This window comes from Lysobacter enzymogenes, assembly GCF_900106525.1.
Classification (GTDB): Bacteria; Pseudomonadota; Gammaproteobacteria; order Xanthomonadales; family Xanthomonadaceae; genus Lysobacter; species Lysobacter enzymogenes.
Window position 1 is genome coordinate 203,543 of record NZ_FNOG01000007.1, and the last position, 92,745, is coordinate 296,287.

84 protein-coding genes (1 of these 84 running past the window's edge) are annotated in these 92,745 nt (G+C 70.6%); 53 read left to right on the forward strand and 31 right to left on the reverse strand.

What is annotated here, in order from left to right:
* A protein-coding gene (locus BLU84_RS18180; RefSeq protein WP_139175098.1) for a hypothetical protein crosses the window boundary here: on the forward strand, positions 1-65 show its end. It extends 367 nt beyond the left edge of the window; only the last 65 of its 432 coding nucleotides appear in the window; the start codon falls outside the window, past its left edge; the stop codon is at positions 63-65.
* Positions 66-237: 172 nt separating this feature from the next.
* On the opposite strand, the gene BLU84_RS18185 is transcribed toward BLU84_RS18180, so the two are convergent.
* The 3 genes from BLU84_RS18185 to BLU84_RS18195 all read right to left on the reverse strand — a co-directional run bounded on the left by BLU84_RS18185 (position 238) and on the right by BLU84_RS18195 (position 2,141).
* Positions 238-657, reverse strand: a complete 420-nt coding sequence (locus BLU84_RS18185) for an H-NS histone family protein (protein WP_074870645.1) — start codon at positions 655-657, stop codon at positions 238-240.
* A 195-nt stretch (positions 658-852) separates the two neighbouring features.
* Entirely contained in the window at positions 853-1,254 is a 402-nt protein-coding gene (locus tag BLU84_RS18190) for an Imm8 family immunity protein (RefSeq protein ID WP_074870649.1), read from the reverse strand.
* 5 nt (positions 1,255-1,259) lie between these two features.
* The gene (locus BLU84_RS18195; protein WP_425479414.1) at positions 1,260-2,141 is read right to left on the reverse strand and encodes an AraC family transcriptional regulator; all 882 of its coding nucleotides are present in this window, start codon (positions 2,139-2,141) and stop codon (positions 1,260-1,262) included.
* 214 nt (positions 2,142-2,355) lie between these two features.
* Between BLU84_RS18195 and BLU84_RS18200 the strand changes: the two genes are divergently transcribed.
* From BLU84_RS18200 to BLU84_RS18210, 3 genes are all read left to right on the forward strand, one after another.
* The gene (locus tag BLU84_RS18200; RefSeq protein WP_074870653.1) at positions 2,356-3,426 is read left to right on the forward strand and encodes an aldo/keto reductase; all 1,071 of its coding nucleotides are present in this window, start codon (positions 2,356-2,358) and stop codon (positions 3,424-3,426) included.
* Between the two features lie 331 nt (positions 3,427-3,757).
* Positions 3,758-3,979: a hypothetical protein gene (locus tag BLU84_RS18205; RefSeq protein WP_139175099.1), complete on the forward strand. Its 222-nt coding sequence runs from the start codon at positions 3,758-3,760 to the stop codon at positions 3,977-3,979.
* Positions 3,980-4,241: 262 nt separating this feature from the next.
* On the forward strand, positions 4,242-4,583 hold the full coding sequence (locus BLU84_RS18210) for a hypothetical protein (protein WP_074870658.1): 342 nt from the start codon (positions 4,242-4,244) through the stop codon (positions 4,581-4,583).
* 162 nt (positions 4,584-4,745) lie between these two features.
* Here the strand turns inward: BLU84_RS18210 and BLU84_RS18215 are convergent, their stop codons facing one another.
* Entirely contained in the window at positions 4,746-5,102 is a 357-nt protein-coding gene (locus BLU84_RS18215) for a hypothetical protein (RefSeq protein ID WP_074870661.1), read from the reverse strand.
* 205 nt (positions 5,103-5,307) lie between these two features.
* On the opposite strand from BLU84_RS18215, the gene BLU84_RS18220 reads away from it, so the two are divergent.
* The 4 genes from BLU84_RS18220 (at position 5,308) to BLU84_RS18235 (ending at position 9,496) form a co-directional block, all read left to right on the forward strand.
* On the forward strand, positions 5,308-6,378 hold the full coding sequence (locus BLU84_RS18220) for an AraC family transcriptional regulator (RefSeq protein ID WP_139175100.1): 1,071 nt from the start codon (positions 5,308-5,310) through the stop codon (positions 6,376-6,378).
* Between the two features lie 91 nt (positions 6,379-6,469).
* Positions 6,470-8,614 carry a serine hydrolase domain-containing protein gene (locus BLU84_RS18225; RefSeq protein ID WP_074870666.1) on the forward strand — a complete coding sequence of 715 codons (2,145 nt, stop codon included), beginning with the start codon at positions 6,470-6,472 and terminating at the stop codon, positions 8,612-8,614.
* 107 nt (positions 8,615-8,721) lie between these two features.
* On the forward strand, positions 8,722-9,057 hold the full coding sequence (locus BLU84_RS18230) for a hypothetical protein (RefSeq protein WP_074870667.1): 336 nt from the start codon (positions 8,722-8,724) through the stop codon (positions 9,055-9,057).
* Between the two features lie 67 nt (positions 9,058-9,124).
* Complete coding sequence (locus tag BLU84_RS18235) at positions 9,125-9,496, forward strand: hypothetical protein (RefSeq protein ID WP_074870669.1); 372 nt, start codon at positions 9,125-9,127, stop codon at positions 9,494-9,496.
* A gap of 55 nt (positions 9,497-9,551) precedes the next feature.
* On the opposite strand, the gene BLU84_RS26680 is transcribed toward BLU84_RS18235, so the two are convergent.
* Entirely contained in the window at positions 9,552-10,481 is a 930-nt protein-coding gene (locus BLU84_RS26680) for a hypothetical protein (protein ID WP_139175101.1), read from the reverse strand.
* A 29-nt stretch (positions 10,482-10,510) separates the two neighbouring features.
* On the opposite strand from BLU84_RS26680, the gene BLU84_RS18245 reads away from it, so the two are divergent.
* The gene (locus tag BLU84_RS18245; RefSeq protein WP_139175102.1) at positions 10,511-11,278 is read left to right on the forward strand and encodes a hypothetical protein; all 768 of its coding nucleotides are present in this window, start codon (positions 10,511-10,513) and stop codon (positions 11,276-11,278) included.
* A 160-nt stretch (positions 11,279-11,438) separates the two neighbouring features.
* Here BLU84_RS18245 and BLU84_RS18250 read toward each other — a convergent pair whose 3' ends face one another.
* Positions 11,439-12,104: a glutathione S-transferase family protein gene (locus tag BLU84_RS18250; RefSeq protein WP_074870675.1), complete on the reverse strand. Its 666-nt coding sequence runs from the start codon at positions 12,102-12,104 to the stop codon at positions 11,439-11,441.
* 212 nt (positions 12,105-12,316) lie between these two features.
* Here BLU84_RS18250 and BLU84_RS25830 point away from each other — a divergent pair, with 212 nt between their 5' ends.
* Positions 12,317-12,928, forward strand: a complete 612-nt coding sequence (locus BLU84_RS25830) for a hypothetical protein (protein ID WP_139175103.1) — start codon at positions 12,317-12,319, stop codon at positions 12,926-12,928.
* Positions 12,929-13,019: 91 nt separating this feature from the next.
* Here BLU84_RS25830 and BLU84_RS18260 read toward each other — a convergent pair whose 3' ends face one another.
* Positions 13,020-14,639 (reverse strand): hypothetical protein, encoded by a 1,620-nt coding sequence (locus BLU84_RS18260; RefSeq protein ID WP_083382810.1) that lies wholly within the window; start codon positions 14,637-14,639, stop codon positions 13,020-13,022.
* Between the two features lie 232 nt (positions 14,640-14,871).
* Here BLU84_RS18260 and BLU84_RS18265 point away from each other — a divergent pair, with 232 nt between their 5' ends.
* From BLU84_RS18265 to BLU84_RS18330, 14 genes are all read left to right on the forward strand, one after another.
* On the forward strand, positions 14,872-15,825 hold the full coding sequence (locus tag BLU84_RS18265) for a pepsin/retropepsin-like aspartic protease family protein (protein ID WP_139175104.1): 954 nt from the start codon (positions 14,872-14,874) through the stop codon (positions 15,823-15,825).
* 213 nt (positions 15,826-16,038) lie between these two features.
* Positions 16,039-16,746 (forward strand): PadR family transcriptional regulator, encoded by a 708-nt coding sequence (locus tag BLU84_RS18270; protein ID WP_074870882.1) that lies wholly within the window; start codon positions 16,039-16,041, stop codon positions 16,744-16,746.
* A 146-nt stretch (positions 16,747-16,892) separates the two neighbouring features.
* Positions 16,893-17,723 (forward strand): siderophore-interacting protein, encoded by an 831-nt coding sequence (locus BLU84_RS18275; RefSeq protein ID WP_074870683.1) that lies wholly within the window; start codon positions 16,893-16,895, stop codon positions 17,721-17,723.
* 45 nt (positions 17,724-17,768) lie between these two features.
* Entirely contained in the window at positions 17,769-19,022 is a 1,254-nt protein-coding gene (locus BLU84_RS18280; RefSeq protein WP_074870685.1) for an MFS transporter, read from the forward strand.
* A gap of 284 nt (positions 19,023-19,306) precedes the next feature.
* Positions 19,307-20,077 carry a fimbrial biogenesis chaperone gene (locus BLU84_RS18285; protein ID WP_074870687.1) on the forward strand — a complete coding sequence of 257 codons (771 nt, stop codon included), beginning with the start codon at positions 19,307-19,309 and terminating at the stop codon, positions 20,075-20,077.
* A gap of 7 nt (positions 20,078-20,084) precedes the next feature.
* Positions 20,085-22,694: a fimbria/pilus outer membrane usher protein gene (locus BLU84_RS18290; RefSeq protein ID WP_074870692.1), complete on the forward strand. Its 2,610-nt coding sequence runs from the start codon at positions 20,085-20,087 to the stop codon at positions 22,692-22,694.
* 40 nt (positions 22,695-22,734) lie between these two features.
* Complete coding sequence (locus tag BLU84_RS18295; protein ID WP_139175106.1) at positions 22,735-23,652, forward strand: fimbrial protein; 918 nt, start codon at positions 22,735-22,737, stop codon at positions 23,650-23,652.
* A gap of 282 nt (positions 23,653-23,934) precedes the next feature.
* Complete coding sequence (locus tag BLU84_RS18300; RefSeq protein ID WP_074870696.1) at positions 23,935-24,471, forward strand: fimbrial protein; 537 nt, start codon at positions 23,935-23,937, stop codon at positions 24,469-24,471.
* A 97-nt stretch (positions 24,472-24,568) separates the two neighbouring features.
* Complete coding sequence (locus BLU84_RS18305; protein WP_074870698.1) at positions 24,569-26,326, forward strand: S8 family serine peptidase; 1,758 nt, start codon at positions 24,569-24,571, stop codon at positions 26,324-26,326.
* 2 nt (positions 26,327-26,328) lie between these two features.
* The gene (locus BLU84_RS18310) at positions 26,329-26,874 is read left to right on the forward strand and encodes a hypothetical protein (protein ID WP_139175107.1); all 546 of its coding nucleotides are present in this window, start codon (positions 26,329-26,331) and stop codon (positions 26,872-26,874) included.
* A gap of 121 nt (positions 26,875-26,995) precedes the next feature.
* A complete protein-coding gene (locus tag BLU84_RS18315; protein WP_074870702.1) occupies positions 26,996-28,681 on the forward strand; it encodes a S8 family serine peptidase in 1,686 nt (561 codons plus the stop codon).
* Between the two features lie 2 nt (positions 28,682-28,683).
* Positions 28,684-29,217 carry a hypothetical protein gene (locus BLU84_RS18320; protein ID WP_074870705.1) on the forward strand — a complete coding sequence of 178 codons (534 nt, stop codon included), beginning with the start codon at positions 28,684-28,686 and terminating at the stop codon, positions 29,215-29,217.
* Positions 29,218-29,341: 124 nt separating this feature from the next.
* Entirely contained in the window at positions 29,342-31,108 is a 1,767-nt protein-coding gene (locus BLU84_RS18325) for a S8 family serine peptidase (RefSeq protein ID WP_074870707.1), read from the forward strand.
* Between the two features lie 2 nt (positions 31,109-31,110).
* Positions 31,111-31,677 carry a hypothetical protein gene (locus BLU84_RS18330; RefSeq protein WP_074870709.1) on the forward strand — a complete coding sequence of 189 codons (567 nt, stop codon included), beginning with the start codon at positions 31,111-31,113 and terminating at the stop codon, positions 31,675-31,677.
* 122 nt (positions 31,678-31,799) lie between these two features.
* On the opposite strand, the gene BLU84_RS18335 is transcribed toward BLU84_RS18330, so the two are convergent.
* Positions 31,800-32,909: a hypothetical protein gene (locus BLU84_RS18335; RefSeq protein WP_139175108.1), complete on the reverse strand. Its 1,110-nt coding sequence runs from the start codon at positions 32,907-32,909 to the stop codon at positions 31,800-31,802.
* A gap of 347 nt (positions 32,910-33,256) precedes the next feature.
* Complete coding sequence (locus tag BLU84_RS18340; protein WP_139175109.1) at positions 33,257-33,520, reverse strand: hypothetical protein; 264 nt, start codon at positions 33,518-33,520, stop codon at positions 33,257-33,259.
* A gap of 527 nt (positions 33,521-34,047) precedes the next feature.
* On the opposite strand from BLU84_RS18340, the gene BLU84_RS27270 reads away from it, so the two are divergent.
* A complete protein-coding gene (locus BLU84_RS27270) occupies positions 34,048-34,221 on the forward strand; it encodes a DUF6229 family protein (RefSeq protein ID WP_170849199.1) in 174 nt (57 codons plus the stop codon).
* Positions 34,222-34,359: 138 nt separating this feature from the next.
* Positions 34,360-37,236, forward strand: a complete 2,877-nt coding sequence (locus BLU84_RS18345) for a type 2 lanthipeptide synthetase LanM family protein (RefSeq protein ID WP_083382814.1) — start codon at positions 34,360-34,362, stop codon at positions 37,234-37,236.
* A gap of 141 nt (positions 37,237-37,377) precedes the next feature.
* Here the strand turns inward: BLU84_RS18345 and BLU84_RS18350 are convergent, their stop codons facing one another.
* Entirely contained in the window at positions 37,378-39,513 is a 2,136-nt protein-coding gene (locus BLU84_RS18350) for a M13 family metallopeptidase (protein ID WP_074870714.1), read from the reverse strand.
* Between the two features lie 250 nt (positions 39,514-39,763).
* Positions 39,764-40,375 carry a hypothetical protein gene (locus BLU84_RS26685; protein WP_074870716.1) on the reverse strand — a complete coding sequence of 204 codons (612 nt, stop codon included), beginning with the start codon at positions 40,373-40,375 and terminating at the stop codon, positions 39,764-39,766.
* Positions 40,376-40,599: 224 nt separating this feature from the next.
* Here BLU84_RS26685 and BLU84_RS18360 point away from each other — a divergent pair, with 224 nt between their 5' ends.
* Complete coding sequence (locus tag BLU84_RS18360; RefSeq protein ID WP_425479412.1) at positions 40,600-41,670, forward strand: AI-2E family transporter; 1,071 nt, start codon at positions 40,600-40,602, stop codon at positions 41,668-41,670.
* Positions 41,671-41,698: 28 nt separating this feature from the next.
* Here BLU84_RS18360 and BLU84_RS18365 read toward each other — a convergent pair whose 3' ends face one another.
* Positions 41,699-42,463 (reverse strand): helix-turn-helix domain-containing protein, encoded by a 765-nt coding sequence (locus tag BLU84_RS18365; RefSeq protein WP_074870718.1) that lies wholly within the window; start codon positions 42,461-42,463, stop codon positions 41,699-41,701.
* A gap of 125 nt (positions 42,464-42,588) precedes the next feature.
* Between BLU84_RS18365 and BLU84_RS18370 the strand changes: the two genes are divergently transcribed.
* The gene (locus BLU84_RS18370; RefSeq protein ID WP_074870720.1) at positions 42,589-44,025 is read left to right on the forward strand and encodes an FAD-binding oxidoreductase; all 1,437 of its coding nucleotides are present in this window, start codon (positions 42,589-42,591) and stop codon (positions 44,023-44,025) included.
* A gap of 1 nt (position 44,026) precedes the next feature.
* Complete coding sequence (locus tag BLU84_RS18375) at positions 44,027-44,899, forward strand: class I SAM-dependent methyltransferase (protein ID WP_074870721.1); 873 nt, start codon at positions 44,027-44,029, stop codon at positions 44,897-44,899.
* A gap of 66 nt (positions 44,900-44,965) precedes the next feature.
* Here BLU84_RS18375 and BLU84_RS18380 read toward each other — a convergent pair whose 3' ends face one another.
* Positions 44,966-45,652, reverse strand: a complete 687-nt coding sequence (locus BLU84_RS18380; RefSeq protein ID WP_074870723.1) for a hypothetical protein — start codon at positions 45,650-45,652, stop codon at positions 44,966-44,968.
* Positions 45,653-46,056: 404 nt separating this feature from the next.
* Positions 46,057-46,899, reverse strand: coding sequence for an N-acyl homoserine lactonase family protein (locus BLU84_RS18385; protein WP_074870726.1), 843 nt, complete (start codon positions 46,897-46,899; stop codon positions 46,057-46,059).
* A 292-nt stretch (positions 46,900-47,191) separates the two neighbouring features.
* Here BLU84_RS18385 and BLU84_RS18390 point away from each other — a divergent pair, with 292 nt between their 5' ends.
* From BLU84_RS18390 to BLU84_RS18400, 3 genes are all read left to right on the forward strand, one after another.
* Positions 47,192-47,644 carry a hypothetical protein gene (locus BLU84_RS18390; RefSeq protein ID WP_074870728.1) on the forward strand — a complete coding sequence of 151 codons (453 nt, stop codon included), beginning with the start codon at positions 47,192-47,194 and terminating at the stop codon, positions 47,642-47,644.
* A gap of 472 nt (positions 47,645-48,116) precedes the next feature.
* Complete coding sequence (locus BLU84_RS18395) at positions 48,117-49,268, forward strand: carbohydrate-binding protein (protein ID WP_074870730.1); 1,152 nt, start codon at positions 48,117-48,119, stop codon at positions 49,266-49,268.
* A 250-nt stretch (positions 49,269-49,518) separates the two neighbouring features.
* On the forward strand, positions 49,519-51,759 hold the full coding sequence (locus BLU84_RS18400; RefSeq protein WP_074870732.1) for a tetratricopeptide repeat protein: 2,241 nt from the start codon (positions 49,519-49,521) through the stop codon (positions 51,757-51,759).
* 30 nt (positions 51,760-51,789) lie between these two features.
* On the opposite strand, the gene BLU84_RS18405 is transcribed toward BLU84_RS18400, so the two are convergent.
* The gene (locus BLU84_RS18405) at positions 51,790-52,200 is read right to left on the reverse strand and encodes a hypothetical protein (protein ID WP_139175110.1); all 411 of its coding nucleotides are present in this window, start codon (positions 52,198-52,200) and stop codon (positions 51,790-51,792) included.
* A 382-nt stretch (positions 52,201-52,582) separates the two neighbouring features.
* Here BLU84_RS18405 and BLU84_RS18410 point away from each other — a divergent pair, with 382 nt between their 5' ends.
* Positions 52,583-53,260, forward strand: a complete 678-nt coding sequence (locus BLU84_RS18410) for a class I SAM-dependent methyltransferase (RefSeq protein WP_074870736.1) — start codon at positions 52,583-52,585, stop codon at positions 53,258-53,260.
* A 176-nt stretch (positions 53,261-53,436) separates the two neighbouring features.
* On the forward strand, positions 53,437-53,952 hold the full coding sequence (locus tag BLU84_RS25840; protein WP_083382819.1) for a hypothetical protein: 516 nt from the start codon (positions 53,437-53,439) through the stop codon (positions 53,950-53,952).
* 161 nt (positions 53,953-54,113) lie between these two features.
* Here BLU84_RS25840 and BLU84_RS18420 read toward each other — a convergent pair whose 3' ends face one another.
* On the reverse strand, positions 54,114-54,524 hold the full coding sequence (locus BLU84_RS18420) for a RidA family protein (protein WP_074870739.1): 411 nt from the start codon (positions 54,522-54,524) through the stop codon (positions 54,114-54,116).
* Positions 54,525-54,635: 111 nt separating this feature from the next.
* Between BLU84_RS18420 and BLU84_RS18425 the strand changes: the two genes are divergently transcribed.
* Positions 54,636-55,583, forward strand: coding sequence for a LysR family transcriptional regulator (locus BLU84_RS18425; protein WP_074870740.1), 948 nt, complete (start codon positions 54,636-54,638; stop codon positions 55,581-55,583).
* A gap of 60 nt (positions 55,584-55,643) precedes the next feature.
* Here the strand turns inward: BLU84_RS18425 and BLU84_RS18430 are convergent, their stop codons facing one another.
* From BLU84_RS18430 to BLU84_RS18440, 3 genes are all read right to left on the reverse strand, one after another.
* Positions 55,644-56,030 carry a DUF3060 domain-containing protein gene (locus tag BLU84_RS18430; RefSeq protein WP_083382822.1) on the reverse strand — a complete coding sequence of 129 codons (387 nt, stop codon included), beginning with the start codon at positions 56,028-56,030 and terminating at the stop codon, positions 55,644-55,646.
* A gap of 336 nt (positions 56,031-56,366) precedes the next feature.
* Entirely contained in the window at positions 56,367-59,558 is a 3,192-nt protein-coding gene (locus BLU84_RS18435; protein WP_074870742.1) for a multidrug efflux RND transporter permease subunit, read from the reverse strand.
* A 9-nt stretch (positions 59,559-59,567) separates the two neighbouring features.
* Complete coding sequence (locus BLU84_RS18440; protein WP_211664568.1) at positions 59,568-60,797, reverse strand: efflux RND transporter periplasmic adaptor subunit; 1,230 nt, start codon at positions 60,795-60,797, stop codon at positions 59,568-59,570.
* Positions 60,798-61,237: 440 nt separating this feature from the next.
* Here BLU84_RS18440 and BLU84_RS18445 point away from each other — a divergent pair, with 440 nt between their 5' ends.
* On the forward strand, positions 61,238-61,456 hold the full coding sequence (locus BLU84_RS18445) for a hypothetical protein (RefSeq protein ID WP_074870744.1): 219 nt from the start codon (positions 61,238-61,240) through the stop codon (positions 61,454-61,456).
* Between the two features lie 207 nt (positions 61,457-61,663).
* Here the strand turns inward: BLU84_RS18445 and BLU84_RS18450 are convergent, their stop codons facing one another.
* Positions 61,664-62,560 (reverse strand): LysR family transcriptional regulator ArgP, encoded by an 897-nt coding sequence (locus tag BLU84_RS18450; protein ID WP_074870888.1) that lies wholly within the window; start codon positions 62,558-62,560, stop codon positions 61,664-61,666.
* 127 nt (positions 62,561-62,687) lie between these two features.
* Between BLU84_RS18450 and BLU84_RS18455 the strand changes: the two genes are divergently transcribed.
* On the forward strand, positions 62,688-63,305 hold the full coding sequence (locus tag BLU84_RS18455; protein ID WP_074870745.1) for a LysE/ArgO family amino acid transporter: 618 nt from the start codon (positions 62,688-62,690) through the stop codon (positions 63,303-63,305).
* A gap of 82 nt (positions 63,306-63,387) precedes the next feature.
* On the opposite strand, the gene BLU84_RS18460 is transcribed toward BLU84_RS18455, so the two are convergent.
* Positions 63,388-64,161, reverse strand: a complete 774-nt coding sequence (locus BLU84_RS18460; protein ID WP_083382826.1) for an alpha/beta fold hydrolase — start codon at positions 64,159-64,161, stop codon at positions 63,388-63,390.
* A 202-nt stretch (positions 64,162-64,363) separates the two neighbouring features.
* On the opposite strand from BLU84_RS18460, the gene BLU84_RS18465 reads away from it, so the two are divergent.
* Entirely contained in the window at positions 64,364-65,824 is a 1,461-nt protein-coding gene (locus BLU84_RS18465) for an HD domain-containing phosphohydrolase (RefSeq protein ID WP_074870747.1), read from the forward strand.
* A 20-nt stretch (positions 65,825-65,844) separates the two neighbouring features.
* Here BLU84_RS18465 and BLU84_RS18470 read toward each other — a convergent pair whose 3' ends face one another.
* A complete protein-coding gene (locus BLU84_RS18470; RefSeq protein WP_074870890.1) occupies positions 65,845-66,258 on the reverse strand; it encodes a septal ring lytic transglycosylase RlpA family protein in 414 nt (137 codons plus the stop codon).
* 412 nt (positions 66,259-66,670) lie between these two features.
* On the opposite strand from BLU84_RS18470, the gene BLU84_RS18475 reads away from it, so the two are divergent.
* Positions 66,671-67,111, forward strand: coding sequence for a hypothetical protein (locus BLU84_RS18475; protein ID WP_074870748.1), 441 nt, complete (start codon positions 66,671-66,673; stop codon positions 67,109-67,111).
* 34 nt (positions 67,112-67,145) lie between these two features.
* Entirely contained in the window at positions 67,146-67,670 is a 525-nt protein-coding gene (locus BLU84_RS18480; RefSeq protein ID WP_074870750.1) for a PaaI family thioesterase, read from the forward strand.
* Between the two features lie 133 nt (positions 67,671-67,803).
* On the opposite strand, the gene BLU84_RS18485 is transcribed toward BLU84_RS18480, so the two are convergent.
* The 3 genes from BLU84_RS18485 to BLU84_RS18495 form a co-directional block, all read right to left on the reverse strand.
* On the reverse strand, positions 67,804-70,572 hold the full coding sequence (locus BLU84_RS18485; protein WP_074870752.1) for a hypothetical protein: 2,769 nt from the start codon (positions 70,570-70,572) through the stop codon (positions 67,804-67,806).
* Positions 70,573-70,883: 311 nt separating this feature from the next.
* Complete coding sequence (locus BLU84_RS18490) at positions 70,884-71,297, reverse strand: VOC family protein (RefSeq protein WP_074870754.1); 414 nt, start codon at positions 71,295-71,297, stop codon at positions 70,884-70,886.
* A gap of 31 nt (positions 71,298-71,328) precedes the next feature.
* A complete protein-coding gene (locus tag BLU84_RS18495; protein WP_074870756.1) occupies positions 71,329-71,778 on the reverse strand; it encodes a helix-turn-helix transcriptional regulator in 450 nt (149 codons plus the stop codon).
* A 206-nt stretch (positions 71,779-71,984) separates the two neighbouring features.
* On the opposite strand from BLU84_RS18495, the gene BLU84_RS18500 reads away from it, so the two are divergent.
* The 7 genes from BLU84_RS18500 to BLU84_RS18530 all read left to right on the forward strand — a co-directional run bounded on the left by BLU84_RS18500 (position 71,985) and on the right by BLU84_RS18530 (position 78,525).
* Complete coding sequence (locus BLU84_RS18500) at positions 71,985-72,482, forward strand: lipocalin-like domain-containing protein (RefSeq protein WP_083382830.1); 498 nt, start codon at positions 71,985-71,987, stop codon at positions 72,480-72,482.
* Positions 72,483-72,710: 228 nt separating this feature from the next.
* Complete coding sequence (locus tag BLU84_RS18505; protein WP_233431185.1) at positions 72,711-73,436, forward strand: COG4705 family protein; 726 nt, start codon at positions 72,711-72,713, stop codon at positions 73,434-73,436.
* Positions 73,437-73,584: 148 nt separating this feature from the next.
* A complete protein-coding gene (locus BLU84_RS18510; RefSeq protein ID WP_074870892.1) occupies positions 73,585-73,809 on the forward strand; it encodes a hypothetical protein in 225 nt (74 codons plus the stop codon).
* A gap of 281 nt (positions 73,810-74,090) precedes the next feature.
* Positions 74,091-74,813, forward strand: a complete 723-nt coding sequence (locus BLU84_RS18515; protein WP_233431184.1) for a DUF3348 family protein — start codon at positions 74,091-74,093, stop codon at positions 74,811-74,813.
* A gap of 1 nt (position 74,814) precedes the next feature.
* Entirely contained in the window at positions 74,815-77,253 is a 2,439-nt protein-coding gene (locus BLU84_RS18520) for a DUF802 domain-containing protein (protein WP_074870759.1), read from the forward strand.
* Positions 77,250-77,915, forward strand: a complete 666-nt coding sequence (locus tag BLU84_RS18525) for an OmpA family protein (protein WP_074870760.1) — start codon at positions 77,250-77,252, stop codon at positions 77,913-77,915. Before BLU84_RS18520 ends, BLU84_RS18525 begins: the two co-directional genes overlap by 4 nt.
* Complete coding sequence (locus BLU84_RS18530; RefSeq protein WP_074870762.1) at positions 77,905-78,525, forward strand: DUF2894 domain-containing protein; 621 nt, start codon at positions 77,905-77,907, stop codon at positions 78,523-78,525. Before BLU84_RS18525 ends, BLU84_RS18530 begins: the two co-directional genes overlap by 11 nt.
* 45 nt (positions 78,526-78,570) lie before the next feature.
* Here the strand turns inward: BLU84_RS18530 and BLU84_RS18535 are convergent, their stop codons facing one another.
* Positions 78,571-79,203, reverse strand: a complete 633-nt coding sequence (locus BLU84_RS18535; RefSeq protein WP_074870764.1) for a TetR/AcrR family transcriptional regulator — start codon at positions 79,201-79,203, stop codon at positions 78,571-78,573.
* A 92-nt stretch (positions 79,204-79,295) separates the two neighbouring features.
* Between BLU84_RS18535 and BLU84_RS18540 the strand changes: the two genes are divergently transcribed.
* Complete coding sequence (locus BLU84_RS18540; protein WP_074870766.1) at positions 79,296-79,961, forward strand: O-methyltransferase; 666 nt, start codon at positions 79,296-79,298, stop codon at positions 79,959-79,961.
* 13 nt (positions 79,962-79,974) lie between these two features.
* On the opposite strand, the gene BLU84_RS18545 is transcribed toward BLU84_RS18540, so the two are convergent.
* From BLU84_RS18545 to BLU84_RS18555, 3 genes are read right to left on the reverse strand one after another with little or no spacing between them, the layout of a single operon-like run.
* Positions 79,975-81,357, reverse strand: a complete 1,383-nt coding sequence (locus BLU84_RS18545; protein WP_170849200.1) for an FAD-binding oxidoreductase — start codon at positions 81,355-81,357, stop codon at positions 79,975-79,977.
* 13 nt (positions 81,358-81,370) lie between these two features.
* Positions 81,371-82,450: a GNAT family N-acetyltransferase gene (locus BLU84_RS18550; RefSeq protein ID WP_139175111.1), complete on the reverse strand. Its 1,080-nt coding sequence runs from the start codon at positions 82,448-82,450 to the stop codon at positions 81,371-81,373.
* A 31-nt stretch (positions 82,451-82,481) separates the two neighbouring features.
* Positions 82,482-83,228, reverse strand: a complete 747-nt coding sequence (locus tag BLU84_RS18555; RefSeq protein WP_074870770.1) for a class I SAM-dependent methyltransferase — start codon at positions 83,226-83,228, stop codon at positions 82,482-82,484.
* Positions 83,229-83,666: 438 nt separating this feature from the next.
* Here BLU84_RS18555 and fabV point away from each other — a divergent pair, with 438 nt between their 5' ends.
* Positions 83,667-84,875, forward strand: coding sequence for an enoyl-ACP reductase FabV (gene fabV, locus BLU84_RS18560; protein WP_074870772.1), 1,209 nt, complete (start codon positions 83,667-83,669; stop codon positions 84,873-84,875).
* Between the two features lie 212 nt (positions 84,876-85,087).
* Here fabV and BLU84_RS18565 read toward each other — a convergent pair whose 3' ends face one another.
* Positions 85,088-86,380 carry an acyltransferase family protein gene (locus BLU84_RS18565; RefSeq protein WP_074870775.1) on the reverse strand — a complete coding sequence of 431 codons (1,293 nt, stop codon included), beginning with the start codon at positions 86,378-86,380 and terminating at the stop codon, positions 85,088-85,090.
* Positions 86,381-86,655: 275 nt separating this feature from the next.
* Here BLU84_RS18565 and BLU84_RS18570 point away from each other — a divergent pair, with 275 nt between their 5' ends.
* Positions 86,656-87,510 carry an alpha/beta hydrolase gene (locus BLU84_RS18570; RefSeq protein WP_211664569.1) on the forward strand — a complete coding sequence of 285 codons (855 nt, stop codon included), beginning with the start codon at positions 86,656-86,658 and terminating at the stop codon, positions 87,508-87,510.
* Positions 87,511-87,526: 16 nt separating this feature from the next.
* Here BLU84_RS18570 and BLU84_RS18575 read toward each other — a convergent pair whose 3' ends face one another.
* Entirely contained in the window at positions 87,527-89,149 is a 1,623-nt protein-coding gene (locus BLU84_RS18575; RefSeq protein WP_074870777.1) for an ABC-F family ATP-binding cassette domain-containing protein, read from the reverse strand.
* Between the two features lie 252 nt (positions 89,150-89,401).
* On the opposite strand from BLU84_RS18575, the gene BLU84_RS18580 reads away from it, so the two are divergent.
* From BLU84_RS18580 to BLU84_RS18590, 3 genes are all read left to right on the forward strand, one after another.
* Positions 89,402-89,815, forward strand: a complete 414-nt coding sequence (locus BLU84_RS18580) for a hypothetical protein (RefSeq protein ID WP_074870779.1) — start codon at positions 89,402-89,404, stop codon at positions 89,813-89,815.
* Positions 89,816-90,035: 220 nt separating this feature from the next.
* Complete coding sequence (locus BLU84_RS18585; RefSeq protein WP_139175112.1) at positions 90,036-90,590, forward strand: ligand-gated ion channel; 555 nt, start codon at positions 90,036-90,038, stop codon at positions 90,588-90,590.
* A 181-nt stretch (positions 90,591-90,771) separates the two neighbouring features.
* Positions 90,772-92,442: an AMP-binding protein gene (locus tag BLU84_RS18590; protein ID WP_074870785.1), complete on the forward strand. Its 1,671-nt coding sequence runs from the start codon at positions 90,772-90,774 to the stop codon at positions 92,440-92,442.
* Positions 92,443-92,745: the final 303 nt, after the last annotated feature.

Genomic DNA, 92,745 nt, shown 5'->3' on the forward strand with positions numbered 1-92,745 from the left:
GCGGTGCTGCGGCCGGATTGATCGTCTGGCTGGGGTGGCGGTTGAGCGGCATCGAAAAGAGCTGAGTGCGGGGGCTCGAACCGCTCGTGTCTCGCGAACAGCCGCTTTCATGAGGTGTGCGGCGGCGCCGTCTTGAGGCCGCATGAACGTCGATGCAACCGTCCAGACGGGCCGAACTCGCTTCGCGGTTCGACTCGTTTCGGACTTCCGCCGATGTCCGTTTGCGCTTGTGGGCGATCAGCCCTGCCTGACGATCTTCTTTTGCCCAATCGCACCGCTCTTGCTGGCGGTGGGTCTTGCCAGGCCGGGAATCAGGAAGTCGGTGACGCTGCGGCCATGCTTGGTCTTCTGGGCCAGCCATCGCGGCATCCGCCCGCGGCCCGACCAGGTGTTGCGCTTGTTGTCCGGATCTCGGTACTTCGGGGCGACCTTGCCCAGCTTGCGTCGCGAGCTGCGCTTCTTGCCGGAAACCTCGACTGCCGCCTGATCGCCATAAAGCTCCTCGATCGTGTAGCCGTGCTGAGCGGCGAGCGCGATGACCGCTTTGCGCACCACGGCGGCGGGGCGGCGGCTGGATATCAGCTGTTTTCGCTGCTCCGCGGCGGTCAGAAGGGAGGTGAGTTCGCGCAGGTTGAGCTTTTCGACATCGATATTCATGCCGCCAAGGGTCCGGTCCTGCCTAGCGGCCTGTCAAGCAAAGCCGCCGCTGGCCCGTGCGGCCGGGATTCGGACGCCGACGGTCGCCACTGTCCGGATGGGGCGAAAACCGGCCGGGTTCCGGCCGTGTGCGAGGGTTTCCAGGGGCGCCGCGCCGCCGGCGTGGCTCGATGCAGTCGCCCGGACCTAGGGGCGCTATCGGCGCTCGAGGCCCTCGTACTCCCAGAAGAATTTCGCGCGCAGGCAATCCAGCGATTCGGCCCAGGTCGCTCGCTCGCAGCTGGCCACCCGCTGCGACAGCAAGTCGCGCAGCGACGGCCAATGGTAGCGATCCAGCACCAGCATCGCGTCGATGCCGAGGCCGTTCCTGCGCTCGCTCATCGAGTCGTAGGCCCGCAGCGCACGGCCCCGATGATGGGCGGCCACTCCCTCCGGCGTCGCCACCAACAACTGGAAGACGTGCGCGCCGGACACGCCCGCTTCGCCGATCTCCAGCTCGAACACCAGATAGACCTCTTCGGGCGCAGCGGAGCGCCACGAACCCGGGTCGTCGATATCGAGAGATCTGAGATCGACGATTTCCAGTCGTATGCTCATCGCGATCAATCCCCAAGACGCAAGCGCCGCGCATCCTGCGCCGGCGGCAAGCCGAAGATGCGCGAGTAGTCGCGGCTGAATTGCGAAGGGCTGTCGTAGCCGACGTTGTAGCCGGCGGTGGCGGCGTCGAGCCCGTCGCTGACCATCAGGCGGCGCGATTCCTGCATTCTCAGTTGCGTGCGGAACTCCAGCGGGCTCATCGCGGTGACGGCTTTGAAGTGTTCGTGGAAGCTCGAGCGGCTCATGCCGGCGATGCGGGCGACTTCGTCGATGCGGCAGACCTGGGTGAAGTTCGAGCGGATCCAGAGGATCGCGCGCGCGATCTGGCCTTGGCGGCTGTCGGCCTGGGTCATCGCGCGGATCACCGCGCCGCAGGGGCCGGCCAGCAGGCGATAGAGGATTTCGCGCATCGCCAGCGGGGCCAGGGCCGCGGCGTCGTCCGGCGTATCGAGCAGCGACACCAGCCGGGTCGCGGCGTCGAGCAGCGGCGGCGTCATCTGCGCCAGGGTGAGGCCGGGCGCGGCGATGTTGCCGGTGTCGGGTTGGGGGAATTTCAGCGCCAGTTCCGCGAGCGTGGACGGGTCGAGGTCGAGCTGCAGGCTCAGGTACGGATGCGCGCGCGAGGCTTCGATCACCGAGCCCATGACCGGCAGGCCGACCGAAGCGACCAGATAATGCGCGGGGTCGTAATGGAACACGCTTTCGCCCAAGGTCGCGCGTTTGCGCCCCTGCGCGACGAAGCACACGGTCGGCTCGTAGATGACCGGCATCGGCAGGGTCGGGGTGGAGCATCGGATCAGCTTCACCCCGGCGATGGCGCTGGCGAAGCTGCCGTCGTGCGGGGCATGCCGCGCCAGCGCGTCGCGGAACGGCCCGATGTCGGCGATGTCGGAACGGGCCATGCGCGCGGCTCCAGGGGCGGGCCGCCATCATCCGGCACTGCCGGACGATCGTGCAAGGATCGCGGAAAAGCCGGCTACCGACGCCGCGACCGCCCTGCGAACAATGCACGCAGGCAAAGGACGACCTTCGCCGCTGCCGGCAACCGCGCAGGCCACGCCCACGGCGCGCACGGCACCCCCATCACTTCGGAAGGCGATCATGACCATTCCCGCTTCGCTCGATCATTACCGCTTGCTCGGCCGCTCCGGCCTGCGCGTTTCGCCGCTGTCGCTGGGCACCATGACCTTCGGCTCCGAGTGGGGCTGGGGCGCGGATGCCGCCGAGGCGAAGCGGATCTTCGACGCGTACCTCGACCGCGGCGGCAACTTCGTCGACACCTCGGTCAACTACACCGACGGCGCGTCCGAGCGGATTCTCGGCGAGTTGATCAAGGACAAGCGCGAGCGCATCGTGCTGGCGACCAAGTTCACCATGGCGCGCGATCCGGCGAACATCAATTCCGGCGGCAACCACCGCTACAACCTGGTGCGCTCGGTGGAAACCAGTCTGCGCCAGCTCGATACCGACCGCATCGACCTGATGTACGTGCACGCCTGGGACTTCACCACGCGCCCGGACGAGGTGATGCGCGCGCTCGACGATCTGGTCCGCGCCGGCAAGATCTCTTACCTGGGCATCTGCAACACGCCGGCCTGGCGCGTGGCCGAACTGCAGACGCTCGCCGACCTGCGCGGCTGGTCGCCGCTGATCGCGCTGCAGATCGAATACAGCCTGGTCGAACGCAGCGTCGAGCACGAACTGCTGCCGATGGCGCAGGCGCTGGGCCTGGGCGTGCTGCCGTGGTCGCCGCTGGGCGGCGGCATCCTGACCGGCAAGTACCGGCGCTCCGATCTTTCCGACGACAACGCGGCCGATATCGCCAGCGACCGCAAAGGCGTGATCGCGTCGATCGGCCATCTCAACCAGCGCTCGCTCGACATCGCCGATGTCGTGGGTTCGGTCGCCGACGAACTCGGCGTGTCGCGTTCGCAGGTCGCCATCGCCTGGACGCTCGCGCACCCGGCCGTGGTCTCGCCGATCATCGGCGCGCGCACGCTGAGCCAGGCCGAAGACAACCTCGGCGCGCTCGGCGTGCGCTTGAGCGCGCAGCAGATCGAGCGCTTGAACCAGGCCAGCGTGCCGCAGCCGATCTTTCCGGAACGCTTCATCGGCCGGCCGATGGCGCAGCAGTTGATTTTCGGCAAGTCGGTGCTGGCGCCGCGCGGATGAGGCGAGGGCGCCGCTTGCGGTAATCGCTGCAGTGGCGGCCTGCGCGATGAGCGGGCGGATCGCTTTCGCTGCCTGCACTTGGTCGGCGGACACGAGCCCTTCGTGATCGTCTCCGCGGTTTCGCATCGCGCGCCGCGATGTGTTGCGGCGCAGCTTGTCCGGGCGTCGTCGCGCGCGACAGGCTGTCGTCGCCAGGAAGGCTGGTGCCACGAAAAGGAGGCCAGGAGTTCGACGGCGTCGCCTCGCCGTCTTCGCTGTTCCCTTGCCGTCGCCATCGCTGCAGTTTCCAGAGCGTGGCGGCGGTCGGCCTATCCAAAAGGAGCTTGGCATCATGAAGATTCAACATCGATCGAACCGCTTGAGCCTGATCGCGGTCGCCGCTTTCGGCTTCGCCGCATCGCTGTCGGCGTTCGCCACCGAACCCAGTTGCGAGAACTGCCGGCTCGCCTACGTCGACTGCCTGAACTTCGCACCGCCTCTGGGTTACGAGCGGTGCAACTACGAGTACGTGCAGTGCTCGGTGCATCTGGATTGCCCGATCTCGAATCTCTGAATCGCGTCGGACCTCGCGGCGGCGGACGATTCCGCCGCCGCGAAACGCGAGCACGCTGCGCCGTTTCTTTTCGCAGGCGCCTGTGTTCGAACGAACGGGCGGCGCCCATGCGCGCCGAGTCGCAATTTGCTTCCTTAGCCTCCCCGAAAGTGCGGGCGACGCTGTTAAGCGCCACTAGGATTGCCCGGCAGCAGCACGTCCCCGGCGATCCGCGCAACAGTGCGCAGCCGCCCCATCCGTTCGAACTCTCGGGAGAATTCCAATGTCGAAAGCCAACTCCGCGATCGCGCTCGCCACGCTCGGCCTGGCCTTGTTCGCCTGCTCCACCGCGGCCAACGCGACGCTGGTGCAGACCATCCGCACCGTCGCCTTCAACTACCCCGGCGGCAGCCAGCAGCAGTACAGCGCGATGTGCGATCCCGGCGAGAAGGTGAGCGGCGGCGGTTATCAGATCAATTCGGGCTACAGCATCTTCATCTTCGCCAACGCGCCGGTGGTGGCGCCGAACGGCACCCACGGCTGGACCCTGCGCTTCACCGGCATTCCTTCGGGCTCGCCGACCATCGGCGGCACGGTTTACGCGATCTGCCTCAAGGAGCAGTGATCGAAGCCCTCGCCGGCGAACTTCGCCGACAAGGCATCGCTGGTGGAGGGCCGAGGCAAGGGCGCGTCCGCGCGCCCTTGCCGGTACGACGGAAACCGCCCGCGCGATTTTCCAGCGACTGTCCTCTTCGAAGGACGGACCGGCAATATCGAGCTGGAGTGCTTACTGCGGACTTGCGGCGGCCGTCGCATCGTCGGATGCGTGCCCAGCCTCGGGTGCGACCGTCTCGCCGCTGACCGGCGTCGGCCGCAGCCCCGGCGAAGCGACGAAATCGAGTTCGATCGCCAGCCCGTAGCGGTCGAGCACGGCCGCGGGGATATCGACGACGCCGGTGCCGTACCAGCGGAAGTGCACCAGCAATTCGCCGTGCGCGCATTGCAGCGTCTGCAGCGACTCGATGTGGGGAATCGAACCCAGCGCGGCGAGCGCCAGTTCGTTGAGCGGGATCGGTTCCAGCGCCGTGCTCGGCGAGCGGCGGATCTTGGCGAGGATGTAGGTGGTCGAGGACAGCGGCGGCATGGAGCCATCGCAGCAGTTCGCTGCCGGCGTGACCACCGGCGCGACGCGATTGTGCTTACGGCCTCAAGCATCCGCACGTCCGGGCCGACGGCGCGCACGGGTGGCGCGTGCGCCGCGGCCGGATTCGGTGTAGACGAACGCCGACGCTGCGCGGCCCGCGGCCGCGCCGCACCCGAGGTATTCTGCGCCGCAACGATTCTCCGCCGTGTCCCGTCTCGCCACCATGATCGCTCCCTACCTGCTGTTCTTCTTCGCTGGCATAGGCGCGTTCAACGGCTGGGTTCTGGCCGCCTGGCTGTTGTTGCGGCGGCCGGGCACGCCGGCGCAGCGCTGGTTGGCGGCGCTGGTGCTGGTGGTCAGCCTGCGCACCGGGAAATCGGTGCTGTTTTATTTCTACCCGCAGATCTCCAAGTCGATCCTGCAGGTGGGCCTGACCGCTTGCTTCCTGATCGGCCCCTGCCTGCTGGGCTTCGTGCGCGCCTGGGCCGACCCCGCGGGCGAGCGCACGCGCAAGGACTGGATCTACGCCGCGGCGTTGCTGGCCGCGGCGACGGTGTTCGGCTTGGCCTATCCCTACGCGAGCTATCCGCAGTGGTGGAGCGCGGCGCCGGCCTGGCGGGTGGTGACCTATAGCTGGCTGGCCTGTCTGCTGGCGGCCGGCGCGGTGGGTCTGGGCGCGTTCCGCCGCGCGCAGCCGCCCGCCGCCGACGGGTTGACCCGCGGCCATGCTGCCGCGGTCGTGATCGGCACCGCGGTTGTCTGGCTGGCCTATTTCACCGCGGGGTTCACCTCGTACATCGTCGGGGCGCTGTCGTTCTCGCTGGTGCTGTACCTGAGCGTGGTCGTGGCGCTGGCGCGGCGCAAGGCCGGCGTCGCCGCGGCGGCGGCCGAGCCTTACCAAGACCGCAAGATCACTCCCGACGAAGCGCAAGCGGCATTGCAGTCGCTGCACCGGCTGATGGCGGCCGAGGCGCTGTACACCGATGCGCGCCTGAGCCTGGGCAAAGTCGCGCGCCGGCTCAACATGCCGCCGGCGCGGTTGTCGCAGTTGTTGAACGACAACCACAAGACCGCGTTCAAGCCCTACCTGATGCAACTGCGGGTCGACGCCGCCAAGCAGCGGCTGCGCGCGCCAGGCCAGGTGATGATGGAGCAGGTGGCCGAGGCGTCGGGCTTCCTGTCGATGTCGAGCTTCTACAGCAGCTTCAAGAAGCTGGAAGGCACCACGCCCGCGGCCTGGCGGCAGGCCCAGCTGCGCACCGCAGCGGACTCCTGAAACGGGTTCCGGGACTCCGCGAACGCGTGGCAAGACGCTGATCCTGAAGCGGTTTGCGCACAGTGGGCGGATCCAACCCACGGAGCCTTCGATGCCGCCATTCTCGCCCCAGCGCGCAGCGCGTTTCCCCTTCGCCCCCTGGTTCCAGCGCTGCGCGTTCGGCGTCGCGCTGGCCTGCGTTCCCGGCGTCTCCGCCTGGGCGCAGGCGGCCGCCGATACGGCGACCGCGGCGGAACCGGCCAAGGAGGTCGCGGGCCGGACGCCGTCCGGACACGGCTTCGTACGGCCGAAGGACTGGACCCAGTCGCGCCGCGGCAGCGCGGTGGTGCTGCAGGCGCCCGAAGGCGGTTCGTGGATCGCCCTGGTCGAGGTCGATGCCGGCGACGCGGCCGGCGCGGTGGCCCAGGCCTGGCAGCGCTATGCCGGCCGCGCGGCGCCGGCGCTATCGATGACCCTGCCGGTGGCCAACCGCAACGGTTGGGTCGACGGCCGCAGCTACGTGTACCGCGCCGCAGCCGGCGAACCGCGCCAGCTCAGCGCGCGGGCGATGCGCAACGGCGCGCAGTGGGTGGTGCGCATCGACGATCTGGCCAGCGCCGTCGCTGGCAAACGCCAGGCCGATTTGAACCTGATTCGCGACGAGTTCGTCCCGGCCGGCCATGTGCGGGAAAGCTTCGCCGGGCGCAAGGCGCGGCGGTTGGACGCGGCCAGGATCGAGCAGTTGAAGGCGTTCGTGCGCCGCTCGCAGCGCCTGCTCGGCGTGCCCGGCCTGTCGCTCGGCATCGTGCAGGGCGGCAAGGTGGTCTACGCCGGCGGCTTCGGCGTGCGCGAAGCCGGCAAGCCGGAGCCGGTGGATGCCGACACGCTGTATCTGGTCGCGTCCAATACCAAGTCGCTGACCACCTTGATGCTGGCCACGCTGGTGGACGAAGGGCGCTTGCGCTGGGACACGCCGGTGGTGGAGGTGTGGCCCGACTTCAAGCTCGCCGATGCGCAAGCGACGGCGCAGATGCAGATCAAGCATCTGTCCTGCGCCTGCGCCGGGCTGCCGTACCGCAATCTGGATTGGGAATTCGCGCGTCCGGACGCGCCGGCTTCGATCGTGTTCGACATCCTCGCGCGCATGCGCCCCACCAGCGCGTTCGGCGCCAGTTACCAGTACACCAATCCGCCGGCCGCGGCCGCGGGCTATGTCGGCGCGCATGTCGCCTATCCGGACCTGGAGCTGGGCCAGGCCTACGACCGTGCGATGGCGGAACGGGTGTTCGCGCCGCTGGGCATGACCCGCACCACCTTCGATTTCGACCGCGCCATGCGCGGCAACTTCGCCCGCTCCCACGGCGTGGGAATCGACGGCGGCCTGGAGCTGATCGACCCGCGCCGCGACCGGCAGATGCACGCGGTGCGTCCGACCGGCGGCGCGTGGAGCAACGTCCACGATCTGCTCGCCTACGTGAAGCTGGAACTCAACGGCGGCCAGCTCGACGACGGCCAGCGCTTGATTTCCGAGGCGGCGCTGCGCGAGCGCTGGAAACCGCAGATCGCCACCGGCCGCGACGCCTGGTACGGATTGGGCCTGGACACCGATGTTTCCAGCGGCACGCCGATGCTCTTTCACGGCGGCCGCCTGTACGGCCAGCGCAGCAACATGGTGTGGTGGCCCGAACACGACCTGGGCCTGGTGATCCTGACCAATTCCAGCACCGGCAACGTGCTGATGGATGCGTTGCCGCGCAAGCTGATGGAGCTGGCGTTCGACGCGCAGCCCGAGGCCGACAGCATGGTCGCCGCCGCCGCGGCCGGCGAGCGCGAGCAGCGCCAGGCGCGGCGGCGCGAGTGGACGTTTCCGGCCGACAAGGAACAAGCCGCGACGCTGGCATCGCGCTATCGCAACGACCTGCTCGGCGAACTGCGGGTGCAGCGCAGCGACGGCGCGCTGCGCTTCGCGTTCGACGCCTGGGACATGCCGGTCGCCTCGCGCCTGCGTGCCGACGGCGCGGTGGAATTCGCCGGCGCGATCGCCAGCCCGCCGTTTCCGTTCTTGGCCGGGCGTTCGGCGGCCGGACGCACGCTTACGTTGCGCGATGCGCAGAACGAGTATGTGTTCGTTGAAGTGAACGGACCGGATCGGGGTCCGGTCGGGCCCGTCGCCGGAAGCCACGGCCAGCTGAGGGAGACGGCCGGGTATGCCGGCGTAGCGCGTTTGAGCGAGATGGTGAGCACAATCGCCCGGTGATTCGAGTATTGGCCTTGGTCTGCCCGGGACGCTAATCTCACCACTGGACAGACATTCCGTGCGGCAAGCACGGTCGTCGGACATCGGATCGATCAACAGGGGGCGTCATGGCAGTGCAAGTTCTTCCCATCATCAAAGCGGTGGCACCGTATGTGGCCCAGATCGCCACCGTGGCGATTCCCGCGTTCACCTCCAAGCCCCCGGAAGCCGCCAAGAGCGATCCGGTCATCAGCAAGCAGATCGAGGAACTGCAGACTGCCGCGACGCAGAACGCGCAATCCATCCATGTATTGGCCGAGAAGCTCCAGCAGGCCATGCAAGGCGTAGAAGTCGCGGCTCAGGATGCGAAGAAGCAAGTGACAGCCTACAAAACGATGCTGTTCGCCGCGCTCGGCCTTTCTGCCATTTCCATGCTGCTGAGCGCCTATCTGCTCATCAAGTGACAGCCGAAATTTCATTCGTCACGATGCCGTTCAACGGCGCGGTGCGATGGAGTATTCAGAGGGCGTAATGCCGTTTTTCCGTCGTCGTTTCATCTACATCCAGGTCCACCCCGACCACTTCATCGCCCGGGTCGCGGGCGAAGGACGCAGCATCCGCCGCGACTGCCTCGCGCTAGACAACCATCGCGGCGAGCTCAAGGATTTCTCGCGCATCCGCGCTACCTTGCGTTCGATCGTCAAGGAACTGGCCCCGGGCTTTTCGCTGCGGCGGCCGATCGGGCTCATGCACTTCGTTCCGCAGCACTACGTTCCCATCGATAGCGAGCTGGTGACCTTCAAGCAAGCCGCCGAGCGGGCCGGGGTGTCCTTCTGCTGGCTGTCGACCTGGGAAACCCCGCACACCGATAGCGAACTGCAAGCGCTGCGGCGCGAGCTCTAGCGGTTCGTTGCGGCCGATGGTGGGTGGCGGCGCCGCAAGCCGCCGGCGCCCGCGTTTAATCGGCCCGCGCCGATTGCGCCGCAGCGGCGTGCGGACGCAACTGGTCGATCCACGGAGCGGCCAGGAACCCCGCATGCGCCGAGAAGCAAACCTGCGGCGCGTCGGTGACGAGCTGCAACTGCGCCGTCGCGCCCGGCGCGGGCCATTCCTGGACCGTGGTCAGGTCCGCGCAGTAGCGGCTGTTGCCGCGCTTCGAGCTCACGCTCGCGCAGCCGAGCCGGCGGCTGTGTTCGACCGGCAGGCACAGGGTGCGCGCGGGGCTGTCGTCCATCCGCACGTTGATCGCCTGCAGCAGGTTCATGCCGGTGTGGCCGAGCCACAGCGCCAGCGGCAGGCCGAACCAGCAGGCGAGGGTGATCGCCATCGAGCGGGAGATCGCCGGCACCGCTGAGGCGAGCAGGATCCAGACCAGCGTGGGCACCTGCAGCGCCGCCAGCTTGATCCGCGCATCCAAGCCGGAGTAGCCCCAGACGCCGCCTTGCACGCCGTCCAGATCGCGCGCCAGCACCGCGCTGGCCATCGCCGCCGCGACCAGCAGCAGCGCCAGTGGAAGGCCGATCCAGGCCACCGGATTGCGCCCTTTCTTGACGAAGAACGCACGATAGCCTTGGTCCAGCCGTCGCCGCAGCCGTCGCGAAACGCTGGATCGCTGGTCGCTCACGCTGGGGTCGGCCTCGGCGCTGTTGAGGGAGTGTCGCGCGGCATTGTGGTGGGTCGGCGCCGCCAGGGGAATGGCGAAGGCCGGGGCGCGCGGCCCGGCGCGCTTTGTGCGCGCGCACCGGGTTTGCGCCGAAACCCGCGCCGCGATGATCCGAACTTGCCGCGTCCTGCGAGTACTGGCAGGCCCGCCGCATAGACGGCGGGGCCTTCGGCGCGCCGCCCGCACCGCGGTCGAGCACCGCGAGCGCAGCCGCGCGCCGTCCATTGCAGGATGTCCACACAGGAGCAAGCCCCATGAAATGGTTTTCGGCAACCCGTATGGTTTTGTTGGCCGCGATCGGATGTATCCAGCTTTCCGGGGCGAGCGCGGCGGCGGCGACGCCCGCCTTCAGCCTGAATCCGGCGTTCTGCACGCCGGTGTGCGGCGCATCGCAGCTGGCCGAGCGGTCGTGGATCAAGCCGGCGCGCGCGACCTATGAAGAGCAGACGGTGGAAGTCGACGTCGCCGCGTCGAGCCTGTTGCAGGCCGGCGTGGAGAGCGTCTTCGTCAGCAACCTGTCCGGCGACCAGGCCTTCACGTCTTCCGGCCAGTTCACCGCCAACGCGACCGGCGGCGGCATCGGCATCGTGCTGGGCTCGGCCCAGCCGCCGTATCACCCGACCTGCGTCGGCGCGAACTCGGGCAACCGCCAGTTCGGCATCTTCGCCTACAGCTGGGGCGATCCCTCGGGCCCGACCACGGGCATGGTGGCGTGCAAGAACATCGACAAGGCGCTGCTGGCCAGCGGCACGGTGCGCATCTCGGTGACCACCAGCTGCGGCCCCGGCCTGCGGCCGCTGTGCCTGGTCAGCGCGACGCTCACCAGCGTGAGCACCGGCGCGGTGTTGGCCACCGCCAGCGCCAACAGCGTGCGGCTCAAGAACCCGCTCAACGCGCGCAAGGTCTGGTACGGCGTCAGCAACTACGACGCGGCGTCGCCGAACTATCCGGTGACGTTCACGCCGCGGGTGGAGAGCTATTACGCGGAAGTCGAGCCGGCCTGCAATCCGATTTGCCCGTGAGGCCGGGGTCGCGCGATCGCTGAGGCGATGTGGCGGACTTCGCGTCCGGTCGCGACGATCCAAGCGCCGGGCCCCGGGATCGTCCCGGGGCCCGGTTCGCTCGGTGTTGCCGGCGGCGGCGCGCAATGCGCCGCATCGCGCTGCGGCTCGGCTCGAAGAGCTAAGGCGCCGATTCCGCAGCCGCCTGCGCCTGCAAAAACACCTCGCGCTGCGCCGCGAACGCGCGTTGATAGGCCGGCCGCGCCGTGGCGCGGGCGATATACGCGGCGAGGTTGGCGAACTCGTCGACGATGCCGGCGCTCTGCAGCCGCAGCAGCACCGTGGTCATCAACAGATCGCCGGCGCTGAAATCGCCGTCGAGCCAGTCGGCGTCGCCGAGATGGCGCGACAGTTCGCCCAGCCGCCGGCGCACGCGTTCGTCCAGCATCGTCAGGCGTTGCGCGTACCAGCTCTGCTCGCGCTCGAACAGCCAGGCCATCGAGCGTTCGACGATGGGCGGCTCGACCGTGCTGAGCGCGGCGAACATCCAGGCGATGGCGCGGCTGCGTGCGCCGCTGTCGGCCGGCAACAGGCCGGCGTGGCGTTCGGCCAGGTGCAGGATGATCGCGCCGGATTCGAACAGCGCCAGGCCGTCTTCCTGGTAAGTGGGAATCTGCCCGAACGGATGCAGCGCCAGGTGCGCGGGCTGCTTCATCTCGGCGAACGACAGCAGGCGCACCTGGTAGGGCTGGCCGAGTTCTTCCAGCGTCCAGCGCACGCGCATGTCGCGCGCCAGCCCGGCGCCGCGGTCGGGCGAGCGTTCGAAGGCGGTGATGGTCGGGGTCATGGCGTCGGCTCCGGTCGATGGATGGCCGCGCTCGCGCGCGGCGCGGTTCTGGGATGCGGGCGGCGGGCCGACCGAGGCGGCGAGCGCCTGGCGTCGATGATCCGCCTTTCCTGGTTCGACGAACGGCCGGCGGCGAAATCGACATGCCGCCGTGCGGCCCGGCGCGGGCGGCGTGCCTGCGCGGCGTCATATCGGCCCGCTACCATGCGGCCATGTCGAAATCTTCCGCGCTCGATTACGCCGATGGCCGCGTCGTCCACCTGGTGGCGCGGCTGGATCCGCCTGCGGTGGCGCGGCCGCCCGAGGCGCTGGCCTTGCCGAGCCGGCTGGGCGCGGCCGGGCGGACGTGGTTCGCCGTCGCCAACACATTCGCGTCGGTCGTCGCGGCCTGGGGCATCTTCATCTTGTGGACGCACGCCACGCCCGGCTGGTGGTTCGATCTGCTGTTCACGCTGATGCTCGCCGGCCTGGCGGCGGCGCTGTGGGCGCTGCGCGCCGCGTCGATCCGGCAGGCGCAGTTCGAACGCGGCCTGCAGGCGCGCTGGCGCGAACTCGCGCCGGCCGCGGTCGCCGCGACCGGCCGCATCGTCGGCCGCGATTGGGTGCTGGCCGAGGACGGTTCGGTGTCCTCGTTCGTGCTGACGGTGCAGTCGAGCGAAGGCGACACCTTGAGCGCTCTGTGGCAGCCGGCGAATGCGCGCCAGTCGCTGCTGCAGGCGCAGGTGCCCGGCATCGGCGCGGCGGTGCGGGTGTGGCGGGCGCCGGGCGCGCCGGCCGATGCGCCGCTGGCGATCGAAGTCGCCGACCCGTCGGTGGTGGAGTGATCGGCGTGCGTGCGCAGTCGGATGATGAGGCCGGCTTGGCTCGCGCCGATCGCGCCGATCGCGCCGTTTGCATCCGACGCAGCCGCCGCGCCTAACGAGTCCAGTGTGCGCCGCTGGGCGGCGCACAAAGACCGCAGGTCCGCGCGCACTGATCGCGCATCAGGGTGTAGTAGTTGCTGTTGCTGCACAGGGTTTCGCGGCCGCGGCAACTCGGGGCTTTGTCTTCGCACGAAAGCGGCGCGCCGGACGGCAGCGACGCGGCGCCGCCGGGCGGGTATTGCGGGCAGCGACCGCAAGTCCTTGGGCACTGGGCCGTCATTACGGCGTAGTAGACGGCGTTGTTGCACAGGTGCGCCTGTTGCGGGCAGTCCGTGCCCAGGTCTTGGCACGAGGACGCGGTCGCGGGTTCCAGCAGCGCGGCCGCGCGATAGCGACCGGTGGCGAACGCCGCACCCGGTTGCGCGCGCGCGGCCGCCGCTGCCCGCTGCCCTGGCCCGATCCGATACGCCTGCCGCTGTCCCGCCTCGTTCGCGCTGGTGCCGACGATCCACAGGCCGTTGCGGCTGATCGCCGCGGGCGCGTTGGTGCGGCCGCCGAGCGTGCCGAGCTCGGCGATGGCCGCCGCCGGGCCCCAGGCGAAACCGACTTCCGCGCCTTGCGCGTTTTCGGCCGAGCCGACGACGCGGCCGTCGTCGGCGATCTGACGCGCGTACACGGTGGCGCCGCCGAGCGTGCCCAGGTCGAGCGCATCTTCGCTGGCCGGGTCCTGGGTCGGCGCCCAGAAGAAGCTGCGCGAACGCCCATTGCTGTCGATGTAATGGCCGGCGACGATGCCGGCCTGGTTGAGGCCGACCGCGGACAATTGCTGCCCCATCGCCGCCTCGCGCGGCAGACCGTGCAGCACCGCTGGCGCGGCCTGTGCGCCGTTCCAGCGCACCGCGGCGAGATCGCCGGCCGCGTCCTCGCAGGTGCCGGCGATCTGGCCGGCGGCGTTGACCGCGACGGCCGTGCAATCGGCGCCGGCGACCAGGCCCGGCAGCACGCTCACGCTGTAGCCGCCGAGCGCGTTCGGCGTCCATTGCACCGCCGCGATGCCGCCGCGGCGCAGTTCGCACTGGCCCACCGCGACCGGCGTCGGTGCGGGGCCCAGGGCGACGACGCTGCAGTCGGTCGCCGGCGACAGCAGCGGCGGCAGCAGGCCGGGCACCGGCAGCGCGGTAGCGGCGCGCTGTCCGCTCTTCCACACCACCGGTTGGTCCTTGCCGCCTGGCGTGGTGCTGATGCCGGCGACGGCGCCGGCGGCGTTGACGACCCAGGCTTCGGCGCGATCGTCGCCGGTGCGCGCGTTGAGGATGTCCGGCCGCAGCGACGGCAGCGACGGCGTCGGCCAGCGCACCGGCGCTTGTTCGCCGCCGTCGCCCCAATCGCAATTGCCGCCGATCGCGCCGTCCGCGGCGATGCCGACCGCGCTGCACGCGCCGTCGCCCTGCAACGCCGACAGCACCAGCGCGCCGCTGCCGGCGGCGGGCCAATACACCGGCACGAAGTCGCCGCTGCCGGTGCGGCAACTGCCGATCGCCGCGCCGCCGTCGTTGACGTCGATCGCGCGGCAGGTGCCGCCGCCGAGCGCGCCCAGCGCGGTGGGCGCGGCGAGGACGGGCGCAGCGCATAGCGACAGCGCAAACGGTACGGCGGCGAGCATTGCGCGCATGGCGGACTCCGGTTCGGATGCAAGCGCTCGCCGCCATCGGCGAGGCGTTTCGGCCAGGGTACGCAGCGGCGCGCGCGGCTCCGGCGGCGCGCGTCACAGCATGAGGCTCGGTGAGCGTGCGCGGCCGTCGGCGCGTCGGGCGATGCGCGCCGGCACCCTCTCTTTCGGCACGGTGCGGCCCGGTTCGCGAGCGCTAAGCTGCGCGCAGCCGTTCCTGTCGGAGTTCGCCGTGATGAAGCCGCAGTGGTGGGTGTTGTCCGTCGCGATCGCCGCGGCCGTTGCCGCGCCCGCGCAGGCGCGCATGCAGTACGCGCCGTTCACGATGGTGGAACATTTCGGCGACCGTCCCGTTGTGGAGGCGCGCATCGATACGATCCCGATCGCGTTGCAAGTGCATTCCGGCGCGTCGGGCACGATCGAGATCACGCCGGAAGCGGCCGATGCCTTGGGCTATCGCGAGCGCACCTCGTCGGGGCGCTACGGCATCGACCGCAGCGGCCACCTCGCCGCCGCCGGCGCCTCGCGCACGAGCTTGCGCCGCTTGAGCGTCGGGCCGAGCGTCGTCACTGAGGTTCCCGCGTTCGTGCATGCGTTGCCCGGCGCGAAGGTCGAACTGCCCGGCGCCGGCGAAGCGGGGATGCTCGGGGTCGGCTGGCTGCGCAAGACCCGCGCGATCGTCGACTTCGACGGCAAGCGCATCGGTTTTCCCGACGTGGCCGGCGACAGTGCCGCCGAGCGCGCGCGCCTGGTCGCGGCCGGCTACGCCGCGCTGCGCATGGTCTGGGACGAGAAGGAAGCGTGCTACCTGATCGATGCGAGCCTGGACGGCCATCCGGCGCGGTTGATCGTCAACACCGTGTCCAAGGGCTATCTGGATCTGCCGTCCGCGCGCGCGGCGAAGCTGAGGTTCGGCGGCCGCACCGGCACCGCCGGCGGCCCCGGCGGCGCCAGCGTGCCGGTGCACAAGCCGCTCAAGCCGGTCGGCGTGCGTATCGGCGGCGTCGACTACGGCCGCATCCAGCCGCCGGCTTGGGACACCGGGGCGTATCTGTCGGCGGCGTCGGCCAAGGGCGGCGGGCCGATCCAGGGCGCGCTGGGCGCCACGTTCTGGATCGCGCAGAAGGCGTCGATCGACTTCGGCGACGGCTGGCTGCTGCTGGCTCCGCCCGCGCCAAGCGGCCGATAAGGCCGGCGGGCGCGCCGCGTCCGCAGGGGCCGCCGGGCGGCCCGATAACCCCAGATTGCGAGCGATTCGTCGCCGGGCTTGCCCTGAAGGGCAGGCCGGCGAGGCCGTGGGCGCGGTCCGCTCCGTCCGACGAGCGGTCGCCCGGGAGTGTTGATTTCATATCTTAAGATATATATCGTAAAACACATCTTACGACATAGAAGGATGCTCCCCATGCGCCGTTTCTTCGTGTTCGGCCCCCACCGCGACTGCGACCGCGACGAGGCTTCGCGCTTCGAACGCTTGGCCGGCCACCCCTTCGCCCACTTCGGCGGCCACCACCCGCGCGGCGGCGGCCGCGGCGGACGCCGCGGCGGTTTTCCCGGCGGCCCGGGCGGTCCCGGCTTCCCCGGCGGTTTCGACGACGGCGAAGGCTTCTCGCGCGGCCGCAAGTTCTCTTCCGACGATCTGCAGCTGCTGCTGCTGGCCCTGCTGGAAGACAAGCCCAGCCATGGCTACGAATTGATCAAGGCGCTGGAAACGCGCTCGAACGGTTTCTACAGCCCGAGCCCGGGCATGGTCTATCCGGCGCTGACCTACCTGGAAGAACTGGGCTACGTGACCGTCGAGCTGGAAGGCAACCGCAAGCGCTACGCGCTGGACGAGCCGGGCCGCGCGCATCTGCTCGCCCATCGCGAGCGCGTCGATACGATGTTGGCCAAGCTCAACCACATCGCGCGCAAGATGGATTCGGTGCGGCGCGCGTTGGCCGGCGAAGATCCGGCCGATCCGAGCGAAGGCGGCTGGGTGCCGGAGCTGATCCAGGCGCGGCGCGCGCTCAAGACCGCGCTGTTCCGCCGCGACGACGTGCCGGCCGACGAGCAGCGCCGGATCGCCGCGATCCTGCAGCGCGCCACCCGCGAGATCGAGGACGGCGCCTGATCGCCGCGGCCGCGATCGCTGCAACCGTCGCGGCGACTGTCGCCGCGATGCAGCGCGGCGAAGACGGCCCAGACGCGCGGCCGCACCCGCCGCAGCGCACCCACGCCCCGCGCGAGCGCCCTCGCGCGAACCACAGGACTTCCCCCATGCAAGCCCCCACCGACCTGGCGGTCGCGCGCGTCCGCCATCCGCTGAAGCTGCGCCAGTTGCGCGTGACCGCCGTGGAATCGGCGACGCCGCATCTGCGCCGCATCACCCTCGCCGACGAATCGCTGGCCGATTTCGTATCGGCCTCGTTCGACGACCACGTCAAAGTGTTTTTCCCCGCGCCCGGGCAGGACCGTCCGGCCTTGCCGACGCTGGGCCCGGACGGCCTGGTGTTCGCCGACGGCGCCGCGCGCCCGGTGGTGCGCGATTTCACCCCGCGCCGGTTCGACCGCGACGCGCGCGAGCTCGTGCTCGAATTCGCCCTGCACCAGGCCGGCCCGGCCAGCGACTGGGCGCGCCAGGCGCAGGTCGGCCATTACCTCGGCATCGGTGGCCCGCGCGGGTCGCGCGTGGTGCCGACCGGTTTCGCCTGGCATCTGTTGATCGGCGACGACACCGCCTTGCCGGCGATCGCGCGCCGCTTGCAGGAGCTGCCGGCGGGCGTGCGCGCCATCGCGGTGCTTGAAGTGCAAGACGCCAGCGCGCAGCTCGAGTTCGAGTGCGCGGCCGCGCTGGAAACGCATTGGCGCTATCGCATCGGCAACGACGCGGACGCCGAGTCGCCGCTGCTGCGCGCGCTGCGCGACCTGCGCCTGCCGCAGGAGGACCGCGACGGCCCGGGCTACGTCTGGGCCGCCGGCGAGTCCGCCGCGATCCGTGCGGTGCGCCAGCACCTGCTGAACGAGCGCGGCATCGACAAGGCGCGCCTGCACGCGGCCGGCTACTGGAAGCGCGGCGCGCAGGGCGTGCACGAAACCCTGGACGACTGACGCGCCCCCTCCCTCGTCGCGGCCGCAACGGCCGCAAGGACTCCCATGTACTCGATCTCGCCCTTGCGCGAGCGGCGCCTGCTGTGGCTGCTCATGCTGACCCAGTTCACCTTGATCATGGACTTCATGGTGATGATGCCGCTGGGCCCGCAGATCATGCGCGCCCTGCACATCTCGCCGGCGCAGTTCGCCGCGGCCGTTTCGGCTTATTCGCTGTGCGGCGGCCTGTCCGGCCTGCTCGCGGCCACCTATATCGACCGCTTCGACCGGCGCAAGCTGCTGCTGGCGATGTACGCGTTGTTCGCGCTGTCGAACCTGGCCTGCGCCTTGGCCGACAGCTATGCGCTGCTGCTGGCCTCGCGCGCGTTCGCCGGCATCAGCGGCGGCGTGCTCGGCTCGATCATCATGGCGATCATCGCCGACGTGATCCCCGCGCAACGCCGCGGCGCCGCCACCGGCACGGTGATGACCTCGTTCTCGGTCGCCTCGGTGATCGGCGTGCCGGTCGGCGTGCTGCTCGGCGCGCACTTCCATTGGTCGGCGCCGTTCTGGCTGCTGGTGGCGCTGTCGTTGCTGATCTGGATCGGCGGCGCGCGGGCGGTGCCGCCGCTGGACCGGCATTTGTCGCAACAGCCGCACAGCCTGGCCCAGGCGCTGCCGAACCTGCTGCGGCTGTTCGCCAACCCGCGCCACCTCAACGCCTTCGCCCTGACCTTGATGCTGACCACCTCGCAGATGCTGGTGATTCCGTTCATCTCGCCGATGCTGGTGGCCAACCACGGCATCGACCCCTCGCAGTTGTCGTGGATGTACATGGCCGGCGGCGTCGCCGCGTTCTTCACCTCGCGCCTGATCGGGCGGCTGGCCGACCGCCACGGCAAGCAGCGGGTGTATCGCATCGCGGTGCTGGTGTCGTTGCTGCCGGTGTTGTTCGTCACCCATCTGCCGGCGGTCGGCTTCATCGCGATGCTGCTGTTCTTCCCCGTGTTCATGGTCTCGATGAACGGGCGCATGGTGCCGCTGCAGGCCTTGCAGACCACGGTGCCGCAGCCGGAGCAGCGCGGCGCCTATCTCAGCGCGAACAGCGCGGTGATGTCGCTGGGCACCGGCATCGGTGCGTGGCTGGGCGGCTTGATGCTGAGCGCCGATGCGAGCGGGCATATCGCCGGCTACGGTGCGGTCGGCTGGATCGCCGCGGGCCTGGCGCTGTGTTCGGCGCTGTGGGTGGGACGGGTGAGCGCGGCGGATACAGCGCCGGCCCCCGTGCCGGCCGGCGAGCGCCGCGACGAAACGGCCTGACGTCGGCGGCCTGAACGCGGGCGGCGCTCGCCAAGCGCGGCCGCGCGGATGGACTCGCCGGCCGATGCGTGCACAATCGCCCGGGCGAGCGGGGTAGGGGTTGCGGACTGGGCGCGCGTTCTAGGTTAGGAGCGGGTGTCGGCCGGTCCGGCCGCGCGCTCGGCCGCCGATGCGCGCACGGCTGCGCCGTTCGCTCGCATCGCGCCGCGCCGATCGAAGCGGCTGCGGCCGCGATCGAACCGCCGCGCATGCGCGCCGTCCACGAGCCAGGAGTGCGATCAGGTATGACCAAGCTGTGCCGGAAAAAACGCTGGGCCGCGCTGGCGTTGGCTGTCGTGAGTTGCGGCCTGTTCGCGCCGGCGCAGGCCGAGGTCACCATCGCCGGCACGCGTGTGGTCTATCCGGCGCAACAGCGCGAGGTCGCGGTCAAGCTCAACAACGTCGGCGCGCGGCCGGCGCTGGTGCAGGTGTGGGTCGACGACGGCGATCCGAAGCAATCGCCCGACACCAGCAAGGCGCCGTTCCTGGTCTCGCCGCCGGTGGTGCGGATCGAGCCGGGCAAGGGCCAGGCGTTGCGCCTGGTGTACGGCCCGACCGCGGCGGGCGCGCAGGCGCCGGACGGGCGCGAGTCGGTGTATTGGCTCAACGTGCTGGAGATCCCGCCCAGCATGGATTCGGCCGAGGCCGACCAGAATCATCTGCAGGTCGCGTTCCGCACCCGCATCAAGGTGTTCCTGCGTCCGCAGGGGCTGGCCGGCGATCCCGAGGCGGCCGCGCGCGGATTGCGCTGGCGAGTGGTGCGCAGCGATGCCGGCGGCTGGGCGCTGGAGTGCGCCAACCCCGGCGCGTTCCACGTGTCCTTCGGCCGCGTCGCGCTCAGCGCGGGCGGCCGCGAATACCGCTTCGACAACGCCGGCATGCTCGCGCCCGGCGCAAGCCTGCGCCTGGATCTGGCCGAGTTGTCGGCGGCGCCGGCCGCCGGCGCGGCGGTCGCCTATTCGATCATCAACGACTACGGCGGGCGCACCGAGCTGCAAGGGCAGACCGCGGAGTAGACGCGCGATGGCGCGCAGCCACCGTTCGCCGCGCGCCGCGCGGCCCGCCGCGTCGAAGCAAGCGCCGGCCGCGCGCGCACTGCGCGGCGGCTTGTGCCTGGGCATCGCCTTCGCCGGCGCCGTGCAGGCGGCAGGGCCGCAGTCGTCGTCGCCGCTGCAATCGTCGGCGCAGCCGCCGCAACAACCGCAACAACCGGCGCCGCCAGCGCCGCCGCCCGCTGCCTCGCCGGCCTCCGCATCGCCCGCAGCGGCCGAACCGCAATTCGACCTGCGCTATCTGTCCGGCAGCGCGCGCCAGGCCGATCTGTCGCGCTTCGCTCGCGCCGGCGAAGTCGCGCCGGGGCGCTATCGCCTGGACGTGCGCGTCAACGGCGCGTTCGCGCTGCGCGAGGAAATCGAGTTCCGCAGCGAGCAAGCCGGAGCCCCCGCGCGCCCGTGCCTGAGCGGGCCGCTGCTGCGCCGGCTCGGCGTCGATCTGCCGGCGACGGCGGACGAACCCGAGTGCGTCGATCTGGCCGCGCGCGTCGCCCAGGCCGCGGTGCAGGTGGACTTCGCCGAGTTGTCGCTCGACCTCAGCGTGCCGCAGGCGGCGCTGCGCCGCAGCGCGCGCGGCGCGGTCGCGCCGGAGCTGTGGCAGCGGGGCGAGAACGCGCTGGTGCTGGGCTACAGCTACAGCGAAAGCGAACTGCGCGGCGACGACGGCGATTACCGCAGCCGCTACCTCGGCGTGGAGTTCGGCGCCAACCTCGGCGCCTGGCAATACCGCCAGCGCGGCGCGCTGAGCTGGGCCGACGGCGAACCCTCGCGCTGGGACACCCAGGCCGCGTATCTGGAACGCGCATTGCCTGCGTGGTCGGGGCGGCTGCAACTGGGCCGCGCCACCGCCGGCGATCCGACCCTGGGCGTGTACGGCTTCCGCGGTGCGCGCCTGATCAAGGACGAGCGCATGGTGCCCGATTCGCTGCGCGGCTACGCGCCGGTGGTGCGCGGCACCGCCTACAGCAACGCGGTGGTGGAAATCCGCCAGCGCGGCAGCCTGTTGTATCGCAGCAACGTCGCGCCGGGGCCGTTCGAGATCGACGACCTGTACGCGGCCAGCAACGGCGGCGACCTCGACGTGGCGGTGATCGAAGCCGACGGCCGCGTCGCCAGCTTCCGCGTCGCCAACGCCTCCAATCCGCAGCTGCGCCGCGCCGGCAGCCTGGGCTACGAATTCGTGCTCGGCCGGGTCGAGGAAACCGCGTTGTCGCAGCGGCCCGGCGTGGCCCAGGCCAGCGCGCAGTACGGGTTCTCCAACGCCTTCACCGGCTATGCCGGCGCGCTGCTCAGCGACGGCTATCGCTCGGCGGTGCTCGGCGCGGCCTGGAACACCGACTGGGGCGCGTTCTCGCTCGACGCCAATCCGGTGCGCGCCGAAGGCGTCGGCACCGCAGTGCGCTGGCGCAGCGGCTACAACCGCCGCTTCGACAACGGCCTGGTGGCGACGACGACCGTGGCGGCCTACACCGGCGATGCGCACCTGGACCTGTACGCCGCGCTGCGCCGGCGCGAACAGCCGCTGCCCGGCGCCGACGCGCGCGGCCTGCGCGACAGCGCGCAGCTGTCGCTGAGCTGGCCGCTGAGCGCGCGCACCTCGCTGTACCTGAGCGGCTCGCGCCTGGGCTATCGCGACCGCTCCAGCAGCGGCAACTACCAGGCCGGCGTGCGCGGGCAGTGGCGCAACCTCGGCATCGTGTTCACCGCCGCGCGCGTCGACGACGCGGCTGGGCGCAGCGACGATCAGTACTTCCTCGGTCTGACCTTGCCGCTGGGACGCGCGGCCACCGTCGCCGCTTCGCTGGAGCGCCGCGCGCGCGGCAGCGATACTCGGCTCGGCGTGAGCGGCAGCCTCGGCGAAGAGGACGTGCTCGGCTACGGCGTCAGCGTCGCCGACGGCGCCGGCGGCAACCGCACCGGCGCGGCCAACGCGCTGTACCGCGCGCCGTTCGCGACGGTCAACGCGTCCTACGGCTGGGGCCGCGGCTATCGCCAATACGGCTGGGGCGTGGACGGCGTGGCCGTGCTGCACGCGCACGGCCTGACCCTGGGCCCGCAATACGGCGAAACCATGGCTCTGGTCGCGGCCGACGGCGCCGGCGGCGCGCGCCTGCTCAACCAGGGCGGCGCGCGCGTGGACCGGCGCGGCTACGCGTTGGCGCCGTATCTGATTCCGTATGCGCGCAACACCGTCGAGATCGATCCGCTCAGCGCGCGCGCCCAGGTCGACATCGCCGGCACCGCGCAAACCGTGGTGCCGTTCGCCGGCGCGGTGGTGCGCATGGAATACCCGACCCGCGGCGGCCGCGGCGCGATCCTGAGCGTGCGCGACGACGCCGGCGCAGCGCTGCCGTTCGCCGCCGACGTGCTCGATGAAAGCGGCCGCAGCGTCGGCGCGGTGGCGCAGGCCAGCCGCATCTATGCCACCGGGCTGGCCGAACGCGGCCGCCTGCACGTACGCTGGGGCGCGCAAGGCGGGCGCCGCTGCACGATCGACTACGTCCTTCCTCCGCCTTCCCGCCAGAGCGAGAACGCTTATGCGCTCGTCGAAGCCGTCTGCCATCGCGATGATCCGCCCTGAACGCGGCGAGCGTTGTCTCGCGCGCGCCTGCGCCGCCGTCGTGTTCAGCGCCGCAGCGCTCGCCGCCGGCGCCGCGCATGCGCAGTGCGCCGCGCCGAGCGAGCGCGCCATCGCCATCGACGCGGCCATCGCGGTGCCGCGCGACCGCGCCGCCGGCAGCGTGTTGTACGCTGCCGACTATCCCTTGCCGGCGCCGCCGCCGGGTTGCGCCGATGCCGCCGGCGACGGCGGCTGGCGCTACGCGCAGACGCCGCATCCCGGCCAGTCCGAAGACATCTACCGCACCAGTGTGGCGGCGATCGGCGTGCGCCTGTCGATCGACGGCCGCGCGCTGCCCACCGCTGAATACGCTGCGGTCGCGGCCGGGCCTTCCGGCCGCGGCAGCCTGCGCGTGGAACTGATCAAGCTCGACGCCGCGGGCGGCGGCGGCGCGATCCGCGGCGCCGATCTGCCGACGCTGGTCTATCGCGGCGGCCCGAGCGCCAACGGCGGCGACGCGGTCGCCGCGCGGGTCAGCTTCACCGGCGCGATCTCGGTGCGTGCGACCACCTGCAACACGCCGAGCTTGCGCGTGGCGTTGGCGCCGATCGCACCGCAGGCGCTGGCCCAGCCCGGCGCCAGCGCCGGCGCCAAGGATTTCGAACTGCGCCTGGACGATTGCCCCGCGGGGCTGACCCGGATCAGCTATCGGCTCGATCCGCTCGGCGGCGCCGATGCCGCGACCTCGGCGCTCGCGCTCGATGCCAGCGCCAGCGCGCGCGGTGTGGCCGTTCAGATCCGCGACCGCGACGGCCGCCCGGTCGCGTTCGGCGTCAACCACGAAGTGCGCGCCACCGGTCTCGGCGACGGCGGCAGTTTCCGCGTTCCCTTGCAAGCCGCGTACTACCGCAGCGATGCGCAGCCGGCGCAACCGGGCACGGTATCGGCGTCGCTGACGTTCACGCTCAGCTACGAGTGATGCGCCGCGTCGATACGCCGCAGCATCGACGTTGCTGACGAGCGCAAAGCTCCGCTGAATTCGACCCACCTCTCAAATGCACAATTTGTGTGGGGGGGTGATGCGACGGCACTGCGTTACATCGAGTAGCGAGCGAATCCGCGAAGCCCGGGTCGAGTTCCTCCGATCCCCGCGCCGCACCGAGGATTCCTTGCCACATCGGCCGGCCCGGATTCGACGACGACGCATCCGGACCCGGGGTCGGGCCGCCTTGCCATGCGACTTTCAGATTCAAGGGACGATATGAAGACCGCTTCCATCGCCGTACTCGCCATTGCGCTCGCCCTGCCCGCGTCCGCGTTCGCCGCCGACGGCACCATCCGCATCGAAGGTTCGGTGATCGCGCCGACCTGTGTACTCACCAACGGTCCGACTCCGGCCGACATCCGGGTCAAGCTGCCCGCGGTCGCGGTGTCGGCGCTTTCGGCTTCCGGCCAGACCGCCGGACGCACGCCGTTCTTCATCCGCGTCGCCGATTGCGACGCCAGCACCGCCCAGGTCCAGACCTATTTCGAACCGGGCCCGACCATCAACACCAGCAGCAACAACCTGACCTTGCAGGGCGGCACCGGCATCGCCGGCAACGTCGAACTGCAATTGCTCAATGCCGACCACTCGCAGGTGCTGCTCGGCAATCCGCTGGGCCTGCAGAACACCCAGTCGGTCGCGGTGGAAGGCGGCGGCGCGGCGCTGCGCTATTACGCGCAGTACGTGGCCACCGGCGCGGCGACGGCCGGTGCGGCCAACAGCAGCGTCACCTTCACCATGATCTACCAGTAAGGCCCATCCCCCACGCGCAGGCTTACCGCGACGGCCGGAGCGAACGCTCCGGCCGCAACGGGGAAGGCATGCCCGAAGAATTCAAGGAGTTGGCGGTATGCGACAGCATCTGAGCAAAAGGACGGCGCTGAGCCTGGCCATCGCGGCCCTGGCCTGGGCCGGCGCCGCGCAGGCGCAGCAGGGCGATCCCTTGTATCGCTATCAGTGGCATCTGATGAACTACGGCCAGAGCGTGCTCGGCGACACCAAGCCCGCGTTCGGCATCGATGTAGGCATCGACGACCTGCACGACTACAACATCCGCGGCCGCGACGTCGTGGTCGGCGTGGTCGACGAAGGCCTGCAGATCGCCCATCCCGATCTGGCCGCGAACGTCGTGCCCGACGGCTCGCGCAACTTCAACACCGGCGGCCCGATCCACGACCCCAGCCCGACCCAGGCCGGCGAAGGCCACGGCACCGCGGTCGGCGGCATCATCGCCGCGGTCGGCTGGAACGGCATCGGCGTGCGCGGCGTGGCGCCGGCGGCCAAGCTCAAGGGCTTCAACTTCCTGTCGCCGCGCGCCGGCGGCAACCAGAACGACAACATCGTCTATTCGTGGTGGGACGGCGCCGAATCCAAGGACGTCGCAGTCTCCAACAACAGCTGGGGCGCCGCGCCGCTGCTGCCGCCGGCGTTCTCCGAGAACGAGGTCGGCGCGTTCGAAAAGCCGATGGCGGCCACCCGCAACGGCCTCGGCGCGATCTACGTCAAGGCCGCGGGCAACCACTACAATCAGCATCCGGTGTTCTTCGGCCTGTTCAACGCCTGCACCGCGGAAACCCGCGCGGCCAACGTCGGCTGCACCCAGGCCGGCTTCGATCCGCGCAACAACTTGTTCAGCGTGATGACCATCGCCGCGGTCAACGCCGCCGGCGTGCGTTCGAACTACTCCAGCCCCGGCTCGGCGCTGTGGGTGTCGGGTCTGGGCGGCGAATACGGCCATCAGAAGCCGTACTCGACCCAGACCAATCCGCTCAACTTCGACCCGGCCATCGTCACCACCGACGTCAGCGGCTGCGTCAACGGCTACAACAGCGACGCCGCCGGCGCGCGCCTCAACGCGCTCGATTCCAGCCAGTCGACCATCGACAGCACGTGCAACTACACCGGCCGCATGAACGGCACCTCGGCGGCGACGCCGACCGTGGCCGGCGTCAGCGCGCTGGTGCTGCAGGCCAATCCGAAGCTGGGCTATCGCGACGTGCGCTACATCCTGGCCGCGACCGCACGCCAGATCGATCCGAACCAGCCGACGGTCAAGCACGCCAACGGCACGGTGATCGCGCCGGGCTGGAGCGCCAACGCCGCCGGCCATCGCTTCAGCAACTGGTACGGCTACGGCCTGGTCGACGCCACCGCCGCGGTGCAGCGGGCGATGGCGTTCAAGCCGCTGCCGGCGCTGATCGACAGCGGCTGGAGCCGCGCCGAAGTGGCCGCGCCAGTGGCGATCGGCGGCGCGGGCGCGCCGGCCAAGCTGCAGGTGCGCATCGACCGCCGCATCGGCAAGGTCGAAGGAGTGCAGTTGGGTTTGGAGACGACCTATCCGATCACCGCCGGCTTCTTCTCCACCGCACCTTCGCCGCTGCTGGTCACCCTGACCTCGCCCAGCGGCACCAAGAGCTATGTGGTGCCGGCGATGACCGGCGTCGGCTCGACCACCGCCTTCACCATCCCCTTCATCGCCAGCAACGCGTTCCTGGACGAAAACGGCGATGGCCTGTGGACCCTGGAAGTCGCCGACGTGCCGCTGGCCGCGGGCGCGGCGTCGAAGGGCAATCTCACTGGATTCAAGATCCGCGTGCTGGGGCACTGACTATGAAGACCCTTCCTGTGTTGTGCGTTTCCCTGCTCGGCATGGTGTTGGCGAGCGGCGCGCAGGCCCAAACCGGCGCGCCCGAATCGCTGCGCCAGGCCGCTACCGGCGCCAGCTTCAAGATCGGCGATACCCAGTTCCGGCTGGCGCCGTCGGCGACGGTGACCGCCGCCGACGCCTCGGCCGATCCGGGCCAGGCCGTGGTCGCGGGCAAGTACGCGCTCGCGCTCGGCGCCGCGCCGGCTGCGGCCAAGCGCGGCCTCGCCGCGGCGCCGTCGCCGAAGCTGGCCGCGGCGGTGTCGCAGACCGGCGAGCCGGTGGTGGTGACCTCCTCGGTCAACGTCTACTTCGATCAAGCCAGCGTGCTCGACGAAGCGGTGCGCCGCACCGGCGGCCGGCTGACCTACGCCTCGGCGATCGGCGGCAAGGGCACGATCGAGTTCGATTCGGTGCAGCAAGCGCTGGACGCGGTGGCCAAGTTGCAGGGCCAGGCCGGCATCAAGGAGGCCAGCCCGAAGATCGAGCAGTTGGAAAACATGGTGCTGTAAGCGCCCCGCGCCGCGTCCGCGCAACCGCGCGGGCGCGCCGCGGCGGCATTCGCGCAGCGCTACGACCCGCGGCGCCGGCAGGCGCCGCGCGGCCTTTCCTTATTCCGGTGGAGTGGCAGTCATGCGGCAAACGATCTTGAGAACGAGCGCGCTCGCGGCGGCGCTGTTGGGCGCGTCCGCCGCCCACGCGCAGAACGACCCGCTGTATCGCTATCAGTGGCATCTGATGAACTACGGCCAGGCGGTGCTGGCCGACACGCGCCCCACCTTCGGCATCGATATGGGCATCGACGACCTGCACGACTACAACATCCGCGGCCGCGGCGTGGTGGTGTCGGTGGTCGACCAGGGCGTGGAAATCGCCCATCCGGACCTGGCCGCGAATGTGGTGCCGGACGGTTCGTGGAACTTCAACGACAACTCGCACGATCCCACTCCGGTCAGCGGCGGCTCCTCGCACGGCACCATGGTCGCCGGGATCATGGCGGCGGTGGGCTGGAACGGCATCGGCGTGCGCGGCGTGGCGCCGTCGGCGCGGTTGAAGAGCTTCAACTACCTCGACGCCGCCAGCACCACCGCGCAGTTGCAGTACGCATGGTGGGACGGCGCCGAGGCGCGCGACGTGGCCGTGGTCAACAACAGCTTCGGTTCCACCGCCACCACCATTCCGGCGTTCTCGGAAAACGAAGTGCAGGCCTATGAGGGGCCGATGTCGGCCACGCGCAACGGCCTGGGCGCGATCTATGTGAAATCCGCCGGCAACGACTTCATCTCCGATTGCCCGAAGGCGGTGGTCGACGCCAACGTCGGCTGCAAGCAGACCGGCCTGGACCGCCGCAACAACATGTTCAACGTGATGACCATCGCCGCGGTCAACGCCGAGGGCAAGCGTTCGAGCTATTCCTCGGCCGGTTCGTCGCTGTGGGTGTCGGGCCTGGGCGGCGAGTACGGGCGTCAGGTCGCTTATTCGCCCGGCTATGCCGCGGTGTCGTACAAGCCCGCCATCGTCACCACCGACCTGGCCGGCTGCGTGCGCGGCAGCAACGCCAACGGCAACGTGCGCAACGCGCTGTCCACCGACGCTTCGACCATCGACAACACCTGCAACTACGTCGGCACGATGAACGGCACCTCCGCGGCCGCGCCGACCGTGTCCGGCGTCGCCGCGCTGATGCTGCAGGCCAATCCGAAGCTGAGCTTCCGCGATGTGCGCTACATCCTGGCCACCACCGCGCGCCAGCTCGATCCGGGCCAGCCGGCGGCGGTGCACGCCAACGGCACGGTGCTGGTTCCGGGCTGGACCCGCAACGCGGCCGGGCGCTCCTTCAGCAACTGGTTCGGCTACGGCCTGGTCGATGCGTCGCTCGCGGTCGAGGTGGCCGGCACGTTCAAGCCGCTGCCGCGCTTGATCGACAGCGGCTGGCAACGCATCGCGCCCACCGACGCGGTCGCCATCGGCGGCGCCGGCGCGCCGGCCAAGCTGCGCATCGCCATCGGCAACGACATCCGCAAGATCGAGATCGTGCAACTGGGCTGGGCGAGCAACTACGCCCACACCAGCAGCACCGTGCCGTTCCCGGTGCAGGTGACCCTGGTCTCGCCCAGCGGCACGCGCAGCACCGTGTTCCCGGCGATGACGCGCCTGAACACCAGCGCGTTCAAGGCCGACTTCTTCGCCAGCAACGCCTTCCTCGACGAACCGGGGCAGGGCACCTGGACCCTGGAAGTGGCCGACGTGCCGCTGGCCGACGGCAGCGCCTCCAAGGGCGGCCTGGCCTCTTTCAAAATCCGCGTTCTGGGGCATTGAGCATGAAAACCGCGATCTTGATTTGCCCGTTGCTGTTGGCCGCGGCCTCGGTCCACGCGCAGTCGGCCGACAGCGCGCGCGACGCGTTGCGCCAGGCCGCCACCGGCGATGCGTTCCGCATCGGCTACACCCAGTTCCGCCTCGCGCCGCAGGGCGTGGTCAGCGCGGCGGCGAAAACCGCCGACGGCCAGTCCGTGCGCGTGGGCGAGTACGCCGTGCGCGTGCAGGCGGCCGGCGCGCGCAGCGCCCGCGCCGTCACCGCCAAGCCGCGCCTGGCCGCGGCCGTCGGCGACGACGGCAAGGCGGTGGTGGTGACCTCCACCCTCAACGTCTACCACCGCGATCCGGCCGCGCTGCAGGCCGCGGTGCGCGCCAGCGGCGGCAAGCTGACGTACTCCTCCGTCGCCGGCGGCAACGGCCGGATCGAATTCGATTCGGTCGACGCGGCGATCCGGGCGATGCCCACGATCCAGGCCATCGCCGGGATCAAGGAAGTCGCGCCGGAAATCATCGAGGGCGAGGACGCGCCGAACTGAGTTCGGCGAACCCGAGCCACCCAAAACCGACGCACCCAACCGATCGAGTTGCAGCGCGCCGCGGACGCGGCGCAGCGGCTTGTCCCACGGACGCGAGTCCGACCAAACCCAAGGAGTTGGCGGTATGCGACAGCTTTTCGCAAAAAGGACGATCCTCAGCATAGCGACCCTGGCCGCGTTGTCGGCCGGCGCCGCACAGGCGCAGACCGATCCGCTGTATCGCTATCAGTGGCATCTGATGAACTACGGCCAGGCGGTGATCGGCGATACCCGGCCGACCTCCGGCGTCGATCTGGGCATCGACGACCTGCACGACTACAACATCCGCGGCACCGGCGTGGTCGTCGGCGTGCTCGACCAGGGCGCTGAGATCGCTCACCCGGATCTGGCCGCGAACGTCGTGCCCAACGGTTCGTGGAACTTCAACAACAACAGCCACGACCCGACCCCGAGCGCCGCGCAGGGCGGCAACGCCCACGGCACCGCGGTCACCGGCATCATCGGCGCGGTCGGCTGGAACGGCATCGGCGTGCGCGGCGTGGCGCCGAACGCGCGGCTGAAGAGCTTCAACTTCCTCGACGCCGGCGGCAGCTTCGCCCAGGTCCAGTACGCGTGGTGGAACGGCCCCGAGTCCAAGGACGTGGCCGTGTCCAACAACAGCTGGGGCGACACCACGCCGTTGTTCCTGACCACGGTCTCGGAAAACGAAGTAGCGGCCTGGGAAAACCCGATGTCGGCCACCCGCGGCGGCTTGGGCACGGTCTACGTCAAGGCCGCCGGCAACGGCTTCAACAGCGTCGCCAGCTACTGCCCGGCTTCCAGCGCGCAGGTCGGCTGTAGCCAGTCGGTGTTCGTGCGCGAATCGAACTTCTTCAACATCGTCACCGTCGCCGCGGTCAACGCCGCCGGCAAGCGCTCCAGCTACTCCACGCCCGGCGCGTCGCTGTGGGTGTCGGGCCTGGGCGGCGAATACGGCTGGGAACGCGCGACTCTGTCGACCCAGGCTACGCCGGCGCAGCTGGCGACGCAGCCGGCGGTGCGCTTCGATCCGGCGATCATGACCACCGACCTGTCGGGCTGCGTGCGCGGCTACAACACCAACCGCGTGCAGCCGGTGCAGTTCTGGTCGGACTTCGACCTCAACCGCCTGGAATCGAACCAGTCCACCATCGACAGCACCTGCAACTACGCCGCCACCATGAACGGCACCTCGGCGGCGTCGCCGACCGTGTCGGGCGTGGTCGCGCTGATGCTGCAGGTCAATCCGAAGCTGAGCTTCCGCGACGTCAAGTACATCCTGGCCACCACCGCGCGTCAGGTCGATCCGACGCAGGCGGCGGTGACCAACGCCGACGGCACGGTGCTGGCGGCGGGCTGGACCACCAACGCCGCCGGCCGCGCCTTCAGCAACTGGTACGGCTACGGTTTGGTCGATGCGACCTTGGCGGTGAACCGCGCGATCGGCTTCAAGTCGCTGGGCGCGCTGGTCGACAGCGGCTGGCAGCGGGTGCAGCTGGAAACGCCGCAGGCGATCGGCAACGCCGCGGCGCCGGCGCGCGCGACGGTGCGCATCGGCAACGGCGCCCGCCGCGTGGAGGCGGTGCAGATCGGCCTGGCGTCGAACTATCCGGTGGGCAACACCACGCCGCTGAAGTCCACGCCGCTGGTGGTGACCCTGGTCTCGCCGAGCGGCACCCGCGCGATCGTGGTGCCGGCCGGTTCGGTGCCGGTCGGCGCGACGATGACCTTCGATCTGGCCGCGGTCAACGCCTACCTGGACGAATCCGCCAGCGGCGACTGGACCGTCGAAGTCGCCGACACCAGCCTGGCTGCGGGCACCGCCGCCAAGGGCAACCTCTCTTCGTTCAAGATCCGCGTCCTGGGGCACTGAGCATGAAAATCCAAACCCTTTCGTTGTACGCGGGCGTGTTGGCGGCGGCGATGGCGCCGGCGGCGCTGGCCCAGGTCTACACCAACAAGGCCCAGCTCGATCTCGCCGCGACCGGCGAGCGCTTCACCATCGGCCAGACCGAGTTCCGCCTGGCGCCGTCGGCCGTGGTCAAGCAGGTCGAGGCCAGCGCCGAAGTCGGGCGCGATGTAGTCGTCGGCGACTACGCGGTGGAAGTGCCGGCGGCCGCGCCGGCCGGCGCGCGCAGCCAGCGCTCGCTGGCCGCGCCGGTGAGCGGCGGCGAGAACCTCGCCGCGGCGGTGTCCGAAGACGGCAACACGGTGATCGTCGCGCCCGAGCTCAACGTCTACTTCGCCGAGCCGAGCGTGGTGCAGACGCTGGTCGCGGAGACCGGCGGCAAGCTGCTGTATTCCTCGGCGGCGGGCGGCAAGGCCACGATCGGTTACGCCTCGGTCGGCGAGGCGATGCAGGCGCGTCAGCGCATCCTCGGCCGCGCCGGGGTCAAGGAAGTCAGCCCGCGTCTGGTCGATCAGCGCCAGATTCCCTGGTGATGGCGTCCGCAGCGCCGGGCGCAGGCCCGGCGCTGCGGCGATGAGCTTCGTTCGAACGACGGGAGCCCCGCATGCGGGGCTCCCGTTTGTACATGCGGCGATGCCGCCGCGCTTGCAGCGGATCAGTTCACGTCGATCGCGCGCGGCGACTGCCCCAGCGGCCCGTAGCCGCTCAAGCCGAAGTCGCTGACCGTGCGGCGCGCGCCGGTCGCCGGATCGACCTGCAACAAGGTGCCGCGCGCATCGGTGCCGCCCTTGGCATCGACCACGTAGATCGTCTGCTGATCCTTCGACCAGCGGATCGCGACCGGCAACGAACCCGTCGGCCCCTGGCTGTCGACGCCCAGATCGCTGACCAGATTGCGATAGCCCGAGGACGGATCCACCTTGATCAGCGCGCCGCGACTGTCGGTGCCGCCGCCGACGACCAGCACGTAGATGCTGCCGTCGTTGCCGGCGATCACCGAATTGGGGGCGCTTTCGCGGCGGGCGTCGACCCAGCCCTGCAACACATCGCCGAAGTCGCTCAACACCGTGCGGTTCTTGTTGATCGGATCGACCGTCAGCAGCGCGCCGTGGCCGTTGGTGCCGGTGGTCATGTCGGTGACCAGCAGCTTGCCGCCGAGGCCGAGCGCGCCCGGCCGCCAGGTGAAGGCGACCGCCTGCGCGGCGCGCGCGCCGCGGCCGTCGCCGAGGTCGGAGAACACGCTGCGGCGGCCGTTGGATTCGAGCTTGAAGATCGCCGCGCGGCCGTCGGTGCCGGCGCGCCGGTCGAGCACGAAGAAACCGCTGAGCGGGCCCAGCAGCACCGGCGGTACGTAGATCACGCCTTCGGGCTGGCGTCCGAGCGGGCCGCGCGAGGCGTCGCCGAAATCGGCCACGGTGGTGCGCGCGCCGTTGGACAGATCGACTTCGTACACCGCGCCGCGGTTGTCGGTGCCGCCGTTGGCGTCGGTGACGATCCAGCGGTCGTCGCCGCCCCACAGGCCGGTGGACACACGGGCGAGCCCGCTGGGTTTGGCGGCGACGGGCCCTTGGATGCCGTTGCCGAAATCGGTCAGCACGCGCCGGTAGCCGCTGACCGGCTCGATCGCGTACAGCGCGCCGCGGCTGTTGGGGCCGCCTTCTTCGTCGAGCACCACCAGCGCGCCGGGCGCGGGGTAGGACGCGTGCGCGCCGCCGGCCGCGGCCGCGCCGAGCGCCAGGGCCAAAAGCAATTGTCTTGCGAGCATGGAACATCTCCGTGGGGTGTAGTGCGGCAGCGCCGGATCCGCCGACGGCGGAAGTGGGAGCGGCGTGCCGCTTGGAAAATCACCACGGTCTCGGCGCCGATGTCGTGATCCAACACCGGCGGTGAGCGAGCGATAGGAACGGTGAGCGTCGATGCGCGGGCGGCCGCAAGCGCGCGTCGTGAACTGCGTCGCGGCGGTTCATCCGGCGCGCGCGATGTCGCCTCCGCATCGGCCGCGTTCGCGTGCGCGGCGCGCAAAAAAACAAAGGCGGAGCCCATGCACGGGCCCCGCCTTTGCGATTGCGATGCAGTGCGTCGGGTAACGATTCGTTACATCGGCACGATCGGTTACATCTCCACGATCGGACCGGTCGGATCCGGCGGCGTGGGGCAGCCCGTGTTCGGATTGCAGATGCCGATCAGGCGCCAGGCGCCGCTGCGGCATTGATAGAACGAGCCCGGGTCGATCGGGTGGTCGTACGCGACCTGGAACAAATGCCCTTCCGATTGCGCGTTGCACTCGTAAGTCGGTTCCGCCGCCACCGGCGCGGCAGCGCCGATCGCCAGCGCGAACACGGCGAGCGCGCCCGCCTTGGTGATCCATCCCTTCATGCGGTCTTCCTCCATTGAATGCCGCCACGATGCGAATCCCGCAGATCGCCCATGCAGATCGCCCCGCGGATCGCAACGGCGCACGGCTGCGTATTCGTCAAGCGCGCGCCGGCCGGAAGCGGCGGCGGCTTCCGGAATGGTCGGGAAGCGCGACGCTAGCACATGATGCGACGCATCATGACGGGCGCCGTTCGCGCCTGCGTGGGCTGCGACGCGCGCGACAAACGCACGAGCGTGCGCCGCCGCCTGCGCGCTCGATGCGCAGCGCTGCGCAGCGCTATTGGCCGCGAAACGCGATGCGGCGGCTTGTATCGCACGTCACATATCCGCGGCCCGATCGCGCCGGATCGAATTGACTTGGCTACGGCCCGGTGCAAGTCTGGCCCGGTGTCTGGGACGGCACGGGCGGAACGAGCCGGCTCGCAACGAGCGCGCTCGCAGCGAAGCGGCTGCAACGCCTATCGGGGTCTTTAGGCACGCACTGAAGTGTCCTTCGTCACCTACCCGAATCAAAAGGAGAGCGTGTAATGAGCGATAACGACGTAGTGGCCGCGTGGCGCAACGAAGCCGGCAGCGATAATCCGGCCGGTCCGCTGTTCATCGGCGGCGAATTCGCCGAAGCCGACATCGCCGGCGACAGCGAAGCCGTTTCGATGATCACCTCCGTGTGTACGGGCTGCGGCACGATCCACTGCTGCTGAGCGCAAGGCTTCGTTACCGCCATCGAATCGGGGAACGTTTCATGACGAGCATCGCGCGACACGCGCATCGCGCGGGCGAGCCTATCGCCCGCGCCGGCGAACGGCCGCGCGCCGCCCTCGGCCGCGTTCTGCCTTGACATGGCGTCTGTCGAAGACGCGCGCGGTTTCGAAGCATCGCTGGGCTGCCTGATCTCGTCCGAACTGGACGCTCTGGCAGCCCAGCTTCGCGCCATCCCCGAGTTGGGCGACGGCGAGCGCGAGGCGATAGCCGCCGCGACCCGCGAATCGCTGATCGCGACGCTGCACGCCAAGCTCGGCCGCCTGCTGCTGCTGGAACTCAACGGCGCGCGCGTGACCGGCCGCCTGGGCGAGGACGCCAGCGCCGAGCAAGGCTGGCAGCGCTTCATCGAACTGGCCTCGCAGCGCGAATTCTGGGACGGCCTGGACCCGCATTACCCGACGCTGTCGCGGCGCGTGCAGCGCATCGTCGCCTACCGCTGCGCGGCCTCGCTGTCGTTCGCGCAGCGTTGGAGCCAGGACCGCCCGCATCTGCGCGAGCTGTGCGCCGGCGAGCCCGGCGAACTGCGCTCGCTGCGCTTCGGCGCGGGCGACAGCCATTGCCAGGGGCTGTCGGTAGCGATGCTCGAGTGCGAAGGCGGCGCGCTGCTGTACAAGCCGCGCTCGCTCGCGGTCGACACCGCCTTGCGCGGATTCCTGCAGACCGTGGCGCACGAGCACGGCGCGCCGATGCCGATCCGGGTGCCGCGGGCGCTAGATCGCGGCGCGCACGGCTGGAGCGAATTCGTCGCCCATCGCCACGCCCGCGACGAAGACGAATTGCGCAGCTTCTACCTGGGCATCGGCCATTGGCTGGCGGTGATGCGCCTGCTCGGCGGCACCGACCTGCACGCCGAGAATTTGATCGCGCACGGCGGCCATCCGGTGGTGATCGATTGCGAAACCCTGTTCACGCCCAAGCTGCCGGCGGCGCCGTCGGGATTGGGCGACGCGCACGACCGCGCGGTCGACCTGGTCTCGGGCACGGTGCTCAACATCGGCCTGTTGCCGACCCGCGGCGGCAGCCTGGGCTGGCGCGGCGTCGACAATTCCGCCGCGGGCATGCTGCCCGGGCAGCAGCCGATGCTGAGCCTGCCGGGCATCGTCGATGCCGGATCCGACCGCGCCCGCGTCGGCAAGCAGTCGGTGCCCGCGCCGGTCGCGCAGAACCATCCCAGCCGCGAACCGGTGCTGCATCGCTACTGGCCGCAGGTGCTGCGCGGTTTCGACGAGGCCACCGCGACCCTGCAACGCATGGACGCGGACGGCCGCCTGCAAGCCAGCCTTGCGCCGTTCGCGCAGTGCACGGTGCGGGTGGTGCCGCGCGCCAGCGAAGCCTATGCCGAGATCGGCCGCATGCTCTGGCATCCGGTGTCCCTGCACGACGAGGCCAAGGCACGGCGCCGCGCGCACGAGCTGCTGGCGAAGATGGCCGCGAACCTGTCGATCGCGCCGAGCGATCCGCAGGTGATCGATGCGGAAATCGAGGATCTGCTGGAAGGCGATATTCCGCTGTTCGCAACCCAGGTCAGCGACGGCCGCCTGCGCGGGCCGCGCGGCACCGCGTGGTTGGCGCCGTGCGATCTGGCGGGCGACGCGCTGCGCCGCTGGCGCCAGGCCGACTTCGAACGCGAGCGGCGCTTCATCGACGCCTCGCTGATCAGCGCCTACGCCAACGACGGCTGGATGCCCGACACGCCGCAACTGCACGCGCCCGCGCGCAGCGACGATCTCGACCGGCGCCGGCGCGGCCAGGCCGCGCGCATCCTGCAGCGGCTGATCGAACACGGAATCTTCGGCGACGACGGCACCGTCGCCTGGGTCGCGCCGGGCTTCAGCCCGGCCGGCTGGGCGGTGCAGCCGCTGAGTTCGGACATCTACAACGGCGTCTCCGGCATTGCCTTGCTCACCGGCGCTTATGTGCGTGAAGCGCAGGCCGGCCGCGCCGATCCGGTCGAACGCATGCACGAGCTGTTCGCCGCCAGCGTGCGCAGCCTGCGCTTGGCCGAAGACCGCCGCGCCGAGCTGCGCCGCGCGCAGGCCAAGCTGCGGCCGCGCCCGCCCGGCGCCTATGTCGGCCTCGGCGCGCAGATCTGGACCTGGCTGTCGCTGGCGCAATGGGGACTCGACGAGGGCGAAGGACTGGCGCGCGCCCGCGCGCTGGCCGAAGACGTTCCCGAAGCGGTCGCCGCCGACGACGTCAACGACGTGTTGATGGGCACCGCGGGCGCGATCGTGCCCTTGCTGATGCTGGCCCGCGCCGGCGCCGATTCGGCCTACGCCGATTTGGCCAGCGAACTGGGCGTGCGCATCGTCGAACGCGCGAGCCGCGAAGACGGGCGCCTGTTCTGGGCGCACGAGCGCTGGCCGCAAGGACTCGGCGGGTTTTCCCACGGCGCCAGCGGCATGGGCTGGGCGCTGGAGCGACTGGCGCGCGCGACCGGACAGGCGCGCCATCACGATGCGGCGCAGGCGGCGTTCGCGTTCGAGGACAGCCTGTTCGATCCGCAGCAAGGCCACTGGCGCGACCTGCGCATGTTGCCCGGAGTGATCGCCTCGACCGCGTGGTGCCACGGCGCGGTGGGGATCGGACTGGCCCGCGCCGACCTGGACCGCGACTGCGCGCAGCCGCAAACGCGCGAGGCCTTGCGCGCCGCCGCCGCCGCGACCTGGCGCGTCGGCCTGGGCTGGAACCATTGCGCCTGCCACGGCGACGCCGGCAACGGCGAACTGCTGGCGCTGGCGATCGACGCCGGCGTCGGCCCCGAAGGCGTGTCCAAGACCGATCTGCTGGCGACCCTGGTGACCGGGCTGGAACAGCACGGCCCCTATTCGGGCGGCCCGCGCGAAGTGTTCTCGCCGGCCTTGCTGCCCGGCATCGGCGGCATCGCCTATCAACTGCTGCGCGCGCATCCGCGCAGCGATCTGGCTTCGATCCTGGTGCCGGGGATGGCGTGAGCGTGCGGCGGCGAATCGGCGCGGCGACGCTTGCCGCCGCCATCTACGCGATTGGCAGCGAACGCGAGCGACGCAGCGCTCGCGTCGCCGTCCGCGCCCGCCGGCGCAATGCCGTCGGGCGCGGGCGCTCGGCGTGCGCCGTTACCAGATCTTGATCCGCTGCTCCGGCGTCAGATACAGCTTCTCGCCCGGCTTGGCGCCCCAGGCCTCGTACCACGCATCGATGTTGCGCACGGTCTGCGCGCGCTGCGCCGCCGGCGCGTGGCCGTCGGTGAGGATGCGCTGGCGCAGGGCGGCGTCGCGGATCTTGCTGCGCCAGGTCTGGCCGTAGGCGAGGAAGAAGCGCTGGTCGCCGGTCAGCCCGTCGATCGTCGGCGCGTCCTTGCCGCCGAGCGATTTGCGGTAGGCCATGTAGGCGATGGTCAGGCCCGAGACGTCGGCGATGTTCTCGCCCGAGGTCTGCTTGCCGTTGACGTGCAGGCCCGGCAGCGGCTCGTAGGCGCTGTACTGGTCGGCGAGCTTCTTGGTCGCTTCGTCGAAGTGCTTGGTGTCTTCCGGCGTCCACCAGTTGGCCAGCTTGCCCTGGCCGTCGAACTCGGCGCCGGTGTCGTCGAAGCCGTGGCTGATCTCGTGGCCGATCACCGCGCCGATCGCGCCGTAGTTCGCGGCCGGGTCGGCGCCCGGATCGAAGAACGGCTTGTCCAGGATCGCCGCCGGGAAGTTCATCGCGTTCTGCAGCGGCAGCTGCACCGCGTTGACGGTCTGCGGAGTCATCCACCATTCGCCGTTGTCGACCGGCTGGCCGAGCTTGCCGATCTGGTGGCGGTATTCCTGCAGTTCCGCGCGCAGGCGGTTGCCGAGCGCGTCGTCGGGACGGATCTCCAGCTTGGCGTAATCGCGCCAGCGCTCGGGATAGCCGACGCCGACCTTCATCGACTTGGCCTTCTCGCGCGCCTTGGCCTTGGTCTGCGCGGTCATCCAGGTCAGCGAGTCCACGCGCTCGTCGAACGCGGCGAGGATGTTGTGCACCATCTCCTCGACCTTCTGCTTGGACGAGGCCGGGAAATACTTCTCGGCGTAGAGCTTGCCGACCGCGTCGCCGAGCGCGGCGCTGGTGGCGTCGAGCGCGCGCTTTTCGCGCGCGCGCGCCTGCGGCGTGCCGGCCAGGGTGGTGCCGTGGAAGCCGAAGGCCAGGTCGTTATAGGCCTTGGGCAGCTCGCCGGGGCCGCGCACGGCTTCGTTCCAGGCGGCGTGGTCGAGCGCGTGGAAGGTCAGGTAATCCTTCCACGCCGGCAGCGGTTCGCTGCCGACCAGGCGGGCGATGCCGCTGATCGCGCCCGGCTGCCAGGCGACGATGGTCTTCTGCGCGGACAAGCCGGCGGCGTCGAAGAACGCAGCCCAATCGATGCCCGGCGCGCGCTGCGCGAACGCGGCGGTGTCCCAGGGATTGTTGGACTTGTGCACGTTCTGCGAATCGACCACCGGCGCGTGCGCCCGGGCGATCTTGGTTTCCAGGGCCAGGATCGACTTGGCCTTGGCTTCGGGCTCGGCGATGCCGGCCTGCTTCAACAGCGCGACGATGTACGCCTCGTACGCTTGACGAGTGGCCGCCATCTCCTTGTCGGCGGACAGGTAGTACTCGCGGTCGGGCATGCCCAGGCCGCCCTGCATCAGGGTGGCGACATAGGCCGGCTGTTCCAGGCCCTTGGCCACGAACACGCCGAACAGGTTGTCGGTGTGGAAGTTGGTCGCGTTGAGCGGATCGGTGTCGGCGCGCACGCTGCCGCCGAGCGCGCGCGACAGGCCGGCGCGGTCGGCGATCGCGCCGATCGCATCGAGCTGCGGCTGCAGCGATTGCAGGCCGCGCTTCTCGATCCCGGCCTCGTCCATGTAGGCGGTGTGGAAATCGGCGATGCGGCGCGCGTCGCTGCCGGCCGCGGGCTTGCTCGCGGCCAGTTGCGCGATCAGCTCGGCGTTGCGCTTCTCGGCGGTCTCCAGCAGCACGGTGAACGCGCCGTAGTTGGAGCGGTCCGCGGGGATCTCGAAGGTCTTGCGCCAGGCGCCGTTGGCGAAGGCGTCGAAGTCGTCGCCCGGCTGCACCGACTTGTCCACGCCGGTCAGGTCGATGCCGGACACCGGCGCGGCGGCGGCAGCGGGCGCAGCCGGCGCGGGTGCGGGCGCCGGAGCGGTTTCGTTGGCGGCGGGCTTGCACGCGCCGAGGCCGCCGGCCAGCGCCAACGCCAGGCCGAGGGTGAGAAGGTTGGGGCGAAGGGACATGGTCGTGGTTCCGTGGCGGACACTGGGAGGACTGCGGACGCTGCCTGGCGGCGCATTCGAAGCGGCGCGGCCGTGCGACAGCGATCGCATTGTGCGTCAGCCCGTGTTGGACGCGGAAGTGCATGACATTCGTCATCCCGGTCGTGGCTTTGCGCGCTCGGGCGGCCCGACGCGCGTGTGCGTCGCCGCTGCCGGCGCGACGCGGCGGCCATGTTCGGCAAACGCCGGGCCGCCGCGCTGCGGCCGCGGATCAGGGCACGATGCGCAGCGCGGGGTCGGCGACCAGCGCAAACGTAGCGCGGGTCTGAAAGCCGCAGGGCCCCAGCGCGCTGCGGAAGGCGAAGCGGTTTGCCGTCGGTGCGGCGGGCGGCGCGCCGGCTTGGTCGGCGACGTCGAGCACGCCGTTGATCGTGCTCGAACCGGTCGTGCTGGGGCAGGAGAAGGTCGGCGGGCCGGCGTAGTTGAGGCGGACGCCGGCGATGGCGATGCTCCACAGCGTCGGCGTCAACGTCGGCGCGCCCGGGAACGGCGGATTGGCGCCGGTGTAAGCCGTGGCCGCGGGCGTGGCCGACCAGGGCAGCAACGAAGGCGTAATGCCGTTGCAGGCGCTGCTGCCGGAGAACGACACGGCGGTGACCTGGGCGACGCCGGCGGTGACGGTCACGGTCAAATCGGCGTTGCACGGCCATTGATTGCCGAGGTAGTTCAGGACGGTCGGGCCGGTGAGGTGGGCGACGCCGTTGTTGGACCAGTTGGAGGTCGCAGCGTCCCAGACCTGGACGGAACTGGCGGCCGCAGGCGCGGCGGCGAGGGCGAGTGCAACCGGGACGAGCGCGGACAGCGCGAAGCGATGGCGCAACATGGTGCGGCTCCTGTGCGTTGGCGGGAGATCCCTCTGTTGATACAGACGCAGGCCTGCGCCGATCCCGAACCCCGCGTTCGCCCGGCCCGCCGGTAGGCGTTGCCAGCGATCCGCAGGCGCATCCGTCGCCCGCCGTCGCCCAGTTCGTGGCCTCGGCGGAAAGTCGTAAGAAAAACCGCGGGAGCGCCCACTACAATGCCGCGTCGAGTCCCAGGAACGCCGCAATGGATCCCCACGTCGAACCCGCCGCAGCGCCCGGCCCCGGCGCCGCTTCCACGCTCGCGGCGGCGTCGCTGAAAGCGCCGCCGGCGCGCATCGCGGCCTGGCTGTTCGCCGCCGGGGCGCTGTTCCTGGTGCTCAAGTTCGGCCTGCTCAGCGCATTGCTGTCGGGGCTGCTGGTGTTCCAGCTCGTGCACACGCTCGCGCGCCTGGTCGACCGGCGGGTGAAAGGGCAGTGGGCGCGCCTGATCGCGGTGGTGCTGATCGCCGCGCTGGTGGTCGGCGGCCTGACCCTGGCGACCTTGGGCCTGATCGCGTTCTTCCGCGCCGACACCGGCGGCGAGCAGGCGCTGCTGGCGCGACTGATGGAGATCATCGACGCCTCGCGCACCCAGGTGCCGGCGTGGGCGCGGCCGTATCTGCCGGAGGATCTGAGCGACCTGCAACGCGCGTTGAGCGCATGGCTCGACGAGCATCGCGGCGATCTGAGCCTGGTCGGCGCCGAGGCGGTGCAACTGGGCGCGCGATTGGTGATCGGCATGGTGCTCGGCGCGATGATCGCGCTGCAGGAGGAACTGCAGCCGCTCAAGCTGGGGCCGCTGGGTTCGGAACTGCTGGCGCGCGCCTCGCGCCTGTCCGACGCGTTCCGCCGGGTGGTGTTCGCGCAGATCAAGATCTCGGCGCTCAACACCGTGTTCACCGCAGCCTTCCTGCTGATCGTGCTGCCGCTGTTCGGCGTGCACCTGCCGATGGCCAAGACCCTGGTGGTGCTGACCTTCGTGGTCGGGCTGCTGCCGGTGGTCGGCAACCTGATCTCGAACACGCTGATCACCGTGGCCGGGCTGTCGGTGTCGATCTACGTCGCTGCCGCGGCGCTGCTGTACCTGGTGCTGATCCACAAGCTCGAATACTTCCTCAACGCGCGCATCGTCGGCGGCGAGATCCAGGCGCGCGCGTGGGAACTGCTGCTGGCGATGCTGTCGATGGAAGCCTTGTTCGGCATGCCCGGGCTGGTGGCCGCGCCGATCTACTACGCCTACCTCAAGCGCGAGCTGGTCGAGCAGGGCTGGGTCTGAGGCCTGGCCGGCGCGCCGCGATTGCGGCTTATCCGCGCCCGGACCCGCGCCCCGCCGGCGCGCTCTCGCGCAGACTATCGACCAGCGAAAACACCCACGGCCGGCTGGCCACCAGCAGGCCGACGCTGCGCCGGCGCTCCGGCGGCAGGCTGACGTCCAGGTCGGCGGCTTCCTTGAATTCGGCCACCAGTTTCTCGAGCTTGCGCTGCAAGGTCGCCAGCGAGGCTTCGCCGAGTTCGCGGATTTCCAGCGCCAGGAAGGCTTCGCCGGCGCCGAAGTCGTCGTTGATGAATTCGCGGCTGGCCATCTGGAAGTAGCGCGCGCGCACCGGGCCGTCGTCGCGCCAGGAGAAATCGCGCGGCACGCGCAGGCGCGCGCGGTCGCCGGGCAGCAGTTCGATCAGGCGCAACCGGTCCAGTTGCGCGAGCAGCCGCACCAGTTCGGTCTTGCGCAGCCCGTAGCCTTCGCCGATGGCGGCGGTGCGCCAGCCCTGGCACAGCAGGTGGAACACGGTCATCAGCCGCGGCTCGGCGGCCAGCGCAGTTTCCTGCGCCAGGCTCAGGTGGCGGCGCGATTCGCGGGTGCCGCGGGCGCTGCGCGCGAGTTCGAAGAAGTCGATGTCCAGCGCGTCGCAGATCTGCTCCAGCCGCTCCAGGCTCATGCGGCCGCTGGAGAGCATGCGCTTGATCGTGGGCTCGGACACGCCCAGCGCGGTGGCGAGGTCGGCGTAGCGCCAGCCGCGTTCCTTGAGCAGGCGCTTGAGCGCGGCGAGCAGGCGTTCGCGTTCGATCATGGGGTGCGGGTTCCGGGCGGCGGGACATCGGGGATCATATTCCGATACCTAGGCGATGCGAATGGCGGTTGGCGATACCGGCCGCTACGGTGCGGGCCATCCCGTCCCGTCCAGCGATTCCGCCCATGCCTGCTGTCGCACCCAGCACCGCCGCACCCAGCGCCGCCGACGCGCTCGCCGCGGCCCGCTACGAATCGCTCAACGATGTGCACGCGCGGCTCAACCCGACCCGCGCGCGCGTGCTGCGCCCCGCATCGGTGGAGGAGGCCTGCGCCGCCGTGCACGCCTGCGCCGCGGCCGGGCAGGCGCTGATCCCCGCCGGCGCGCGCCATGCGATGGGCGGGCAGCAGTTCCTCGCCGACGGCGTGGTGCTCGACACCGCAGCGCTGTGCCGCGTGCTCGCCTTCGACGATGCGCGCGGCCTGCTGACGGTGGAAGCCGGCATCCGCTGGCCGGCGCTGCTGCAGTGGTTGGCCGCCAGCCCGGACAACACCGGCGGCTGGACGATCCGGCAGAAGCAGACCGGCGCCGACGATTTCAGCCTCGGCGGCGCGGTGGCGTCGAACGTGCACGGTCGCGGATTGGCCTATGCGCCGTTCGTCGAGGACGTGGAAGCGCTGATCCTGATCGACGCGCAAGGGCGCCTGGTGGAAACCAGTCGCGAACAGCGCCCGGAACTGTTCGCGCTCGCGGCCGGCGGCTACGGCCTGTTCGGCGTCGTCGCGGCGCTGACCTTGCGCCTGACTCCGCGCCAGGTGCTGTGCCGCGAAGTATCGCTGGCCCGCGTCGGCGATCTGCACGCCGCGTTCGCGCGCGCCATCGCCGCGGGTTGCACCTATGGCGATTTCCAGTTCGCGATCGATCCGCGCAGCGCGGATTTCCTCGATCTGGGCGTGCTCTCGTGCTACCGGCCCGAGCCCGGCGCCGCGGCCTGCGCGTCGCGCCATCTGCAGGCCGAGGATTTCGCCCGCCTGCTGTTGCTGGCCCATCACGCCCCGTCGCGCGCGTTCGCCGAATACGCCGATTTCTATCTCGCCACCGACGGCCAGCGCTACGCCAGCGATGCCCAGCAAAGCGGCGTGTATTTGGACGGCTACCACGCCGCGGTCGACCGCTCGCTCGGCCACTGCGGTTCGGAAATGATCACCGAGCTGTATGTGCCGCGCCCCGCGCTGGCCGCGTTCATGGCGCGCGCCGCCGACAGTTTGCGCCGCCACCGCGCCCAGCCGATCTACGGCACCGTGCGCCTGATCGAGCGCGATCCCACCAGCGTGCTGGCCTGGGCGCGCGAAAGCTGGGCCTGCGTGATCTTCAACCTGCACGTGCACCACGACGCCGCCGGCATCGAGGCGGCGGCGCGGGCGTTTCGCGCCTTGATCGACGACGCGCTGCGGTTCGGCGGCAGTTATTACCTCACCTACCACCGCTGGGCCACGCGCGCGCAGTTGGAGGCGGCGCATCCGCGCATCGGCGAATTCCTGCGCGCCAAGCGCGAGTTCGACCCGGCCGGATTGTGGCAAAGCGATTGGTATCGCCACCATCTCGCGCTGATGCAGGCCTGAGATGGAACGTACCTCCACCTCGATGCTGCTCGCCGCCGCCGCGGTGCGCCAGGCGCGGCGCGACGGCGATGCCGCGGTGCAGGCCAACGCGCGGCTGGCGCGCGCGTGTCTGCGCGGCTGCGGTGCGGCCGGCCGGCGCTTGCTGTTCGCGCTCGACCACGCGCCGGGCCGCTGGTTGCTGGCCGCGCTGGAGGCCGCGTACCTGCCCGGGATCGGCGCGCATTACGCCTGGCGCAAGCGGCATATCCGCCGCTGGGCCTTGCAGGCCTGCGCCGACGGCGCGCGCCAAGTGGTGGTGCTCGGCGCCGGCTTCGACGGCTTGGCGCTGGCGTTGCTGGCGCAGGGGCCGCAGTTGCGCGCGTTCGAGATCGAGCGCGAGAGCGCTGTGGCGATCAAGCGCGCGGCGCTGCGCGAGATCGGCGCGCAGGATCCGCGTCTGAGCCTGATCGCCGCCGATCTGGCGCGCACGCCAGCGGCGATGGCGCTGCGCGCCGCGCCGGGGTTCGACCCCGCGGCCAAGACCGTGGTCATCGCCGAGGGCGTGCTGATGTATCTGAGTCCCGAGGAACTGGAGCGGCTGCTGCGCGGCCTGGCCGCGACCCTGGACGACGCGCGATTGATCGCCACGGCGATGGCGCTGCGCACGGATGCGACGCCGGGCTTCGCCCGCCAGCGTCCGTGGGTGCAGCGCTGGCTGCGCCGCGCCGGCGAACCGTTCCGCTGGGGCGCGAGCCGCGCCTGTCTGCCGGCGTTGTTGCACGCGGCCGGCGTGCGCCTGGAGCGCGTGGCCGATCCGGACGCGGCCGCCGATCCCGATCCTTCGCCCGGCGAATGGGTGTTCGCCGGTTCGCTGCTGCGCGCGCCGGCGCCGTAGCCGCGGCGCCAGCACAAAAAAAGGGAGGCGCCCGCTCGCGCCTCCCTCCCGTCGCGCCGCTGGCGATCACTTCCGGTTGAACGCCGCGTTCACCGACTGGATCGCCGCATTGATATAGCCGCACAGCTTGATGCCGCCGCAAGCCACCGTGCCGGTGACGTAACCGACCGCATCGGCGACGATCACATGCAGCCACGGGAACGCACGGCCGCTGGTGGTCGGCTCCAGCGGATAGTCCTTGGTCCACAGCTCCAGCGAGTGGCGCGCGGTGCTGATCGCGCCGAGCACGGCCAGATCGTTTTCCTTGCGGCCCAGATCTTTGACGGCCTGCGCTTCGAGCTTTTTCAGGCCTTCGTCGGCCTCGTCGGCGCTGCGCGCTTCGGCGAGGATGCGGTCCATGTCCTCGAAGTAGGAGAACTGCTCTTCGCCGAAGGAGGCGCGGTGCCCGCGCAGGTTCTCGGCCATCGTCAGGCGCGGATCGGACTGGGTCTTCTTGGCCAGTTCGTCGTAGGTGCGCACGAACTCTTCCGGCTTGCCGTCGGTGGGCGCGCCGCAGCGGTAGGCCAGCAACTGCGCGTACGAGCCGCCGGCGTCGCGGTTGGCGGCGATGCAGCCGGCGTAGGCGTTGTGGGCGACGCCGACGCCGTGCATCGGGTTGTCGCTGTACGGTTCGGACGACACCAGGCCTTGGCCGAAGCCCGGCAGCGAGACCAGGGAAAGACCGAGGGCGAGCAAGGCGATACGGTGGTTCATGGCAGGTCCTTTTGGATGGATTGCGAGGAAGCCGTCCCCGACAGGCGGTGGCTGCGCCGTCGGCCGCAAGCGGCGTCAGGCGGCGCCGGACCGACGCTAGGCAGGCGGCCGGCCGCGCTCCAGGCCGAAGCCGGGCCGGTGGCGGGAACAAGCCGGGCGCCGCGGCGCGGCGCGCCCGCACCTGTATGGGCCGTGGTGCCCGAAGTTCTCGCAATCCAGTCAGAGGCTTGCAGCGGATTTCTTCCCGGTGCGTGCCGGGCCGCCGCGCTGCGGCGCGCGGCCGCGCGGGCGATGTTGCGCGTTGTGAGCGGCATCGCAGGAATGCGCCGGGCAGTTCGGCGCCGATGCGGTCGCTGGCGGCCTTTCAGCGCACGGCGCGCCGCTGGGCGCGCCGTGCGCGCGGCTCAGTCCAGGTAAGCCGGCGCCTTGGGCAGCGCGTCGATGTCGCGGCGGTCGTGCTGGATCACCAGCCGGCCGCGGGTGTTGTCGAGGATCCGCCGCACCCGGTCGATCGCGCCCAGGGTTTCGCCGCGCGAGTAGTTGAACGCCGGCATGCGGCCGTGCTGGAAGTTCTCGCGGGTGTGGAACAGGTCGCCGGACAGGATCACCGTGCCGGCCTTGGCCAGCCGCAGCATCAGCACCTGATGGCCGGCGGTATGGCCGTTGGCGCGCAGGATCCGCACGCTGCCGTCGCCGAACACGTCGCGGTCGAGGTCGATCAGTTCGACCTTGGCCAGGGCGCGCGCGGCCAGGTTGTCGACGGTCACGCTGGTCGGCGCGGGCTGGCCGTCCAGCGCCTGCACCTCGCGCCGGCTCAGCAGCCAGGTCGCGCCGGGGAACGCGCCGGCGTTGCCGGTGTGGTCCCAATGGAAGTGCGAGAACGCGAGGTAGTCGACCTCGTCCGCGCGCAGGCCGACTGCAGTGAGCTGCGACTGCAGGGTATGGGCGACGAAGGCGCGCACGCCGGGGCGGACCTCGACGCCGCCGGGCGTGGCCGCGATGCGGTCGCCGAGGCCGGCGTCCCACAACAGGTCGCCCTTGGGATGGCGGATCAGGAAGCACGGCGCGGACAGCTCGCCCGGCGTGCCGTCGTACTCGCCGGTGTCGGCGAACGGGCCGAGGTCGTCGAAGACCACGCGGCCGCAGTCGAAGACGTACAGGCGCAGCGCATCGACCGGCGGTTCGGCGCGGGCGGGCAGGGCGATGAGGGCGGCGAGCAACAGCAGGGCGGTGCGCAGCGCGGACATGACGCGTTCTCGTACGAAGGGAGCGCCATGTTCGGCGTTGCGCGGCATTTGCGGAAGTGGCCCGAACGACAATGATCGATGGAATCGGGCCACGACAGTGCGGAGCCGTGCAGCGTGCCGGCGCCCGCGCCGCAGCGGCGCGTGAGGCGTCTGTCGGTGTGCCAACGATTCAGCCTGGGTGAGGATTTTTCGCGCCGCGCTAACGCCGGCCCCGCCAGCTTGTACGGGCATTGTCCGGGCACGCTTGCAGCGGCGCCTCTTCGTTTCAGACGGTCCATCAAGGAGAACCACCATGAACATGCGCATCGCAGGCATCGCGGCCCTGGCGTTCGCGCTGGCCGGCGCCAACGCCGTCCAGCCGGCCAGCGCCGCCGGCGCGGAAACCAAGTGCCATATGACCTTCAACACCTCCGGCTGGGCCGTCATCTACAAGCACATCAACGGCAAGGGCCGGATCACCTGCGACAACGGGCAAAGCGCCAATGTCGCCATCCACATCCGCGGCGCCGGCCTGACCGCGGGCAAGTACAGCATCGAGAACGGCAAGGGCGAGTTCACCAAGCTCAAGAACGTCGGCGAGGTTTACGGTACCTATGTCACCGCCGGCGCCAACGCGGGCGTGGTCAAGAGCGGCGAGGCCCTGGCGATGACCAAGGGCGAGGTGTCGTTGGCGGTCAGCGGCACCGGCCGCGGCTTCAACCTCGGCGTGGACGTGAGCGGGTTCGAGATCGTGAAAGCCAAGTAAGGCCGCAAGCAAGGCCGCGCTCGACGCGGCATTCGGAAAGGGCGCCCTCGGGCGCCCTTTTCGTTGCGCGCGCCGCTGCGGCCGCGGCGGCGAATACTGTATCCATCGCCCCGCGCCGCGGCCTGTGCGATCGCATCCATGAACGCCGCCACCGCGTCGCAGCATCGCCGCGGACGCCGGCGCGTATTGCCGGGCAGCAATCGCGCCGGCGCAGCCCGATCGCCCTCACGCGCCGAGCGTGCGCGCGTCACGCATCCGCGCAAAAGCCGGCGAAGTGTCGTGCGGTTCCGCGCGCGGCGGCGCCGGCTCGCCTAGGATCGGGCTCCTCCAGCGCGCCCGGGACAGCGTCGCTGGAGAAGGCGGGATCCGCCATCGCGAAATCCTTCCGATCTGTTCGCGCGCCGCGATGCGGCGCGCGGCGGCGTCGTGTCCCGCCTGCGTGCGGCGTTCATATCCCCACGAGGAGAAGAGCATGAAACAGCTGATGCGTATCGCGGCGTTCCTGGCCGTGTCCCTGTTCGCCGGCGGCGCGTATGCGCAAAACTGGCAGTTGGTGTGGAGCGACGAGTTCAACGGATCGATCGGCCCGAGCTGGGTGTTCGAGACCGGCAACGGCTCCGGCGGCTGGGGCAACAACGAGCTGCAGTACTACCGGCGCGAAAACGCCGCCATCGAGAACAACGCCCTGGTCATCAACGCCCGCCGCGAAGACTTCGGCGGCTTCCGCTACACCTCGGCGCGGATGAAGACCCAGGGCGTGCGCACCTTCCGCTACGGCAAGATCGAGGCGCGGATGAAGCTGCCCTCGTTCATGGGCGCGTGGCCGGCGTTCTGGATGCTCGGCGCGAACCTGCCGCAGGTCGGCTGGCCCGATTCGGGCGAGATCGACATCATGGAGCACGTCAACAACGAAGACCGCACCTACGGCACCATCCACTGGCGCGACCACAACGGCAACTACGCCCAGTACGGCGGCAACACCGCGCTGAACGTGGCCGATTGGCACGTCTACGCGGTGGAGTGGGACGCCAACGCGATCCGCTGGTACGTCGACGGCAACAAGTTCCACGAAGCCAGCATCCAGAACAGCGTCAACGGCACCGAAGAGTTCCATCGCGACTTCTTCGTGCTGCTGAACTTCGCCATCGGCGGCAACTGGCCGGGCTTCAACGTCGACGAAAGCAAGCTGCCGGCGAAGATGCACGTGGACTATGTGCGCGTGTACAGCGGCGGCGGCAGCAATCCGGGGCCGAGCACCACGATCGAAGCGGAGAACTTCAGCGCGCAGAACGGCGTGCAGGTCGAGGCCTGTTCGGAAGGCGGCTACAACGTCGGCTGGATCGAGACCGGCGACTGGATGGCCTACAACAACGTCAACTTCCCCAGCAGCGGCAACTACCGCATCGAGTACCGCGTGGCCAGCCCGAGCGGCGGCTCGCTGTCGGCCGATCTCAACGCCGGCGGCACCGTGCTGGGCCAGGTGAACGTGCCCGCCACCGGCGGATGGCAGAACTGGACCACGGTGTCGCACACCGTCAACGTCAACGCCGGCACCTACAATTTCGGCGTGTTCGCCCAGGCCGGCGGCTGGAACATCAACTGGATCCGCATCACCAAGATCTGACCGCGACCCGCGCAACGCACGCCGCGCGCAGCGGCGTGCGTTGCGTTCTCGCAACACGGGCGTCGCATCCGGCGCAGCCGCGCGTGCGGCGCATTTGCAAGACCGTCGTTTTGTGCCGCAGTCCGCACATCGCGGCTCCCGGTTCGACGGGTTGAGGGCTAAGCTCAAGCCACTCCCCGCCCTATCGGACAGCCAAGACTCCGCCGCCGCGGCCGCTTCCGCCGCGCGCAACGGGGCCGCAGTGCGATTCATGACGAACAAGGACGTGTCGATGCCGCCGCCGTGGCGCGGCGCAGGCTTGCGCGAGGTCCGCGCCGCGATGGCGCGGCCTGCGGCGCCGCTTTCCGCGTTGCGCGCGCGCAGGGCGACGGCGTGCGCGATGGCGCTGTGGGCGGTGTTGTCGTTCGTCGCTCCCGCGCGCGCCGCCGATTGCGCCGCGCCGACCCGCGCGCTGCCGGATCCCGCCCAATGCCAATCGCGCCTGCTCGCCGGTGCGCCCTCGGCCGATCGTCGCGTCGGCGTAGAGGCGTTGTTCGAACTGGCCAAGAGCCGCGCCGACGCCGGCGGCTTCGACCAGGCCGAGCGCGCGCTCGACTGCGCCGATGCGCTGGCCCAACGCGCCGCCGATCCGGCGCTGCGCTACGAAGCGGTGCGCCGGCGCGGCATCCTGGAATTCCGCCGCGAACGCATCGCCCAGGCGCTGGACCGCTTCGAGTGCGCGGTCGCGCTGGCGCAGCGCGCCGGCGACCGCGCCGGCACCGCGCGCGACCTCAGCAACGTCGGCGCCGCGCAGCGCCGGCTCGGCGATTTTCGCGGCGCGCTGCGCAGCCTCACCGCCAGCCTGGCGGTCCAGCGCGAGCGCGGCGACGTGTCCGGTGCGGTGCTCAACAATCTTGCCGACGTCTATCGCGAACTGTCCGACGAAACGCAGGCGATGCGTTTCTACCGCGAGGCGTTGGCGCTTTACCGCAAGCGCGGCGAGGCGGTGGAAACCGCGCACGTGCTGGAGACCATGGCCGAGGTCGCGCTCGATCAGGGCGATGCGCGCCAGGCTTCGGCGTGGTTGCAGGAAGCATTGGCCGAGTACCGCCGCGCCGGCAACCGCGTGTATGAGCTGCGCGCGCACGACGGCCTGACCCGCGCTGCGTTGGCGTCCGGCGATGTCGCCCAGGCGCAGCGCTGGAGCGCGGCGGCGCTGGCCCTGGCCGATGCCTGGAAGCTGCCGCTGCCGGCGGCGCTGCAATTGCAGCTGGCGCGCACCGCGCGGCTGTCGGGGCACCCGGCGCAGGCCGCCACGCGCCTGCGCGAAGCGCTGGCCGAAGCGGCGGACACCGACCCGATGCGGGTGGCGTTGCTGGAAGAACTGGCCGCCGCGCAGGAAAGCGGCGGCGACGCGGTCGCCGCCAACGCCACCTTGCGCGACGCCCACGCCAAGGCGCTGGCGCTGGCGCGCGCGCAACACGACCGCCAGCTCGACTGGCTGCGCGCGCGCTTCGACGCGGCCGAGCAGCAGCGCACCATCGCCGCCTTGGAAACCGAGAACGACCTGCAGCGCGCGCGTTTCCAGCAACGCACCTTGCTGTTGTGGCTGCTGGCGGCGCTGGCCGCGGCCGTGGGCCTGGGCGTGTGGCTGGCGCTTAAGCAGCGCCGCCATCGCGAGCGTCTGCGCGAACAAGCGCAGCGGGTGCGGCACGAACAGGAGCTCGAACGCTACCGGCGCGAAGCCGACGCGCTGGCCGAAGACCGCAGCCTGCTGCAAGCGCTGCTCGACAGCCGCGAGGAACCGCTGTGCCTGCTCGACGCCGACGGCCAGGTGCTGGCGGTCAACCGCGCCGGCCGCTTGTGGCTGGACCCGGCCGACGGCGCGGTGAGCGCGGGCCAGCCGATCGCCGCGGCGCTGGACGAGGCCGGCTGGGCGACGCTGTCCAGCGCGCTGGAGCACATGGAAGACAGCGCCGGCCACAGCCTGCGCATCGCCTCGCAGCGCGGCGCCAGCCTGCCGGCGCGGCTGACGCCGTGGGCCGGCGGCAACGGCCTGGTGCTGCTGGCGCCGCGCGACGACAGCAACGAGGGCGACAGCGAGCCGCGCACCGACGCGGCGCTGCCCGCCGCGCTGGCCGTCGCCGCGCCCACGGTTCCCGCCGCCGACGCCGAAGCGCCGGTGCGCGAAGGCTTCCGCCGCGCCCTGGTCGAGCTGATGCTCGGCGCGATCGAAGCCTGGGAGCGCGGCACCGGCACCAGCCGCCTGGAACTGGCGGAGAAAAGCCGGATCTGGCGGGTCAACATCGACGACGGCCGCCTGCGCGCCCGCGCGCTGGAACGTTACCTGGCGGTGTCGCGCCTGCCGCGCAATCCGCGCTGGCGCGACGTGCTGCGTTCGGCCTATTTCGTGTTGGGCAAATGCGACGGGCTGTCGGCCGACGCGCGCGCGGAACTGCAGGCGCGCATCGACACGGTGCTGGCCTATACCCGCCGCGACGCGCTGGTCTGAGCCGCGCCGCTGCGAGCCGGGTGGCATCGCTCAACGACCCGACGTCGCTGCCTTGCTGCCGCGCTGGGTGCGCGGCACGCACACTGCGCAGGCGCCGTTGATGCCGTCGTCCAGCTCGTAGACGGTGTGATGATGGTCGGACAGATAGCTGTCGGGCCCGAGCACGAACGGCACCGCGTTGTCTTTGGGCGCGGCGAGCTTGCAGTACTCGATCGCCCCCTTGGTGGCGCCGCGCCACTTGTCCTTCTCGACGATGCCGCACTTGGCCAGGAATCCCTTCAGTTCTTTGCCGTCCATGTCGAAGCGGGCCACGATCTTCGGCTCGTGCTGGTCCTGCAGGCACCAGTCGGGCGGGATCACGTCGTGCGCCGCGCACAGCGGCGACAGCGCCATCGAGACGGTGAAACAACACAGGGCGAAGCGGATACGCGACGGCGACATAACGACTCCTGTCGTTGGGGGTGCACGGTCCACGGTACGTCCGCCGCGGCGCCGGCCTCCAGCGCGGTCGCGGGTATAAAACGGGAATCTTTGCGCGCAAGTCGTTGTTTCGCTTCCGAACCGGACTTGCGCGGCAGCGACGGCGCGGTGTCGGCGTTGCGACCGCTGTCGCGTTCGCTCGGTGCGGCGGCGCGCGCTGGGCGGCCGCGGGCTGGCGCGCTGCGGCGCGATTGCGCAGCGCCCCGGCATTCGCCGCGCTCGCGCGCGCCCCGCCGCGGCCTCGCCCGGCGGCGTCTTGACAAGGCCGCTCACATGAAACATTAATTGTTACGTGATATTTCGCCTCCCGACCCCGGGCCGCGCCCCCGACCCCTTGCCCGCGATGAACCCCGCCGACGCCTTTGCCGACCCCCAAGCCGTCTCGCGCTATGCCGAGCGCACCGCGCGCATCGTCCCCGGCCTGCGCGACCTGCACGCCATGGCCGGCCTGCTGCTGGCCGAGCGCGCGCCGGCCGACGCGCGGGTGCTGGTGCTCGGCGCCGGCGGCGGGCTGGAACTGGCCGCGTTCGCCCGCGCCCGGCCGGGCTGGCGTTTCGACGGCGTCGACCCCTCGGCGGAAATGCTGCGCCTGGCCGCGGCCACGCTCGGCCCGCTGGCGCCGCGCGCGCGCCTGCATCAGGGCTACATCGACAGCGCGCCGGACGGCCCGTTCGACGCCGCGGCCTGCCTGCTGACCCTGCACTTCCTGCCCGAACCCGAACGCCGCGCGACCCTGGCCGAGGTCCGCCGCCGGCTCAAGCCCGGCGCCGCGTTCGTGGTCGCCCACCACAGCTTCGGCGCCGACGAAGCCGACCGCTGGCTCGCGCGCAACGCCGCGTTCGCGGTCGCCTCCGGGGTGCCGGCGGAACAGGCCGAAGGCTCCATCGCCGCGATCCGCGAACGCCTGCCCGTGCTCGCGCCCGAGCGCGACGCGGCGCTGCTGCGCGAAGCGGGCTTCGCCGGGGTCGTGCTGTTCTATGCGGCGTTCACCTTCAAGGGCTGGGTGGCTTACGCCGCGTGAGGCTCGGTTCGCCGCGTGCTGAGCGCGCGCATGTCGCCCCGCGCTGATCCAGCGTCGCCCCGCGCGGTAACGACGCCCCGCACGAAGCACGACTTATGGGAGAGGAAGCCGCCCGCGCCGGCCGATACAGTCCGCGCTCGAACGGCGCACGGCGCGCTGCGGGCAGGGGCAGCACGATGGCGGGATCGCGCGCGCGCGGCGGCATGTTCATGGCGGCCTTCGGCACGATGTGGCTGGTGGGCGGCGTGCTCGGCGAGTTTCCGTCGATGCCGTGGCTGGCCGCGATCGCGGTCGCCTTTGGTGCGGCGTTGTTCCTGGCGAACTGGCGCGCGTTGCGCGCGCAGCCGGCGGCGCTGGAGGTCGAAACTTCGGCGGAAGCGCAGCGCATTGCGCGCCGTTTCCGCCTGGTCAACCTCGGCCAGTGGGCGGCGGTCGCCGCCGCGGCGATCGGTTTGAACGCGATCCACCGGCCCCAGTGGATCGTGCCCGCCGGCGTCGCCATCGTCGGCCTGCATTTCCTGCCGCTGGCCGCGCTGTTCCGCAATCGCGCGCACTACCTCACCGGCGCGGCGATGGTGGCGCTGGCGGTGGTGTTGCCGTGGCAGGTTCCGATCGCCGCGGCGATTCCGCTGCTGTGCCTGGGCGCAGGCGCGGTGTTGTGGCTCAGCGCCTTGAGCGCGGCGCGGACTTAAGCGCGTTGTCGTCCGCAGCTACTTGTAGGAGCGGCGCGAGCCGCGACCGCGCCAGGACGACGATTGCGCAAGTTGCGTCGTAGCCGCGATGTCGCGGTCGCGGCTTGCGCCGCTCCTACAGGGGGCTGCGGCTGGTTGCGGTAGCGACACCGATACGGCGATCAGGCCGCGTTCGCGGCGCCGTCGCGCAGCCGGACGACGACCTTGATCTCGAAGTCGAACCCGGCCAGCCAGTTGACCCCGATCGCGGTCCAGTTCGGATACGGCGCGTCGCCCATGACTTCCAGGCGCACTTGCTGGATGGTGTCGAACTGCTGCTGCGGATCGGTGTGGAAGGTGGTGACGTCGACGATGTCGTCGAACGTGCAGCCGGCTGCGGCGAGCACCGCGGCGAGGTTGTCGAAGGCCAGCCGCACTTGCGCTGCGAACTCGGGCTCCGGCGAGCCGTCCTCGCGGCTGCCGACCTGGCCGGAAACGAACAGGAAGCCGCCGCTGCGGATCGCCGGCGAGTAGCGGTGCTGGCGGTAGAGATCGTGGCGGGCGGCGGGGAATACGGCATCGCGCTGGGACATGGGGGCGTTTTCCAGTGGGGAGGAGGCGCCGCGGCGGGCGCAACGGGGTCACTGTAATTCCTGCGCCCAAGGGCGATAATCGGCACTCAATCCAAATCACTCGTGCATCCCATGCAGGAACGAGGCGGCGCAGAGCTGCAACAGATCGAGGCCTTCGCCGCGGTGGCCGAGCACGGCGGTTTCGCCGCGGCGGCGCGCGCGCTCGGGCGCGACGCGTCGGTGGTGTCGCGGCGCATCGACGCGCTGGAGGCGCGATTGGGCGTGCGCCTGCTGTCGCGCACCACCCGGCGGGTGGCGTTGACCGAAGTCGGCGCGACTTACTTGCGCCGGGTGCAGACGATCCTCGCCGAGCTGGCCGCGGCCGATGTCGAAGCCGCCGAAGCCGCGGCCGCGCCGCAGGGACTGTTGCGCCTGGCGCTGCCGGCCGAATTCGCCCAGCGCTGGATCGCGCCGTGGCTGGCCGACTTCCTTGCCGAATATCCCAAGCTGCGCCTGGAGCTGTCGCACAGCGACCGCTTCGTCGATCTGGTCGCTGAGGGCTTCGATGCGGCGGTGCGAATCGGCGAGCTCGCCGACAGCAGTCTGGTCGCGCGGCGCCTGGCCGGGTTCGAAACCCTGCTGTGCGCCGCGCCGTCCTATCTGCAGCGCCACGGCCATCCGCATCATCCCGACGATCTGCAGCGCCATGCCTGCCTGGGCATGCCGAAGGCGCGGTTCTGGCCGGACTGGAAGCTCGTCAGCGGCCGTCGGCGCAGCGTGCAGCGCATCCCCGCCGCGATCGTGTCCGACGATGGCGAAGGCCTGCTGGCCGCATGCATCGCCGGCGCCGGGATTATGCCCGCGCCGGAATGGCTGATCGGCCGCGAACTCGCGCAAGGGCAGTTGCTGCGGGTGTTGCCGCAATGGCGCGTGGATTACGACGGCGCCGTGCATGCGGTGCTGCCGCCGGGACGGCTGGTGCCGGCGAAGACGCGCGCGTTCGTGGACCGGCTGGTGCGCGAGTTCGAACCGCAGCCACCGTGGCTGCGTGCGGTGCCGGCGCGTTCGCGACGGCGATGACGTCGGCTTTCCCGCGCGCCGCAGCGCGCGGGAAAGCCGCGATGCTTCAACCCAAGCGGCTCAGCGCTTGGACACGCCGCTGCCGGCGCCGGTCACCGAGCTCGCCGGACGGCCGGTCTTGGTCGGCGCCGACTTGTAATACACGTGCGATTCGGCGCCGACGATCTCGACTCGCTTGACCGAGTCCACCTGCACGGTGTTGCCGGCGCCGTTGACCGAGATCAGCGACAGCGGGCCGGACACGGTGATGCGGTTGTTGGCGCCGACCAGGTGCAGCTCGCCGCCGGTGCCGACGAAGTTGCGTTGCAGGTTGGTGCCTTCGATCGAGATCCTGCCGTCTTCCTCGACGACCTCGCCGGTCTCGCCGGCGCCCAGGGGCGCGGCGTGCAGCAGGCCGGAAAAGCCCAGGGACAGCAGCAGGGTCAGCGACGCGATCTGATTCTTCATGCGTGAACTTCCTTCCTTGAGAGGGGGCGCTATGCCGCGCGGCCGTGGCGGCCGGCGCAAGCCCGGCGATTCTAGCCAGCCGATGCGGGTCGGTTTGCGACAGGCCTTGCGGAAGAGGCGCAGCCACCGCGGCGAAGCGGAGGCGCCGACAGGCTTCGAGCAGAGCGTAAACCGCCGCAAACCCTTGCGGGTGCGCGGTTGCGCAAGAGGCGGCTTGGGCGATATCGCGATATGAACGAAGGCTAAGCCGGGCGTGCGGCGCGCGCCGCGCAACGCGGGCGAACGCGACACCGCGCACTGCCGGGGCGCGCCACAGCGCCCCGGCGCGGCTACGCGTCAGTGCGCCGGCGGCGGCCCGTCGCCGCGGCGGTGGCGCAGCCCGGTGAGTTTCTGCGCCGTGCGCCGCACCAGCAGATAGAACAGCGGGATGTAGAACACCGCCAGCACCGTCGCAGTGAGGGTGCCGCCGACCACCGCGGTGCCGATCTCGATGCGGCTGTTGGCGCCGCCGCCGGTCGACAGCGCCAGCGGCAGCGCGCCGAAGATGAAGGCGAAGCTGGTCATCAGGATCGGCCGCAGGCGCAGGCGCGCGGCTTCCAGCGCCGCCTCGACCGTGGCGACGCCGCGGCGTTCGGCCTGTTCGGCGAACTCGACGATCAAGATCGCGTTCTTCGCCGCCAGGCCCATCGTGGTGATCAGGCCGATCTGGAAATACACGTCGTTCTCCAGCCCGCGCAGGGTCACCGCCACCACTGCGCCGATCAGGCCCAGCGGCACCACCAACAGCACAGCGACCGGGATCGACCAGCTCTCGTACAACGCGGCCAGACACAGGAACACCAGCAGCAATGCCAGCGCATACAGCAGCGGCGCCTGGCCGGTCGACAGGCGTTCCTGATACGACAGGCCCGACCAGGCAACGCTTACGCCAGGAATCGCGCGCGCGAGTTCTTCCATCCGCGCCATCGCCGTGCCGCTGCTGACGCCGGGCGCGGGCGTGCCCTGCAACTCGGTAGCGGGCACGCCGTTGAAGCGCAGCAGCGCGGTCGGCGATTGCGCCCAGCCGAGCGTGGCGAAAGCCGAGAACGGCGTCATCTGCCCGTTGGCGCCGCGCACATGCCACTGGTACAGGCTCTGCGGCTCGTTGCGGAACGGCGCATCGCCCTGCACGTAGACGCGCTTGACCCGGCCGCGGTCGATGAAGTCGTTGACGTAGCTGCCGCCCCAGGCGGTGGACAGCGTGGCGTTCACCGAATCCTGGGTGAGACCGAGGCTGGAGAGCATCTGCGCATCGCTATTGACCCGCAGCGTCGGCGTGTCCGGCAGCAGAGTCGGGCGCACCGAACCCAGCAGCGGGTCGCGCTGGGCGGCGGAGATCAGCTTGTCGCTGGCGGCGGCGAAGTCGGCGCGCGACATGCCGCTGGTGTTCTGCAGCTCCAGGGTGAAGCCGGTGGTCTGGCCGAAGCCGCGGATCGGCGGCGGCGCCAGCACGAACACGCTGGCGTCGCGCAGGCCCGACAGCGCTTTGGACACGCGGCCGATCATCGCATCGGCGCTGCCGTCCTCGGTCTCGCGCTGCGACCAGTCGACCAGGCTGACGAAGCCCTGGCCGGAGTTCTGCGACGCGGTCGGGCCGCCGCCGCCGGCGACGATGAAGGCGGCGCTGATCAGGCCGGATTCGTTCTTGCTCAGATAGTCGTTGACCTGATCGCGCACTTCGCTGGTGCGGCCCAGGGTGGCGCCGCCGGGCAGGCGGAACTGCACGTTGACCCGGCCCTGGTCTTCCGACGGCAGGAAGCCGGTGGGCAGGCGCAGGAACAGCACGCCCAGCGCGGCGGCGATCAGGACATAGCTCAGCAGCGCGATCCAGCGATGGCGGAAGATCGACTGCACGCTGCTCAGGTAGCGGCCGGTGGCGCCGTCCAGGGTGCGGTTGAAGCCGCCGCCCAGGCGCGCCGGCAGCGCCGCCAGCTTCGGCGCGCGCCGCGCCAGCCAGCCCGGCCCTTCGGCGGCCTGTGCGTGCGGCGACTTGAGCAAGGTCGCGGTCAGCGCCGGGCTCAGCACCAGCGCGACCAGCACCGACAGCGCCATCGACGAGACGATGGTCAGCGAGAACTGACGATAGATCACGCCGGTGGAGCCGCCGAACATCACCATCGGCAGGAACACCGCCGACAGCACCAGGGCGATGGCGATCAGGGCGACGTTGATTTCGCGCATCGAGGCGATAGTGGCCTGGCGCGGGGTCATGCCCGGGTTCTCGTGCATCAGCCGCTCGACGTTCTCGACCACGACGATGGCGTCGTCGACGAGCAGGCCGATCGCCAGCACCAGGCCGAACAAGGTCAGCGTGTTGATCGAGAAGCCGGCGGCATAAATGATGCCGAACGTGCCCAGCAGCACCACCGGCACCGCGATCGCCGGGATCAGCGTCGCGCGCCAGCTCTGCAGGAACACGAACATCACGATCACCACCAGCACGATTGCTTCGATCAGGGTCTTGACCACTTCGCTGATCGACAGCTTGATGAAGTCGGTAGCGTCGTTGAGGTAGGCGACCTTCCAGCCCTGCGGCAGGTTGGCCGACAGGCGCGTGACTTCGGCGCGGACCAGTTCGGCCGATTCCAGCGCGTTCGCGCCGGGCGCGAGTTGCAGCGCCATGCCGGCGGCGGGGTGGCCGTTGAGCAGGCTGGAGGAGTTGTAGTTCTCCGAACCGATCTCGACCCGCGACACGTCGCCGAGCCGCACCGAGGCGCCGTTGGCCTGGGTCTTGAGCACGATCTGGCGGAACTGCTCGGCGGTCTGCAGGCGGGTCTGCGCGGTCACCAGCGCGTTGAGCATCTGCGTGGCCGGCTGCGGCTGATCGCCGATCTGGCCGGCGGCGACTTCGGCGTTCTGGCTGCGGATCGCCGCGAGCACGTCGCTGGGCATGAGCTGGAACGAGGCCAGCTTGGCCGGATCCAGCCACACCCGCATCGCGTACGGGCTGCCGAACACGTTGGCGTCGCCGATGCCGGCGATGCGTGAGATCGGATCCTGGAAGTTGGTGGTGAGGTAGTCGGCGATGTCGCGGTTGGTGACGATGTTGTTCTCGTCGTAGATCGCCACCAGCATCAGGTCGTCGGGATTGGCCTTGCGTACCACGATGCCCTGTTGCTGCACCTGCTGCGGCAGGCGCGGGATCGCCTGCTGGACCTGGTTTTGCACCTGCACCTGGGCGATGTCGGGATCGACGTTGGTGTCGAAGGTGACCGAGATGGTGACCTGGCCGCGCGAGGTCGAGGTCGAGCTGAAGTACAGCATCCCGTCGATGCCGGTGAGCGTCTGCTCGATCACCTGGGTGACGCTGTTCTCGATGGTCTCGGCCGAGGCGCCGGGGTAGTTGGCGCGGATGCTGACGTTGGGCGGGGCGACGTTGGGATACTGCGAGATCGGCAGATTGCGGATCGCGAACGCGCCGGCCAGCATCACCACGATGGCCAGCACCCAGGCGAAGATCGGGCGCTCGATGAAAACGCGGGAGATCATGCGCGCGCCTCAGCCTTGCTTCGCAGGCTGGGCGCCCGGCGCTTGCAGCTTCTGCGGAGTCGATGCAGGCACCGCGCGCACGGTGGCGTCGCGGCGCAGCGAGCCGATGCCTTGGGTCACGACCTTGTCGCCGGGGTTGAGGCCGGTGCTGACGATCCAGTCGGCGCCGTCGACGCGGTCGGCGCCGATCGGCCGCTGCACCGCCTTGTTGTCGGCGCCGACCACCCACACGAACGCATCGCCGGTGGGGCCGCGTACCAGCGCCTGCTGCGGCAGGCGGTAGGCCTGCGCCTGGGTCGCCTGGGCCAGCCGCGCACGCACGAACATGCCCGGCAGCAGCAGGCCGTCGGGGTTGGGCACGCGGATGCGCAGGGTGACCGTGCCGGTGGCTTCGTCGACCAACACTTCGGAGAACTGCAGCGTGCCCGGCTGCGGATAGTCGCTGCCGTTGGGCAGGACGATGCGCGCGCTGGTCTGGCTGGCCTGCACGTTGCCGGCCGACAGTTGCTCGCGCAGCGCCAGCAACTGCTGCGCCGATTGCTGCACGTCGACGTAGATCGGATCCAGGCGCTGGATCGTCGCCAGCGGCGCGGCCTGGTCGGGCGTGACCAAGGCGCCGACGGTGACCAGCGAACGGCCGATGCGGCCGTCGATCGGCGCCGGCACGGTGGTGAAGCGCTGGTTGATGCGCGCGGTCGACAGCGCCGCTTCGCGCTGGGCCACGGCCGCGCGCGCTTGATCCGCGGCGGCGACGGCGTTGTCGTAGTCCTGGCGGCTGATCATCTGCGTGGCCACCAGCGACTTATTGCGCTGGGCCAGCAGATCGGCGGCCTTGAGCGCGGCGCGCGCGTTGCTGAGGTCGGCTTCGGCCTGCTCGGCCGAGGCGCGGTACAGGCTGGGATCGATCTGGTACAGCGGCTGGCCGGCGCGCACCAGGCTGCCTTCCTCGAACATCTGCTTCTGCACCAGCCCGCCCACCTGCGGGCGCACCTCCGAACTCTGGAACGCCACTGCGCGGCCGTTGAATTCGTTGGTCAGCGCCACCGTGGTCGGCTGCATGACGACATAGCCGACCTCGATCGCGCGGTTCTGGCCGTCGCCGGCTTGCTTGTCCTTGCCGCCGCCGCAGGCCGTCAGGGCCAGGCAGGTCAGGGCCAGGGAGGCGGCAGCGAGTGTGGGCAGGCGATGCGGGAATCCGGCGCGGCGGGCGGGACGATGGGCGAGGGATGCGTCGAGCAAGCGGGTGTCCATGGGTCCGTGGGGCGCCGTGCGGCTAAACCGTCGCAGACAGTAGCACTGAGACCCGGTCACGACGCTGACATGAACATGACAACGCACGGTCGGCGGACCGGTGCACACAGCGCGGGCTCGCCGACCTTGCCGACCTTGTCGGATGGGCGCGCGGGGCGCCACCCTGGGGGGGGAGTGGAGCCGGGCCGAATGGGTTGCGGATCGGGCGGGCCGCGGATCGGTGCGGGCGGGCACCCGCATGCAGCGAGTACAGCCGCCGCACTTTCGCGCCACACGTGATGCGCAGAGGGTGCGCATTGCATGTTGCGAGCCGCTGCAACACAACCGGAGCATCGCTCGCGCGAGCGACTGTGTCCCTATACTCGATCCGGCGCCGGCACGAAGACGGCGCCGGATCGAATCGGATTTTTTATCTAAGGAGAGATGGAATGAAGCGAAACGCTATCGGCTGGACCGCATTGGCGATGCTGATGTTCGGCATGGGTTTCGGCGCGTCGGCGACGGTGCCCGACCCGCAGGAGTGCCAGGATTCGTGCAATTTCTGGTTCGACCAGTGCGTGTTGGAAGGTCAGCCGACCAGGACCTGCGCCAAGGAGCAAGTTCGCTGCATCCGTACCTGCCTGCTGTTGGGCGGTCAGGGCGGCTGAACCGGGCGAGCGCTCGCAGCGCTCGCGTAGCTTGTCGCATTCCGGCCGCGGCGACCCCGCGGCCGTTTTCGTCGCACGGCACGCACGGCCGAGTCACCACGCAGATGGACCGCTACCGCAACTGCATCAACGGCGCCAAGGGCGGTCGATTCGGCGGCGATCCGGCATCGGGCCGACCGCCCGCCCCACGCAGCGCAGGCCGTCGCGCTAGAGCCGCAGCGCTTCGGCCGCGGCCTCGCGCAGCGCCGCGCCGATGCGCTGCAGCACCGCCGAGCGCACCGCCGCGTGCTGCCAGTACAGCGGCACGTCGAGCGAGCGGCCGGGATCGATCAGCACGATGCGCCCGGCGCGCAGAGCCGCGCCGGTCAGCGATTCCGGCGCTAGGCACCAGCCCAGCCCGAGCGCGGAGGCCTCGACGAAGCCGGTCGAGGTCGGCACGTAGTGCACCGGCGGCGCCAGCCTGGCGCGGGTGACCCTGCGCACGTAGCGCCATTGCAGTTCGTCCTTGCGGTTGAACACGATCATCGGCGCGCGCGCCAGCGCGGCGGCGTTCATGCCGTCGGCGAAATGGCGCGCGGCGAACTGCGGCGAGGCGATCGCGCGGTAGCGCATGGTGCCCAGCGGATGCACGTTGCAACCCTGCAGCGCGGCGGCCTCGGCGGTGATCGCTGCGAGCGCGGTGCCGTTGCGCAGCAGGTCGAGGGTGTGGTCCTGATCGTCGACGCGGATGTCGAACAGGTAGCCGTGGCGCTGGTGCAGGCGCGCCATCGCCGCCAGGAACCAAGTGTCGAGCGAGTCGTCGTTGACCGCGATCACGATCGGCCGGGTCGGTGCGGCCTCACGGTCCTCGGGCAAGAAGTCGGCCAGCGCCTCGGCTTCCAGCGCCTGCATCGGCCGCACCCGGCGCAGCAGCCGCTCGCCGGCGCGGGTCGGCCGGCACGGCGCCTGGCGCACCACCAGCACCTGGCCGAGCCGGTCCTCCAGCGCCTTGATCCGCTGCGACACCGCCGAGGAGGTGACCGACAGCCGGCGCGCCGCGCCCTCGAAGCTGCCTTCCTCCAGCACCGCGGCGAACGCGGCCAATTGCGGGTGGAGAAGGTCCATGGCGCGCTCCCGGCCGGCGGCCGACATTAGAAATTCTTGACACTGTAAAGGAAAATTAGCTGGCCTTAATGCGGCCCGGGCGGCAGGATGCGCCATCCCCGCAATCGCAACCGTTCTGGAGTCCGCCATGTTGTCCGCCGCCGCCCTTGCCGGCTTTCTCGCCAGCGCCGGCCTGATCATCGCCATCGGCGCACAGAACGCCTTCGTCCTGCGCCAGGGCCTGGCCCAGCGCCACGTCGGCCCGGTGGTGGCGATCTGCGCGCTGAGCGACATCGCCCTGATCCTGGCCGGCGTGGCCGGCATCGGCGCGCTGGTGCAGGCCTGGCCGGCGCTGCTGCAGGCGCTGCGCTTCGGCGGCGCCGCGTTCCTGGGCATCTACGGTTTCCTGGCCGCGCGTCGCGCCTGGCAGGGCAGCGGCGGGCTCGATGCCAGCAATGCCCAGCAGCAGACCCTGCGCACCGCGGTGCTGACCTGCCTGGCCTTCACCTTCCTCAACCCGCACGTCTATCTGGACACGATGATCCTGCTCGGCAGCCTGTCCACGCGTTATGCCGGCGAACTGCGCTGGGCCTTCGCGATCGGCGCCTGCGCGGCCAGCATCGTCTGGTTCGTCTCGCTGGGCTTCGGCGCGCGCCTGCTGCAGCCGGTGTTCCGCAACCCGCGCGCGTGGCGGGTGCTCGACGGCGGCATCGCGGCGTTCATGTGGGCGCTGTGCGCGATGTTGCTGTGGCAGCCGTTGGGCTGAGCGCGGCCGCAACCGGCGCGAATGAGCGAACGCCCGCGTAAATGCGGGCGTTCGCATTTCACGGCGCGCGTTCGCGCAGCGGTCACTTCTTGCCCTGGGCCGCCTGCTCGATCAGCTGGGCCACCGCGTCGGGCTGCGACACGTAGATCGCGTGGCTGCCCTTGGCCTCGACCACACTGGCGCCGGCGCGCTTGGCCATCTGGCGCTGCGCCGCGGGCGGGATCATGCGGTCGTAGCCGGCGACCAGATACCAGCTCGGCTTGGACTTCCACGCCGGCACCGTGACCTTGCCGGCCAGCGCCTCCACGCCCCACGGCACCTGCGAGTCGGCCATGAAGCGCGCTTCCCCGGCCGATACGTCGGCGGCGAAGGAGGCGGCGAACTTGGCCGGATCCAGGAACAAAAAGCCCTCGCGCGGCGGCAGGATCGGCGGCACCGGCGCGCCCGGCGCGGGGTTGGCGATCAGGGTCTGCACCGATTCGCCCGCATCCGGCGCGAACGCGGCGATGTACACCAGGCGCTCGACCTTGGCATCGGTGCCGGCTTCGGAAATCACCACGCCGCCGTAGGAGTGGCCGACCAGCACCACCGGGCCGTCTTGCTGGGCGATGGCGCGCTTGACCACGGCCACGTCGTCGGCGAGCGAGGTGGTCGGGTTCTGCACCACGGTGACCCGGTAACCGTCCTTGGCCAGGCGGTCGTAGACCCGCTTCCAGCCCGAGCCGTCGACGAAGCCGCCGTGCACCAGCACGACGTTCTTGGCTTCGGTCGGGGCGGCGGTCTTCGGTGCGGCAGCGGCGGTGCCGGCGAGGGTCAGGGCGGCGGCGGTGGCGAGAGCGAGCACAGTGGCGTTCATGAGAAGTCTCCAGGGCGTAGGGAACTGCGGGATTCGAGGGGCGGAAGGGGCTTGCCTTCCGTGGGATGCAGGTTGCGCCCGCGCTGCCTGCGCCACCATCGGTTGAATGACCGAGGCAGGCGCGGGCGCGCCGCCGCTAGACTGCGCTGCGGCCTCGCCGCGCTCGCTCACTCAATCTCTCTTCGTCTATAGAGCCGCCCGCATGGACCCCGCCTGCGTACCCTTGCTCGACGCGATCCGCTCGCTGGCTTTCGTCGGCGACCTGTCGATGGGCCAGCCGATCGATCATTCGCCGCGCGCGGCCTGGATGGCCGTGCAACTGGCCCGCGCCGCCGGCGGCGACGAGGCGGCCTGCGCGCAGGCCGCGGCCGTGTCCCTGCTGCGCTGGTCGGGCTGTACCGCCAACGCGCCGGACTTCGCGCAACTGTTCGGCGACGATGTCGGCGGCCGCAAGGCCTTGCTGGCCGCGCGCTCGGCCGGCAGCGGCTTTCGCGCCGCCTCGCGCGGCAAGCCGTCGGCGTTTCGTTCGTTGTCGCGGATCCATTGCGAAGTCTCGGCCATGATCGCCGCGCAACTGGGCCTGGACGAGACGACCCGCTTCGCGCTCGGCCATCTGTTCGAAAGCTACGACGGCAGCGGCGCGCCGGACGGATTGGCCGGCGATGCGGTGCCGGCGTCGGTGTACTTCGCGACGATCGCCGGCGACCTGGACATCTTCGGCCGGCTCTACGGCGTCGAGCAGGCCCGCGCCCTGATCGGCCAGCGCGCCGGCGCGCTGTATCCGCGCGCGCTGGCCGCGCCGGCCATCGCTCACGCAGCCGATTGGCTGGCCGCGCTCGACGCCGATCCCGGCCTGTCCGGCCGCTGCTCGCTCGGCGCCGCGTTCGCCGGGCGCGAAACGCCGCTGGAACTGCTGGCCCATGTCATCGACCTCAAGCTGCCGTGGATGACCGGCCACTCGCTGTGGGTCGCGCAACTGGCGCGCGATGCGGCGCAGACGCTCGGGCTGGATGCGGCCAGCCAACAGCGCCTGTACCGCGCCGGGTTGATCCACGGCATGGGGCGCGCCTCGGTCCCCAATGCGGTCTGGGACACGCCCGGCCCGCTGCCGCAATGGGCCTGGGAACGGGTGCGGCTGGCGCCGTACTGGACCGGGCGCGCAGCGCGCCAGATCGGCTCGTTGGCGGGCGAGGCGCAACTGGCCTCGTGCGCTTACGAACGGCTCGACGGCTCGGGCTATTTCCGCGAGGCCGACGCGGGATCGTCGACGCCGCAGGCGCGCATCCTCGCCGCGGCTGCCGCGTGGGCGGCGTTGCGCAGCGCGCGGCCGTGGCGCGAGGCGTTTTCCGAGGAACAGGCCGCGGCGATCCTGCAGGCCGATGTCGCGGCCGGGCGCCTGGATGCGCAGGCGGTGCGCGCGCTGCTGCGTCCGCACGCGGCCGCGACGCGACGCGCGCCGACGCCGTCGGCACCGCTGCTGAGCGAGCGCGAACGCGATGTGCTGCGCTGGATCAGCCTGGGCGCCAGCAACAAGGTGGTGGCGCAGAAGCTCGCGATCAGCCCCAGCACCGTGCGCACCCATGTGGAGAACGCGTTCCGCAAGCTGGAAAGTTCGACCCGTGCGGCGGCGACGCTGAAGGCGACGCAGTTGGGGTTGTTGTAGCGCAGTGTCGCTGCAGCGGCCTACAGCACCTGATAGTCGACGCTGACCACGCCCTGGTCGGGATGGGCGATCTGCAGGAACGCGCCGTAGGTCAGGTCGATGCAGATCGGCCAGCCGAAGCCGCCGCGGTCGTTGATGCGCACCACCACCGAGCGGCCCTGGTAGCTCACCCGCACCTGGGTGCCGAACGGCAGCGAGTTGTGCGCGGCGGCCAGGGCGAAGCGGTGGAAGGGTTCGCCGCTGGCGGTCGGCCAGCCTTCGGGGATTTCGCCTTCGGCGCCGTACCAGGTGGCGCTGCAGACCGCGAGCGTGCCGGCGGCGAGCGGCGGTTGCGGCTGCAGCGGCGAGGATTGGGCGAACGCGGCGGCGGATGCGGCCAGCGCACCGGCGGCGAGCGCGGCGCGGACGAAGCGGGTCCAGGCGGTGGAGGTCATCGCGGTTTCCTCGAAGGGCGAACGACGCGCGCGCGATGCCGCCGGATGCGGCACCGCGCGCGGCCGCACGGCTGCGCGTGCTTGCCGCATGGGGGAGGTCGGGCATGGGCCGACGCGCGGGGCCATTGGACGCAAGCCGGGTTCAAGGCCGCGCGAAGCCGCGCTGGTACGCGCTCGCAGTTTTTAGCCGCCGCGCGTCACGCCGGCACCAGTGCGCGCGGGCTTATGCGCAGACGCTCGCAATGTGGCGCGGCCGCGCGTCACAGGCGTTCGCCAACGGGCTGAACCGACCGGCGCAGCGAGCTTCCGCGATCCGCACGCGCTTGGGCTTCACGGCGCCCGCGCACCGGCGTTGTAGCCGGGTGCAGGCGTTCGGATCGCGTCGCGGCCGACCGGCCGACAGGAGGCGGGCATGAGTGCATGGGCTTGGGTAGGCGCGGGCTGCTACGTAGGGGCCTTCGCGATCGTGCTGGCGTTCGCGCTGGCGTATCTCACCCGCCGGCGCTTCATGCCGTATCACCGCGCCGCGGCCGATCAATCGTGGGACAGCCTGTCGCCGCGTCTGCGCTTGTTGCTGCTGGCGCTGATGCGCGCGCTCGGCGCGGCGTGGCTGGCCTGCGTCGCCGGCGGCGCGCTGCTGTTGAACGAATGGGTGCTGACCCGGCCGGGCTTCGCCGCGCTGGCGTTGTTCCAGGCGTATTGCCTGCTCGCGTTCGGCCCGCAAGTCGCGATCGCCGCCGGCTTGGGACGGGCGACCGGCGCGCGCACGCCCGTGGCCGCCGCCGCTGCCGCGCTGGTCTTGTCGCTGCTGGGATTCGCGCTGTGTGCGTTGGCGTTGCACGCGGCGGAGTGAGCGGCAATCAGCGGCCCATCGAAGGAGAGCGCGAATGCGCCGCGACAACACATTCTGGGCGATGGTCGATGGCCGCTTGCCGCTGCCGGCGGCGGCGACGCTGCTGGGCTGGCGCTTCCAGGCCCATAACGAGACCGACCGCAGCGTCAGCGTGAGTTTCGACGCGAGCGATGCGCTGACCAATCCGCTCGGCCAGATCCACGGCGGCTTGCTGGCGGCGATGCTCGACGATTGCATGGGCCCGGCGATCTACGTCGAGCTGCCGCCCGACCGCATCGCGGTGACGGTGGAATCGAAGACCGTCTTCATCCAGGCCGCGCGGCCGGGCCGTCTGTTCGGCTATGGCCGGATCGAGCACTGGCGCGGCCAGCTGTGCTTCGTGTCCGGGCGGCTCAGCGACGGGCAGGGGCGGGTGCTGGCGACGGCAACGGCGACGTTCCGCATCGGCCATCTGCGTTGGCGCGGGTGGCGGGTGCCGGGGCCGTTGGTGCGGCATTTGTTGCGGCGGCAGTTGCGTAAGCGGGCTGCGGTGAAGGCGGTGACGCAGGGGGAGGGATGAGTTCGATCTAGATGAGCGCACGGGTGCGCTTCGGTTTCGGCGTTGGACGTCGGAGTTCAACGCCGGCACTGAGAGGTCGAGCACCCAGTCAGCTACTGCCACACGGTTGGACGCCGAAATTCAACGCCGGGGCTCAGAGATCCAGCACCCAGTCGTTATAACCGGGGAAGTAGGTCGGGTGCTTGTCCATATACTCCTTGACCTCGTCCATGCTGTCCTTCTCGCGCTTGAAGTCGTCCTTGCGCTTGCCCGGGTCGAGGAACTCGACATAGGTGTCGGCGCCGCGGTCCTTCTCCCACTTGCTCTTGAAGTCGGCGAATTCCTCGCGGTGGAAATCGAAGATGCTGCGGTCGCCCGGCGCCTGCCGGCCGCCCCAGTCGGCGCCGCGCAGCTCGCGCAGGTTGTTGATGTAGTCGCGCGCGTTGCCGAAGCTGTTGAGCGTGGTCACCGCGTAGTCGTACTTGAGGTTCCAGTCGCCCTGGGTGACGCCGTCGTCGCCGAGCTTCTTGAACCAGTCGTACTGCTCGCCGGCTTCCTTCTTGTCCTTGGCGTTGTTGACGAACACCGAGACCAGTTCGGAGGCCACGCTCAACAGCATGCCCACCGGCCCCAGGCCGCGGGTGATCGCGCCGACCACGCGCTCGGCCACCGCGCCGGCGGCCTGGCCGCCGACCGCGGAGACGAACTTGCTGCCGGCCTTGAGCAGGTCCGGCGCCAGATCCAGCGTGCCGGACACCACGTTGAGCACCGCGTCGGCCTTCTCCGCCGCCGAGCTGTCGCCTTTGAAGGCTTCGGCCGCGCCCATGCCGCCGGTGACCACGCCGAGCACGCCGCCGGCCTTGCCGGAGTAATCGGACAGAACCTTCAACGTGGACTGGGAAATGCGCGAGAGATTGCCCTTGGCCGCATCGCCCGCGGTCTGCTCCAGGCCCTTGACGATCTGATCGCGATTGGCCACGTCGACCGGCGGAATATCCGCGGCGCGGACGTTGTCGCCGACCGCCGACACCGCCTGGTTGCCGTAGCGCGTTTCCACGCCGATGTTTTCCTTGACCTGCTTGTCCACATCGAGCAGGTCCAGGGCCGAACCGTCGATGCCCTTGCCGAGGTTGCCCAGCAGCTTCTTGGCGTCGGGCAGCGAGCCGACCATGCCGATGATGCCGCCGGCGACCGCGAGCTTTTCCTCCGGCGTCTCGCCGAAGCCGTCCTTGACCAAGCCGCGCACGGTCGAGGCGATGCCGATGGCGCCGCTCACCGACGGCAGCAGGCCGCTGGAGTCGAGATTGCTGATCAGGCCGCGGATGGTGTCCTTCTTGTCGCTGCGGAAATCGACGTTGGCGAAGGCCTTGTCGATGTCCTCCGGCGCGTAACCGTTCTCGCGCAGCTCCTTGGCGACCTGGGCGAAATCGCGCTTGGCGTCGTCGCCGCCCTTGCCGAGGAATTCCTTGATGCCCTCGGTCAGGTCGACCGGCAGCTTGGCCTTCTCCATGGCGTTGGTGATCGCGCCGAGCCCCGCTTCGACGCCGTCCACTTCGGCCTCTGGGGTGAACTCGCCGTCGGCCAGACCGGCGTCGATGTCGCGCGCCAAGGCGTTGATCGCGAACTTCTGCCCCGAGGCCTTGGCGCGGTCGGGATCGAGCAGCGACAACTGCGAGATCGCATCCTCGACATCGGCCTGTGCGCGCGGCTGATCCCACTTGGGCAGCTTGCCGATCTCCTGTACGTAGTCCGGGCTCTCGACCACCTTGGCCAGGTTGTCGGCCATCGACTTGCGCTGTTCTTCGGGCACCTTGCCGATCGCTTCCTTGAGGCTCTTCTGGTACAGCGACGACACCTGCTCGTCGCGCATCAGCGCGTCCAGGCGCTGGTTGATCTTGCCCTCGTCGAGCATCTCCTTCATGTCCGCCGGCTCGAGCTTGAGCAGGTTCTCGGTCTCGGTCTTGGTGCGGCCGCCGACGTTGATGTGGCGGTTCTCGTAGACCGGATGGACGAACTTGCCGTTGGTGACCGCGCTGCGCGCCTCGATCATGCGCAGGAACTCGCCCTGCGGGCTGCCGTCGTAGAGGTCTTTCTTGCCCTTGAGCTCGTCGATCATCAGCTTCATCGCCGCGTCGCCGACCTTGAGCTTGTGGCCGTCGACCTCTTCACTGGTTTCCAGCGAGAACACGTCGGTCTTGGCGGTCGGATCGAGCTTGGCGCGCTCGCGCGCGTTGTCGATGGTCTGCTGGCCGACGTCGAGGTAGCTACGCTCGGCCAGTGCGTACACGTCCGGCGATTTGGCCGGATCGACCGCGAACTTGCCGCCGTCCTTGGTTTCGAAGCGCAGCCAGCCGTTTTCGTACTCGCCCGGATAGGACACGTTCTTGATATCGCCGTAGAGAACGCGGTCGTCCTTGCCCAGCTCGCGGAAGCCGTCGTTGAGGATGTCCTTGGGCGGCTCGGAGGGCTTGTCGTCCTTCGGCGGCGCCGGCTCGGGCTGCGGCTCGGGCTTGCGCGCGGTGTCGATGAACTCGCTGGCCTTGTCCTTGGGAATGTGGTCGTCGCCGAAACCGCGGCTGACGCCGTCGAGCACGCGCTTACGGTCGCTGTCGTCGATGCGGCCGTTGTCGACCAGCTTGTCGAGCCGGTCCTTCTGCAGCCACGAACCCAGCGCGCCTTTGTCCTTCTCCATCACCGTGCCGATGAAACGACCGCGGTCCTCGGGGCTCAGCGTCGGCAGGAACTCGCTGGCCAGCGCTTCCAGGCGACGGTCGTAGTCGTCCTTCTTGGCCTTCTTCTCGCCGACGTCGTGCAGCTTGTCGGCCAGATCCTCCAGTTCGGCCTTGCTCGGCGATTTGTAGTCGCTGCTGCCGGGGACGTAAGCGGCGGCTTTGTTCTGCAGATTGAGGGCTTGGACGGACATGGGGGCGCTCGCAGGGTCGTCGGTACGAGGGGAAGGCCGGATCGGCGGCGCGCATCGCAGCCGAAGGCGATGCGGGCGGCGGCGCGAACGGCGCGCCGCGAAGGTGCGCGACCAACTTGGCGCCGCGGCGCGCGGCGGTGAACTGGGGCAAACCCGAGGTCGGGCGCGGCGAACTGCAAACCCGCCGCGCAGATTCAGGATCATGCACGCGTATACGCAAACGCGATGCCGCGCGTGGCGCGCGGCATCGCGACGGATGCGTTCAATCTTTCAACGCGCGCCGACGAGCGCGCGTTCGCGGAGTCGCGCGATCAGGCCGCGCTGGCCTGGATCCGGATCATGTTGCCGGACGGATCGCGCACTGCGCAGTCGCGCACGCCGTAGGGCTGGTCGACCGGCTCCTGCACGATCTCGACATCGCCGGCCTGCAGCTTGGCGAACACGCCGTCGAGGTCGGGCGTGGCCAGGTTGAGCATGGCGTAGCTGCCCTTGGCCATCATCTCGGCGATGGCGCGCTTTTCCGCATCGGTAAGGCCGGGCGTGGCCTGCGGCGGGTACAGCACGATCGCGGTGTCGGGCTGGCCGGCCGGGCCGACGGTGATCCAGCGCAGGCCCTGGTAGCCGACGTCCTTGCGCACTTCGAAGCCGAGCGCGTCGCGGTAGAAGGCCAGCGAGGCTTCCGGATCGGTGTGCGGGAGGAAGCTGGAATGGATGCTGAGGTTCATGGCGGTCCTGCGTGGGTGGTGGCGGGAGACGTCATGCTACGTCCGGCCCCTCGGCCGGCGCTTCTCGATTCCTGATCGGTCGCGTCACCTGCTTGGCCACGCAGGCCGGCATGCCTTCGGTGGCGGCCGCGGACTGGCGCTGGTAGACGCTGGGCGGCATGCCGACCAGTTCGGCGAAGCGGGTGCTGAAGGTGCCCAGCGACGAGCAGCCGACCGCGAAGCAGACCTCGGTGACGCTGAGCCCGCCCGCGCGCAGCAGCGCCATCGCCCGTTCGATCCGCCGGGTCATCAGATAGGAATAGGGCGATTCGCCATAGGCCGCGCGGAACTGCCGGCTCAGGTGCCCGGCCGACATGTGCGCGCCGCGCGCCAGCGCTTCCACGTCCAGCGGCTGCGCGTACTCGCGGTCGATGCGGTCGCGGACCCGGCGCAGGCGCGCCAGGTCGCGCAGGTGGACGGGATCGGACGGCGAGTCGTTCATCACCGCGATGCTGCCATCGCGCCGGGGCGGCGCTCAAGTGAGATCCGTCATGGCGCGCATCACGCACGGACGTTCGCGGCGCGGCCTACGCGACCGATGGCACGGGCCCGCGTCCGCGCGAGCGCGCACCATCGGCGCGGCGACCCCGGCGCGCGTTGCCGCGCGGCCCGCGCGACTCATTGCGATTCCATCGACAGGAACCCGGCATGCACCTCATCCGCACCGCTGTATCCGCGACCGCATTGGCGGCCGCGCTGTCCATCGCCGCGCCGGCCAGCGCGGCCGAGGCCGCCGATTTGGTCGGCACCTGGCGCGTCGAGCGCATCGTCGATACCGACGCCGACGGCAAGGCCCACTATCCCTACGGCGAGACACCCAAGGGTTACATCGTCTACGACGCCACCGGCCATCTGCACGTGCAGGTCATGCGCACCCCGCCGATGCCGCCGTTCGCCTCCGGCGACGACCTGCGCGGCACCGATGCGGAACTGCGCGCGGCCTACCGGGGGTATATCGCCTACTTCGGCCGCTACCGGGTCGATGCCAAGAAGGGCATGGTGACGCACCAGGTCGAAGGCAGCCTGATGCCCAGCTACACCGGCACCGACCAGCCGCGTCCGTTCCGCATCGAAGGCGACGTGCTGACCATCGAAGGCGAGAGTGGAGGCGGGCGCTTCCTGCGCCAGTTGCGGCGGGTGCGCTGAGCGGTCGCCGGCCACGATACCCCGCCTTGCGCGTGAATCCAGGCGAAACCGCTGCGCGGCGGCGCGCGTTCGCCCGGCCGGATCGGACGCGGTTCCGACAAATCGCCTCGCACACTGGCCACGCGTTGCGAGCTCCGCGCCGCGCCGTCCCCGCCGCATTCCCATTTCCCGTCCGCCGCCCGCGCCATGACGACCGCTGACTCCCCGCCATCCTCCGCCTTGAGCAAAGTGCCCCAGGTCACCGCCGCGTTCTGGGCGCTCAAGGTCCTTGCCACCACCCTCGGCGAGACCGGCGGCGACGCGGTGTCGATGTCGATGGACCTGGGCTATCTGGCCGGTACCGGGATCTTCGCCGTGTTGTTCGCGCTGGCGGTGTCGGCGCAGATCCGCGCGCGCCGTTTCCACCCGCTGCTGTACTGGACGACCATCGTCGCCAGCACCACGGTCGGCACCACTCTGGCCGATTTCGCCACCCGCTCGCTCGGCATCGGCTACACCGGCGGCACCGCGCTGCTGTCGGCCTTGCTGTTGACCTCGCTGTGGGCCTGGCACCGCAGCCAGGGCTCGATCGCGGTGGAGAGCGTGGCCGGGCCGCGCGGGGAGGCCTACTACTGGCTGACCATCATGTTCTCGCAGACGCTGGGCACCACGCTGGGCGATTGGGCCGCCGACACCGCCGGCCTGGGCTATCTCGGCGGCATCGGCGCGTTCGCGCTGGCGCTGGGCGCGGTCGCCGTCCTGTACTGGTGGACGCAGCTGTCGCGCACGCTGTTGTTCTGGGCCGCGTTCGTGCTGACCCGCCCGTTCGGCGCGGTGGTCGGCGATTTCCTCGACAAACCGCTGGCCAGCGGCGGCCTGGAGCTGAGCCGCTACGCGGCCTCGGCGGTGCTGGCGGCGCTGATCCTGGCCGGCGTGCTGCTGTTGCCGCAGCGCGCGGCGCAACGCGCGCACTGAGCGCGGCGGCCGGTTTCGTCGCCTCCGGCCGGGTTCCGTCGCGCGCGCGGTGGGTTTCGTCGCCGCGCGCTTGCGGCGCCGGCGCGGGCACCGCAGGGTGAGCCTGTGCCCGCCCCGCGGCGCCGCCGTCCCCGCCGAGGAACCCGAAGTGAAAACGCTGCTCGCCCTGCTCGCCTGGTGCCTGTTGTTCGTGCTGTGCTGGCCGTTGGCCCTGCTCGCGCTGGTGCTGTGGCCGCTGGTGTGGTTGCTGGCGTTGCCGCTGCGATTGCTCGGGATCACCCTGGGCGCGGTGCTCGCGTTCCTGCAGTCCTTGCTGTATTTGCCGGCGCGCGCGCTCGGCTGGCGCCCGGCGCGGGCGCAGTGCGCGCCGTGAGCCGCGCCGCACAACCCTGTGTAACCAGCCGCCCCTGAAGAGCGGAGCCTTATGTGCAGCGGCTGAGCCGCAGCGGCGACGCGCGCCCCCGCGCGGGCGCCGCTGCGGCCGAAAATCGTGGCGCGGCAAGCACGTCGGCCGGGTCGAGTCAATGCATTGGCGGCGATTAATTCAATTCAGCCGCGATGACCGCCGGCCCAACCGCCTCGCCGGGGCCGACGCCGGGCGGACGCGCACGGCGTGTAAAATGACGAACTTTTAGCCAGACCAGTTTGTTGATAGTGGAATCTCCCCGACGGGCGGCGGTCCGTGGTCCCACCTTAATCCGCCTGCTCGCCCGGTTCGCCGACGCGGACGTTGCGCCCAGTGCGCCGCCGCTGTCGGACCGGCTCAGCCAATGGATCGAATGGACGCAGTCCCTGGCCCTGTCTTCGGTCCTGGACGGCGCCGCGCCCGTGCCCGGCTTCGGCGCGCCCACGCCGGTGGGCGCGGAGGAGCGCGAATGCGCGCGCGTGCGCCAGGCGCTGGCTGCGGCGATCGCCGGCGACCGCGCCTTCGCCGCCGCTGCGCCGTCGCGCGCGCCCACGCGCTCGGCCGCCGCGAGCGAGGACGCCAGCGATTTCCCGTTCTTCCGCCAACGCTATCTGGTCCTGCAGCAGACCCTGGACGCCGGCGCCGCGCGCCTGCGCGAACGCCTGCGCGACCGGCTGACCTCGGCCTCGCCCGAACTGTCCAAGCTCGCCGCGATCGACGCGGTGATGGAACGCGCGCTGGCGCGGCGCGAACGCAGCCTGCTGGCGGCCGCGCCAGCGCTGCTGGGCCGGCGCTTCGAGCGCCTGCGCCAGGACGCGCACGCCGCGGCCGGCGACGGCGCGCCCGCGCCCGAGGCCTGGCTGCAACCCTTCCGCCGCGACATGCACGACGCATTGCTCGCCGAACTCGACGTTCGCCTTCAACCCGCACACGGCCTGCTCGCGGCCCTGCGCGCGCACGCACACGACTGACATGCCCAACAAAATCGCATTCCCCGCCGTCTTCATCGCCGGCCTGGCCGCCATCGTCTGGGTCGCCGCCGGCTATCTGGGCGCGCACCCGCTGGCCCTGGCGGTGGTCGCGCTGATCGGCGCCGGCTACCTCATCGGCGGGGTGGAGTTGCTGCGCTACCGCCGCGCCACTGCGACCCTGGACCAGGCCGTCGCCGCCGCCACGTCGGCGCCGCCGGCGCAGCTGGGCGAATGGCTCGGCCGCCTGCATCCGTCGCTGCGCAACGCCGCGCGGCTGCGCATCGAAGGCGAGCGCGCGGCGCTGCCGGCGCCGGCGCTGGCGCCGTATCTGGTCGGCCTGCTGGTGCTGCTGGGTATGCTCGGCACCCTGTTGGGCATGACCGTCACCTTGCGCGGCACCGGGCTGGCTCTGGAAAGCGCGAGCGATCTGCATTCGATCCGCGAAGCCATCGCCGCGCCGGTCGCCGGCCTGGGCTTCGCCTTCGGCACCTCGATCGCCGGCGTCGCCGCCTCGGCCATGCTCGGCCTGCTCGCCGCGCTGTGCCGGCGCGAGCGCGCGCAGGCGGTGCAGAGCCTGGACGCCGCCATCGCCGGCGCGTTGCGCCCGCATTCGCGTACGCGCCAGCGCGAGCGCTCGTTCGAACTGCTGCAGAGCCAGACCGAAGCGATGCCGGCGCTGGTCGAGCAGTTGCAGGCGGCGATGGCCGCGCTGGAACGCCACAGCCAGGCCGCGCACGAGCGCCAGATCCAGCAGCAGAACGCGTTCCATGAGCGCACCGAGGCCGCGTATGCGCGCCTGGCCGAATCGGTGGAGCGTTCGCTCAAGGACAGCATCGGCGAAGGCGCGCGCGCCGCGGGCGCGGCGCTGCAACCGGCGGTGGACGCGACCATGGCGGCAGTCGCGCGCGACAGCGCGGCGCTGCATGCGCGGGTCGGCGAAGCGGTGCAGCAGCAGCTCGACGGTTTGTCCGCCGGCTTCGCCGCGGCCGCGACCGCCGCCGCCGGCAGCTGGACCGCCGCCCTGGCCGATCACCGCAGCGGCAACGAAACGCTGCTGCGCGATCTGCGCGGCGCGCTCGACGGCTTCGCCGGCACTTTCGAACGCGGCGCCGCCGGCCTGCTCGAACAAGTGTCCGCGCGCATGGACGGCAGCGCCGAGCGCAGCGCGCAGGCCTGGGATCAGGCGCTGTCGCAGCAGAGCCAGGCGCACGAGGCTTCGGCCGAGCGCAACCGCGCCGCGCTCGACACCGCCGCGTCGGCGTTCGAACGCCACGCCGCGGCGCTGGTGAAAGTGGTCGAAGGCTCGCATGCGGACCTGCAATCGGCGCTGGAATCGCGCGACCGCGAACGCTTGTCGGCCTGGACCGACGCGTTCGGCGCGATGACCGCGGCGCTCGGCGAGCGCTGGGAACAGTCCGAAGCGCGCAGCGCCGGGCGCCAGCAGGAGATCTGCGAAACCTTGGCGCGCACCTCGCAGGATCTGTCCGGCCACGCGCAGGCGCAGGCGCGCGAGACCATCGCCGAAATCTCGCGCCTGGTCGATGCCGCCTCCGAAGCGCCCAAGGCCGCCGCCGGCGTGGTCGCCGGCTTCGAGGCGCACGCCGCCGAACTGGTGCGGATCGTGCAGGAATCGCAGGCGCAGCTGCAGTCGGCGCTGGACTCGCGCGAACGCGAGCGCCTGGACGCCTGGACCGAATCGTTCGGTGCGATGACCGCCGAACTGAGCCAGCGCTGGCAGCACGCCGGCGACACCGCGGCCAGCCGCCAGCAAGAGGTGTGCGACACCCTCGCGCGCACCGCCCAGGACGTGTCCGAGCGCACCCAGGCGCAGGCGCGCGACACCATCGCCGAGATTTCGCGCCTGGTCGACGCCGCATCCGAGGCGCCCAAGGCCGCGGCCGAAGTCGTCGCCGAGCTGCGCCAGAAATTGTCCGACAGCATGGTCCGCGACACTGCGATGCTGGAAGAGCGCAACCGCCTGCTCGCGACCCTGGAAACCCTGCTCGACGCGGTCAACCACGCCTCCGGCGAGCAGCGCGCCGCGGTCGACGCCCTGGTCGCGTCTTCGGCCGAATTGCTCGAACGCGCCGGCGCGCGCCTGAGCGAGCGCATCGAAACCGACACCGGCAAGCTCGACAGCGCCGCCGCCCAGCTAAGCGCGGGCGCGGTGGAAGTGGCCGGCCTGGGCGACGCCTTCGCCGCGGTGGTGCAGCAGTTCGGCGAGACCCACGAACGCCTGGCCGAGCGTCTGCATAGCGTGGAGACCGCGCTGGACAAGTCGCTGGCGCGCAGCGACGAGCAACTGGCTTACTACGTGGCGCAAGCGCGCGAAGTGGTCGATCTGAGCGTGCTCAGCCAGAAGCAGATCATCGAGGAATTGCAGCGCGTGTCCGACGGCCGCGCCGATGATCGCGCCGAAGCCGGAGCGCAGGCGGCATGAGCGCGGAAGTCGAGGTCGACGACGCCGGCCACGGCGTCGACGGCGGCGCCCCGGTGTGGGCCGCGTTCGGCGACCTGATGTCGGTGCTGCTGGGCGTGTTCGTGCTGATCCTGGTCGGCGTGATCGGCGCGCAGATGCAGCTCAGCAGCCGGCTCGACGAGGAAGTGAAGCAGCGCCGGATCGAAGCGCAGCGGCGCCAGACCCTGGAACGCGCGCTGGCCGCGCCGCTGGCCAGCGGCCGGGTGACCCTGGTCGACGGCCGCATCGGCATCAGCGGTAGCGTGCTGTTCGCGCTGAACTCCGATCAGTTGCAGCCCGAAGGCCGCGAACTGCTCAAGACCCTGGCCGGGCCGCTGCGCGAGTACCTGCGCTCGCGCGACGAAATCCTGATGGTCAGCGGCTTCACCGACGACCGTCAGGTGCTCGGCAGCAATCGCCAGTTCGCCGACAACTGGGAACTGTCGGCGCAGCGCGCGCTGACCGTGACCCGCGCGTTGATCGCCTCGGGCGTGCCCGAGAGCGCGGTGTTCGCCGCCGCGTTCGGCGCGCAGCAGCCGGTCGGTTCGAACGCCGACGAGGCCGGGCGCAGCAAGAACCGGCGCGTGGAAATCGCGCCGATGCCGCGGCCCGCTCAGCCCGCCGCACCCGCGCATGCGCGCTGACGGCCTGGACCCGCGCGCGACCGTCGAGGCCTGGCGCGCGCAAGGCGCCGACCGCCTCGATCGCGCGCGCTTCCACCGCATCGACGCGATGGCGCGGCGCGCCGCCGGCGCCGAAGGCGAGTTGCGGCGGGTGCTGGAAGGGCGGGTGTATTCGCTGATCGGCGCCTATGCCGACGACCTCAAGCGCGCAGCGAACATCGAGGCCGCAGCGCCGAGGCCGGATGCGGCGACCTTGGCGCCCTTGGTCGAACGGCTCGAACGCGAAGCGGCGCAGCGCGCGCAAGCCTGGGCCGGCGCCGACACCGAACCGGCCACGTACCCGCGCCTGGCCGCGCTCGACGAATTCCGCGCACGCTGGTCGCGGCTGAGCCTGGACCGGCAGGTGCGGCAATCGCTGGAACGCGCGCCGGGCGACGCCGGGCCGCTGAATTCCGGCCGGCTGGTGCATCGCGCACTGAACCTGATGCAGTCGCTGTCGCCGGAGTACCTGCAGCAGTTCCTCGGCTACGTCGATGCATTGGCGTGGATGGAACGCCTGGGCGAAGGCCTGCCCGAGCCGGAAGACGCCGCGCCGGCCACCGGCAAGCGCGGGCGCAAGCGCCGCGAGTGAGGCCCGGCTAACGCGGCAGGAACGCCGCCCGCCCGCGCCGCGCGATCAGCGCCGCGCCAACGAGCGCAGATAAGCGCAGAACATGTCCGACATCGCCTCGGCGAAGACCTCGATCTCCTGCGCCGTGCGCGGGCTTTCGGAAAACGCCTTGCCGCCCTGCGACAAGGTGGTGACGATCAGTTCGCCGGCGGTGGCGCGCAGCGCATCGTCGGCCTTGGGCAAGGCCTCGCGGATGAAATCGGCGAAGGCCGCGCGGCTGTCCGCGCGCACCTCGTCCGCTTCCGGCGCGTCGCGATAGAGCGGTGCGGCGTCGGCCAGCGCGATGCGCATCGCCGCTTCTTCGCATTCCGAGCGCACGAAGGCGTGGGTGAGCCGGCGCAGGCGCCGCAGCGGCGGCGTGCGCGTGTCGCGCAGGATCGCGCTGAGCAGCGCAGCGGTCTGGCGCCATTCCTCGCTTTGCAGGCGGAACAAGATCGCGGCCTTGTTGGGGAAATACTGATACAGCGAACCCACGCTGACGCCGGCGCGCTCGGCCACGCGTGCGGTGGTGAAGCGCTGTGCGCCTTCCTGGGCCAAAACCTGAGCAGCGGCTTGCAGCACCGCGGTCAGCAGGTCGTTCGAGCGCGTCTGTTGCGGGCTTTTTCGCTGGGAAATCTGCGGTTTTTGTCGGTCGGCCACGGGCGGGATTCCAATGCGAATAGCGAATCTGACGAATCAATCGCATTCTGATTCTACCCCCGCAACGCCCCCCGATGGGCCGGAGATTCGCCATGAACACCCTGACCGCCGCACCGCTGGCCGCGCTGATCGAGCGCCTGTTCGTCGAAGACGAAGCGGCCTCGCCGATGAGCGTGCCGGCGCTGGCCGCGCTGCCGCGCGAAGAGCACGAGCGGCTGATGCGCAGCAAGACCGAATACACGCAGTTGTACGGCCGCCTCAAGGACCTGCCGCTGGCGGTGTCGCGCGAGACCGGCGCCCTGCTGTACCTGCTCGCCCGCGCCACCGGCGCGCGCCGGATCGTCGAGTTCGGCACCTCGTTCGGCCTGTCGACCCTGCATCTGGCCGCGGCGGTGCGCGACAACGGCGGCGGCCGGGTGATCGGCAGCGAGTTCGAGCCGTCGAAAGCGGACAAAGCGCGCGCCCACCTGGTCGAAGCCGGCCTCGACGATCTGGTCGAGATCCGCGCCGGCGACGCGCTGCGCTCGCTGGCCACCGACCTGCCCGAACGCATCGACCTGGTCCTGCTCGACGGCGCCAAGGCGCTGTACTCGCAGGTGCTGGACCTGCTCGAACCGCATCTGCGCCCCGGCGCGCTGATCGTCGCCGACAACGCCGATTACTGCGCCGAATACCTGCAGCGCGTGCGCGCGCCGCAGGGCGGCTACCTGTCGCTGCCGTTCGGCGAAGACGTGGAACTGTCGATGCGGCTGGGCTGAGCGGCGCGTCGCATCAGCCGCGGCCGTGGCCGTGGCCGATGCGCGCGTCGTGGAACACCCCGTCGGGATCGTAGCGGCGGCGCAGCTCGCACAGCCGCGCCCACTGCGCCGGCGCGAAGCAGCGTTCGATCTGGTCCGAGCGTTCTTCCAGGTCGAACTCATTGATGTAGGCGCCGCTGGCGATGCCGGCCAGCTCGTCGTACAGCGCCTTGAGCCAGCGCCGGTTGGCGTCGTCGTCGCATTCGGCGTCCCACTGCGCATAGGTGGAAACGAACCAGCGGCCGCGCGCGCAGAAGGCCGCGTCGGGCAGGCGCGGCTCGCCGCGCCAGATCAGCAGGGGCATCGTCGCTGGCGACGGTCGCTTCGGCAGATGCGCGATGAGAATGCGCGCGGCGTCCGCGCCGCGATCGGTCAGGACGTTGTCGGTGCGGTAGCGGCGCGAGACCAGCATCGTTTCAGTCTGGGCGTAGATCGTCTCGAAGTCGGTGGGCTGATCCTGGTCCAGCGGTTCGGCCAGGCCCGGGGGCAGGCGCGACGCCAGCGCGCGGTGCAGCGCCTGTGCGCGCGCGGGCGAATCGGCGAAGGCGGTGGTGCTGAGGATCGCTTGCAGGCCATCGCCGTCGGCCGCCACCGCGATCATCACCTGAAGCGAGGGATCGGGATCGGCGCGCTCGACCGCCTCCAGCAGTTCGCCCAGACGCTCGGGTCGCGTCCGCCAAGTGCCGCCGGTGATGCAGGCCGGCAACGGCCGGCAATCCAGATAGAACTTCACCACCGCGAAAAACAGGCCCGGCCCGCCGCCGCGTGCGGCCCAGAACAGGTCGGCGTTGCGTTCGGTGTCGGCGTGCAGCAGGCGGCCATCGGCGCCGATCAGATCGATCGCGCGCAGGTTGAACGCGCTCATGCCGCCCCACGCGCGCGCGTTGATGCCGAGCCCGCCGCCTAGCAGGAAGCCGCCGAGACCGACATCGCCGCCGTGCCCGGTCGGAAACGCCAGGCCGTGCGGCGCGAGCGCCTGGCTGAGGCGGCGTGCGCTGGCGCCGGGCTCCACGGCGACCGCGTTGGCGCTGGCGTCGACCTCGATCCGGTCCAGTGCGGACAGATCCAGCAGCAGTCCGGTGTCGCGCAGGAAGCAGCCGGCGTAGCTGTGGCCGCGGCCGCGCACGCTCACCGACAGGCCGTGACGGCGGGCGAAGTCGATGCTGTGGGCGACATCGGCCAGCGACTGCGCGCGCACGATGTATTCGGGGAAACGGTCGAAGCGGCGTCCGTTCCAACAGGCGCTGCGATGCCAGCCGGCGTACTCGGCGTGATGGCGCGATCGCGCCTTGCCGTCGAGGCCGCGCGGAAACACGCGGAAGTCGTCGGCGTCGATGGGATGCGGGTACGGTTCCACGGAACGGCTCCTGTCAGTCGAGGGCGGCAGATGCCGGTTCGCGCGCGTCGCGCCAGGGCGGCGCGCGCGGCGGCGAGAGGGGCGCGAGCGCGCAGTGCAGCGGGTTCGGCGTCAGGCCGAGACGGCGCTTGATCTTCTCGTTGAGGCGGCCACCGTGGAAATGGCGCAAGCCGCGCGCGAAGGCATGGCGATAGGCGGCGGCGAAGGCGATCGTGTACGGGCTGAAGTCGCTGCGGTCGTAGACCACGCCGGCCGACCAGGCATAGAAGGTTTCGCGTTGCTCATAGCAGATCATGCCGCTGATGAGGCGGTCGCCCGCCTGGATCACCACCAGTCGTGCGAGTTCGCCGCACAGGCGCACGAAGCCGGCCAGCGGTCCCGCCGGGAAGTAGTGCGGCGTGCCGCGACGCGCGGTGGTGCGCATGCACAGCTCGCACAACGGCTCGAGCACGTCGCCGAACGGCGGCGCCAGCACGCGCGCGCTGGCGCCGCTGGCTTCGAACTTGCGCAGTTGGCGGCGCATCTCGGTGCGTCCGTCGCGGGGCAGCTCGCCGACGAAATGCTCGAAATCGTCGTATTGCCCGAGATCCGCGTCGAAGCGCTCCACCAGCGGATGCACTTGCAGCGGCCCGCCGCGCAGGTGCGCCAGCAGCGCCGGGTCGGCGAGGTTGAGCATGCCGGCGTGCGTCGCGCCTTCGCGCTCGGCCACGCGCAGCAGCGCGTCGAGCAGGGTGGCACGCGCGTCGCCGGCGGCGTCCAGGCAGGGCACGGTGCTGTCCCAGCAATGCATCGTATGGCTGAACAAACCCAACTCTGCGCCGCCGTCGGGCACTCCGGCGGCGCGTGCGAGCGTACCCAGCGGATCCACCGTGGCCAGCCGTTGCAGATAGGCCGGCAGCAAGCCGATCAATCGGTCGCCGTCGTAGGCGCACAGATACAGGTTCTTCAGCGCAGGCAGCAGCGCAGAGCGCTCGACGGCGAGCAGAAAGCGCCAGTCGTAGAACACCGACGCGCGGCTGGCGGCATGCAAGGCCTCGTAGCTGCGCCGGTCGATCCGTTCCAGCGCGTCGAAGACTTCCACCCTGGGATTCACGGCGATCTCCTGAGAACGCGTCGTGGCCGGCTCAGCCGCGCCGGCACTCGACGATGGCGGCGTGCGGCCTGCGCGCGTAAGACTCCAGTTCCAGCGGCGCGTCGGGCGATGCGCTCAGTCGCGGCTGGTGCCAGCGCACCGAGGCTGCGCCGGCTCGGCGCAACGCCGATTCGATCGTCTCGCGGCTCCAGTACCAGGCATGCACGCTGGCGTCGTAGCGCTGCTGGTAGAACAGGTCCAGGCGCAGGCGCGCGCCGTCGCGATGCGGCTCGCGCGCGTCGTCCGGGGTCATGCGGAAGCCGAAGGGCTCGTAATAGGCCGGCGCGGGTTCGTAATCGGGATGGATCGGCAAAGTGATCAGGCGCCCGCCCGGACGCAGTGGCGCTAGCATCTGCGCGCACATGCGCTGCAGATCCGGCAGCGCCTGCGCGTAAGGCAGCACGTACACCGCCAGGGTCAGGTCGAAACGCCCGGCATGTTCGGGCCCCAGCGCGGAAACGAAGTCGATGTCCGCCCCTTCCGCGGCGGCGCGGCGGCGCGCGCTGGCGAGCATGCCCTCGGCGAGGTCGTAGCCGACCACGCGACGCGCGCCGGCGCGCTTGAACATGCGCGCGTAGGTGCCGGCGCCGCAGCCGAAGTCGAGCACGTCGGCGCCGGCCGGGTCGCCGACGTGCGCGAGCACGCTCGGCGTCTCGATGTAGCGACGGAACGGCCAATCGCTCATGTCCTCGTACAGATCGGCCAGTTCTTCGAACTGGGCGGCGTTGTGCTGGGTCATCGGACGCTCCTGGGCGAGGGCGAGCGCGCTGCATCGCGGGGCGCAACGTCCCGCAGCGATGCGCGATCGCGCCCGCTCTCCGGTTTCGGTTTGGGTTGATGCCGCGAGCGCTGCCGTGTCCTGCGGCGCCTGGTGCGGTGGCACTAGTTACCGCCGAAGCCGGGGACGGGTACGTGATCTGCGGAGCACAAATGCGGCCGATAACGCTGGCTCACGCGATCGGACCGTCGGCGTCATGCCGCGCGCGGGCGCCCCTGATCGCGTCGCGACTACCGGCCGGACAGGCGCGGCCGGCTCCTTCGCGATTCGAGGCGGCTCGGGCCGGCCGACCCGCCCCGGCGCGCCGCACCCGCGGCCATTCGCGCGCGTATGGCGGTGGGTTTCGGCAACGGCCCCGCAGCGCCTAAAATGCGTGGCTCCAGCCGACGAGATTCGACATTGATCATCCATCCCAAGGTCCGCGGTTTCATCTGCATCACCACCCATCCCGTGGGCTGCGAGCTCAACGTGCGCGACCAGATCGCCGCCACCCGCAAGCTCGGCGAGCGCAAGGACGGCCCCAAGAAGGTGTTGGTGATCGGCGCGTCCAGCGGCTACGGCCTGGCCGCGCGCATCGCCGCGGCGTTCGGTTTCGGCGCCGACACCCTGGGCGTGTTCTTCGAAAAGCCCGGCAGCGAGAAGAAGCCGGGCACCGCCGGCTGGTACAACGCCGCCGCGTTCGACAAGTTCGCCAAGGCCGAAGGCCTGTACGCGCGCTCGATCAACGGCGATGCGTTCTCCGATGAGGTCCGCGCCCAGGCCATCGAGCTGATCAAGAACGAGATGGGCGGCCAGGTCGACCTGGTGATCTATTCGCTGGCCTCGCCGGTGCGCAAGCTGCCGTCCACCGGCGAAGTGAAGCGCTCTGCGCTTAAGCCGATCGGCGCGCCGTACACCTCCTCGGCCATCGACACCAACAAGGACCAGATCGTGCAGGCCACGATCGAGCCGGCGACCGAGCAGGAAATCGAAGATACCGTGACGGTGATGGGCGGCCAGGACTGGGAGCTGTGGATCGACGCGCTGGAACGCGCCGATGCGCTGGCCCCGGGCGCGCGCACGGTCGCCTTCAGCTACATCGGCACCCAAATCACCTGGCCGATCTACTGGCACGGCGCGCTCGGCCGGGCCAAGGCCGACCTCGACGCCACCGCGCAGCGCCTGGACGCGCGCCTGCGCGCGAAGGACGGCGGCAGCGCCAATGTCGCCGTGCTCAAGTCGGTGGTCACCCAGGCCAGTTCGGCGATCCCGGTGTTGCCGCTGTACATCTCGCTGGTGTTCAAGGTGATGAAGGAAAAAGGCCTGCACGAGGGCCCGATCGAGCAACTCGACCGCCTGTACCGCGAGCGCATGTACCGCGCCGACGGCGCGCCGGCGCAACTGGACGAGCAGGGCCGCCTGCGCCTGGACGACTGGGAACTGCGCGAGGACGTGCAGGCGCAGTGCACCGAGCTGTGGCCGCAGGTGACCAGCGAGAACCTGTTCGCGCTCAGCGACTACGCCGGCTACAAGCACGAGTTCCTCAAGCTGTTCGGCTTCGACCGCGACGATGTCGACTACGACGTGGACGTCGATCCGGACGTGAAGTTCGACTGCATCGAGATGTAAGACGAAGGGCCGGCGCAAGCCGGCCCTTTCGTTTGCGCCCCCGCCGATGTTCGGTTGCTCCCTGTAGGAGCGGCGCAAGCCGCGACCAACCGAAGCGATGTACGCTAGCGACGCAACCGACGCCAAGAACCCTCACGGCTTCGTATCTCCGGCTCCAGCGCTTGCGAGCGCAGCTTCGGTTGGTCGCGGCTCGCGCCGCTCCTACAGGAAGCTCATGCCGCCGCGTCGCTCGCCGGCGTCGCCAGCGGCGCCGCGCCGGCGCGGCGCGCGCGCAGCCGGTCGGTGAGGCGTTTGCCGGCGCGGATGCCGGGCTCTTCGATATAGCGATAGGTCAGCAGCGAGGCCGCGCACAGCGCCAGCGCGCAAGCGATGTTGACGATCCAGAACGGCACCGTGCCGCTGAGCGCGTAGTCCTTGACCCCGGGAATCGCGAACACCGCCACCATCGACAGGCCCTGCGACAGATAGATGCTGTAGCTCATGTTGCTGAGCCGGCGCGAGGCCGGCCACGCCAGGACGCCGAACAGGTTGTTGCCCGAGCACAGCACGAACAGGAACAGGCCGGTCAGCGGGCACAGCACCAGCAATTGCAGCATGCCGATGTTGCGCGTGCTCAGCATCGCCGCGAACACCAGCGCCAGCGCCAGCAGCGCCAGCGCGCCCCACTTGGCGCGCTGCAGTTGCAGGCGCTCGCCGATGCGCTCGTGCAGCAAGGACGCGACCAGCATGCCGGTGGCGATCATGCCGATCAGCTCGGCCAGCACCGCCAACAGCAACACCGGGCGCGGCTTGGTGCCGGGCACGAAGCCGCCGTTCCAGGTCGCCGCAAGGATCACCAGCAGGCAGGCGGCGACCGCGCCGGCGGAGAATGCCAGATGGCGACCGCGGCGCACGAAGAACGCCCACAGCGGCAGCGAGAAGTAGAACACCCATTCGAAGAACAAGGTCCAGGTGACACCGGCGAGGATGGTGCCGGTGTCGGCGTAGCCGTTGATCGCCGGCGGCGGCGGGACGATGCCCAGCGCCAGCCATGCCAGCGCCTGCGCGATCACCTGCAACGGCGGCTGGCGCCATTCGAAACCGGTGCGGTAGGCGACGATGACGATCATCGTCGCCACCGCCGCCACGTACATCGGCCCGAGCCGGAACACGCGGCCGATATACAGCTCCTTCCAGCCCGGGCGGCCGCCGGCCTTCAACAGTTTGTTCCAGAACAAGAAGCCGGTGAGCATGAAGAACAGCGCCACCGAGACCACGCCGGCGACGTTGTAGAACTGCGCGGACGAGGGCTTCCACACGCCGGTGCGCAGGAAGTCGTAATGCACGATGGCGTGCACGGCGAACACGCTCAGGGCGAGGAAGCCGCGCAGGCCGTCGAGGGTGTCGGTGCGGCGGCCGCTGCCTCGCCCGGCCGGGTCGGCGGCGCGGAACCACGGCAGCGAGGCCAGCGCGAACGCGGCCAGCATCAAGGCGAAATACGGCCAGACCGAGTGGGTGTCGACCATACGGCGTCCGCGCGGAGGGTGGGGGTGAGGGCAGGCTATCGGGCCGGCTGCGCGGCTTCTGCCGTCGGGATCACGCTTCCCGGGCGGGGCGCGCGGGCAAACGTGTGCTGGGTTGGCTTTCCGCGGTTTCGCTGCGTGCGTCGCTACCGTCCGAACGGTCGGCGGCGGCGCGCGCGCCTGTTACGATCGCGGCGGAACGCGGCCCGGTCGGCCGTGGAGCGGAGCGGGACTTGCGTTCACTGAAGGAAGTTTTGGGTCTTGCGGCGCTGCGTCGCGTGCGTCGCGCGACGGCGTGGACATTGGCCGCCGCGCTGGCCTGCGCGCCCGTCGCCGCGTTCGCGGCTGCGCCGGCTCCCGCGCCCGCGGCGCAAGCGCCGTCCGAACGCTACGAATCCTTCCTGATCAAATCCAAGATTCTCGGCGAAACCCGCCGGATCAACGTCTACACCCCGCCGGGCTACGCCGCGCGCGGCCGCGACCGCCACCCGGTGCTGTACATGCCGGACGGCGGCCTGCAGGAAGATTTTCCCCACGTCGCCGAAACCGTCGACCGCGCCATCGCCGACGGCGCGATCGCGCCGATGTTCGTGGTCGGAATCGAAAACACCCAGCGCAAGCGCGACATGACCGGCCCCACCGACGTCGCGCAGGAGCGCGCGCTGGCGCCGCGCCTGGGCGGCTCGGCGCAGTTCCGCGCCTTCATCCGCGACGAGCTGATGCCGCAGGTGCGCCGCCGCCTGCGCAGCGACGGCCGCACCGGCATCGTCGGCGAATCGCTGGCCGGACTGTTCGTGGCCGAGACTTTCCTGCGCGAGCCGCGTTTGTTCGACGTCTACATCGCGATCAGCCCAAGCCTGTGGTGGAACCGCGACGCGTTGCTGGAACAGGCGCCGCAGCTGCTGCGCGCCGATGCGGCCGCGTTGCATGGCCGCATCCTGCGGCTGTACTCGGCCGACGAAGACAACATCGCCCCGCAAGCCCAGCGCCTGGCCGACCTGCTGCGCGCGCAGGCGCCGGCGGCGCTGACCTGGAACTACCAGCCGCGGCCGGACCTGACTCACGGCACGATCTATCGTGCGGTCGAGAACGAGGCGATCCGCGCCGCGTTCGCGCGGCCGCCGCGCGAGTAAGCCGCGCGCGCGTCGGTCACCCGGCGTCGCGTAAGCGGCCGTCGGCCAGCACCAGCCGCCGCGTCGGCGCCAGCGCTTCGACGAAGGCCTCGTCGTGGCTGACCACCACCAGCGCCCCTTGGTAAGCGCGCAGCGCGCGTTCCAGTTCGGCCACCGCGTCCAGGTCGAGATGGTTGCTGGGTTCGTCCAGCAACAGCAGCTGCGGCGCCGGCTGGGCGTGCAGGGCGCAGGCCAGCGCGGCGCGCAGGCGCTCGCCGCCGGATAGCGCGGCGCTCGGCAGTTGCGCACGTGCGCCGCGGAACAGCCAGCGCGCGAGCAGGCCGGCGCGTTCGCTCGCGGACAGAGCGGGCGCGGCGCGCTGCAACTGCTCGGCGACGCCGAGCGCGGGGTCGAGCGCATCCAGGCCCTGCGACAGCACCGCGATGCGGCCTTCGCCGCGCTGCACCTCGCCGGCTTGCGGGCTCAGTTCGCCGCTGAGCAGGCGCAGCAGGGTCGACTTGCCGGCGCCGTTGTCGCCGCTCAGGGCGATGCGCTCGGGGCCGCGGATATCCAGGTCCAGCCCCGGCGCGGCGAACAGTTCGCGCCCGGCCAGCGCGTGGCGCAGGCCGCGCGCGCGCAGCAGCGTGCGGCCTGCGGGCACGCGCGTGGCCGGCAGGTCGAGGTTCAGGTCGGGCGTTTCGCGCAGCGCTTGCGCGGCCTCGCTGACGCGTGCGCGCGCCGCGTCCGCGCGCGCGGCGTGTACGGCTTCGCTCTTCGCCGCCGACACCTGCGCGGCGCGCTGGCGGTTGCCGGCGACGATGCGCGGCAGGCCGGCGTCCGGCGCTGCGCGACGGACGTTGCCGGCGCGGCGCTGGGCGCGCTCGCGCGCCTGCTGGCGTTCGCGCTGCTCGCGCCGGTCGTGTTGGCGCAATTGCCGCAACTCGTCTTCGGCGGCGTCGCGTTCGCGCTCGGCGGCGTCGCGATAGAACGAATAACCGCCGCCGTACAGGCGCAGCGCATCGGGCGCGAGTTCGCCGATCTGGTCCATGCGTTCGAGCAGCGCGCGGTCGTGGCTGGCGACCAGCAGGCAGCCTTCCCAGCCTTCGATCAGCGCGTACAGCCGCTGGCGCGCGGCGCGGTCGAGATGATTGGACGGTTCGTCGAGCAACAGCACGTCGGGCCGCTGCAGCAGGCAGCCGGCCAGGTTCAGCGCGGCGCGTTGGCCGCCGCTCAGTCGTTCGAGCCGGCCGTGCAGCGGCAACGCGTCCAGGCCCAGGCGCGCCAGCAGCGCGCGGCTGCGTTCGGCCAGATCCCAGTCGTCGCCGATCCGTTCGAACAGCGCCGGATCGGCCGAGCCCGCGGCGACGGCATCCAGCGCGCGCAGGCGCGCGGCGATGCCGAGCGCGTCGGCGACGCGCGCAGCGCCGGGCAGGGCGGCTTGTTGCGGCAGATAGGCCAGGCGGCCGCCGATGTCGATCTGGCCCGCGCTGGGCGGCAGATGTCCGGCCAGCAGCCGCAGCAGCGTGCTCTTGCCGGCGCCGTTGGCCGCGACCAGGCCGGTGCGCAGCGGCCCCAGCCGCAGCGACAGATCGGCGAAGACCGGACTGCCGTCCGGCCAGGAAAAATGCAGATGCGAAACGCGAACGTAACCGACGGCCATGACCGGCGCTCTCCACTCGGTGCCGCGGCGATGCGCGGCAGACGGGCCCGGGCGCGCGCCGCGATGCGGCGGGCCTGCGGGGGCTAGAGGGGAAGCGCTTCGATCACACTGCGGCGGGGTCTGCGTTGGCTGCGGCGCATGATAGCGCAGGCACGCCGCGGGGCTCGCCGTGGCCGCTCCCGGTCCAGTGCCGGTTCATGCCGTCGCGCAGCATGCGGTTACCCTGGCGCGATTCCGTCCGGATGCCCGCGCATGGCCGTCTACGCGATCAAGACCGAAGTCACGGACATCGCCGCGCGCGAGTTCGTCTTCGACGCGCTCAAGAGCATGTACGGCGGCAAGCGCATCGCCGTGGGCGACACGGTGTATCTGTTCGCCAGCGAGAATTCCGGCGGGCGCGGGTTGTTCGCGCGCGGCACGGTGGTCGCGGCCGCGGCGGTGCCGCTGCGGCCGGAGCTGGAGCGGCAGACGCCGCGGGTCAGCGTGCGCATCCGCCGCGATGCGAACGCGCGCCGGCTGCTGGGTCGCGCCGAGCTCAAGCCGTATGCGGACTGGGACGACGACAAGCCGCAGACCGAGCTCAACTTCAAGTTCTATCGGCAGGCCACCGACAAGGTCGTCGGCTTGTCCGAGCGCGCGGCGGCGTTTCTCGATACGTGTTTTTGAGCCGGTGCGCCGCTGGAGCGGCGCGTGGTCGAACGCTTCGCGCATCGGGCGATGCGTGCCGCTGAGTGCTCGTCGAGCGCGGCCCGCCCGCGCCGCGCGAACCGCCGCCGCCACGCATCGCGGACCGCGGGCCGCCGCGTCGCGCGTTCACAGCGCGCGCGCCGCCGCGTCTGAGCAAGCATCGGTCGGCCCGTCGCGTCGGCCGCCATGGAGACGGACGATGTTGATACGAGTGGGCCTGGACCAATGGATGGCCGTGGCCGGCAGCAACCCCCAGTCGCAGGCTCCCGGGCATCTGGTCGGCCTCAACACCTCTGGCTTGGCGGGCTGCGTGGCCGTCGGACTGGGCTGGGGCGATGTGATCTCGCTGGCGCACGTGTACTCCGACTGCACCGCGGCGACCTGGGTGGCCAACGGCGCTGGGCCGGGCTATATGCAAACGCTGACCGCCGCGTACGACGCTACCCAGCTTCTGCGGCCTCACGTCCGGCCTACTGGCGTGATCGTGTATTCCGACGGCACGCCGGCGTGGCTACCGCGGCAACTGATGCAATGGCTGGAAGAACGCGCCGTCGATATCGAGATCGAAGAGGGCGAAGGCGCCAGCTGCCGGGTGTGGATCTCCCAGGGACGTTTCGGCTGGTCGTACAACCTCGCGGAAAACCCGGCCGACAACAACAACTACACCACCTCGATCAACGCGGCCGCGCCGATCTTGGCCTATCAGGCGCTTTCGCCGGCCGCCGCGCCGGCTGCGCCGCCGCAGGGCGACTGAGGCGCGCCCGCTGGCCGGCGACCGCGCCGCCGCCATACCGCAGCCGCCCGCGCCGAATGGTGCCGCGCGGGCGGCCCGGGTCCGCAAGGCGGCCGGCGGGGTGGGCGCTGCCGGCAGGGCGCGCCGGCTTGCTATGGTGGCGGCCTGTCGTGGCCGCCACACTCCGGAGCGCGCATCGCCCATGGATTCCACCCCTACCTGGTTCGCCAGCTATCCGCCGTCGATTCCCGAGCAGATCGATCCCGACGCGCTGGGCACCATCAACGACGTGCTGCGCAAGACCGTCGCCGAGTTCGGCGCGCGGCCGGCGTATTCGAACTTCGGCAAGACCCTGAGCTTCGCCGAGCTCGACGCGCTCAGCCGCCGCTTCGCCGCCTATCTGTCGTTCGACCTGCAGCTGAAGAAGGGCGACCGGGTCGCGATCATGCTGCCCAACTGCCTGCAGTACCCGGTGGCGCTGTTCGCCGCGCTGCGCGCGGGGCTGGTGGTGGTCAACGTCAATCCGCTCTACACCGCGCGCGAGCTGGCCCACCAGATCCACGACAGCGGCGCCAAGGCGCTGATCGTGGTCGACAACTTCGGCGCGACGGTGGAAGCCTCCGGCGTGGCCGCGCAGCTCGCCGGCGTGATCACCACCGGCCTGGCCGACCTGCTCGACCAGCCCAAGCGCGCGCTGATGAATTTCGCGGTCAAGTACGTCAAGCGCATGGTGCCGGACTACCGCATCGAGGGCGCGGTGCGCCTGCGCGATGCGCTCGCGGCCGGCGGCAAGCGCGAATGGGCCGACGTGCACGTCGAGTCGCAGGACCTGGCGTTCCTGCAATACACCGGCGGCACCACCGGCGTTTCCAAGGGCGCGATGCTGACCCATCGCAACATGGTCGCCAATCTGCAGCAGGTCTCGGCCTGGTTCGGCGACAAGATCCGCCCGGGCCAGGAAACCATCGTCACCGCGCTGCCGCTGTACCACGTGTTCGCGCTGACCTGTAACTGCCTGGTGTTCCTCAAGGCCGGCGGCCACAGCGTGCTGATCACCAATCCGCGCGACATGCCCGGTTTCGTCGCGGAACTGCGCAAGACGCCGTTCACCGCGATCACCGGCGTCAACACCTTGTTCAGCGGTTTGCTCAACACGCCGGGCTTCGAGCGCGTGGACTTCTCGCAGCTGCGCATGTGCTTCGGCGGCGGCACCGCGGTGCAGCGCGCGGTGGCCGAGCGCTGGCAGCAGGTGACCGGCAAGGCGTTGGTGGAAGGCTACGGCCTGACCGAGAGCTCGCCGGTGGCGGTGGTCAATCCGATCGTCGAGGGCATGCAGTTCAACGGCGCGATCGGCGTGCCGATTCCCTCGACCCTGGCCTGCGTGATGAACGAGCAGGGCGAGCGCCTGCCGGTGGGCGAACCCGGCGAGCTGTGCCTGCAGGGCCCGCAGGTGATGAAGGGCTATTGGCGCCAGCCCGAGGAAACCGCGCGCACCATCGACCGCGACGGCTGGCTGCACACCGGCGACATCGCCCGCATCGACGAGAAAGGCTTCATCTTCCTGGTCGACCGCAAGAAGGACATGATCCTGGTGTCGGGCTTCAACGTGTATCCCAACGAAGTCGAGGATGTGATGGCGGCGATGCCGGGCATCCGCGAAGTGGCGGCGGTGGGCGTGCCGAGCGAGAAGTCGGGCGAGGCGGTCAAGCTGGTGGTGGTGCGCTCGGATCCGGCGCTGACGGTGGAGCAGATCAAGGCGTATGCGAAGGCCAATCTGACCGGCTACAAGCGGCCGCACGTGATCGAGTTCCGCAACGAGCTGCCCAAGAGCAACGTCGGCAAGATTTTGCGGCGGGAGTTGCGTGGGGGGTGATGCTGCGTCGCGGTGTGGCTGGGGGCCTGTGGTGGTGCGCGCTGTTTGAAAGTTTGCGCGCAATGCCGGCTGTAGGAGCGACTCAAGTCGCGGCCAACCGCAGCGACTTAGCTCCGCCGAACTCACCCGAAGACCCCAAACTCCCAACCCGTCATTCCGGCGAAAGCCGGAATCCATTTTGATCTTGCCGTTGCCGTTGCTCTTCGCTCCCCCCGCCGCCCCGAACTCGCCACAGGCAATCAGAGACCCGAAGGGCGGCGCGCAGGACGCGCGCCGTGCGCCACCCAGGCCATGGATGGCCTG

Excerpts from the sequence above, each read along its gene's own strand:
- BLU84_RS18185 (WP_074870645.1), bottom strand. The coding sequence starts at position 657 with ATGAATATCGATGTCGAAAAGCTCAACCTGCGCGAACTCACCTCCCTT.
- BLU84_RS18190 (WP_074870649.1), bottom strand. The coding sequence starts at position 1,254 with ATGAGCATACGACTGGAAATCGTCGATCTCAGATCTCTCGATATCGAC.
- BLU84_RS18200 (WP_074870653.1), top strand. The coding sequence starts at position 2,356 with ATGACCATTCCCGCTTCGCTCGATCATTACCGCTTGCTCGGCCGCTCC.
- BLU84_RS18205 (WP_139175099.1), top strand. The coding sequence starts at position 3,758 with ATGAAGATTCAACATCGATCGAACCGCTTGAGCCTGATCGCGGTCGCC.
- BLU84_RS18210 (WP_074870658.1), top strand. The coding sequence starts at position 4,242 with ATGTCGAAAGCCAACTCCGCGATCGCGCTCGCCACGCTCGGCCTGGCC.
- BLU84_RS18215 (WP_074870661.1), bottom strand. The coding sequence starts at position 5,102 with ATGCCGCCGCTGTCCTCGACCACCTACATCCTCGCCAAGATCCGCCGC.
- BLU84_RS18225 (WP_074870666.1), top strand. The coding sequence starts at position 6,470 with ATGCCGCCATTCTCGCCCCAGCGCGCAGCGCGTTTCCCCTTCGCCCCC.
- BLU84_RS18230 (WP_074870667.1), top strand. The coding sequence starts at position 8,722 with ATGGCAGTGCAAGTTCTTCCCATCATCAAAGCGGTGGCACCGTATGTG.
- BLU84_RS18235 (WP_074870669.1), top strand. The coding sequence starts at position 9,125 with ATGCCGTTTTTCCGTCGTCGTTTCATCTACATCCAGGTCCACCCCGAC.
- BLU84_RS26680 (WP_139175101.1), bottom strand. The coding sequence starts at position 10,481 with ATGGACGGCGCGCGGCTGCGCTCGCGGTGCTCGACCGCGGTGCGGGCG.
- BLU84_RS18245 (WP_139175102.1), top strand. The coding sequence starts at position 10,511 with ATGAAATGGTTTTCGGCAACCCGTATGGTTTTGTTGGCCGCGATCGGA.
- BLU84_RS18250 (WP_074870675.1), bottom strand. The coding sequence starts at position 12,104 with ATGACCCCGACCATCACCGCCTTCGAACGCTCGCCCGACCGCGGCGCC.
- BLU84_RS25830 (WP_139175103.1), top strand. The coding sequence starts at position 12,317 with ATGTCGAAATCTTCCGCGCTCGATTACGCCGATGGCCGCGTCGTCCAC.
- BLU84_RS18260 (WP_083382810.1), bottom strand. The coding sequence starts at position 14,639 with ATGCGCGCAATGCTCGCCGCCGTACCGTTTGCGCTGTCGCTATGCGCT.
- BLU84_RS18265 (WP_139175104.1), top strand. The coding sequence starts at position 14,872 with ATGAAGCCGCAGTGGTGGGTGTTGTCCGTCGCGATCGCCGCGGCCGTT.
- BLU84_RS18270 (WP_074870882.1), top strand. The coding sequence starts at position 16,039 with ATGCGCCGTTTCTTCGTGTTCGGCCCCCACCGCGACTGCGACCGCGAC.
- BLU84_RS18275 (WP_074870683.1), top strand. The coding sequence starts at position 16,893 with ATGCAAGCCCCCACCGACCTGGCGGTCGCGCGCGTCCGCCATCCGCTG.
- BLU84_RS18280 (WP_074870685.1), top strand. The coding sequence starts at position 17,769 with ATGTACTCGATCTCGCCCTTGCGCGAGCGGCGCCTGCTGTGGCTGCTC.
- BLU84_RS18285 (WP_074870687.1), top strand. The coding sequence starts at position 19,307 with ATGACCAAGCTGTGCCGGAAAAAACGCTGGGCCGCGCTGGCGTTGGCT.
- BLU84_RS18290 (WP_074870692.1), top strand. The coding sequence starts at position 20,085 with ATGGCGCGCAGCCACCGTTCGCCGCGCGCCGCGCGGCCCGCCGCGTCG.
- BLU84_RS18300 (WP_074870696.1), top strand. The coding sequence starts at position 23,935 with ATGAAGACCGCTTCCATCGCCGTACTCGCCATTGCGCTCGCCCTGCCC.
- BLU84_RS18305 (WP_074870698.1), top strand. The coding sequence starts at position 24,569 with ATGCGACAGCATCTGAGCAAAAGGACGGCGCTGAGCCTGGCCATCGCG.
- BLU84_RS18310 (WP_139175107.1), top strand. The coding sequence starts at position 26,329 with ATGAAGACCCTTCCTGTGTTGTGCGTTTCCCTGCTCGGCATGGTGTTG.
- BLU84_RS18315 (WP_074870702.1), top strand. The coding sequence starts at position 26,996 with ATGCGGCAAACGATCTTGAGAACGAGCGCGCTCGCGGCGGCGCTGTTG.
- BLU84_RS18320 (WP_074870705.1), top strand. The coding sequence starts at position 28,684 with ATGAAAACCGCGATCTTGATTTGCCCGTTGCTGTTGGCCGCGGCCTCG.
- BLU84_RS18325 (WP_074870707.1), top strand. The coding sequence starts at position 29,342 with ATGCGACAGCTTTTCGCAAAAAGGACGATCCTCAGCATAGCGACCCTG.
- BLU84_RS18330 (WP_074870709.1), top strand. The coding sequence starts at position 31,111 with ATGAAAATCCAAACCCTTTCGTTGTACGCGGGCGTGTTGGCGGCGGCG.
- BLU84_RS18335 (WP_139175108.1), bottom strand. The coding sequence starts at position 32,909 with ATGCTCGCAAGACAATTGCTTTTGGCCCTGGCGCTCGGCGCGGCCGCG.
- BLU84_RS18340 (WP_139175109.1), bottom strand. The coding sequence starts at position 33,520 with ATGAAGGGATGGATCACCAAGGCGGGCGCGCTCGCCGTGTTCGCGCTG.
- BLU84_RS27270 (WP_170849199.1), top strand. The coding sequence starts at position 34,048 with ATGAGCGATAACGACGTAGTGGCCGCGTGGCGCAACGAAGCCGGCAGC.
- BLU84_RS18345 (WP_083382814.1), top strand. The coding sequence starts at position 34,360 with ATGGCGTCTGTCGAAGACGCGCGCGGTTTCGAAGCATCGCTGGGCTGC.
- BLU84_RS18350 (WP_074870714.1), bottom strand. The coding sequence starts at position 39,513 with ATGTCCCTTCGCCCCAACCTTCTCACCCTCGGCCTGGCGTTGGCGCTG.
- BLU84_RS26685 (WP_074870716.1), bottom strand. The coding sequence starts at position 40,375 with ATGTTGCGCCATCGCTTCGCGCTGTCCGCGCTCGTCCCGGTTGCACTC.
- BLU84_RS18360 (WP_425479412.1), top strand. The coding sequence starts at position 40,600 with ATGGATCCCCACGTCGAACCCGCCGCAGCGCCCGGCCCCGGCGCCGCT.
- BLU84_RS18365 (WP_074870718.1), bottom strand. The coding sequence starts at position 42,463 with ATGATCGAACGCGAACGCCTGCTCGCCGCGCTCAAGCGCCTGCTCAAG.
- BLU84_RS18370 (WP_074870720.1), top strand. The coding sequence starts at position 42,589 with ATGCCTGCTGTCGCACCCAGCACCGCCGCACCCAGCGCCGCCGACGCG.
- BLU84_RS18375 (WP_074870721.1), top strand. The coding sequence starts at position 44,027 with ATGGAACGTACCTCCACCTCGATGCTGCTCGCCGCCGCCGCGGTGCGC.
- BLU84_RS18380 (WP_074870723.1), bottom strand. The coding sequence starts at position 45,652 with ATGAACCACCGTATCGCCTTGCTCGCCCTCGGTCTTTCCCTGGTCTCG.
- BLU84_RS18385 (WP_074870726.1), bottom strand. The coding sequence starts at position 46,899 with ATGTCCGCGCTGCGCACCGCCCTGCTGTTGCTCGCCGCCCTCATCGCC.
- BLU84_RS18390 (WP_074870728.1), top strand. The coding sequence starts at position 47,192 with ATGAACATGCGCATCGCAGGCATCGCGGCCCTGGCGTTCGCGCTGGCC.
- BLU84_RS18395 (WP_074870730.1), top strand. The coding sequence starts at position 48,117 with ATGAAACAGCTGATGCGTATCGCGGCGTTCCTGGCCGTGTCCCTGTTC.
- BLU84_RS18400 (WP_074870732.1), top strand. The coding sequence starts at position 49,519 with ATGACGAACAAGGACGTGTCGATGCCGCCGCCGTGGCGCGGCGCAGGC.
- BLU84_RS18405 (WP_139175110.1), bottom strand. The coding sequence starts at position 52,200 with ATGTCGCCGTCGCGTATCCGCTTCGCCCTGTGTTGTTTCACCGTCTCG.
- BLU84_RS18410 (WP_074870736.1), top strand. The coding sequence starts at position 52,583 with ATGAACCCCGCCGACGCCTTTGCCGACCCCCAAGCCGTCTCGCGCTAT.
- BLU84_RS25840 (WP_083382819.1), top strand. The coding sequence starts at position 53,437 with ATGGCGGGATCGCGCGCGCGCGGCGGCATGTTCATGGCGGCCTTCGGC.
- BLU84_RS18420 (WP_074870739.1), bottom strand. The coding sequence starts at position 54,524 with ATGTCCCAGCGCGATGCCGTATTCCCCGCCGCCCGCCACGATCTCTAC.
- BLU84_RS18425 (WP_074870740.1), top strand. The coding sequence starts at position 54,636 with ATGCAGGAACGAGGCGGCGCAGAGCTGCAACAGATCGAGGCCTTCGCC.
- BLU84_RS18430 (WP_083382822.1), bottom strand. The coding sequence starts at position 56,030 with ATGAAGAATCAGATCGCGTCGCTGACCCTGCTGCTGTCCCTGGGCTTT.
- BLU84_RS18435 (WP_074870742.1), bottom strand. The coding sequence starts at position 59,558 with ATGATCTCCCGCGTTTTCATCGAGCGCCCGATCTTCGCCTGGGTGCTG.
- BLU84_RS18445 (WP_074870744.1), top strand. The coding sequence starts at position 61,238 with ATGAAGCGAAACGCTATCGGCTGGACCGCATTGGCGATGCTGATGTTC.
- BLU84_RS18450 (WP_074870888.1), bottom strand. The coding sequence starts at position 62,560 with ATGGACCTTCTCCACCCGCAATTGGCCGCGTTCGCCGCGGTGCTGGAG.
- BLU84_RS18455 (WP_074870745.1), top strand. The coding sequence starts at position 62,688 with ATGTTGTCCGCCGCCGCCCTTGCCGGCTTTCTCGCCAGCGCCGGCCTG.
- BLU84_RS18460 (WP_083382826.1), bottom strand. The coding sequence starts at position 64,161 with ATGAACGCCACTGTGCTCGCTCTCGCCACCGCCGCCGCCCTGACCCTC.
- BLU84_RS18465 (WP_074870747.1), top strand. The coding sequence starts at position 64,364 with ATGGACCCCGCCTGCGTACCCTTGCTCGACGCGATCCGCTCGCTGGCT.
- BLU84_RS18470 (WP_074870890.1), bottom strand. The coding sequence starts at position 66,258 with ATGACCTCCACCGCCTGGACCCGCTTCGTCCGCGCCGCGCTCGCCGCC.
- BLU84_RS18475 (WP_074870748.1), top strand. The coding sequence starts at position 66,671 with ATGAGTGCATGGGCTTGGGTAGGCGCGGGCTGCTACGTAGGGGCCTTC.
- BLU84_RS18480 (WP_074870750.1), top strand. The coding sequence starts at position 67,146 with ATGCGCCGCGACAACACATTCTGGGCGATGGTCGATGGCCGCTTGCCG.
- BLU84_RS18485 (WP_074870752.1), bottom strand. The coding sequence starts at position 70,572 with ATGTCCGTCCAAGCCCTCAATCTGCAGAACAAAGCCGCCGCTTACGTC.
- BLU84_RS18490 (WP_074870754.1), bottom strand. The coding sequence starts at position 71,297 with ATGAACCTCAGCATCCATTCCAGCTTCCTCCCGCACACCGATCCGGAA.
- BLU84_RS18495 (WP_074870756.1), bottom strand. The coding sequence starts at position 71,778 with ATGAACGACTCGCCGTCCGATCCCGTCCACCTGCGCGACCTGGCGCGC.
- BLU84_RS18500 (WP_083382830.1), top strand. The coding sequence starts at position 71,985 with ATGCACCTCATCCGCACCGCTGTATCCGCGACCGCATTGGCGGCCGCG.
- BLU84_RS18520 (WP_074870759.1), top strand. The coding sequence starts at position 74,815 with ATGCCCAACAAAATCGCATTCCCCGCCGTCTTCATCGCCGGCCTGGCC.
- BLU84_RS18525 (WP_074870760.1), top strand. The coding sequence starts at position 77,250 with ATGAGCGCGGAAGTCGAGGTCGACGACGCCGGCCACGGCGTCGACGGC.
- BLU84_RS18530 (WP_074870762.1), top strand. The coding sequence starts at position 77,905 with ATGCGCGCTGACGGCCTGGACCCGCGCGCGACCGTCGAGGCCTGGCGC.
- BLU84_RS18540 (WP_074870766.1), top strand. The coding sequence starts at position 79,296 with ATGAACACCCTGACCGCCGCACCGCTGGCCGCGCTGATCGAGCGCCTG.
- BLU84_RS18555 (WP_074870770.1), bottom strand. The coding sequence starts at position 83,228 with ATGACCCAGCACAACGCCGCCCAGTTCGAAGAACTGGCCGATCTGTAC.
- BLU84_RS18565 (WP_074870775.1), bottom strand. The coding sequence starts at position 86,380 with ATGGTCGACACCCACTCGGTCTGGCCGTATTTCGCCTTGATGCTGGCC.
- BLU84_RS18575 (WP_074870777.1), bottom strand. The coding sequence starts at position 89,149 with ATGGCCGTCGGTTACGTTCGCGTTTCGCATCTGCATTTTTCCTGGCCG.
- BLU84_RS18580 (WP_074870779.1), top strand. The coding sequence starts at position 89,402 with ATGGCCGTCTACGCGATCAAGACCGAAGTCACGGACATCGCCGCGCGC.
- BLU84_RS18585 (WP_139175112.1), top strand. The coding sequence starts at position 90,036 with ATGTTGATACGAGTGGGCCTGGACCAATGGATGGCCGTGGCCGGCAGC.
- BLU84_RS18590 (WP_074870785.1), top strand. The coding sequence starts at position 90,772 with ATGGATTCCACCCCTACCTGGTTCGCCAGCTATCCGCCGTCGATTCCC.